The following is a 115,343-nucleotide window of genomic DNA, read 5'->3' on the forward strand; positions in this document are numbered from 1 at the left end:
AATTCTCTTGGAAGCGTAACCGTCCAGGGAGGATCATTGGCGTTTTGCAGCCAGCCGGAAGCAGGATTTTTCAACTTGGGCAGCTCGTCATAAGTCAGGTAACCGTTCCAGATGTTTTTCGAGGACGCGCCATCAACCACCGTGTTCCAGGTTTCAAACGTGCCATAACTGCGTTTCGGCACCATGCCATTGAACAAATAAAAGATATCACCTTTTTTATCGGCGTACATAACATTCCAAAAAGGAATTTGCTGCATTTTTAAGGCCGATTCAAATTGACCGAAGTTGTCGCTATTAGCCATTTTCCACCACTGCAGCAATGCATCGGGCCGGTCGGTTCCGGCAACTTTAATGGCAAGGGCGTTCTTCCGGCCCATCTTTAAAACCGGGCCATGAACCGAGCTGTAAAATAGTTGCGCCTTTGGTAAAAGTTTACCATCTCCCTGCTTAACCCAGATTGTGTCAGGGCGTGTTTCGAAAGAAAGCTGTTTACCATCCAGGATATAACCGCCGTTGGCGAGGGTAAGATTAAAACTGTCGGCATTATCGAGCGTGTTGTTAGTATGCGTCCATCCCAGGTTTTCATTAAAGCCGATACCGATACCCGGGAAACACAGCAGATTAGCACCATAAACCGAACGCCCGTTTAAAGTTAGCTGGCATTCGAACCAGGTGAACTCATCGCTCCAGGGCAAATGCGGATTTTGAACCAGCATGGCACTTCCCGACGCGGACTTTTTTGAAGAGATTGCGTATGCGTTTGAGCCGCGCTCCTGCCAGTTTGATGCCCGGTTAAACTCAGTGCCTCCGACAAATTGTAAAATGAACAAATGAAGCATTTGCAGATTTACGTCATCCGGAACAAGTGGTAAAACGACACGTTTGTCGTGCTCGATGCCGTTAGGATGAGCTTTAGCCCAGGCGTTCATGCCACCGGTAAACGACGTGATTATTCGCTGCAAACGCGAATCCTGTGTTTTCCGAAATGATGCGGCGATGTTCGGAAAATTTAAAGTATGCACCAGCATGTCCGATTCTTCGTATTCCGGGCCCCAGTATTCCGCGGCCTTGCCACGTGCTGTTCCTATGATTTTAAGCACCAGGTTAGCATGCGCCTGCATCTGCGCCCAACCCTGTGCAAAAAACAAATCACTTTCGCTGGCAGCGCTTATATGCGGAACACCCCAGCGATCCCACTCTATCTTTGCTGGATTTGAGTAAACCGGCGTAACGAAAAAGATAAATAAAGCAAACAGGACAAGGGTACAACGCTTCATATGAATGAGTTACAAATGCCGATGGTTAACGAGGGTTTGCGTAGTAGATGCGGAAAGCGAATTAAATCCATAAACAATTCTGAAAAGCCTTTCTTTTATCCGATAAAGGCTTTCTACACTCTTATACTTGCTGCTGATCTTTTTACCATACCGTCGACATCCCTAACCGCCACCGGTTATATAATGGTATGAATAACGTCAACCAGGGGGAATAGAATTTATATAGCATAAATAAATTTTGAAAGCAGGTCCTTCATCGATCGGTTCCGCTAGCCCCGCCAATGCTCCAAGCTTAAAGTCAATGGTTGTAATATTTGAGAGTAAATACAACTTTAAGCTTTCCGCGAATGTCAGGTTTATTACACTGAAGGCATTGCTGCTATTTTTCAATCGACCTGGCTTATGACCGATGAAATGCAGCCCGATGTACAATAAACCTGATGGCAGTGAAAAGCTTTTTTGATGCAGAAACTTAAGACTTGCATTATCATTCTCAAAAAACTTGAAATGTACAGCAGGGCTTCAATTGCAAAGGATTTCTGCCGTTCGTTTTCAGCTAAAAATTTAACCGCCACCGTGGTTGTGTCTTCACTGACTACTTTCATACTTTTTATTTTCCCCACGCTGATACGAGTTTGCAGCTCGTACCATACTTTCATCACGCTCACAACTTTCCTATCATCCACTCCGGTATTGCTAGATTTTTATAATTTCAAAACTTAAGCTGACTAAGCTTTAAATAAAATTTGAATGAAGTTAAAAACTATTGATGCATCATCGTTGACACCGGCAGAGATGCAAGTTTATTTGCACTATGCCATTGCACCCCGGCCAATATGCTTTGTATCCACTATCGACAAAAACGGTCAGGTTAATTTAAGTCCGTTTAGTTTTTTTAATGTTTTTAGTATCAATCCACCGATATGTGTTTTTTCACCGACAAGCAGGGCGCGGGATAATACCACTAAACACACGCTCGAAAACGTTTTGCAAGTGCCTGAATGTGTGATTAATGTTGTGAACTACGATATGGTGCAACAGACCTATTTAACCAGTATGGATTACAAAAAAGGCGTAAATGAATTTGCGAAAGCGGGGTTTACTGAACTGCCTTCGGAGACGATAAAGCCACCGAGGGTAGCGGAATCGACCGTTCAACTGGAATGCGTAGTGAATGATGTGACATCGTTAGGAAAAAACGGGGGAGCGGGTAATTTGATTATTGCCGAAGTGAAACGGATTCATATCAATGAAGCGATATTGGATGCTAACGGCAAAATAGACCCGCGTAAAATAGATCTGGTGGCTCGTTTAGGCGGTGATTGGTATTGTAGGGTAACAAGCGATAATTTATTTAAAATTTCTAAACCAGTAGGCAGTGCCGGAATAGGTATCGGCGTTGATGCTTTTCCCAAAGAGGTTACAAGCTCCGAAGTATTGACCGGGAATAACCTGGGATTATTGGGACTTGTTGAATCGCTGCCATCCGATGAGGATGTAAAAGCTTTTAGTCAAACCGATGAAATGAAACAACTGGTTGATGCTACCACCGGTGACAGCCACACCCGCACCCTACACCTGCATTTAAAAGCCAAACAATTGTTAGATAACGGCCGGGTAATGGATGCGTGGAAAGTGTTGTTGATGTAGTTTAATTATTAATCTTTTGATTACTAAGTATTTATCGAATGAAACATCACTACCCTAACGTGGTCTACGAAATATTCTGCCGAGCATTTCGAAAAAAAAACAATTTGGATTTGAATACACCTTTAACATTAGAAACTACTAGCGAACCTAATCAGACTAAAGAATTACCGGAGCCTTGGTATTGGACTGAGCAAGATTTAAATGAACAACTTGCATCCGAATTGAGTTTCAGGCATATTTTGTATGAAAAGAAAGTGCAAACTTTAGCTCGGCGAGGAGATAATGACGACGTGTTATTTCGAGTTTTTAATTCCGAGTTTAAATACGCAGTTGTTCATTTAAGTTGGTCAGGCTCTATCAACAAAGAAGGTCACTGGCCAACTGTACAGATATATAAAGACTGGGACGATTTGTATGAAAACAGAATCAAAACTGACAACGAATTTTATCAGTAAGGCCGTGCGAAAAATATCAACTATGCGGCCTGTTTTTACGCTGCTCCGGCACTTGCGGATTGAACCCCCAATCGTCGTCGTTTGCAACGAGGATGCCTGAGAACCGCGACTTTGTCGCAATAATCAACAAATCTTTGGCTGCACAGAAAGATAAATAAACAGAGAGCGATGTAATCGCAAACCTCGTACATCCGCGTTGCAAACGCGAATGATGACGAAACGTTATGTCACTACACCCCAAACCTCACCCACTTCTCTCCTTCATGCCCGAAAACAAACTGCTTCGGATTTATCATTTCCGCCAAAGATTCAAGCGCATTAACCGGGTCATCATTTGTTGAATCAAAAATGTAAACCTTGTTTTGTACCGCCGCCCTCGAAGCGCTCCACCAGCTTTCGGAAAGTAGGGAAGAAATATTTTGAAGTGAATTACCGAGCGATGACCCTTGAGGCGAAATAATGATTACATCAGCTTCAGAAGGATTTTCGAAAGCGCCAGCCGATTGACCGCCCGCAAGTGAGACCAGGTCGGTCTCAGAACTGAATTCAACAGGATTCAGATTAGAGATCAGAAGAACTTTTGGTTTCTGTTCAATAAATTTCAGCTTGTGCCTTACCAGGTTGACCAGGTCTTCCAGCTCTTCGTTTCCGGATAAAATCTCTTTGTAAACAGCTCGTGACAAATTCTCCATTCTTCAAATTTGACGCAAATATACCGGTGTTAATTGTCGGCTACAAGTACAAATCCTCCGTATGGCTTTAACGTTACGCTGGTTTTTGCCGAAGGTTTTACCTGCTGTTCTGTAAAAGAATTTTTCTCTTGCCCATCACTGATCAACTTTGCCTCGTTTTTTAAGAATGAAAGATCCAGCATTAATGCTTTTTCCTGGTTCTCGCCGTTGATTCCGCACACGAACCACTTGTTTCCGCTGCGCCGCGCCATAACGACCAGCTTACCGGGATATCCGTCAATGAACCTGGTTTCATCCCAGCTTACGGGCAATTCCCGAAGTAAAGCTTTAACATAGCCTGGAACATGACTCATTCCCTCCGGTGTTTCGGCCATGTGCTGAACGCCGGATGTGAAAATTACCGGCGTTGCCAATTCGAAAGCGGCAGTGGTACGTCGTTGGATATTCGGGATCTTATACAGCGCCATCGGCGTAAAATCCATGGGGTCGAAAACGTTCCTGGTAAATGGAATCGTTGTAGCATGTGCAGGTTCCTCATCGGCATTCTGTTGCTCAAACGTTATAAATTCCATTCCCTTGATGGATTCCATTGTAACCACATTGGGAAAAGTGCGCTGCCAACCGCGCGGCAAGGTGGTGCCATGACAGTTAACCATCAGACCGTACTTTGCAGCATCCCTGAAAAGATCTATGTAATATTTTATCATCGATTGGCCGTCGCCACCAAAAAAATCCGCTTTGATGCCTTTAATTCCTATCGACTTTAATTTGCTGAATTCAGCAGCACGTGATTCGGCAGAAATTAATTTGTTCTTTGGGGTATAAGGAACCGTGTTCCATTTTCCTGCGGAATTGTACCATAAGATCAATCCGACATTTTTAGTTTTAGCGTAATCAGCCAGTTCTTTTATTTTTTCGTAGCCAATTTTTCGGTCCCAGTCCGCGTCAATCAGGCAATACTGCCACTTCATTTCTGCCGCATAGTCGATAAATTGCTTTTGAGTGTTGTATACGGTAAAATCATCTTTCAGTAATACCCAGCTCCAGGAAGCGATTCCAGGCTTAACAAAAGCTGTATTGATCTTTTCGGCAGGCTTGGCAAGGTCGGTTCCTAAAGTTGATTCGGTCACCGTTTTTAAACTGCCGAGTGCAATTATCCTCCATGGAGAGTAAAATGAACCCTTGACTTGCGGCTTAGCGTTGCCATCCGTAAAAATTTCTTTATCACCCGGAAACGTCACATGATATTCCCCGTTTTTCGCTTCGGGACTCAACCTTGTCGCGCAATAATTCCCGTCCATCCAGGTTTCGCTGACGATCATCCACGTATCCTTAGAATGGAACAAAGCCGGATAAACCCAGCCTGCTTTGGTGGGACAATCAACTCCCACGGGAACATCTTTCAGGTAATATTCTTCATACGAGGGATTCGTATGCTCCCAGCCTGTTTTAGCTTCCGCGATGGGCTGGAGCCAGGCCTTTGTATCAGTATCAAACTTGAACGAACTTGATTCACTCCAAATATTAACTACGCCCTGTCCAGGAAAGAAATAACGAAAAGCGATACCATCGTTAGAAACCTGGAAAATAATATCCAGCTTTTTGCCTGTTGGATTTTTAAGATGAACAGTTCTTTTGTTGGCGAGGTATGAATAGTTTTTCTTTTTTCCTGTATAGAGCGAATAGTTGTCTTTAACGATGGTCTGTTTTTCGGCCGATATCAATGATAAAGCATCCGACAAATTAGCTTCCTTCTCAATTACGCCAAGACGGGAATCCTCCAACACTTGCGTGCCGTTTCGCGATACATTATAAAAAGCCTGATTATTTTTCAGTTTAAATGTTAGCGAAATGGAGCCATCCGGACTTTTTACAGATATGTTCTGAGCTTTCCCTACAACGGCCGGCAACAAGAACAGGATGAATAAAAGCTTCTTGATCATAACAAAGAAATATTAATTGTCATGTTGAGCGGAGCCGATGTTTTGACCCCGCTCAACATGACAGCAGACGCAACTAAACGACTAATTTATTTCAATTCGAGTACTACAACTGATTTAGCGGGAATTTCAGCGACCAATTGGCTGCCTTGCTTTTTCGCGCCGGCGTATTTTTCGATATGAATATTGTTCGGTTTGTCAAACGTGTTTATATCTGTCAGTTTCGCAGAAGTAAGGATTTGGCCTGAAACTGATTTCCAGCTTTGACCTTCCAGCGCAGTTTGAATTTTGATAGGTTTTGCCGGATCGAGATTAACAAGGGAAATGTGTATTGCACCTGATTTATCCTTAGATGCAGAAACATTTAGTGCTGGAATCGATTTTCCATCAACCGAATAATCCGGGCTCGTAAAGCTTAAAGGAATATATTCTGCATCCTGGTGAACTTTGTAAAGATCAAACACGTGGTAAGTTGGTGTGAGGATCATCTTTTCACGATCCGTCAGAATTAACGATTGCAATACATTAATACTTTGCGCAAGACTGGCAACCTTTACGCGGTCGCTGTGATTGTTAAAAATATTCAGGGTCGTGCCGGCAATCAGAGCATCGCGCATGCTGTTCTGCTGGTATAAAAATCCGGGATTGGTTCCAGGTTCAACATCTGTCCAAACGCCCCACTCATCCACAACCAACGCCACCTTCTTTTCTGGATCATATTTATCCATAATAGCAGAGTGTTTTGTTACAAGCTCTTCCATGTGCAGGCAATTTTTCATGGTTTTAAAATACTCAGCATCTGTAAAACTGGTCGCTGAACCTTTTTTACCCCAATCGCCTGTTGGTATGGTATAATAATGTAATGACAGGCCCCACATTCTGCGTCCAATATTTTTCATGGCCGTTTCTGTCCAGTGGTAGTCGTCGGAGTTTGCACCACTGGCAATCTTTTTCAACGGAGCATCTTTGTAGTTACGGGCATAAACTGCGTAACGTTTATATTGATCAGTATAAAACTCGGCTGTCATATCGCCTCCGCAGCCCCAGCTTTCGTTACCTACTCCCCAAAATTTTACTTTGTAAGCCTCGGGATGACCGTTTTGCTTACGCAGATTTGTCATCGGACTTTCGGCGCTCGAGTTCAAATATTCAACCCATTTAGCCATTTCTTCCACAGTGCCGCTACCGACGTTTCCGGCGATATAAGGCTCACAACCGATCAGTTCACACAACTCAAGAAATTCGTGGGTACCGAAGCTATTATCTTCCGTCACTCCGCCCCAGTTTGTGTTAACCATTTTCGGGCGTTGGTCGCGCGGACCAATACCGTCACGCCAATGATATTCATCAGCGAAACAACCTCCCGGCCAGCGGAGATTCGGAACTTTTATTTTCTTTAACGCATCCACGATGTCAAGCCGGATACGGTCCTTTTTAGGAACATTCAGATCAGGACTTACCCAAAAACCGTCATAAATACATCTTCCCAAATGCTCGGAAAAATGTCCGTAAATATTTCTGTCGATAATCCTGTTTGGATCGCCTGCTTTAGCGGTAATATTAACCGTTTGCGAAAATGAAAACGTGGCAGTTAATCCGGCGAGTGCCGTTAAAGTAATTTTTTTCAAGTTCATAATGTACTGATTAGCGCTTCGAATATAAATATAATTGTCAAATCAACAATTATATTTTAGCATAAATTTCCTTTCGGTTGAATCAGTTTTTAAGACTAACTCAGGAATTTATAAATGGTGGTACTTTTATAAATTTCACCCGGGTTTAAGGTAGTGGTTGGAAATTCAGGATGATTAGGTGAATCAGGAAAATGTTGCGTCTCCAGGCAAAGCGAAGTTCTGAAATCAACCGGTTTGCCAGATTTTCCAGGCATTTTGCCATCGAGAAAATTACCGGTATAGAATTGCATACCCGGCTCCGTTGTGTACACTTCCATTGTAATTCCGCTTTTGGGTCCTGTAACCGATGCTGCTTTACTTAATTCATTTCCTTTTTTATTGAGTACGTAATTATGATCATAGCCGCGGGCAATTTCCAGTTGCTTATTTTCGGCATCAATCCGTTCACCGATTTTTGTCTCGCGTCGAAAATCCAAAGGCGTCCCTTCAACTGTCTCGATACCAATTGGAATCTGCGTTTCATCTGAAGGCGTAAAACGATCAGCATTGATAGTTACCAGGTGATCCAGTATCGCGCCGCTTCCATCTCCGTTCAAATTAAAATAAGTATGATTGGTTAGATTGAGAACAGTTGTTTTGTCGGTGCTTGCTTTATAATCTATCTCCAGGGAATCGTCGTCGTTAACCGTATAAATAACAGTGACCGCTAAATTTCCGGGAAAGCCTTCCTCGCCATCTTTGGACAAATAGTGCAATTTAAGCGTATTTTCATTGATCTGCTCTGCATCCCAAACCTGGTTGTGAAATCCGGCAGAACCACCGTGCAGCGCGTTTTCCCCATTATTTATAGCCAGCGAATAGGTTTCGCCATTCAACGAAAACCTTCCTTTGGCAATTCGATTTCCGTATCTGCCGATCAAAGCTCCAAGATAATAGGTTTCGTTTTCGTAATGATGGATAGAATCTAAACCTGCTACCACATCAACGGTGGTATTATCATTTGCCGGAACGAGAATGCTAACAATTCTTCCCCCAAAGTTAGTGATGGCAACCTCCATTCCTGACTTATTTCTAAGTGTAAAAAGATCCGTTTTTTTGCCGTTAAGTTCTTTTTGAAAATTCGTTCTGCTAAGCATAAGGGTATATTGATGTAACGCGATAAAGTTACTTCTTTTCACTATTCGTTTCTGAAACGTTTGGCCAGCCATCCTTCCACCTGATCTGTTCAATGCGGAGTTTTGGTCTGCCGTTATCCGAAGCATCATAAGCATGAAATACCAGGTAGTCAACACCATCAAATGAAACAACAGCGTTATGTCCAACGCCATGCCACTGATCGTTTCCGGCTAAAACGATAGTTCCACCGCCAACATCCAGGTTGGTTCCATTTTTATCCTTAAATGTATCAGATAACTTTTTGGAACGCCCTACAATCATTTTATAAGTGCTGTTTGAACCCTTACAGCAATAATCGATCGATGCAAACAAATAAAAGTATGCGCCTTTTTGAAAGACAAACGGAGCTTCAATAGCGTTTCCTCCGGCGTCGGCAGGGTTACCGTCAACGGCAGGTGGATTTTCTTTAGATTTTTCAGTTTTACGGCTTGCAACGGTTGGTATGCTTGTTAGATCCCCATCCGGTTCCAACAGATTTTTATTCAACCTAACCATTTTAATTCCGTCCCAAAATGATCCAAAAACCAGAAATGGCGTTCCTTTTTTATCTAAAATCAAATTTGGATCAATCGCGTTCCAGTTTGTTTTTCCAGGGACGGATTGTATCAACTTTCCGTGATCTGTCCATTTAAAATCGGCAGATCGCGGGTCGAGTGTCTTGTTGGTTGCAACGCCAATGCAGGACGTATTTTTCCCGAAAGCCGAAACTGAATAATACAAATAATATAAGCCGTTGTGAAAGGAAATGTCCGGCGCCCAGATGTGATTTTTAAATCCCGGCACTGTCTGAACCGCCCATTCCGGCGCAACATCAAAAACCGGCTTTTCACGATTCCAGTTTTTCATATCAGGAGATGACCAAACGGAAATCCCCGGGCCCGTACAAAAAATGTAATAAGTACCATTTTGCCGGATCATCACCGGATCGTGAACCGAGATTTGTTTCGCTTCCTGGGCTATTAACCGGCAACAAATGAGCAGAAAACAGCCGACTAAATAAGCTATTCGTTTCACAACATTTTAATCTTAATCACATTGAATGAGTTGGGAGTCATCGCTAAACTCACCTTACCGCCGGAAATTTTGATTGCTTTATCCTGCGGACTTACAGCCTTCGGCGCCTGAAAAGAGTTTGTCTGGTTCAGGTTATCAGCACTTAAAACGGTTACAACGCCATTTTTTGAAAGTTTGACTTTTCCGCCTAACGATATTTCGGCATTCTGAGCAGAGGCATTCGAATTAACCATTTTAATGATAAGCTCTTTCGATTTACGGTCAACAACAGCCGAGCCAAAAATACCGTCCGTACCCGCGATTGCCTTTCCGTCTCCGGTCATTGCTACAACCTGAGTTCCTTTGTTTACAGAAAACAGCTTCTGTACATAATAATCAGGTGTTCCATACGAATTAAGATTATCCACCCAGATTAAATCCGGTGTCCATTGCCAACCATCAATATGCGCAAAAAGCGGCGCGTATGACGCCATATTTACAACGTCGGCATTTCTTTCAAGGCCGGTCATAAAGGCTGCTTCAGCGATGGCGCATTGAAGTGTGTTTTTATTATCAACGCTCACTGTTTTATCGCTTTGCGCTGCGTATTCACCGGCAAAAATCTTCGACCCGTTCCTTGGATAATTATCATAACGCGATGCGTTTTGAAGGAACCATTCGGGCCTGCGGTAATAATGTTCATCGATGATATCCGCTTTCATTCCCCGCAATGTCGTGTTAAGGTAGTCGAAGCGTTCGCCGTCAGGATCAGTGCCCGAGCTGTTTACCAATTTAAAATCAGGATATTTGTCCTTAATAGCTTTGGTAAAGATTTTTAACCGCTCTACGTATTGCGGTCCCCAGTTTTCGTTACCAACACCCATCATTTTTAAGTTAAAAGGTTTGGGATGTCCCATCTCCGCACGAACCTTTCCCCATTTGGTATCAGTGCTGTCATTTGCAAATTCTATCAGATCCAACGCATCCTGTACATATGGATCCAGCTCATCAATTGCGGCCACTTCGGCAGTATTGAATTGGCACGCCATTCCGCAATTCAAAATTGGCAGCGGCTGTGCGCCAATATCTTCAGCCAGCTGGAAATACTCGAAGAAACCCAATCCAAACGTCTGAAAGTAATCCGGAGCTGGCCGGTGTGCAAATTCAGTGTTCCAGCGATTGATGATCAGCTGCCGTTCCTCGATCGGCCCGATCGTTTTCTTCCATTGATACCGTGTGGAAAGTTCATGACCTTCAACAATGCAACCACCCGGGAAACGAATAAACCCAGGTTTCATATCAGCCAGCAACTGAACCATATCCGAACGAAAGCCGCCTTTCCGACCTTTCCAGGTGTCTTGTGGAAACAATGAAATCATATCGAGATCAATCTCGCCGGATCCTTCAAACCAGATGTTTAGTTTCGCTTTTTGTACAGTTGCGTTACTTTTAAAACTTATTGACTGCTTTTTCCAATCACCCGTTTCCGAAGGTGAAAGCTCACCAGCACCAATAACTTTTCCCGTCGAATCCACTAATTCGGTGTGTAGCTTTAAACCGGGTGACTTTTGGCGATACATCACCGAAAAATCATAACCAAGATCTTTTTTTACACCCATCCCGCGAAATCCTTCATTGGTTAAACTCAGTGATCCATTTACAGCGTTATTCGCCTTAACACGAATATATCTTGGATTCGCAGTATTTTCATCTTTACGATTTACAACCAAAATGTCGCCTTCATTGAATTTATCTCTTTTGATTGTCCATCCCATCAACGGCTTATAAAATTCGAACGAACGATTCTTCACGAGTTCAGCGTAGATTCCTCCGTCAGCGCCCATATTAATATCTTCAAAAAAGACACCCCACATGGTTGGTTGAACGTCCGCCTTTATTTCGTCGTACTGTACGTTATATTTTTTTTTTGTTTGCCCAATGGCACAGGTAGCTGCAAAAATCAGCAGCGCGGATAGCGATTTCTTCATTTACTTTTTATGGTATAATTGGTAATTGCGTTTGAAAGCACAAGTTAAGTAAGTTTTTATAAATGTCAATATTACATTTATAATTTCAGGCAATTGCAATGAAAACGTTGTTTAATCTGATTTTTTACATTTGCAAACTGTTCAAATAATATATATTGCAATAAATTACGAAAACCAATGTCGCGATACCTAAAACAAACCCGTTATTTAGTTGCGGTTGACTCAATTATATTCGGGTTTGATGGCGAAAATTTAAAGCTGTTACTTATCCACCGCGGTCTTAAACCAGAGAAGGGACGATGGAGCCTGATGGGAGGTTTTATCCAACCAGAAGAAGATCTTGAAAAAGCTGCCGACAGAATTCTTCATGAACTTACCGGATTAAAAGGCGTTTACCTCGAACAGCTTTACGCGTTTGGAAATGTACATCGTGATCCGACCGAACGAACGATTTCTGTAGCATATTTTTCCTTAATCGATATTCATCAATATGAAAAACAATTAAGCGATGAATATCATGCCGAATGGGTTCTGCTAAGCGAAATTCCCGACCTGATATTCGATCATACAGAAATGGTTGAATTAGCGAAAAAGAAACTTCGCTATAAAGCAGCCATACACCCTATTCTTTTCGAATTGCTTCCGGAAAAATTCACGATACCTCAGTTACAAAATCTTTATGAAGCAGTGTATGACGCTTCCTTTGACAAACGGAACTTTAGCCGTAAGGTGTTGTCTACCGGACTTTTAGTCAAACAAAAAGAAAAAGATAAAGGCGGATCAAAAAAAGGGGCGTTTTACTACCAGCTTGACAAAGGCAGTTATGCCGACAAAATGCAGGCTTTCCTGAACTTTATTCCAAATCCTGATAATTTGCTGATCTGATTTTTGAAAAAAAATTCTTTTTAATTATTGGTATATCTAAAAAAATAAGTGTTATTTAGACACGAATAACAATTATGAACCAAAACTTAGTTCTTGGAATTGATTACGGAACAGATTCTGTGCGTTCCATCCTTGTCGATGCCAGCAATGGCAGCGAGATTTCTTCAGCTGTATTCTTTTATCCACGCTGGAAAAAAGGCCTTTATTGCGAGCCTGGCCTTAATCAATTCAGGCAGCATCCGCTTGATTATGTAGAAGGCCTGGAGGCAACGATTAAAGAATGCATACAGAAAGCCGGCCCGGAAGCCGCGGCAAACGTTAGGGCGATTTCGATAGATACAACAGGATCAACGCCGGTAGCGGTCGACAGTTCGGGGACTCCTCTGGCCTTGTTGCCAGAGTTTGCAGAAAATCCGAACGCAATGTTTGTCCTTTGGAAAGATCACACATCTGTAAAAGAAGCTGGCGAAATAAACAATCATGCGACGAAATTTGATATAAATTATTTACAGTTTGTTGGTGGAATTTACTCTTCGGAATGGTTTTGGGCTAAGCTGTTACACATTTTAAGAATCGACGAAAAAGTAAGAGAAGCCTGCAGCTCGTGGGTAGAACATTGCGATTGGATTCCATTTCTGCTTACCGGCGGAAACGAATCCTCTCAAATTAAGCGAGGCATTTGCGCTGCCGGCCATAAGGCATTATGGGCCGAAGAATTTAAGGGTTTGCCGCCGGACGAGTTTTTTTCATCGCTTGATCCGCTATTGGCGTGCTTCACAGAAAAATTGTTCACTTCTGTTTATACATCAAGCGAACAAGCCGGACATTTAAGCGAGGAATGGGCGGAAAAACTCGGACTCTCCACTGATATAACAGTTGGAATCGGCGCTTTCGACGCTCATATGGGTGCTGTCGGCGGTCAAATTGAGCCGTATCATCTAAGCAAAGTTATGGGAACTTCTACCTGCGATATGCTCGTAGCCCCTTCCGCCGAAGTTGATGGTGTACTTGTTGGCGGAATATGCGGGCAGGTACCGGGGTCCGTTATTCCGGGAATGATGGGAATGGAAGCCGGGCAATCAGCATTTGGCGACACGTATGCCTGGTTCAGGAAAATCTTAGCTTGGCCGCTGGAAAATTTATTGTCGCAATCAAATGTAATTGATGGCGAAACCGCGAGTCGGCTTACAGAAGAAATCAATCATAAGATCATTTCCGAATTAAGTATCCAGGCGGCTAAAATTCCGCTTTCTGAGAACGACGAGCTGGCGATTGACTGGTTAAACGGAAGGCGTACGCCCGATGCCAATCAATTGCTTAAAGGAGCATTGTTTGGTCTTAATTTAGGCACTGATGCTCCGCGTATTTTCAGGGCACTCGCGGAAGCTACCTGCTTTGGTGCCAAAAGAATAGTTGATCGGTTCAATGAACAAGGAGTTCCTGTAAAAGGTCTGATCGGTCTTGGTGGCGTGGCAAAAAAATCATCGTTTATCATGCAGATGATGGCAGATGTAATGAATATGCCGATAAAAATCCACAGATCCGAACAAACCTGTGCGGCGGGTGCCGCTATGTTCGCGGCAACAGTAGCCGGTCTGTATCCAACTGTTGAAGATGCGATGGAAAATATGGGGCAGGGATTCGAGGCGGAATATCACCCGGATAAAGAAAGAGTCGGTGTTTATGCAAACAGATACCGGAAATTTATTATGTTATCCGATGATATAGAAAATCATATCATGGAAAAAAACGGAAAAACATATACCAATGAGTCAGTTTAACCGAATCAAGCAAGAAGCTTATGAAGCAAATATGCTTTTACCCAAGCTGAACCTGGTAATTTTCACTTTTGGCAATGTAAGCGCAGCCGATCGAAGTCTGGGTGTTTTCGCTATCAAACCAAGCGGCGTACCTTACGATCAGCTAAGTGCTGAAAAAATGGTGATTGTCGATTTTGACGGCAAGATAGTTGAAGGACATTTTAGGCCTTCCTCCGACACGAAGACCCACGCGGTACTTTATAAACATTGGGAGAACATCGGTGGAATTTCGCATACTCACTCTACGTACGCAACCGCATGGGCTCAATCACAGCGTGATATCCCAATTTTTGGAACAACACATGCTGATCACAATACGGTTGACATTCCATGCGCTCCGCCGATGACTGACGAAATGATCAGCGGGAACTATGAATATGAAACCGGTTTCCAGATCATGGATTGTCTTCGGGAAAAAAACCTAAGCCCGGCAGATCTGGAAATGATACTGGTGGGCAATCACGCGCCATTTACCTGGGGCAAAAATGCAGAGAAAGCGGTTTACAATAGCGCTGTGCTTGAAAATATTGCTCAAATGGCTTTATTGACCGAGCAAATTAATCCTAACGCCCCGAGACTAAAAGATTCACTTATCAAAAAACATTTTGAAAGAAAACACGGTCCGGACAGTTATTACGGGCAGTAGTTGATGCTTATTGAGTTAAGCAAGGTACATGATAAAAGAATGAACAATCGGATTGTTTTCGAAGGCGCTGTCCGAAGGCTACCTGACGCTGTCCGAGGGCTACCTGATGCTGTCCGAAGGCTACCCGACGCTGTCCGAAGGCTACCTGACGCTGTCCGAAGGCTACCTGACGCTGTCCAAAGGCTGACCGAAGTTGGCCAAACGCAGCTGATGATGTGCAACATATTAACGAAAGCCTTAAAAATGGCATAAGAAACATTAAACAAAGCATAGATATAGCATGATCGACTTAAAGAAATTTGAAGTTTGGTTCATTACAGGAAGCCAGCATTTATACGGAGAAGAAACTCTCAAACAGGTAGCGGAGCACGCTCAGCAAATTGCCAGCTCATTGAATGCCGAAAAGGAAATTCCCGTCCAGGTTGTTTTTAAACCTACGGTAAAAACTACCGAAGAGATTTATGAAGTTATTCAGCAGGCAAACGTTCATCCAAATTGCATCGGCTTGATCACCTGGATGCACACGTTTTCACCGGCAAAAATGTGGATTCGTGGGCTGAATATTTTAAAGAAGCCACTTCTTCACCTGCATACGCAGTTTAACCGGGATATTCCCTGGGGAAGTATCGATATGGATTTCATGAACCTTAACCAAAGTGCGCATGGCGATCGGGAATTCGGCTTTATGGTTTCCAGGCTTCGTTTAAACCGCAAGGTAGTAGTTGGACATTGGCAGGACCAGCAAACAGTAAAAGAAATAGGCTCATGGACCCGTGTAGCAGCAGGCTGGCATGATTGGCAGGGCGCCAAATTTGTTCGCTTTGGAGATAATATGCGCTACGTTGCCGTTACCGACGGTGACAAAGTTGAGGCTGAAATGAAATTCGGCTTCTCAGTCAACACACATGGAATCGGCGACCTTGTTCAGGTAATAAACGATTTGAGTGATCAATCGGTTAAACAGCTTCTGGATGAATACCAGGAAAGATACACAGTTTCAGATTCATTGCTTAAGGAAGGAGGCAATCATCAGTCGCTTATCGACGCTATAAAAATTGAGGCTGGATTGAGGTCATTCTTGCAAAACGGCGGATTTAAAGGATTCAGCGACACATTCGAGGACCTGCATGGCATGATCCAATTGCCGGGCATTGCTGCGCAACGCCTAATGAATGAAGGCTATGGCTTTGCCGGCGAAGGCGACTGGAAAACTGCTGCCCTTGTTCGTGCCTGCAAAGTGATGGGAAGCGGATTGCCGGGCGGAAATGCATTCATGGAAGATTATACTTATCATTTTGATCCCAGTAACTCGATGGTTTTAGGCTCGCATATGCTAGAAATCGATGAATCGATAGCAAGCGGAAAACCAAAAGTGGAAATTCATCCGTTGGGAATAGGCGGCAAAGCTGATCCGGTTCGTTTAGTATTTAATGTTGCCGGCGGAAGTGCACTTAACGCATCACTGATTGATATGGGCAATCGTTTCAGGTTATTGATTAATGAAGTTGAGGCTGTTGAACCGGAGCACGACTTACCAAATCTTCCTGTAGCCAGGGTGCTATGGAAACCTTACCCGGACATGAAAACCGGTTGCGCCGCATGGATCTACGCTGGCGGAGCACATCATACCTGCTACAGTCAGAATTTATCAGCCGAGCAAATGCAGGACTTTGCCGACATAGCAGGAATTGAATCCATAACAATAGGAAGAGATACAAAACTCGACCAGTTAAAGAAGGAGCTTCGCTGGAGTGAAGCAGCGTATAAATAATTTTTTTTGAAAAGCAAGCAGTGCTGGTGGTATCCGCCAGCCTGCTTTCCATTACAAATGGCTTTCCTGTCGGGACGCGAAACCCGGCGAAAGCCATTTCTATTTTACCAGGTTTAAACTGGTAAAAACCTGTGCTGTTATTTTCCAATAAAGGCTAACGAGACTGACGTACGGCTGAGTTACAGTATTAGCGATCATTATAAACCCGATTGCACGAAAAGCCCGGATTGACGTGTGCGGCAGCGTGTAAGGGAAAGACAAACGGACTTGAAGGTAAAGCGGGGATGAAGATGATAGTATTACAGTCCTTTCATTTTCAAAACAAAAACAGGTTACTCCCTAAATTTGAATTCATGTAAACATCTGGCGCGTTGATATGTAGCTATATTAACACCAGTTAAATATCCGCCATGAAGAAATTAGGTTTTTTAGTATTTATAGTCATGGTTTTCATGATCAATAATACATTTGCTCAAAGCGACACCACTAAAAAGAACAAACAAAATACAACCACCCAAAGTAAATCGGCCACAACTAAAAAATCGACTACCTCAAAAAAGAAATCTATGAAAAGCGCACCTTCAAAAACAGGCGTGGGAACGGTAGGAACAGAATCCGGTTCTTCAAATAACAGTACCAGTTTGGGGACCGGTACACCCACCAAAGGAAAAAGCGGTTCGGGAACTGGAACATCCGGAACAGATTCAATTACGAAAGCTACTTCGAAGCCACCAAAAAAATGATCTGGATACGCCGGATTTCCGGCGTATCGGTTACAATAATGTATCCAGGAAAGGATCGGTATAGTTGTCGACGAAAGCAAGAATATTAGGAAGATGCTTAAACTCCCACGGCTCGTGCATGGTAGTGATTACAACAGCTTTCATTCCGCCTCGCAATGCCGCTTCCACTCCTTTTGGATTATCTTCAAAAACGATACAATCTAATGGATTTATGCCAAGCAAATCCGCTGCTTTCACAAACGTCTCAGGATCAGGTTTGCTTAACACAACGTCATCCGCGCTAACTACAACAGGAAAATAGCGGCGAATTTTGAGATTATCAAGCACAAAATCAATGTTAAAAGGAATGGCGGCCGATCCGATTGCCATCTTGACGTTTTTAAGATGCGCCTTTTCTAAAAATAAATCCAGGCCGTCGATAAGCTTTAAATATGGCCGGTAGGCTTCCTGGTAGCGGCGTTCTTTCTCGAAAGAATAGCGTTCCATTTCTTCATCCGAAAAATGTCCTGCTCCAAAAACACGTTCCAATAGTTCACTATTTTTTCCATACATCTGCAGTTTAACTTCATCCTGGGTCAAATTTGCGCCAAGGTCCTCAGTCAGAATTTTATGCCATGCGATGGTATGAAATCCCATATCATCGATAATTGTTCCGTTTAAATCAAATAAAAAAGCTTTCGAACTCATGTTTCAAATATGCCAAATAATGGTTTCATAAAAATTACCTGAACGTAAAAAAACCGGTTTGACAAAGTCAAACCGGTTTACTATACAAATCAAAAACTAATTACTGATTTCCTGTGCCGCCGTTGTTATCGCCGCCGCTTTTAAGGTCGTCGTTATTTACGCCGCGTTTCTTTTTCTGTTGCGGATTAGCGTTGAAATTCATTTTTCCAAAGCTCCAGCTGAAGTTTACACCCACCGAGCGGAACGGCAGGGCAAAGTTCGTATTAACAAGGCTGGTTCCGTTGTTAACCTGCGAATCGAAATGCTTCACCTCGTTAAAAGGATCGATTACGTTTACACCAATTTTAGCACGTTTTTGCATAAACTGCTTACTCATCGAAATAACCCACATGTTAAATGAAGGATATCTTCCTTGCAGCGTTCTTCGCGGAGCATTAAAAATTGCAAATGTTTCTATCACGAGGTTCTTCGGTAGATTGTACGATCCCTGCCCAAAAATATTATACTGCAGATAAGTCTTGTTCTCCTGGGTGGTCGCATCCTGGAACTGGCTGCTTGCTGTAGGCTTATAGCTGAACAGGTTTATACTTGTGCGCAACGTCAGATTTTTAACAGGAATTACCTGACCGAAAAAGCTACCACCGAACGAGTTATTATTTCCGGTATTTTGGTAACTGGTAAGATTCGTCTGTATGGTTTGTGTTTGTCCGTTTGCATCAACGTACGAGTATTCAGGCTGTGTTAAAAAGCTTTCGATAATATCATCTGTATGCCTGTAGTAAATTGAAGCATTAATTACGCTCGACTTGATAAACGTTGAATAATTTAGCTCAACGCTTTGAGATATCTCCGGCGATAAATACGGGTTACCTTGTGTTTGATATTGCAGGTTGCTTGTGTTGCGGAATGGATTCAGGAACTGCAAACTCGGACGCTGAATACGCTTGCTGTAACTCAATTTAACTGTTTGCGATTTTTTAAAGGTCTTTGAAATAGCAAAACTTGGTATAAAGTTCGTGTAGCTGTTTGAAAACGGCGGAAGCGCAGTTACAAAATTGCTTGACGTACCGTCAATCTGAGTGTTTTCCACACGTGCGCCAGCCTGTAAACCAACGCTATTTTTAAACTGGAAACTAAGTACTGTATATCCTGAATAAACATCCTGAGAATAATCATACGTGTTGGAAGCTTCTTTATCAAATACATAGTTGCCGTCAACACCTTGTCCGAAAATTTCGTAATCGCTGTTTATTTTACGGCTGATTAACTTACCGCCAGCTTCCAGTTTGATGACTTTATTGATCGGCAAGGCATAATCAAGCTGACCAGTATATTCATTGTTTAACGCATTGTTCCCGCCTTGCTGATTTTTAAAGATCGGCAGGTTATAAAATGCATCAATATCGGTATTGGTTTTACCGTAGCTCCATTGTCCGGCAAAAGTAAGTTCTTCTCCTTCTTTTTTAAATTTACGGGTATAATCCGCGTTCCAGTCGAATCCGCCAAAATCAGTGGTTGTGTTATTATTCTGTACGTAATTTCTAAAGCCAGAATTATCTGTAAAGCCTTCCGTTGAAAATTGGGTATTGTTAAAACGAATGCCGGTTGAAACGCTGTTTTTATCGTTAAAATCATAAGCGACATTTCCAGACCCTACATAAGCATAACGCTTTGTACGTGTTGTACCAATCTGCTGGTTTACGACATCACCAGTTGCAAGGCTGGTCGAATAATTATTGATGTTACTTGTTTGCGGCCAGGTTAGATTACCTCCGAAGTTACCGCTAACGCTCAAACGATTTTTGTTAACGTTCAGGTTTGCATTACCGTTATTTTGACGGGTACCCAAGCCTCCGCTTATCGATCCGCTAACACCCGAAACATCTTTCTTCTTGGTAATAATATTGATAATTCCGGCAGTTCCTTCAGCATCATATTTGGCCGAGGGACTTGTAATTACTTCAACACTTTTAATCTGATCGGCCGGCATCATTTTCATGGCATCGCCAACGCTGCTGGCAACCGCCCCCGAAGGCCGGCCGTTGATCAAAATTTTAACATTCTGACTGCCACGAAGAGAGACGTTACCGTCCTGATCAACCGCAACCATTGGAACTTTACGTAAAACATCGCCGGCATTGCCACCACTAACAGTCGCATCTTTTTCGGCGTTGTAAACCATTTTGTCAATCTTATTCTCGATAACAGACTGTGTACCGGTAACCTGGACTTCTTTTAACGCATTTGCGCCAGGTGATACTATTACGGTACCCATGTTGTTGTCGGGCTTTTCAGGTGTCGTTTTTATCGGATCGAATGTCTTAGTTGGATAACCAATAAAAGTCACCGTAACTTTATAGTTTCCCGGCGCGACGTTATTTAACTTAAAGTTTCCTTTTTCGTCAGTTAACACACCGTTCAAAGGAACTTTTCCCTTACTACGGTAAAGGGTTACAGTAGCGTAATCAAGCGGCTTTTTAGTAAGAGAGTCAATAACGTTTCCGGAGATTCTGCCAACAACCGTTGAACCGCCGCCGCCCATCTGTGCTTGCGCAGTTATAGCTATTGCCAGTAAAAATATGAAGGTAAAAATTCTTTTCATTTCAGCATTTTTCATTTAGGCGCAAAAATACATGCTTTGTTACATCATTTCTTAAATTTTAAAGCTTATTTAATATGATTTTTTTAGCAAAAGTGCGTTAAACAAAAAAAGCGGATCAGGATCCGCTTTGAAGTTTATTTATACAACAATGTTGACTATTTTACCTTTCACAAAAATAAGCTTTTTGGGAGTTTTCCCGTCTAGATAGCGCTTTACATCCTCATTATCAAGCACAAAACGTTCAACTTCAGCACTTTCAAGCATTAACGAAATATTTAAGTTCATTTTCATTTTCCCGTTAATGGAAATCGGATAAGCAAATTCATCCTCAACCAGGTATTCGGGGTTGAACTTCGGGTATTGAGCGTAAGATAAAGTACCCGAATCATGGCCCATTAGCGACCAAAGTTCTTCCGTTATATGTGGCGCATAAGAGGAAAGCACAATAGTTAACTGTTCCAAGATCTGACGATTGCTTGATTTCAAGTCGGTTAACTCATTAACGCAGATCATAAAACTTGATACCGATGTGTTAAATGAAAAACGTTCGATATCTTCCTCAACTTTACGAATGATCTTATGAAGTGATTTTAATTCCGATTTACCTGGTTCACCATCAGTTACACGGAAGTTGAACTGATCATCGTGAAACAGCTTCCAGAATTTCCGCAGGAATTTAAAAACGCCTTCAATACCATTGGTATTCCAGGGTTTGCTTTGCTCCAGCGGACCGAGGAACATCTCATATAAGCGAAGTGTATCAGCGCCGTAACGTTCGATAATGTCATCCGGGTTAACTACGTTGAATTTGGATTTTGACATCTTCTCAACCTCGTGGCCGCAATGGTATTTGCCATTTTCAAGAATGAACTCAGCGTCTGCAAAATCTGGCCGGAAAGTTTTGAACTTTTCGAGGTTAAGAATATCATTTTCAACAATATTCACATCTACATGGATTTCTGAAGTTTTATATTGATCTCTTAAGCCATATGAAACGAAGGTGTTTGTTCCGCGGCCGTCCTCATCAATGACACGATAAACGAAATTTGATCTTCCCTGGATCATTCCCTGGTTAATCAGCTTTTTGAAAGGCTCCTCTTCAACCACATACCCAAGATCTTTCAAAAATTTATTCCAGAATCTGCTGTAAAGCAAATGGCCGGTTGCATGTTCGGAACCGCCGATATACAGATCAACATCTTTCCAGTATTCGATCGCTTCTTTCGATGCGAACTCCTGGCCATTCTGTGCATCCATATACCGGTACCAATACCAGCTTGAACCGGCCCAGCCAGGCATTGTGCTCAATTCGTATTCATATTGACTTTGATATTTCCAATCTTCAGCACGCCCTAATGGCGGTTCACCGCTTTCTGTAGGAAGATATTTATCAACTTCCGGAAGCACCAAAGGAAGCTCTTTTTCATCAATTAGTTCAGGCAATTCCCCTTTGAAGTACACAGGAACGGGCTCACCCCAATAGCGCTGGCGACCAAAAATTGCATCGCGCATCCGGTAATTCACCTTCGCTTTTCCTGCACTTTTTGCTTCCAGGAATTCGATTAAAGCCGGAATTGCTTCCTGGTAATTTTTTCCATTGATGAAGCGTGAATTAATGTATTTTCCGTCTTTGGTTGCATCGGCTTGTTTATCCAGATCGATCTGTGCATCCAAAATCGGAATGATTGGTAACTCGAACTTTTTCGCGAAGAGATAGTCACGTTGATCGCCGGAAGGAACAGCCATTACTGCACCGGTGCCATAGCCTGCTAAAACATAATCAGCAATCCAAACGGGGACCTTTTCGCCATTTACCGGGTTAATGACATAGCTTCCCGTAAAAGCTCCGGAAACGGTTTTGGTATCAGCCATACGGTCCAGCTCGGACTTTTTCTTAGTTTGAGCAATATAGGCGTCGATCTCTGGTTTTTGGCCTTCAGTGGTTAGTTGTTCCACCAATTCATGCTCCGGTGCGATTACCAAAAATGAAACACCGAAAATCGTATCTACACGGGTAGTAAAAACTTCAATAGCCTCGCCCTTTAACTTTTCATCCTCTACTTTGAACGCAACTAATGCTCCGACGCTCTTTCCTATCCAGTTACGTTGCATTTCTTTTAAGGGTTCCGGCCAGTCAATTGTATCCAGGCCCTGGAGTAACCGGTCGGCATAAGCCGTAATCCGCATGCTCCATTGCATCATTTTCTTTTGTTCAACAGGAAAACCTCCGCGTTCTGAAAAGCCATCTTTTACTTCGTCGTTAGCCAATACGGTTCCCAAAGCCGGGCACCAGTTAACAGTACTTTCCTTCAGATAAGTAAGGCGGTAACTTAACAGGATCTGCTCTTTCTTTTCAGCCGAGAAACCCAGCCACTGGTCAGCTGAAAATTGTTCAACTTCTTCATCACAAACCGCTTTTACGGTTTCGTTTCCAGCCGTTTCAAAAAGCTCAATTAATTCTGAGATGGGCGCGGCCTTATCAGTCTCGAGGTTATACCACGCATTAAAAAGCTGCATGAAAATCCATTGCGTCCATTTATAATAGGAAGGATCACTTGTCCGAACTTCGCGGCTCCAATCGTACGAAAAGCCCAGATTATCAAGCTGCTCACGATAGCGGTTGATATTGGCTTCCGTTGTGATCGCCGGATGCTGACCGGTTTGAATCGCGTATTGTTCGGCCGGCAATCCAAATGAATCGTAACCCATTGGATGCAGCACGTTAAAACCTTTCAACCTTTTATATCTCGAAAAAATATCGGAAGCTATATAACCGAGCGGATGGCCGACATGAAGCCCTGCTCCCGAAGGGTAAGGAAACATATCCAACACATAAAACTTAGGTTTTTCAGATTGATTGGAAGCTTTGAATGTTTGGTTCTCCGCCCAAAACTTCTGCCATCTTGATTCGATATCTTTAAATTGATAATCCATTTCCGCGTTACAATTGAGCTGCGAAAATAATAAAATTGAACTCCAATGCGGAACGTAGTAAATGAAAAGAAAAACGCAGCTGAATCTGAGATATTAAATACGCACTTTTTTACGTTTGTACACTTAAATATTTATTTTCGCAGTTCAATACAAATTACATGGAAGAATTTGAACCAAGTTCCGCGTCCAAGAAAACGAAAACCATTTACGTCTCAACCGTTATAAGCATTTCGCTGGTTTTGCTGATGGTTGGTTTATTGGGACTGATACTTGTTCACGCCAAAAATCTTTCCGACTATGTGAAAGAAAACATCGTTTTGAACATTATCGTTAATGATGGCGCAAAAGAAGTCGACGTACTCGCTCTTCAAAAACAGATAGATTCAAATCCCTACGTTTTAAAAACACAGTATGTGAGCAAAGAGCTCGCGGCACGAAACTTAACTAAGGATCTGGGCGAAGATTTCGTGGAATTCCTTGGATACAACCCGCTGCTTTCTTCTATAGACGTTTATATGAAGGCCGACTATGCCAATAATGCTAGTATCGAGAAGTTGAGCAAGCAGCTAGGGCAAAATGTTATGGTTAAGGAAGTTATCTATCAAAAATCATTGATCGACATGGTGAACCAAAACATCAGACTTATCGGCCTGATCATTTTGGGAAGCGCTGTCGTTTTAATGTTCATCGCCGTAGCTCTCATTAACAATACCATCCGCCTGGCTATTTATTCGCAGCGCTTTCTGATAAAAAGCATGCAATTAGTTGGCGCTACTAAAAACTTCATCCGTAAACCGTTTTTGGGTTATGGATTACTTCATGGATTATTAGCGGGATTGATTGCGATAATCCTGCTCCTTGGCGCGCTTTACTTCGCCCAACAGCAAGTGCCGGAACTTGTAATACTCAGGAACTGGTTTGAGTTCGGCGTCGTTTTCCTGGCAGTTATAGGCATCGGCATATTAATAAGCGGGTTGAGCACCTACTTTGCCGTCAGCAGGTATTTACGTTTAAAAATTTACGACCTTTACAGATAATGGCACAAAAGAAAACTGTATCAACTGAAACTAAAAAAGTTCAGTTTATTTTCGGAAAATCCAACTACCGTTTTATGCTGATCAGCATTGGTGTTGTTGTATTGGGTTTTATTTTAATGATCGGCGAAACAGATATCTATGATTTCAGAAAAACTGTTTTAGCACCTTTCGTCGTTCTTGTTGGTTTTGCCATCGGATTTTACGCGATCTTAAAAAAGCCTGATCACGCTTAATGAATCTTTTCGAAACCATTGTCCTGGCTATTGTTGAAGGCCTGACAGAATTTTTACCGGTATCATCTACAGGACACATGATCCTCGCTTCATCGCTGATGGGCATTCAATCCGATGAATTTGTTAAACTTTTTACAGTCGCTATTCAATTAGGCGCGATACTTTCTGTTATCGTCCTTTACTTCAGGCGTTTCTTTCAAACCTTCGAATTCTATTTAAAGCTTCTCGTTGCTTTTATTCCTGCGGCGGTATTTGGATTATTGTTCAGCAAAAAAATTGACGAGCTATTAGAAAGTCCGCTGGGAGTTGCTATAGCGCTAGTTGTTGGAGGTGTCATTTTATTATTTGTAGATAAATGGTTCAACAAGCCAACTATTGACACAACAGATAAAATCACTTACCGTCAAAGCCTTATAATCGGCTTCTTCCAATGTTTGTCTATGATTCCCGGAACATCCCGTTCAGCAGCGACTATTGTTGGAGGAATGGCTCAAAAACTTTCGCGGAAGGCTGCAGCTGAATTTTCCTTTTTCCTGGCGGTGCCTACCATGTTCGGTGCGACGGCGAAAAAACTATATGATTTTTATAAAGACGGCTATCACGTAGGGAGCGACCAGGTTAAATTGCTCATCATAGGCAATGTGATAGCTTTCATCGTAGCGTTGATTGCTATAAAAGGATTCATAACCTTTCTTCAGACCAAAGGATTCCGGATATTCGGCTGGTACCGTATCATTGTAGGCGGTATTATTCTTGCGTTTTTACTTTCCGGCCATAATTTACAGGTCATTTAATCCGGCTAATTTCTGTAATTAAATTTTGCAGGTTATTTTTGCCGCGTCAGTTTATAAGACATTGAAAACTGACATAGAAAACAGGACGTTCTGTGAACAAGCAATTTAAAGATTTCCATTTCGCCGAAGGCGAATTACTACTCATAAACAAGCCCTACCACTGGACCAGCTTCGACGTTGTAGGAAAAATCCGTAACAGCTTCAAACCATTAAAATTAAAGGTTGGCCATGCCGGTACGTTAGATCCCCTGGCAACAGGTTTGCTGATCGTTTGCACCGGTAAGTCGACAAAAAAAATTGATGAATACCAGGCCCAGGAAAAGGAATACACCGGCACGATGATCTTAGGTGCCACCACGTCATCTTACGATCTGGAAACAGAGGTTGACAACACTTTCTCATTCGACCACCTTAACCCGGACCAAATTAACGCAAACTGCTCCCAGTTTATTGGCGAGATCGATCAGTATCCTCCGGCACACTCGGCGATCAAAGTCGACGGCGAACGCCTGTACGAAAAAGCCAGGCGGGGCGAGACAATTGAACTCAAGACAAGGAAAGTAACTATTACCGAGTTTGAGATTACCAGGATTGAACTTCCCGAAGTCGATTTTCGTGTAGTTTGCAGTAAGGGAACTTATATCCGATCGCTTGTGCACGATTTCGGAAAAAGCTTAAACAATGGCGCTTACCTTTCGAAACTGAGGCGAACCAGAAGCGGTGATTTTCAAATCGACGACGCATACGAGGTTATGGAGCTGGTCAATCATATCAGGCAATTAAAAGAACAAGGCTCATTAGTTTAGCACATGAAGGTTTACAATCATATCAATGATTTTTCGAGATTAAAAAATGCTGTAGTTACCATCGGAACGTTTGATGGTGTACACATTGGTCACCAGAAAATAATTGACAGGTTAAAGGAAAAAGCTCAGAAAACTGGTGGAGAAACCGTAATTCTTACATTTTTTCCGCATCCTAGGATGATCCTTCATCCCGAAGATTCAAGCCTCAAAATGCTGACTACTATCCCGGAGAAAATTGAATTACTTGAAAAAGCCGGTATTGATCATGTAATCATTACTCCGTTTACGCGTGATTTCTCAAACCTTTCTCCGCTTGAGTACGTGGAGCAGGTGCTGGTGAATCAGATCGGGACCAAACATATCGTTGTCGGTTACGATCATCGTTTTGGGAAAGACCGCCAGGGAAGCTTCGAAGACCTGGAAGTTTTCGGAAAGCAATTTGGATTTGATGTTGAAGAAATTACCGAACAGGAAAAAAACGAAGTAATTGTCAGCTCCACGAGAATCAGAAATGCACTTCAAAAATCTGATGTAAAAACTGCTTCTGAATTTTTAGGTTATCACTTCCATCTTACCGGAAAGGTTATCAAGGGCGATCAGATCGGGCGAAAACTTGGATTCCCCACTGCTAATTTATTTGTTGAAGAAACCTATAAATTAATTCCGGCAGACGGAGTTTACGCGGTGAAAGTGGACATTTTTGATCCGAAAAGTATGACCCCTGCAAAAGGCTCGTCTAACTTAAAAGGGATGGGTTATATCGGTCACCGGCCCACAATAAACGGTATGACACATAACATAGAGGTCAATCTTTTTAACTTCAGCGAAGATATTTACGGCCGCATGATCCGTTTCCATTTCTACGATTTTATCCGGGGAGATTTAAAATTCAATAATCTCGACGAGCTGAAAGAGCAACTTAAAATCGATATGCAAACTACCTTAAATTTGCTAGGATAGAGCGAAAGCCCTAACTTCATCGCAACAGATGCGATTATTGTGGCCAAACTCAACCTTGATAAAAACGAAGCGAATTTTCTCGATCAAACAATTAAATACTGGCGGGAAGAAAACCTCCTCAACGGCGAACAAGTACAAAAGCTTCAGGATAGTTATCATGTAAAAGGCTTTGACTGGAAGCGGCTTGCACAGTATTCGTTTTGGATCGCCCTGGTTTGCGGAATTGTCGCGATTGCTTCTCTGATTATCGACGATACCGTCATCCGCTGGCTTAAAAAGCTGTATGATACCCCCGATATTATCATCGGAATCCTCTCCGGAGGAGTTGCCGCTTTTTTATTTTACCGGGGCAGATTACTTCAGAAACATCAGCCTCAGAAAGTTTTCAGCAATGAGGCAGTTGTTTTTCTTGCGGTGTTGTTTACAGCAAATTTTATCGCATTTACAGGGAAGGCTTTTGATAACGGCTCCGGACATTTTTCTATTCTGTTTCTGATCTCGGTTTTTATTTATGGGTATCTTGCTTATTCGTTCAACTCCAATCTCATCTGGATCTTCGCCTTAATATCATTAGGAAGCTGGTTCGGCACCGAGACAGGCTATCAAACGGACTGGAGTTATTATTTCCTTGGCATGAACTATCCGTTGAGATTTGTACTGTTCGGCGCCCTGATCGTTTTATTTAGCTTTCTGATGCGACAGTTTAAACCGCTGCAGGGTTTCCATACTCTTACCTACCTGGTTGGAATGCTTTACTTGTTTATTTCTTTATGGCTCCTGTCTGTTTTTGGAAATTTTGGAAGTATTGACGAATGGCTTAAAATCAAACAAATTCATCTGTTTTATTGGGCAATTTTTTCGGCATTCGTAGCCATCGGTTTTACTCTCTTTGGCCTGAAAACAAAAGACGAAATAGCACGCGAGTTTGGAATAACGTTTCTGCTGATTAATATCTATACCAGGTACTTTGAATACTTTTGGGATAACACTAACAAAACTATATTCTTCGCAATACTGGCGCTTTCATTCTGGCTGATTGGAAGAAAAGCCGAAAAGATATGGAACCTGGAATTCCTGAAAAAATAGCTAAAAATGGAAAATAATCTTTGCCAGGATCAATAGCGCAAGCAAAACTAAAACGATCGATATTCCATGATTGATCAGTTTACTACTGATCTCAAATTTTTCGTGCAGGTAACTGCTAAACCGGGCAAAAAGGTAGAGAATTAAGAATGCGCCAACTGCGGCCCCCAAGCTAAAAATTGCCAGTGAACCCGAACCTTCATTAGTAACAATCCATTCGTGCGATATCAGGTAAGTGCCCCAAACCGTCCAGTAGGGAATTTGCATTGGGTTTACAAATCCTAAAATAACTCCGTACTTGATGCTGTCCCCTTTCGAATAATCGGCTGTTTTTTCGCTGGCATTGCTTCGCCAGGTGATGATTGCCATAATAAGTAAAATGACAATCAATATCCAGTCAAGCCAGAAGATAAGTTTTTTTTGCCCTGAAAACCAATCGGCAAAATACATTACCGCGTAGGTAAAAAAGAACTCGATAATGCAGAAACTTACAATGAAATACATTACGTGACGAATGCCACGATTGATGGTAAGCTGAACGACGGTGAGATTAATATTTCCTAGCGGAATATAGCCAATGAAGTTTATGGCCAGGCCAACAAGGAAGTTTAAAAAAAGCATGTGCAAAAATAGAATTTAAATGCACATGCTTAATTTTTTGTCGGCTAAAAATAGCTTTATGGTTTAGGCTTGTTTAGCGAATTGTACGTTGATGATTAATTTAACATCATCGCCTACAACAATTGCTCCGGCCTCTGTAATGCCGTCCCATGTTAATCCAAATTCTTTGCGGCTGATTTTACCTTTTACTTCAAAGCCAGCCTTTGTATTACCGTAAAAATCGGTTGCGATACCGCCATGCTCCACTTCCAGGGTAACGGGCTTGGTTACACCTTTAACTGTCAGATTTCCGGCTAATTCATATTCATCATCACCATCCTTTGTAAATGAAGTTGATTCAAAAGAAATTTTAGGGTGAGAATCGGCATCAAAGAAATCTGCAGATTTAAGGTGATTATCACGATCTGCCTGGTTAGTGTCAATGCTGTTTACGTCTAATGAGAAGTTGATCTTAGCGTTTGAAAAATCATTACCTTCAGTTTCCAGGTTACCTTCGAAATTTTTAAAACTGCCGGTTACTGTCGAAATTACAAGGTGTTTAACCTTAAACTGTACTTCTGAATGGAGAGGGTCCAATACCCATTTTTCTGTTGCCATAACGTTTATTATTTTTAATAGGAGTTTATCAAAGATAAAGCCAATAGATGTTTAAACATGTAATTTTAATGTCAGCTTATATCGGCAGTTTAGTTATAAAGGTATAAATACTCTTTAAACTAACTAAAATCACAATAAACCCAACTGCAACCATAATAGTTTTAGCGGAAATTCTATTGGAAACCTTTGCGGCGATAGGTGACGCAATGGCACTGCCTATTACCAAACCGGCAACTGCATCCCAATGGATAGTTTTCAGCATAGTAACAAACGTCAATGAGCTTAATATTGCGATAAAAAAACGTGTCGCCTTGACAGTGCCCAGTGATGTTCTCGGGTTACGGGCACCTGCTATAAGAGATGATAAAACGATAGAACCCCAGCCGCCGCCACCAACGGCATCGATAAAACCACCACCGAAGCCTAATAAACGTATGTTTTTAATCTTTTTCTGTTTATGGGTTTTCTTTTTAAGGTTGATGGCTTTTGACAAGATTACCCAGCCTAGTATCAGGGTATATACCGACACCACAGGCTTGGTATAAGTACTGTAATGTTCAAGGGACGACAAAAGGTAAGCCCCTGTTACGGCGCCAATAATTCCGGGGACAATGAGCAGCCAAAACAACCGTTTATTGATATTTCCCATCCTTTTATGCATCCAGCCGGCTATTCCGCAGCTCAGAATTTCTGACAAATGCACGGCTGTACTTGCCGACGCTGGAGGAATTCCCATCGAAAGAGAAAAAGAAGTTGATGTCACACCATAAGACATACCAATCGCGCCGTCGATCATAGCGAACACAAACCCGGCTGCCAGGAAATAATAAAAAGTTGGTTCTATATTTTCGACGAAATCACGGAAAAGTTCATTGCTAAACCACACGGTGGCTAGGGCTGCAGCAACAACTGCAAAAGCCAGGAACCATATCCAGAACTTAATCTTACCCGGTTCTTTAATTTTAATAACCTCATCTTGCAAAAGCGGCTGGCTTTCTTCAGCAGAGGGTTTTTCTGCTACTATATTTGTGTTAAGAATGGATTGCTCACTCATACTTTATCTGCTCACAATTTCGTGAGCTAGCAAAGATATACAATCTATAGATTTAGTAGAATTTATTTTTACTTAGCTAACGTTGCTAGATTAATTGTTTAAAACGACTTCGTAGGTAATATCTACTCCGCCGGCAGCAAGCATATCGTGAACAGAGCAATATTTTTTAACTGCCAATTCGGCAGCTTTTTCGGCTTTTGCCTGATCAATTTTACCTGACAAGTTAAAGGTCATATGAATCGTCGTGAAGATATGCGGGATAGCTTCGCGACGTTCGCCCTCAGTCGATACAGAAAAATCGACGATTTCCTGCTTTTGCTTTTTAAGAATAGAAACCAGGTCAAGTGAACTACAGGATGCCAATGCCATCAAAACCAATTCCATAGGCCTTGAACCAAGCTCTTGTCCACCAATTTCCGGCGAACCATCTATATGTACTTTAACAGACGATGAAGCGGCTGAACCTTCGAAGTGTACCGCATTGTTTACTCTTTTTAACTCTACTTTCATAAGGCTTTGACTATTTTGAATTTTCAAGCGCCTGACTAACATCTTTAAGAATGTCGTCAATGCTTTCCAATCCTACTGAAATTCGAATGGTACCTGGAAAAATAATAATCTTCGCTCGCTCCTCATCTGTCAGCTTCGAATGAGTGGTTGAAGCAGGATGAGTTGCTATTGTCCTTGAGTCGCCAAGGTTTGAGGAAATAAGAATCATTTGCAAAGCATCCAAAAATCGTTTTGCACGCTCAAATCCTCCTTTTATCACGAAAGTAACAATACCTCCACCTTGTTTCATCTGCTTCTTCGCCAATTCGTATTGCGGATGCGAGGGAAGATAAGGATAGCGAACCTCTTCTACTTCCGTATTACTTTCAAGCATTTCGGCAACAGCGAGGGCATTACTGCAATGCCTGTCCATCCGGATTGGAAGAGTTTCCAAACTTTTTGAAAATATCCAGGCATTGAAGGCCGACATAGCCGGACCAGTATGCCTGATAAAAAACAGCATTTCTTTAATTAAATCAGCGCGTCCGACAACTATTCCGCCTAACACACGGCCTTGTCCATCCATGTACTTAGTTGCGGAGTGACTCACTATATCGACGCCGTATTGAATAGGTTTTTGTAAATATGGCGTTGCGAAACAGTTATCCACATTTAAAATAATGTGAGGATATTTTTCCTTGAACTTTCCGAGCCATTCCAGGTCGATTAACTCTAAACCAGGGTTAGATGGGGTTTCCAGGAAAATCATTTTAGTATTCGGAGTAATTGCCTCTTCCCAGTTATCGGGCGTTGCTGCATCAACATAACTGCTGGTTATCCCCCATCGCGGCAGCAATTGTGTAAGCAGCTGATGTGTAGAACCAAAAATTGACCGGCAGGCAATCACATGGTCGCCACTTTTTAGCAGCGCCGCGAAAGAAGCAAAAACAGCTGCCATACCTGAAGAAAATGATAAGCCATCTTCAGCGCCTTCAAGTTCGCAAATCTTTTGGATGAATTCTGACGTATTCGGGTTAGAGTATCTCGAGTAAATATTTCCTTCTTCCTCTTCTGCGAAAATGGCTCTCCCCTGCTCAGCGTCATCAAAAATAAAGCTGGAGGTTAGGTATAAGGGGACAGAATGCTCGCGGTTATGACTACGCTGTACCTGGCTACGGATCAGTTTCGATTCTTCTTTCATGACGCGCAAACTTACATAATGAACATTTAAAGTTCATCATGTAAAAGCAATTGCTTTCCTAAAAACTTAGTCGAAACGCTGTTTTAAATACTCTCCGGTGTATGATTTCTTTTCTTTAATCAAATCTTCAGGCACACCTTCAAATACAAGTTCGCCACCCCGGTCGCCACCTTCTGGTCCGATATCAATTACCCAATCGGCACATTTGATGACATCCATATTGTGCTCAATTACCAGGATTGTATTACCCTGATTTATCAATGCGTCAAATGATTTAAGCAGCTTTTTTATATCGTGAAAATGCAAGCCTGTTGTCGGCTCATCAAAAATGAAAAGTGTTTTTGAACTGTTGTTACCCTTAATCAGGAACGACGCAAGTTTAATACGTTGTGCTTCGCCGCCGGAAAGTGTGTTTGACGACTGCCCGAGGTGTACGTAGCCAAGCCCAACATCTGCTAAAGGCTGAAGTTTGGAAATGATCTTAGGCTCATCTTTAAAAAATTCCAATGCTTCGTCAATCGTCAGATCAAGCACTTCTGAGACATTCTTTTCCTTGTACGTAATATCAAGAACATGCTGTTTAAAGCGCTTACCATCACAGGCTTCACATGGCAAAAAGATATCCGCCATAAACTGCATCTCTATTTTCACCTCACCTTCGCCCTGGCAAACATCACAACGTCCGCCCTCTACATTAAAAGAGAATGCCGCTGGTTTAAGTCCCGCTGCTTTGGCCGACGCCTGCGAGGCATACAGATTTCTTATTTCATCCCATGCTTTAACATATGTCACCGGATTCGAACGTGAAGATCTGCCAATTGGATTTTGATCCACCAGCTCAACCTGCTGTATTAAATTATAATCACCTTCCAGCGAGTTATATGAGCCGGTTTGTTCACCGGAATAATTACCGATTGATTTTTGAAGGGCTGGCTGAAGAATCCGCTTAACCAAACTCGTTTTTCCGGACCCCGACACACCGGTAACACAAGTGAAAACATTCAGCGGAAACTTGACATCGATGTTTTTAAGATTATTTTCACGCGCACCTTTTATTTCTATAAAATTGCTCCACTTACGTCTTGTCGCCGGTATGGCAATTTCCTCTGTACGACTTAAATATTTCCCGGTTAAACTATGCTTATCAATAAGAATTTCATCATAGGTTCCTGTAAAAATGAGGTTTCCACCCTGGGTTCCTGCCTCCGGACCTATATCAATTAAATGATCGGCTGCCTGCATGATTTCTTCCTCATGCTCCACAACCAAAACAGTATTTCCTACGTCTCGCAACGATTTTAAAACGCTAATAAGCCGGTTAGTATCCCGCGGATGCAGGCCAATGCTCGGTTCGTCCAAAACATAAACGGAGCCAACCAGTGAGCTGCCAAGCGAAGTGGCAAGGTTGATTCGTTGTGACTCGCCTCCTGAGAGCGTGTTCGATAACCGGTTTAATGTAAGGTAACTTAACCCGACATCATTCAGGAACTTAATCCGGTTTGTTATTTCAAGTAGCAGGCGTTTAGATATTTTTGATTCCGTTTCGTTTAGTTCCAACCCTGAAAAGAAGTCGAGGGCTTTATCAAGCGGCATTAAAACAATGTCGGTTATGGATTTGCCATCAATTTTTACAAATGTGGCATCCTGCCTGAGCCTGCTACCCTTGCATTCAGGACAGTTTGTTTTACCACGATACCGAGAGAGCATGACGCGGTATTGAATTTTATAAGTTTGCTCTTCAAGATGCTTGAAAAAAGCATCAAGTCCCTGAAAGTACTGATTGCCGGCCCATAAAAGCCTTTGTTGTTCTTCCGTTAACTGATTATAAGCGCGGTGAATTGGAAAATCAAATTTCAATGCACTTTTAACAAGTTTGTCGAGCCACTCACGCATTTTTTCACCGCGCCAAGGCGCGATTGCACCGTCGTATACAGATTTACTTTTATCAGGAATTACCAAGTCTTCGTCAATGCCGATCACCTTTCCGTAACCTTCACAACGCTTGCAGGCACCATACGGGTTGTTAAAACTGAAAAAGTTCGGGCTTGGTTCTTCGAAACGAATTCCATCCAGCTCGAAACGATCGCAAAAGTAATGTGTTAACCCATTCTCTTCTACAAAACAATCTCCTTTTCCTTCAAAAAATGCTGTTTGAACTGAATCGGCGATCCGGCTCAGTGTTTCTTCTTCCAGGTTGACTGAAATGCGGTCTACAACAATTTTTACTTCCTCGCTTGATATCTTTTGATTTTTAATGGAAGGGTCTTCCAACAAGTCTTCAATTTTCCTGAGCTGCTCATCAAATACAACTCGCAAAAAGCCTTTTTGCAAAAGCACAGCAAGTTCTTCCTTTAAGGTACGGTTATTATGCGGGTGAAGCGGGCAAAGTATGGTAACCGAGGTATCCTCGGCTAAAGTTGTAATAAAATTGACCACGTCGGTAACCGAGTCCTTTTTTACCTGCTTTCCCGATACTGGAGAAAACGTTTTTCCAATACGTGAAAAAAGAAGTTTTAAGTAATCGTAGATTTCGGTAGAAGTGCCGACCGTAGAACGCGGGTTACTTGTGATTACCTTTTGTTCAATGGCTATGGCCGGAGCAATACCTTTGATATAGTCCACGTCGGGTTTGTTCATGCGACCCATAAATTGACGTGCATAGGCTGACAAGCTTTCGACATAGCGTCGTTGCCCTTCCGCGTAAAGCGTATCAAATGCCAGTGACGATTTGCCGGAACCCGACATGCCGGTTATAACGACAAGTTTATTTTTAGGAATAGCAACGTCGATATTCTTTAAATTATGAACACGGGCGCCTTTTATAATGATATTTTTCTGCGGATCTTTCTCTGATTCTGTACTCATACAATAACTGATGGCTGGCTATCTGAAGGGAAAATTTGCACCTGCAAAAATAAGCTATCAGCCGCTTTATCCTGAATTTTTATAATTATTTCTTTGATTATTACAAAATAATTATTTCATTTGGAACAGAATCTACAACACACACTTAACAAAAACAGGAGAACGGCTATAGATAAAACTCTACTTACATAAGAATAATTATACAAAAGGGGAAATAAAAGTAGGGGTCCTATGAAAATTCAAACAATGAGTGACCAGCAGCTGATACATCTATATGTTGCTGGTAAGGAAGTTGGTCTGCAAGAATTGATCAATAGACACAAGTCGAAAATCTATACATCTATCTATCTGTTGGTAAAAGACCAGTATTTAGCCGAGGATATTTTTCAGGATACGTTTATTAAAGTTATTCAGACTTTAAAAGCAGGAAAATATAATGAAGAAGGCAAGTTTTTACCATGGGTTTTGCGGATAGCGCACAATCTTGTAATAGATTTTTTCAGAAAAGAGAAACGTACGCCGGTTATAACGAACGGCGATGGCTTCGATATTTTCGACGTTATTAAAGTATACGATGAAAATGTTGAAGACAAAATTGTGCGTGAGCAAACGTACAAGGATCTGAAAACACTGATTCATCTGTTACCGTCGGAGCAGAAAGAGGTATTGATTATGCGCCATTACGGCGATCTTTCATTCAAAGAGATCGCGGATATTACCGAAGTAAGCATTAATACTGCTTTGGGACGCATGAGATATGCCCTAAACAACCTTCGTAAGATGTTGGAAAGCAAGGAGTTAAGCTTAAAGTGTTGAATTTTTCCACACTTTTTTCATTTGCTTAAAATATTTAGGCAGCAATTGACGTTTACTTTGATAAATTAATCAATTGCTTATGACTGATATTTTTACACCGGCAAAAACGTTAACCTGCAAATCGAACCAGACAGGTAATACAGAATATCCTATGGATACATTAAGCCAAGACGATCAACAGTTATTTATCAAGCTTCAGCCTTGTTTAGATCAGCTGAAAAAGGAACCAGGACAAGATGTAGTAGATAGAATTCTGGCGTTTTCAAAATCTTACTAATTTTATAAAAATTTTTGAAAGACCTGCGGATCGCGGGTCTTTTGTATTTTCTCCACGCCCTGAGTTTATTGATTGGCACTAACGCTAATTCGTTTACCTTTGTAAATGCTTAAGCAAGATCGTTTCAACGCATTTATCGCTTATTTTTCGGCAAACCAGCCGGATGCCCAAACCGAGTTACATTATAACAATCCCTACGAATTACTGGTAGCTGTTATACTATCAGCCCAATGCACGGACAAGCGGGTAAATCTCACAACACCTGCGTTGTTTGAACGCTTTCCAAATGCTCAAAGTCTTTCCGAGGCGACTTCGGAAGAGGTTTTTTCGTATATAAGAAGCATAAGCTATCCCAACAATAAGTCGAAACACCTGGTAGGAATGGCCAAAAAACTGGTTCATGAATTTAACGGCGTTGTACCCCCGCAAGTTGACGAATTGCAAAAACTTCCCGGCGTCGGCCGGAAAACTGCGAACGTAATCGCATCTGTAGTTTATGATGCTCCTGCACTTGCTGTAGACACACATGTTTTCCGTGTATCGAACCGGATCGGGTTAACAACCAATGCACGCACGCCGCTTGCTGTTGAAAAACAACTGGTAAAATATATTCCGGAAGATAAAATCGCGATAGCTCACCATTGGCTTATATTGCATGGACGATACATTTGCGTCGCTCGAACGCCAAAGTGCAGTATTTGTCCGCTAACATATTTCTGTAAATACTACGAGCAGCAAGGTACTGCAACCGCGCTAAAAAAAGCTGAAGCCCTAAATAAGAAGAAACTAAAAGACAAGGCTTTGAAAAATCAAAAAAGAAAAATTACAGAAAAGCTAAAGCAGTATCAGATTTCAGAATAATTTAATACATTTATTTTAATTAATTTTGATAATATTTTTAGCATTTGTTTTAAATAATTTATAAATTCGCAACAGTAAAACTAATATAATGAGCAACGCTGATAAATTAAAGGCCCTACAACTTACTCTCGATAAACTGGAAAAATCATACGGCAAAGGAACAATTATGAAGCTGGGAGACTCGGCTGTTGAACCTTTAGAATCTATATCAACCGGATCTATCGGACTGGATATAGCATTAGGGATCGGAGGGCTGCCTAAAGGCCGTGTCATCGAAATTTACGGACCGGAATCATCGGGAAAAACGACACTTGCTATCCACGCTATTGCTGAGTCGCAAAAAAAAGGAGGAATCGCTGCGTTTATTGATGCGGAACATGCCTTTGATAAATTTTATGCAAAAAAATTAGGTGTTGATATTGAAAACCTATTGATCTCTCAGCCAGATAACGGCGAGCAGGCTTTAGAAATTGCCGACAACCTGATTCGTTCGGGAGCAATTGATATTATCGTAATCGACTCAGTCGCGGCGCTTGTTCCAAAAGGTGAAATTGAAGGCGAAATGGGCGATTCGAAGATGGGATTACAGGCCCGCTTAATGTCGCAGGCTTTACGTAAGTTAACAGGAACAATCAGTAAAACCGGATGCTGCTGTATTTTCATTAACCAGTTACGTGATAAGATCGGTGTCATGTTTGGCAACCCTGAAACAACAACCGGTGGTAATGCTTTAAAATTCTACTCATCGGTACGTTTAGATGTTCGTCGTATATCGCAGATCAAAGACTCAGATGAAGTATCGGGAAATAGAGTTAAAGTAAAAATCGTTAAAAATAAAGTTGCGCCGCCATTCCGGATTGCCGAGTTCGACATAATGTTTGGCGAAGGAATTTCAAAGGCAGGCGAAATCATTGACCTTGGCGTCGATTTCGACATCGTTAAAAAATCTGGATCATGGTTCAGTTACGGCGATACCCGCTTAGGTCAGGGTCGCGATGCTGTAAAACAACTGATCAATGATAACCCCGAATTAATGGAAGAACTGGAAAACGCCATTAAAGAATCGGTTACGGCGGAGAAATTAGAAGAGAAATAGATATCCGTTAACTCTTCAGAGGGCTTGGTTACTTTAAAAGTGGCCAAGCTTTTTTTACGCTTATCTTTTCATTTAAATCATCTTTTCACGTGATCAGCAAGCTTGTGTTCTCTCCCGGGATCCTTGTCTTTCAGAAAAACTAATATCAGCACTGATATCACAGGAATTAGAAATGAAATCCAAAACCAGAACCAAAAATTCCTTCCCATACTACGAGCCATAAATCCGGCGATAAGCTGTGGTGAGAAAATCAGGATTAATGCGAGTATCGCTAAGGGAATTTCGGGCATTTCTAAAATGGCATTCTGGCAAGAGGGGCTGTATCCTGCCCTACAAAATCACCATTCAAAAATTTGTGATAACCAGCTATCGCTATCATACCAGCGTTATCGGTACAGTATTGAAATTGAGGAATAAAAACGTTCCAACCCTTTCTTTCAGCCAGGTCCGTTAACATCTGGCGTAAACCAGAATTTGCGGAAACTCCTCCGGCAATAGCGACATTTTTAATCCCAAATTGATCAGCGGCTTTTTGTAGTTTATTTAATAATATGGAAACAATGCGATATTGAACAGACGCGCAAATGTCATTTAAGTTATTCTCGACAAAATTGGAGTTTTCCTTTTCGTTATTGCGAATGAAATAAAGGATTGACGTCTTCAGGCCGCTAAAGCTGAAATCGAATCCTGGTATCTGTGGTTCAGGAAACGAATAAGCATGAGGATTTCCCAACTGCGCATATTTATCGATCAACGGCCCGCCCGGATATGGAAGATTTAAGATTTTGGCGGTTTTATCAAACGCCTCTCCCGCGGCGTCATCATTCGTTTGACCGACAATTTCCATGTCAAAATAATTTTTAACCAGCACAATTTGAGTATGACCACCTGAAACGGTTAAACATAAAAAAGGAAAATCAGGCTTTGGATCGTCGATAAAATGAGCAAGTATATGAGCTTGCATATGATTAACATCAATCAAAGGCACATTTAGAGCTAGCGCAAAAGCCTTGGCAAATGACGTCCCGACAAGCAATGAACCAAGCAAACCCGGACCACGGGTAAATGCCACTGCATCTATCTCATTTTTGTTTATTTTTGCTCTGTCCAGGGCTTCTTCCACAACCGGAATAATATGTTGTTGATGTGCCCGGGATGCAAGTTCAGGAACAACTCCTCCGAATTTTTGATGAATAGCTTGGGTAGCGATAATATTTGAACGGATTTCGCCGTCTATACATACCGCTGCTGATGTGTCATCGCAAGAAGATTCGATGCCGAGAATTGTAGCCAAGATTGAATGATTAAATTTTAACTCTGCAAAAATATTAAAAAAGCTCTTAAAATATTTCTCTGGATCATCCTTACCATATTGGTATTGATATCGGCTTTGGTTTTTTCGCTGCAATTTAAGCCTGTTCAAACTTATCTGGCAAAACGGGCGGCGAAATACTTGTCTGGCGAATTGCATACAAAAATTAACATTAAGAGCTTGTATTTAAAGCCTTTCAAGTCATTAGTACTTGAAGACCTGTATGTACAGGATCTCCAAAAAGATACTTTACTATATGCCCCTCGCTTAACTGTCGATCTCAACCTTTTATCCATTAAGCTTAGAAAAATATCTGTTAATACAGTTCAGTTAGATAACGGACAGTTTTATCTGAAAGATTTTAAAGATTCGTCAAACCTGGGTTTTATCATTAATTATTTCAGTTCAGGAAAGCCTGAAGTAAAAAAGAAAGGAAAGCCGTATGATATTACTTTTGATAAAATTGTACTAAACGACTTTGGGTTCAAATACAAAAACTTTAACAACCCGGATACAACAATCACAGGTGTCGTAAATTTTGACGATGTTGATCTAAAGAAGTTAAATGGCACTTTTTTAAACCTTGACACTAAAAACCATCTGGCTAAATTTCAGGTTCGCCATCTCACTTTCAGAGAAAAAAGTGGTTTCTATCTTAAAAACCTTACGACCCTCGCAAGTATAGATACCAATAGTATGGAATTTAAAAACCTGCTGCTGGAAACTCCGAAAACCAAGTTAACTGACTATGTGTCCTTTAAATTTAATAAATACAAAGATTTTAGCAGGTTTGTAAGTAAAGTATATGTGAAAGGAGTTTTTAAAAATTCTCTTCTTCATCCTGCCGACATATCTTTTTTTGCTCCGGAAGTGCAGCCCTATAAAGTAGACTTTCACATTGACGGCCGTATCAATGGTTATGTAAACAATTTCAAGGCGCGCAGTTTCGCAGTTAGAGCCGGAAATGCTACTTATCTAAAAGGCGATTTTGATATCACTGGCTTACCTAAGCTCAGCGAAACATTTCTTGATTTAAAATTCGATCAAATTGCAAGCAACCATCGGGATGCCGATGAAATAATACGGGCTTTGACTGGTAAAAAAACATCGCAGGTACCGCAATTCTTTCAAAAATTTGGCAACATAAATTTCAAAGGCAGATTTACAGGTTTCCCCAAGGACTTTATTGCTTTTGGTGAATTTAAAACCGGACTTGGCCGCATTGTCACTGACGTTAACATGAAACTGTTGGCTACGCCTGTTTATTCCGGAACTGTTAAAACTTATGACTTCGATTTCGGCAAACTCGCCGACGAACCATTGCTTGGCAGAGGAACTCTTTCAGCAAGAATTAAGGGGCGCGGATTTAGTCAAAAAACGCTGAACAGCCAAATTAATACAACGGCAAGCTATTTCACTTTTAAGGGCTATACTTATCACAATATTGATTTAAACGGAAAATTCAATAAAAACCGTTTTGATGGAAACGTAAAGATTAACGATAACAATCTGGTACTCGATTTCGACGGCGGTGTTGACTTGAACCCAGCTTTGCCGGAGTTTAATTTTACATCGTCGATAAAAAATGCGAATCTCAAAAATCTCAATCTTACAAAGGACACGTTAGCCGTTGACGCTGAACTGACAACCAATTTCACCGGTAATGACTTAAATAACTTGCAGGGCAATCTGTTAATCAACCGCGTTCGGATAACCACGCCGAAAAATTCATTTATTGTAGATTCCGTTTATCTGGATGCAAACGGCATTGGAGCAAATCGCGAGCTGCACGTAAATTCCGACATTCTTGAAGCAAGCATCAAAGGTGAATATGACCTCAATACGCTTCCATCCTATTTTAAATCGGTAGCGAAACGATATGTTCCATCCCTTCAAACAACAATTGTAAAAGGAGGTGTGCAAAACTTCAATTTTAACTTACAGATCAAGTATTTTGAGCCGCTGAGCGCATTATTTGCACCCGATTTAAAATTACCCGAAGGAGCTTTGTTAACCGGCGTGTTCAAGTCGCAGGAAAATTTAACGAACTTCAACGCGTCATCAAACCTGATTCAGTATAAGAAAATTAAGGTGAATAATTTCATACTTGATGAAAGCAACAACGAGCAAGCCCTAAACGTGTTCATTTCTTCTGACCGGGTTGATTTGACAGACAGCCTTTTTATAAAAAACGTCAACATAGCTAACGTATTAAAAAACGACAGTCTTAATCTCAACGTTAAACTATCCGATAAAAGTGCAACAAATCAGCTCGACTTAAACGGTCTCGCAGAATTTAAGGCAGACAGTTCCATGAAGCTAAGCATTCTGCCTTCGGATGTAGTGATCAACAATAATGAGTGGAAAATAACCGACAAAGTTAAAATTGGATTTGATCGGAATAAAATCAATATCGCGGGCTTCGAGTTGTCAAGAAATGACCAGTCCGTAACGATAAACGGAATAATATCCGAAGATCCAAAAGATCATATCGATTTACTATTTGAAAATTTCCAGCTGGCAAATCTCAACACGTTAACCAACGCCGCTGGGGTGTTAATAAAGGGAAAGCTTAATGGCAGCATTGGTGTCACGGCACTAAGCAAAACACCTCATATAGAAACCGATTTAAGAGGTGATTCCGTCGTCGTAAATAGCACCGCGATCGGCAACTTTACCATCAAAGCCGATTTCGACAACGAAACAAAGCTTGTTAACGCGAAAGCTAACATTCAAAATAAAGGTTTCGAAACATTAGACATCGAGGGCACCTATAACGCAAGGCCCGACGAAAACACTTTGAATCTCCAGGTACGGATGGATAAAAGTGAGATAGTTATTTTTGAACCGTTTATAAAAGATTTGGTTTCAAACCTGAGCGGAACAGTTTCTGCAGATTTAACGGTGACTGGAAAAGCGACTGACCCGCAGATTGACGGAACTTTGTCATTGAACAACGCCGGAATGACCGTCAATTTCCTAAAAACTGCTTATCACATAAACGACCGCGTAAAGGTTGAGAACAGTAAAATTTTCCTTGAAAACCTCATTTTACGGGATGTAAGAAATCACGAAGCGATTGCCAATGGTTCTGTTGACATGAAGGATCCAAATAATCCAACTATCGATGTTAACCTCACGGCACAGAACTTTATGGCCCTCAATACGACACGAAAGGACAATCAGTTATATTATGGTGTTGCTTATGCTACGGGTGTTTTCAGCTTTAAGGGACCAACTGACAATATCAATATTGACATTGATGCGAAAACCGAAGATGGAACTGTTTTTAACATTCCACTTAATTCGGCAGAAACAGTAAGTGATAAGGATTTCATCACATTCATAAAAAAAGATTCGAACTTTGTAGCTAAAAAAGAATCGTCATTTAAGGGCGTTAACATGAACTTTATCTTAAATGTTGACAATAAAACAGAGGTCAACATTTTTACAGAAGTTGGCAAATTAACCGGCCGTGGCGACGCACAAATAAATCTCAAAATCACCAGCATGGGCGATTTTGAGATGTACGGCGATTACCTGATTTCTACCGGAAAATTTGAATTTACCGCACAGGACTTCATAAATAAGATATTCGAAATAGACCGCGGCGGCTCTGTCCGTTGGACAGGAAATCCAACCGACGCTAAAATTAACGTAAACGCAACATATGCTGTTCGCGCGAGCCTGGGACCTTTATATACTGCTGCTAACATCCCCGCGCAATCCAACGCCAACCAACGCGTACTTTCTGAAGCGATAATGACTTTAACAGGAAGCCTGCTAAGGCCCGATATTACCTTTAACCTTGATTTTCCGTCCGACTCTTATGTTAAAGATGAATTGCAGGCCTATCTGAGCGATCAGGGGAATGTTACTCAGCAGGCGGTAAGCTTGATTTTACGCCGCAGCTTTGCGCCCGGATCCGGCACTGACATAACCCAGCAATTGAATTCCACTGTCCAGAGTGCAGCTACTGAATTATTTTTCAACCAGTTTAACAATGTTCTTGCGCAGTCGCTCAACTTAAAGTTTGTCGATCTTAACATTCGCTCTTTTAATGAAGCAAGCGCATCCATCAGGTTGTTGAACGATCGGCTGGTTTTAACCGGCGGCGTTACCGATACACGCGCAAACATCGGCGATTTTAATGTTATCGGTAGTGCAGTAGCACACGATGTTGAAGCATCATATCTGATCAAAAAAGACGGTAGCTTATCGATCCGCGCGTCAAACAGGCTTAATAATCGTAATTTTCTTAATCCTGTTGAAGAATACGTTAATGCAATCGGTATTGTATACCGGCAGGAGTTCGATAATTTCGGAGAATTTCTGAAAATAATAATCGGTCAGAAAAGGCGCGAAGAACGTAGAAAACATTTAGAAGAAGAACAAAAAAAGAAACCTGATCCTGCTACTACGGAAAAACCAGTCGCTATAAAACCAGCCGATGCCAAGGCGATCGATAAAAAGATTGTTCCAACCGCTAATTGATTGTTTAGATTTTTTCCAAACTAAAAAATGACATTGACAGCGTCAGGTCAGTGTATGTTTTTTTGTAAATTCGCACGAAACTAATTCTAGTAACTTAACAATCATAAATAAGATGGCATTTGACTTAGACATGATAAGGAAAGTGTACAGCAACATGGAAAGCCGTATTCAGGCTGCCCGGAGTGTTGTTGGAAAACCCTTAACATTAACAGAGAAAATTTTATACGCACACTTGTGGGATGGCGAAGCATCAAAAGCTTTTGACCGTGGTGTATCCTATGTTGATTTTGCTCCGGATCGCGTAGCAATGCAGGATGCGACGGCACAAATGGCACTTCTGCAGTTCATGCAAGCGGGGCGTCCAAAAGTTGCTGTTCCGTCTACAGTACATTGCGACCACCTGATCCAGGCTAAAGTAGGTGCTGATGAAGATTTGGCAACTGCGAACACAACTAATAAAGAAGTTTACGATTTCCTTTCATCCGTTTCCAATAAATATGGATTGGGATTCTGGAAGCCGGGCGCGGGTATTATCCACCAGGTTGTTATTGAAAATTATGCATTCCCCGGAGGAATGATGATCGGAACAGATTCACACACTCCTAATGCAGGCGGTTTGGGTATGGTGGCAATTGGTGTAGGTGGTGCGGATGCATGCGACGTAATGGCCGGATTTGCCTGGGAGCTTAAATTTCCTAAAATCATTGGCGTTAAATTAACAGGTAAACTTTCAGGATGGACGTCAGCGAAGGACGTAATTCTTAAAGTTGCTGGTATTCTGACTGTAAAAGGTGGAACAGGATGCATCGTTGAATACTTTGGAGAAGGAGCCCGTTCACTTTCAGCAACAGGAAAAGGCACTATTTGCAACATGGGTGCAGAAATTGGCGCTACAACTTCCATCTTCGGATATGATGAAAAATCGGAAGAGTATTTACGTGGCACTAAACGTGAAGAAATAGCTGACTTAGCAAATACCATCAAGCAACACTTAACAGGCGACGAAGAAGTTTATAATAACCCTGAACAATATTTTGACCAGGTTATTGAAATCAACCTTTCTGAACTTGAACCGCATATCAACGGTCCGTTCACTCCAGATTTGGCCTGGCCGCTTTCTAAGTTTGCGGACGCCGTACGCGAACACAACTGGCCAGCGAAACTGGATGTTGGTTTGATCGGTTCGTGTACCAACTCTTCATACGAAGATATAACCCGTGCAGCTTCTTTGGCAAAACAGGCTATCGACAAAAACCTGGTTACGAAATCGGAGTACACCGTAACGCCTGGTTCGGAATTGGTGCGCTATACTGTTGAACGCGACGGGTACCTTGATACTTTTGAAAAGATCGGCGGTGTTGTTCTTGCAAACGCCTGCGGACCGTGTATTGGCCAATGGGCACGTCATGGCGCGGAAATGCATGAGAAAAACTCAATCATAACATCTTTTAACAGAAACTTTGCAAAACGTGCAGACGGGAATCCGAACACCCATGCGTTTGTTGCTTCGCCGGAAATCGTTACTGCTTTGGCTATCGCCGGAACTTTAACATTTAACCCGATTACCGACACATTAACAAATGAGCAAGGCGAGCAAGTTAAACTTGACGAGCCTCAAGGCCTGCAAATGCCTATAAAAGGCTATGCGGTTGAGGATGCAGGGTTCCAGGCTCCGGCAGAAGACGGAAGCCATGTTCAGGTTTTGGTAAGCCCTGAGTCAAGCCGTTTACAGATCCTTGAAGTATTCCCGTCATGGGAAGGCACCGATCTTAACGGACTGAAGCTGCTTATCAAAGCGAAAGGAAAGTGCACAACTGACCATATTTCAATGGCCGGCCCATGGTTAAAATTCCGTGGACACCTTGACAACATTTCAAACAACATGCTGATCGGCGCCATTAATTATTTTAATGATACAGCTGATCATGTTAAAAATCAATTAACAGGCGAATATGGCCCGGTTCCGGCAACGCAACGTGCATACAAAGCTGCTGGAATTGGTTCAATCGTTGTCGGTGATGAGAATTATGGTGAAGGCTCTTCACGTGAGCATGCAGCTATGGAGCCACGTCATCTTGGCGTTAGAGTAATATTGGTAAAATCGTTTGCCCGTATTCACGAAACGAACTTGAAAAAGCAAGGAATGCTCGGTATTACATTTGCCGATCCAAAAGACTACGACAAAATCCAGGAAAATGATACAATCGACATCAAAGGTTTAACTGATTTTGCTCCTGGCCAGCAGTTAACTGTCGTACTTCATCATGAAGACGGAAGCTCAGAATCATTCCCTGTAAATCACACTTATAATCAGCAACAGATTGAGTGGTTTAAAGCAGGTGCAGCGCTAAACATCATCAGGATGAAGCAGCAGCAACAAGCTTAATAAATTAAAGTTGTAAAACCGCCTTACTTTGTTGTAAGGCGGTTTTTTTATGTCTCTTCAACTCGTCTTGTTGGCCAGGTAGCAACAGCCAAAACAAAGCAATGCGAAAGCCTGTTTACAGTGTTGGTCAAACCGGATAGTATGCAGTTAGATTTCCTGGTAAATTCTACCTTACCCCCTTTCGTTAAAAACCTGATCATCGCAGCTATTGCTATTGTCCTTGGAATTTTAATTAAAATCACCCTACACTATACGTTTAAATTCCTGTTCAAATGGTGGCCCAACTTTTTGATTCAAACGATAATTAAACACCTAGCAGGCCCTATTACTTTTTTTATTCCGCTTTTGTTTCTTAACGCGAGCCTAGAATACATGCAGCTGAGTAAAACGGTTTATCTCGGCTTAAACAAGGCAGTCGAAATCGCTCTTACCGTAAACTTCGCAATTGTTCTAATCCGCATCCTGAACATTGCTGAAGATTATTTTTACCACCATTACGATACCAATAAAGACGATAACCTGAGAGAACGGAAAATCCGGACACAGCTTCAGTTTATCCGAAAGATACTCGTTTCTCTTATCGCACTTGTTACCGTTGCAATCGTGCTTTTAAGCTTTGAAAGTATGCGAAAAATCGGCACCGGTTTATTAACTGGCGTCGGAATTGGTGGTATAATCATTGGTTTTGCAGCACAAAAATCGCTGGGCAACTTACTTGCCGGTTTTCAGATCGCTTTTACACAACCTATTCGTATTGATGATGTTTTAATTGTTGAAGGAGAATGGGGCCGCGTTGAAGAAATAACATTGACTTATGTCGTAGTAAATATCTGGGATCAGCGCAGATTGATTTTACCAATCACCTATTTTATAGAAAAGCCATTCCAAAACTGGACCCGTGTATCAGCAGAATTGTTAGGTACGGTTTTTTTATATCTTGACTACGATACGCCCATTCAGCCATTGCGTGAAAAACTGACGGAGCTACTAAGTAATCATCCATTATGGGATAAACGAGTAAATGTAGTTCAGGTGACAGACAGCAAACCCAATACCATAGAAGTCCGCTTTTTAATGAGCGCGCGCAACTCTTCGCAAGCGTTTGATCTTCGATGCGATGTACGGGAAAATCTCCTTGCATTTATACGTGAAAGTTTTCCCGACAGCTTACCTAAAAATCGCGTGTTACTGCAAAAAGAATGATCATCAAGCCGGCGCGGTGTACCTTTCTTCTACCAGCTTACTAATTGCTTCCCGGGATTTTGTTACGTCACTTTCGCTTTCTTCGATGTGTTCTGTAAGCCGTGACAGCTCATCATCGTTGACGAATTCTTTAAACCACTTTGAGTAATCTTTATTCCTTAAGTGGAAAAGCCATGTCTCATCATCTACGCCTTTAGAAAGCTGAACAAATGTATTCAGGTTGAACGCTTTCAAATTCAATTTACCTTCCGGCCCCTTAAAATAGAAACTGTCCGGCCCCATATCGCCTGTCGCGTATTTTTTACGGTGGCGTTGCATTACTTTTAATGGAACGGAACTCTTAATCAATACGGGAGCACTTGAGGTATCTGCATTCCAAACAAGTGCTTCTCCTTGCGGCAGATTATGCGACTGGTCGTAATGAAAGTTTATGTTACGTATTTCCGCGAATGATTGGATAGTTTTTTCGGCGTCCTTTCCCAAGGCAACGATTGTATCAACTTCTTTTACAAGAGTTTCATTTATCAGTTCAGGCTTGGTAGTGATAGCAAAAAAGCGGGTGAAGTGCGCAGGCATGTTAAAATAAGTTGCACTGGCTTCCTTTGGAATCAGGTGATGAGCTTCGTCGAAAATAAACCAATGCGGATGACCGTAATTTTTGCGCATGTCAAGCAAAGTATTAAGCAATTTTAAAAAGAAAGCAGGCCTGTCTTCCAGGGGAATTGCAAGCGTACAAATCACACAGCTCTGTGAGGTATTATCCAAAACTTTAACAATTTGTTCAAGTTCAGGAACCTGGCTGGAAGATCCGAGTTGAATAGGTCCCTGCATGTCCAGATAATCGCCCTCCGGATCAATCAGGCAGAACTGATAATTTTTAGCTGCCAGATTTTCAATAAAAGCACTGGTAAGAGTCGATTTTCCACCGCCGGAAGTCCCGGCAAGAAGCACACCTCTGCTATACGGACTAAGCATAAACGGCTCATTGTCGGCAGATGTGCCAATTTGAATATGGTGGCGTGAAAGTAATGATTCTTTGTCGGCCAAATCATTTTCAATAATATTTTCAATCAATTCACTAACACCACGTCCGTGATCTTCTTTGGTTGTAAAATCACATAAAGTTTTTACTGATTCTAACGCATTAGACACTGCAACAGAGCATTCTGTTGCCGCCATCATCGCCGTATCGTTTTCCGCGTCGCCCACGGCAACCACGTTATGCATAGAATATCCGAGCTCGCAAACGGCTTCTGACAACCCTTTTTCTTTATTGATGCCCGCCGGCAAAACCATCACAGCGCCTTTATTAAAAATTACCTGCTTCTCGATTCCAAGTTTCTGAATGGCTTCTAAAACAGTAAATTGGTTGGGCTCCCAGGTGGCGACAATCACACGCCCAACTGACAACGGGGAAATATTCCTTTCTCTTAAATAGGCAACGAATTCGGGTGGAGGAGCATCGCCTAACAGGCGCTCTTCGAGCGTTCCGGGGCGATAAATTAGTGCACCATTCTCCGCAACAATGCGATCAAATAAATTGTATTCAGGAAACAAAGCCTTTAACTCATCCAGCTCCCTTCCGGTCACCAGGATAAGTTTCCGGCCAGATGCTTTGAGCGATTTTAAAGATTCGATAGTTTCTTGCGAAACGCGTTCATGATGAGCAAGCGTGCCATCGTAATCTGTAGCTAAAACATGATAGCGCATAAAAATCTTTTATCATAAGATGCTTAAACGCAGGCATTTGTTTTAAAAACAGTCAATCAGTTTACTGGACTATCAGTTTTCTCGCAGATGCAGTATGGGCACTAAAATAACCTAAAGCGCCATTAGAGATATTTGAAGGCGGATTTGACGGTGTAACTCCGCCGCCGGGACCGCGTGCTTCCTGGCTTTGTAATGTGTACCAGTACGTGAAAACATTTGGATCGATACATTGCATTTCTACCACAATGCTGTCTCTGGGTTTAAATTCCTGTTCATCTTCATCGTTATCCGAAAACCCTGGATAAAGCTCGGTAAGCATTTTATTTCCGTTAGTTAGCCGGTCGTTTGCCACAAAAATCTGTTTATTTTGTTTGCCGTTGATCGATAACAGGAAACGGTATTGATCGGCCGTTTTTGCAGGATCATGGTATTGTGCGATAACACCGTCATATTTTCGACTTCCAAAGCTAATGTCGGTTAAACTTAACGTATCAAGTTTCACAGGGGACGGCATAACTGAAATTGCTGTATAAGTTTGCCCTTCTATATCGACGTTCAATGTGTAAGTGCGACCTGGAACACCTCTGTATGTTACCGAATAAATTCCCGGAGAGTTCTCCCGGAAAGTTATTATGTTTTTTTGATTGTCCGTAACCGTAACTTTTGCTCCTGAAACGGCAGGGAAATTATTGCTGTCGGTAAACATAACTGAACGGCTGATTTTAACCTTTTGTGTTGCCATGATATTGCTCAGGTTTCCTTCGATCACTAACTGTGAGCCTGATTGATCTACGTCTACATCAATCACCTTTTCACAGGAACTGAATACAAGTACTGCGAGGCAGAACGCCAATAATCTTATTACGTTTGTCATTATATCAAAATTTAAAGTTCCAGGTAACAGATGGAATAATGCCGAATAACGCCACCTGCACAGCTTCGGTTGTTCCTGGTTTTGTTTCGCTATCACGAAAACTGATTGAATAAGGGTTTTTCCGGTTTAGCGCATTATAAACTCCGAACGACCAGCTAGAGTGGAATTTTTTATTCTCTTTACCTTCTAGTGTCGCGCTTAAATCAAGGCGGCTGGTATAAGGCATGCGATTGGCGTTACGTGAGGTATAGTAGTACGTTGTCATGCCCCCGATTTCATATTTCCCAGCTGGATAGGTAACCGCATTTCCCGTTGAATAGATAAAACTTCCAGCAAAGTTCCAGCGTTTACTGAGGTTGTAAACGCCTGTTACGGATAGATCATGAAGCCTGTCGTACCGGGCAGGGAAGTAATTACCATTATTTATTTTATCGAATTTCCGTTCTGTTCGGGCAAGCGTATAACTGATCCAACCAACCAATTTGCCTGCATTTTTTTTTGCATATAGTTCTAAACCGTACGATCTTCCCTTGCCGTACAATAGCTGGGATTCCACATCAGCGTTGGCAATCAGCTGTGCGCCATCACGGTAGTCAATTTGATTTTGCAGCCACTTATAATAGGTTTCCACCGAAAACTCCCAGGCATTGCCAGCAAGATTTTTAAAATAGCCCGCTGACACTTGGTCTGCCAATTCTGGTTTGATATTATTACTTGACAAAACGTATTGGTCTGTAGGCGTACTGGACCCCGAATTACTAAGAATATGGATATTCTGAGTGTTACGATTGTATGATAGCTTAATTGAATTCTGATCATTCATACTAAAGCTAGCTGAGACTCGCGGTTCCAGGTAAAAATAAGACTTTCCAAATTCGTGATCATCATAAGTTTGAGTGCTTACAGGAAATCCGCTTCCATCATAAGTTTTAAATGTTCCCGGGCCTAACACAGTAAACGAACTAAACCGTGTTCCATAAAGCACGTTCAGCCAATTGGTGATCTGCCACTCGTCCGACACATAGGCAGCGCCTTCCAGTCCATAACGATATTCGATCGATTGAGAATTAACGCTCGACTGGCCCGTGGTTTCAATATCCGATGGCTGCAGCCGGTGATGAAGCGCGTTGACACCGAACCGGAGAATATGCTTATTACCGTAATACTGTAAATCTTCTTTTAAATTATAGTCCCTGATCAAAGACTTCGCCGTGAAATTATTGTTGGTGCTGAACACCCGGATATTGTAATTGTATTTGTTGTAGATTACCGAGGTATTAGAAAAAAGCCGGTCGTTGAATAAATGGTTGTATCGCAGCGTTGCTGTTGAATTACCCCAGTCGTTATCGAAAAGATTTTTTATCCCCAGGTTGTCCTGGCCGAAGTAACCGGAAAGATAAACCGTGTTTTTATCGTCAAACCGATAGTTAAACTTAGCGTTTAGGTCGTAAAAATTAAGCGTATTCCCTTTCAGGTCGGGATCCGGTGAGGCTTTTAAAAGAAGATCCAGGTAAGTTCGGCGTCCGCTGATCATAAATGAAGACTTATTTTTAACGATCGGGCCTTCAACTTTCAGGCGCGAAGCGATTAACCCGATGCCACCCTGCACCGAGAAATTCTTCGAATTACCATCATCCATTTTCACATCCAGAACGGAGGATAAGCGTCCACCATATTGCGCCGGCATACCGCCTTTATAAAGATTTACATCTTTAATAGCGTCTGAATTAAAAGTGGAAAAAAATCCAAGCAAATGCGAAGAGTTATAAACAGTTGCCTCATCAAGCAAAATGAGGTTTTGATCAGCTGCGCCGCCACGAACAAAAAAACCGGTATTACCTTCTCCACCGGATTTGACTCCGGGCAATAATTGTATCGTTTTTAGAATATCCTTCTCACCGAACAAAACGGGAACGCTGGATATTGTCTTCATGTCCAGCTTATCCAGGCCCATCTGCGGACTTCGGATATTTTCTCCCGGGCGATTCTTTGCAGAAATTACTACCTCCTTTAGTTCGGAAGATGAAGCCAGCTCAATCCTGAGCGCGGTCGATTTATTAAGTGAAATTTTTTGCTGGCTTGTCTGATATCCCACGTAGCTAATAAAAACGTCGTATTGTGACGGCTTTACAGTGAGAGAAAAGAAACCATATGAATTTGTCGAAGTATTTATTGACGTTGCAGAATCCTTTAAAGTAACTGTGGCTCCGATCAATGTTTCACCCGTTGACTTGTCACGGACTGTTCCACTAACTGTATAACGCTCCTGGGCCGTTAAAAAATTAGAAAAAGAAATAAAAAGTAATGGTAATAAGTATCGGAGAAATCTCAAATTAAACGGCATTAAACTATAGCTTAGTAACGCAGCAAAAATAAAAATTGTATTCAGGATATTATTTTTAAATCGGCAATGCGGGTAAATATCAAAACAAAATAAGACAGATTCTCAGACTGATACAATTCATACCGCTTAAACCGACAACTTTTAGCTGCGGCACCTGTTATCATTCACAAAACATAATAATATGATCATTCAAATAAACACCGACAATAATATTGAAGGCCGGCAGCAAATGGCTGCCCACTACGAGTCAGTTCTTGCGGATGCGCTTAGTCGTTTTTCAAGCCAGATAACACGGCTCGAAGTCCACATGAGCGATGAAAACAGTGATAAAAAAGGAACAGATGATAAACGATGCATGCTGGAGGCAAGAGTTGAAGGCTTACAACCAATTGCTGTAACTGCACAATCCGGCACATTGCATGAAGCAGTTAGTGCGGCTGTTTCTAAATTAAAGCATGCCCTGGACAGCGCAATCGGGAAACTAAAACAATACTAGTTCAGTAATTGATCATTCGTTAACAAATTCCAACGCAAAAAGAATGCTGGCCTGAATGACCAGCATTTTCTGTTTTGGTATCATTCAACAAGTGAATAACAGCTGATTTGTTAAATCTTTCTTCCGGTGTTTATTACACTTACGCCGCTGAATTTGGTGGTAGCGCAGCCATGGGACACCGCGCTGATCTGGCCCGGCTGCCCCTTCCCGTCAAAGAAGGATCCGCCCAAACGATAGTCCTTCTCATCACAAGAGCCAGCACATGAATTCCAAAACTCCTGGGTATTCGCCTGGTAAGCTGCATCCCGAACCATGCCGACAACTTTCCCGGCTTTAATCTCATAACATAGCTGACTGCTGAACTGAAAATTATAGCGCTGCTGATCGATGGAATATGAATTTCTGCCAAGCATATATAAACCTTTGTCTATGCCTTTTATCATTTCTGCAGACGTAAGCGGCGCTTTACCCGGCTGAAGCGAAACATTCGGCATTCGCTGAAACTGAACGCTGCTCCAGCTATCCGCATAGCAACAACCCTGCGACTCATTGAGGCCAAGAATATGTGCCTGATCACGGATGGTTTGATAGTTTACTAAAATGCCGTCTTTAATCAGATCCCACTTGCCGCACTTTACGCCTTCATCGTCATACCCTACGGCACCTAACGATCCTGATTGTGTTTTATCTGCAACGATATTCACCTGTTTGCTTCCAAAATTAAATTTCTTGGATTCCCACTTATCAAGTGTCAGAAAGCTGGTTCCTGCGTAATTTGCTTCGTAACCCAATACCCGATCTAGTTCGGTGGGATGACCGACAGATTCGTGAATCGTAAGGAACAGATGAGTCGGATCAAGCACAAGGTCATATTTACCTGGTTCAACTGGTTTTGCCTGCAATTTTTCTCCAACATGAACCGCAGCCTGTTTCGCATCTTCGATCATGTCGTAACGCTTTTTGTAGAGCGTTACCAGCCCTTTAATTTTTTCGTTTTCGTCCGGGATCATGTATTCATATCCCATACCCATTGGCGAACTAAGCGCATCGCGTGTTTGAAAACTGCCGTTTGATTTGTCAATTTTGGTGACTGTAAACGTTGGCCATATTCGATGTATGTCCTGATCAATGTACGACCCGTCTGTCGATGCAAAATATTTCTGTTCGTTAATAAGGAATAAGGTTGAGTTAATGAAACTCGCGCCACCTTCTTTCGCAGCGGCATTAACTCCAAGCAACAGATCGACCTTTTCCTTAACCGGGATCTCAAATCCGTTTTTTTCAATCGGAGTTTTCCAGCTTACTTCTCCATAGCCTTTTTGCGAAGCAAGCTGTACCGGTTCTGTCAAAAGCTTTGCGTTCACCTTCGCAATTTGTACTGCCAGCTCTGTTGCCTTTGCAATGCTGTCGTTATCCAGCTTGTCGGTCGACGCAAATCCCCAGCAGCCGTTTGCGATTACCCGAATCCCCATTCCATACGATTCCGTATTAGCGATATTCTGTACTCGGTTTTCCCTTGTCGAAATCGACTGGTTTAAATATCGGCCAATACGAACATCAGCGTATGAAGCGCCTTTAGATCGCGCCGCATTTAATACGATATCGGCCATTTTTTTCTTCAGTATGGCATCAACCGGCTCTGGCAAATAATCCAGCGGAACTGTTTTTCCCAACGCTGAGATATCAGGCATCATCGTAGCGCCAACTCCCATTCCAGCCAGGTATAAAAAGTTTCTTCTTTTCATTTCTTAATAAGTTAAACAGCGTCTGACAACGAGGTAAAAGTAAAATCACGGATTTTCATTGGCGGCACCACGATGTTACCGCTTCTGACCGGCTTACCCAGCTCCTCAACATTATTCAGCATGATGACCGGGCTTTCATTAAAACGAAAATTCTTGATAGGATATTTGATCTGGCCGTTCTCAATGTAAAATGTGCCATCGCGTGTTAAGCCTGTCTGCAGCACAGTCTGCGGATCGACCATCCTGATATACCAAAACCTGGTAACCAGGATGCCTTTTTCAGTTTCTTTTATCAGGTCTTCCAGGGATTTGGTGCCCCCTTCCATGATAACACGAAAAGCGCCAGGTAGGGGTTTTACATTTTTTTGCTGCGCCCAGTAACGCGAATAACTGAGATTTTTCACAACGCCTTTATCAACCCAAATTGTTTTTTTCAAGGGCATCCCTTCATTATTCCAGGTTGCTGAAGGCAGCTCAGCGTTAAGAGGATCTGAGTAAATGGTTACTTTTTCATTAAACAATTGTTCCCCCAAACGTGTCTGGCCACCTTTTTTACTCATAAAACTTCGGCCTTCTTCTGCGCTGCGGGCATCAAAACCTCTGAACAAACCGCCAAGCATGTCAGCAGCTGCTAACGGCTCTAAGATCACGGTATATTTGCCGGGCTCTATCGCTTTAGCATTGACAGAACTTAAAGCTTTACCTGCTGCTACAGTGCTCAGGGTTTTAGGGTCAAATTTTCTTACGTCATTGTAACTTACGTTGACATAGCCTGATCCCTTTCCGTCCTTGGTTCGTAGCGTTACAGAAAAATCGATATCTGTTGAGCTGTTATATGCAAACAGTCCTTTGCTGTTCATAATCGCCCGGAACGCCGTCGAATTTTCAAGAAAGCCTGCTGCTTCCAGGTTTTTGTCTTTCGCTATCTGCAAACTTTGAGCTACCGCCTCGGCTCTCTTTTCAGGATTGATTGCTGCTGTATCGCTATTGAAAGTTATTGATTCAGTAAAATTTTCCGGCCCCAGAGGTGGCATATATTCCGAGTCCTCAGGTGCGAGTTTAGCCAGTTCTTCAGAACGCCGGACTACTTTTTCCAATGATGCATCGTCGAATTCGTTTATTGTTGCCACACCGGTCCTTTTGCCGTAGGTCGAACTTACTTCCAGGCTCATGCTGCTGTTTTCGCCCGCCGTTGATACAGCATTTCTGGCGTAACGAATATTTCCACCTGTGCTGCCTTCAAGGCCCAACTCGCATGCGTCGGCTTTTGAGTAGTTTAAAACTTTTTTTAGTAGTGCCTGAGCTTCTTCTTTTTTAAGGATCGCCATAATTCTTTAATCTGGTAATTTGTTAAACCGCATCTGAAAGGGAAGTAAATGTAAAGTCCCGGATTTTCATCGGCGGTATCAAATAACTCCGGTACGATTCAACACTGATGCTCCGTTCCGCTTTACCAAGTGCTTCGATATTGTTAAGCATGATAACCGGACTTTCATTAAACCGCATATTTTTTATCGGGAACTGGATCTTGCCGTTTTCAATGTAAAATGTACCGTCGCGTGTAAGTCCGGTTAATAGTAATGTTTGCGGATCGACCATGCGGATATACCAAAGTCGCGAAACAAGAATGCCCTTCTCTGTGCTTTTGATAAGCTCTTCCAAAGAAGCACTTCCGCCCTGCATAATCACATTCGAGGGGCCGGGAACCGGCTTAACATTTTTTTGTTGCGCCCAGTAACGTGAATAAGCGAGATTTTTAACTACTCCTTTATCGATCCAGTTAATTTTTTCTAAAGGCTGACCTTCACTGTTCCAGGTAGGAGCCGGCATATCCGGGTTAAACGGATCGGAATAAATTGTAACCTGCTCATCCATTAATTTTTCGCCCAAACGTGTTCCGCCGCCTGGCTTGCTCATGAAACTTCGTCCCTCGTCAGCACTGCGTGCGTCAAATCCGCGAAACATATTTTCGAGCATATACGTTGCGGCAACAGGTTCCAGGATAACGGTATATTTTCCCGGCTCAATAGCTTTAGCATTTATCGATCCGTTTGCTTTTGAAGCGGCAATCTTAGTTGCTGTCAATGTATCAAGCTTGTTTACATCATTAAAACCGCGGGCTGCATATCCTGAACCTGTCCCTGCCTGGTTACGTGTCGTCACTGAGAAAATAACGTCGGTAGATTTGTTATAAGCAAACAATCCTTTACTGTTCATTACGGCTGTAAATCCGTTACTGTTTTCCAGGAAACCTGCGGCCTCAAGCTTGGCCTCCTTTGCCGCGATAATGCTTTTACTCACCAGTTCGGCCCGTGTGTCGGGGGTCATGGCCGCGGTTGCGGGAACATAGGTTATTGCTTCCTTAAAATCTGATGGGCCGAGCATCGGCATCACTTCAGGATTTTCCGGCGCCAGTTTAGCCAGCTCTTCCGAACGGCTTACCACTTTTTGCAGAGAAGCATCATCGAATTCATTAATCGTTGAAAAAGCACTTTTCTTGCCAAATCTTGAAGAGACCGACAAGTTTAAAGTACTGACATCGCCGGCAGTTGAAACTGCATTGCGGGCATATCGTATATTTCCACCTTCCGTTCCGGATAAAGTGGCTTCGCATTCATCAGCTTTGGAATAGGTTAAAACTTTTTTCAGAAGCGCTTGTGCAGCTTCTTTCGTTAAAATCGCCATGTGTTGTTAGCTAAAAAGGTAAAGAGCACTAAATTTTACGAGCCGTATTAATAACATTCACCCCGTTAAAACGAGTCGTTGGACAGCCATGCGATACTGCATTTGATTGTCCAGGCTGACCTTTTCCGTCATTAAAAGCCCCTCCAAGACGATAATCACTTGCATCAGCAAGGTCAGTACATGAATTCCAGAACTCCTGTGTATTTGCCTGGTAAGCGACATCGTTTAACATTCCAACGATCTTGCCTTGTTTGATCTCATAAAAAGTCTGCCCCCCAAACTGAAAATTATAGCGTTGCTGGTCGATCGAGAAAGATCCGTCGCCGACGATATATATTCCTTTTTCTACATTTTTAATCATATCGTCAACACTTCTTTTTTCCTTGCCTGGCTGAAGCGACACATTAGGCATTCGCTGAAACTGGACATCCTGCCAGCTTTGGGCATAACAACATCCCTGCGAATGATCCAGTCCAATGATATGCGCCTGATCCCGGATAGCCTGATAGTTTACCAAAACGCCATCTTTGATTAAGTCCCATTTACCACACTGCACGCCCTCGTCGTCATAGCCTACAGCGCCTAACGAACCTGGTTGAGTTTTATCAGCAACCACATTTACGAGCTTGTTTCCGAAATTAAATTTCTTCGATTGCCATTTATCAAGTGTTAAAAAGCTTGTGCCTGCGTAATTGGCTTCGTAGCCCAGCACGCGGTCAAGTTCCGTTGGGTGGCCGACAGATTCATGAATGGTCAACCATAAATGCGACGGGTCAAGAATGAGATCATACTTACCAGGCTCAACACTTTTGGCGGATATCTTTTCGGCCGCGTCTTTCGTTGCATTCTTAACATCCTCCATAATGTCGTAACGTTGCTTATACCGTGTTACGATTCCTTTTACTTTTTCTTCTTCTTTTGGCGTAAGGTATTCATAGCCCATTCCCATCGGAGAGCTTAGCGAGCGCCGGGTTTGAAATTTGCCTGAGGTTTTGTCAATTTTAGTAACCACAAAACTTGGGTAAATCCTGTGAATGTCCTGGTCGATATAGGAACCGTCAGTTGATGCGAAATACTTCTGTTCATTGATCGAGAAGAGCATCGAGTTAACAAAATTGGCACCGCCGTTTTTCGCTTCCGCATTTACAGCAAGCAATAAATCGGTCTTTTCCTGTACAGGGACCTCGAATGGATTTTTTTCAATCGGCGTTTTCCAGCTAACTTCACCAAAGCCCTTTTGCGGCGCCAGTTCAACCGGCGTACCCTGAATTTTGGCGTTAGCTTTGGCAACAGCTACCGCACGTTCTGCAGTTTTGGCAACCTCGTCTTTGGTTACATTGTTGCTTGCAGCAAAACCCCAGCAGCCATTTGCAATAACGCGAATTCCGACACCGAATGATTCGGTGTTAGCAACATTTTGAACCCGGTTTTCACGTGTTATCACAAACTGGTTAAGGTATCTGCCGATGCGTACATCAGCGTAGGTAGCCCCTTTTGATTTGGCAGCGTTCATGGCAATGTCGGCAATTTGCTTTTTCAGGCCTACATCCATGCCGTCGTTTAATGCGGCAAGCGGATCAATCGGATTTCCGAAAAGCTCCATGTTTGGGAGCATGAGGGCGCCAAAGCCAACTCCCGACAAATAAATAAAGTCTCTTCTTTTCATTCAAGTTTTCTCCCTAAGCTAATTTTAAATAAAGGCTTAAAGTATAAATTTTTGAAAAGAAGTGTTTTAGGGTTTTATAACAATTTTGTTTCAACCCACAGAAAAACGCAGCAAATCGAAAAAATAGCTAGCAACAGTAAAGGAGAAATATGAAATGTCGAATATTTTGATGTCGAATTAATCTCCCGATTAGTTTTTGACTCGATAAAACCAATACTTGGTTTATAATTGACATTGTTTTTTGAACCAATCAAGTCTTTCCAGTCATTTTCGCTAAAAACATAAACGTCCTGGCCGGCGATTTTTTGCCAGCCTGCCTCTTTTGGCCAGATCACCGATTCATAACTAATAGGAAGCTGCGCTTTTTGGCTGAAAAATATGGGCTGTGAATAAAAATTAAAAATCGGAACCTGTTGACCGCTCGTTTTTATAACTGTATACTGATTTGCTCTGGGATATTTGTCGATAAACCAGTTCTCTTTGGAGGTTATTTTTCGCCCGGCATTTTCAATCAAATAGCTCCAGAAAGACGTGTAAGTTTCTTTATCACCGCTCAGCATCCATGAATAGGTATTTGAAAGCGTAGTTACAAGAAATTTACCGCTGCCGTGGAGCTTGCTGTTTACCACAATTCGCTGTTTCGCATCAGTGACCAACGGTTGCGATCCGCTTTGAGGCTGAATAAACATTGACTGTTCAACCTGAAGTTTTGCTTTCTCATTTCGAAAAGACAAAGACAGTTCCTGATGCGGAGCGCCATTGGTAAATTTGAACTTATTAAACGGGCCGTTTTTCCAAGCCGTGTCGGTCAGCGCAATAAGGCCGGTGCCATTTTCTAATAAAGCATTTTGGATAACGCTGACATCACTCCCGTTTAACTGATCGAGTTGAAAAGCATCTGCTATCACTACATCGAAGCTGTCAAGCACAGCTCTGCTAAGTTTGTCTGGTTGGAAAGATCGGAGGTTTGAATAATTCCGATTGAATTTACCCTTACTGGTTAGCGTTTTTACGACCACGCCAAAACCATTTTGTTCCAACCAGTTTTTCAGAAATCTCGACTCGAATCCCGGAGAAGAAAAGAGCATCAGTACATTTATTTTTTGAGGCTGATGGATAATAAATGGTACCGGATTACGGCTAAGTGTGTCGTTTCCAGAAATAGCATAAACCAACCAATTAACAAGACCGGTTTGTTTGGGCCGGTATTGAAGTTTGAAAATTCCGGTTTTACCTGCCGCAATTTCTGTTGAATCAACAGTTGTATTTAATGCTTTTAACACCAATTTTACAGGTCTTGCTTCGGCATTTTCATATAAACCAGCTAACGTCAATATGTCTCCCTGTTTCAAATCCCTTCTCCAGTTGACTTGCTGAAACCCGCTGATATTTGAAGCCGGATGAAATCTGATTAGCATTGAATCCAGCTCAACTAATTCATGGTTGTTTAGGCCTGAACCAAATATCTCTACCTTATTGACTAATGGGTTGGCTGCCAAAAAGTAACTAATCCCCGGATAATACTTTCCAGGAACATTCTTGCTGTCAGCTAATGATTCGTCGGTAAAAAAAACCGGAGTTGAGTCGGGTTGCTGCATCAGAAATTTAAGAACGCTATCCCTATTGAAATTTGGCGTTAGTAAAATCGCAGCTTTTTCACGCTTTAAGGCATTTTTTTTTGATCGAACAGACGGAACAATGAGAAGAGCCAAACTTACGATCGCAAAAAAAGTTGCTATGATACGCCAAATCAGATGCGCTTTATTTTGTCGTCTGATCTCTTTTATCAACAACAGCACAAATGCTAACGCACAAAAAAACAGGATGATCATTGTTTGATTCATGGATTCATTCTGCTTAGCGATTTATAGTACTCTTTGGACAAACTCACATCTGCTTTATCCGCATCGCGTTGGGGAATGCTGGCCGCCGGAGATAAAGCTTTTTGTAAAGCCTGCTCTGCAATAATAAAATCAACGGAAGATATTTTATAAGGCTGCCCGGCAAAACCGATGATCCTTCGCAATGACGCAACGGCCGGAAGATAAACGGATGGCTGTGTTCCTGCCTTTTCCGTCAGCAAAACATTGAATTCCCTTAAAGATGCATAAGCTTGTTTCGGTAAGGCCTTTTTTTGCTGTAATCTTTGCAGCGCTTCGGATGCTTTTCTCACCATCGCAGTTAATGATCCGCTTTCGGTAATTTGATTTTTTATTATTGGATCCGTTATCTTGCTCAAATCTCCCGTCAATCGCTTTTCCGCCGGCTTTAATGGCGGAAGCTTGGTACTCGTTTTGGCAACGTAAACCCTGGATTTTTGCTGCAGGTCTTTTAATAACCGCAGCGCTTTGTATTCATATGGAAGCGCCTCGGCAGGCTTAAATGTTCTGAGCCGTAGTTCGGAATTCCACATTTGGGTAAGTGTTTCTTTGAGCTGCTTTTTTGTTTCGGGTTCGAAGAACGTTGCATCTTCCGCCTGATCATGCTTATGAGCGTACGCGTCCATAATAGCGCCAGCGTTTCCAATTTCATTCGCTCCATCTTCGTGGTGTTCATCGCCGTGATCATGCTCTCCGATCGAATTTTCGTTTTCTTCGCCAAGGAATTTTCCGTAACGAAGGCGCAGCAATTGCTGGTCGATGCCAAGATCATTGCTTTTCTTTTTAAAATCGGCCGCGCTGATAGTGTCTTTGCTCCGTAACAGCTGCTCGGTTTCAATAATGATCTGGCGCTGGCTTCTAAACAGCTCCGGCTTTACATCGAGGCTTGTTACCATACCGTCCATACTCATCAGGCGAGCGGTATCTGCAATTGAAATGATCATAACGTCCGACCGGCTTTCCTGTTGATGATTATCTACCGCTTTTACATAAAAATAAAGCTCATCACCAGGAACCATACCCAGTGATTTAAGATCAATTATTTTAAGAAGATCATAGGATTTCCCTGATGCAGAAAAACCTGTATTAAAGCTGAGCTGCTGCTCCTTAAACTTCACGGCCTCTCCGCTTCCGCTTGCTATAGTCGCCGAAATATAAGCGTTGCTGATCCCATAGTCATCCGAGATGGTTATCTGAGTTGCAACTTTTTCAGGCTGTCCAAAATCAATCATCGAATAAGGTTTCGGCTTGATTACTTTTATGAACGGCGCATTATCCTGAACAACTTCAATCTGGTAAAAATCGGAAAGCTTGCCGTTGATACTTAGCTGATAAAATCCGGTTCTAGTAAATTTCTCTGTGAATGTCCATTCGCCGGCTAAAGTTTTCCTTAGATTGCTGACTTTGCCTGTATTAAATAAAAAAGCCACTTTTTTTACTTCTTCATTTGTTTTAACAGTCCATCTGACAACCGATCCTGATAAGATTTGCAGCGAGAATTCAGATTGTTTGCTAAGTGATTTTCCAGTATAGGATGGGGGTGTAACAACAACGTAATTCGATTCAATTTCTGGCAGAATGGTTTCCTTTTTTTGATTGCTTTGATGTTGTATCATGGGCGATCCCGGAGTTGAACGAAGGGTCGCTGTTTTTAGCAAAATAAGTCCTAAAACAATAGCAATGCTGCTGATAATTAACACAGATCGTTCCGGCAGATAAAATTTGGCGGGCCTGTTTATCTGATCAATTTCACTATAAACCTTTTGAAACTGCAACCGTTCCAACAGGCTCATATCTTCCTTTTGTTTTTGTAATAACGCAGTGCTTTCTTCCAGTTTTGGGAAGTTGACATCCAGATAACTGGTGATAAACCTGTTATTTATTTTCCAGAAAGGATAAGTGAAGATATATGATGCGAAGCCGGAAATAAAAACAACAAAAAATGCCGCTGACGGAACCGAAATAAAGCGTCGTAAAATGATAAAAATTGCAAAAGATACCGCGCCGCACAACAAAACGCCGGTTAAGAGATTTTTAAATCTCCACGCGGTTTTCCAGTTTTGGATGATATCGTTAGTCGAATGTGTCATCTGGCACTTAATTTATTAGCGAGCATCCGTTCGGTTACAAAAAGCAATAATAAAGCTAACCAAAATGCGAATTGCAGATCTGTCTTTTTCTCATCAACCAATTTGTTTTCGTGGGTATCAACACCCGAAAAGGTTGGCTGTAGTTGTGCTGAACTAATTTTACGAATATCATTGGCGGGGGCTACCGACTTATAGGGCTGCAACAGACCGGCAATAAAATCAGGAAACTGACTAACCCAAACTAAATCGTTCCATTCCGGATCGAGGCGCGAATAAAAACGATAAACCGTCTGGCTGCCGATGGTTTTCGTTAGAACCGGCCTCCCAACCCCATTTGTCCAGTTTATATCTTCTCCGGCGACATCATCGTGATGACGAATTTTGAATAATTTGACAGGGAGAAAATCCGGCACTGCTTCTGAAAATACAAAATCATGGTCGTTAACTATTTTCTCGCCGGCATAACAAAAGATGTTTTTGATTTTTCTTTCTGAGAGTTTCGAATCGGATAACCAGAACAGCCAGTCTGAATTAGCAGGAATTTTTTGGACGGTATTGGCCATTGTCACTTTTATACGCCGCCCGCTGATTTTTTGGAAAGCCTGGATACCGGCGGCCACAAAATTGCCATCACTTTTATTTAAATCACTATAAATAGTAATTTTCAACGTAGATGTATCAACGGCAAAAAGCGTTGAATTATCTATACGCGAAACCTGAGGTAGGCCATTTTGATAAGATAGATTAATTTCTTTATCAGGCGTGTTACTACTTAAACTAGTTGTTTTATAGCTAACTCCTTCACTGTCGCTTTTGGCAGTTATAACTTTAATTCCGTTTGTTGAAGTCAGATAAGCATCGCTGATCCAGGTTTTAGAGCTATCAGATGCTGCAAATGTGTACCATTTTATTTTTGAGTGAATAACCGGCCGCTTCCACCCAAACTGATTTTGCCTGCTATTCGTAAAAATGACTTTTTCAATTCCTGGAAATTGTATATCAGCAGCTTTAGCCAGTTGCCAATAAGCAACAGGTTTTTCTAGCTTTTGTTCCGAAGGCTCCCGAACCAACAGGGAAGAATCAGCCTTTTTAAATCCAATGGCGAACTCGTGCAGTTCATACCCGGATTTTAAAAGTGAATCAATAGTTTGTTTGTGGCTTTCGTATGCTGCTCGGAACTGCCCTGGTTTAATAAAAATCAAGCCATGAGCTTTTTTAAAAGCCTCTTTTTGTTTCCAGATCGGATAGCTTAAAAAAAGGGCAAGCAATGCCACCAGTAGGCACCTTAGCAATAGCAGCAGCAGATCACTTAATTTAATTTTTCGTGATCTAGCGCTCGAGTTCTCTTTTAAAAAAGCGATACTACCAATTTTAAGCGTTTTTCCTTGCCTGACGTTCCATAAATGGATAATCACCGGAATCGAAATTCCGGCAAGGGTAAAAAGCCATATGGGGTTAATCAGCTGAAACAATTGATCGTTAGGATTTACTGCGCTGGTTTAAAAAATCACGCAGCGCCTGGTCTATTGGTTGATCCGTTATTAACAAACGATAATAAACGCGCCGATCGAGCAGATAAGTTTTAACGGAAGCAAGGTAAGCTTCCAGGTTCTCCCGGTATTTCTTTGCCGACTGGCTGCTGAACGGCAATATTTCACCGGTTTCCAGATCTTGTACTGCTGAATAATTTTTATAATCCAGCTCCAGCTCATTTCGTCCGAGAAGATGGAAGACAATAACTTCATGCTTCAATGAATTCAGCGCATCAATAAGTTGATACAGCTCGTTGTCTTCCTGGTACAAATCGGTTATGAAGATCAGTAATTCTCTTTTTTGAGACCCTGCATAAATATCCCTGTAACCAAGTGGCTTTGTAAATTTACCTTCAGGGCTTACTGTTTCAAGCTGATGTAATAAGCGTGAAAGATGTTGAAAGTCCTGACGGCTTGGTAATGAAAACAACTTGTCTTCCTGAAAGATATAAAGCCCCAGCGCATCTCCCTGCAGATTTGCAAGATATGCGAGAGATGCTGCGAGGTATTTGGCGTAATCTATTTTTTTATACCCGGAATCTTCATGATTCATTGAAGCGCTTGCATCAACAAGTAATCTGACTGAAATATTAGTTTCTACCTCCGATTCGCGAATGTAATAACGGTCGGAACGGGCAAACATTTTCCAGTCAAGCTGCCGGAGATCGTCACCTGGCTGATAACTTCTATACTGACTGAATTCCATTCCCGGACCTTTGACAGTGCTTTTATTAATGCCGTTTAAAAACCCGTTTACAGTCGTTTTTGCCTTCAGTTGAAGGTCTTTTATCGACATCAATATTTTAGGATCCAGCAATGCAGACATAATAAAAACTTAGGCGTTTCTGCTAATGGCTTTTAACAATTCAGCAGTAACCATATCCGAAGACACGTTTTCTGCATCGGCTTTAAAATTCATCAATATCCGGTGACGAAGTACTGGAAAAGCCATGTTTTGAATATCTTCAGGAATTACCGCGTACCTTCCTTTGAAAAGTGCACGAGCTTTCGCAGTCAATATCAGGGCTTGTCCGGCACGAGGCCCCGCTCCCCACCTAACCCATTCTTTTACATAACTCACCGGGCTTGTATCCGGCCGGGTCGCACGAATAATTCTGGACACATATTGAATTAAGTCTTCATTTATAGTAACGTCGCGCACTAAGGACTGTAACTGCCTAATTTCCTCACCGCCGATTATCGGATTAACCTGCACTTTTTTATTGCCGGTGGTCGAGCTAAGCACATTGATTTCTTCCTCGGCTGTCGGATAGCCGATTTTAACATATAACAGAAACCGGTCAAGCTGCGCTTCCGGTAAGGGATAAGTTCCAGCCTGTTCAATTGGGTTTTGAGTTGCAAGAATAAAAAACGGTCTTTCAAGCGGATACGTCTGTCCGGCGTACGTCACTTCAAATTCCTGCATTGCCTCCAGTAATGCCGATTGTGTTTTAGGAGGCGTACGATTTATTTCATCAGCCAAAATAATGTTCGCAAACAGGGGGCCTTTATTAAACTTAAAGAACCGTTTCCCACTTGCGTGGTCTTCTTCAAGGATTTCAGTGCCTACAATATCGGTTGGCATCAGATCCGGGGTAAATTGAATTCGCCGGAAAGATAAATGCAGCGCTTGTGACATAGTCCGGACCATTAGAGTTTTTGCTAAACCGGGCACACCCTCAAGCAAGCAATGTCCTCCGGCCAAAAGGGCAACCAGAATTTCGTCCAAAACCTGGTCTTGCCCGACAATTACCTTTTGAATTTCACTTTTTAAGGCGCTTAATTTTCCTAATAATGGTTGAATGTTATTTTCGGTGATTTCCAAGCCGCTTCGTTTTAATTCTGATTGAGAAAAATAGAAATAAAAAACATTAATTTTTATTATGATGAACAAGTAGCATAAAAATTACAGGAATAATAAAAAATCAAGTGTTTTAATTAGCAATTTCTAATATTTTAGTGCAGTGCGAAGTTCAAAATTTACGTTTACCCGCTTAAGATACCAATCAGGCGACTGGGATACAGATCAGCGTATGCCGTCCAATATATTAAATTCACTGATTGAATACACCACAATCCCTGTAAACACGCAAGAACGCGTAATTGATCTAAGCAGTAATGATATCTTCTCAGCTCCATTCTGTTATTTAAGTGGCCATAAACTCGTACAGTTTAACTCCCAGGAGGCGGCTAATTTCAAACACTATGTTCAAAACGGTGGTTTTGTTTTCGTAGATGACTGCAACCACGATATCGACGGACTTTTCGCAAAATCATTCGAAAGCCAGATGAACCTGCTGTTTGGGCCACAAGCATTAAAAAAGATTCCTAACAATCATCCTATCTATAGCTCTTTTTTCAAATTCGAGAAAGGGCCGCCAAATACATCGTTTGAATTAAATGGCTGGGGTGACGACCTAGTTCATGAATACTTAAAAGCGGTAACGGTTAATGGCAGGATCGGTGTTTTATACAGCAACAAAGATTATGGATGCGAATGGGATTACGACTTTAGAAACAAACGTTTCCTGGCAGAGGACAATACAAAATTCGGCGTTAATATAATTGTGTACGCAATGAACAGTTAATTTAATTACCTTAGTAAAAACTAACAATAATTATGAAAAATATTTTTACAACTATTTTACTTGTTTGCGGCTTTTTATTAACGAATTGCAAAGAAGATGCCGTTGACCCTAATAATCCCTTAAAAGGAGAATGGAAACTGGTAGCCTCTTATGCAGATCCTGGCAACGGAAGTGGAAAGTACGAGCCTGTTTCGGAAAAGATATATGTTAAATTCAACGTTGATTTTAGTATTTCTAATAACGACGCCTATACTAGTTATAAAATCATCGACGATAAAAACGTTGAAATAACTGGAAAGGATGGCAGAACGTTTCGTTACCTGTATACAATACAAAAATCGACACTGACTTTGAACAATTTAGCATGTTATGAGGGCTGCTGGCAACAATACGTCAAGCAGTAATTAAACAAACACGTTTTACACCATTGCTAATTGATTTTTATCTTTAGCGCATGGAAACATCACAATCGCTGCCGGTTTTAAGCGCGGAAGAACAGCGGGTACTTGGCTCGCTGATGGAAAAAAGTAAAACGACGCCTGAATACTATCCCTTAACTTTAAACAGCCTTGTCACAGCTTGTAACCAGAAGTCCTCGCGGAAACCGGTTGTCGGTTACGATGAAGGTACGGTAGTTACCGCGCTAGATTCGCTCAAAAAGAAGGGACTTATTTCTACCGTTACTGGAGGCGCTAGTCGTGCCGTTAAATACAAGCACAACTTTGCAATTGTCTATCCGGTTATTCCGGCCGAGATTGCAGTTATTTGCCTGCTTTTATTGCGGGGGCCGCTTACCCCCGGAGAAATTAACTCAAACTCCGGCCGGCTGTTCGAATTCGAATCGCTTGAGGAAGTTCAGGAAATTCTGGAAAAACTATCTTTCTCCGATCCAAAATACATTATCCAGGTTCCTAAGCGTGCGGGTCAAAAAGAAATCAGGTATACTCACTTGTTGGGCGGTACCCCGGACTTTGATTCCACCGAATTTGCCGAAGAAACTAATATTTCAAATAAATCGGATATTGAAAACCGGTTATCAAAAGTTGAAACTGAACTGGCCGAATTGAAGGAAGCTTTCGAGAAACTCATGAAAGAGTTAATGGGATAATTCAAAATACTACGTCGGTTAATTATAATTTCTATATTTAAACAAACGTTTGCACTCAGCAAATTCACTAACCAATTTGTTTAAACCAGTATGATCGACAACGTTAACCTGAATACCAAAAGTAAAACACAAAATACTTACGACGCCATTGTAATTGGCTCGGGAATAAGTGGCGGGTGGGCCGCGAAGGAGCTGGCCGAAAAGGGTCTGAAAACGATTATGCTCGAACGCGGAAGAAACTTTGAACATATCAAAGACTATAAATCGGCCACAAAAAACCCCTGGGAGTTCGCTCACCGGGGAAATATCACGCAACAGCAAAAAGAACAACATGGCATCATTGCCCGAAACTGGGGTGCTAGGGAACCAATTATCGATTATTGGGCGAATGATGCTGACTGCCCCTACACAGAAGTAAAGCCATTTAATTGGTGGCGATCTTATCAACTGGGCGGTAGGTCCATTCTTTGGGGACGACAAAGCTACCGCTGGAGCGATTTCGACTTTGAGGCAAACGCCAAAGATGGATGGGCCATCGACTGGCCGATACGATACAAGGATTTGGCGCCATGGTACAACTATGTAGAAAAGTTTGCTGGTATCAGCGGATCACTGGAAGGACTTCCGCAATTACCCGATGGTCATTTCCTGCCGCCTATGGAAATGAATTGCGTTGAGAAGGACGTTGCCGCAAGAATAAAGAAACATTTCAACGGCAACCGTCATATGATTATTGGACGGACAGCCAACCTTACGGCGCCTGTTCCCGGCCGTACCCAATGCCAGTACCGAAATCGTTGCTGGGAAGGATGCCCATTCGGCGGCTATTTCAGTACACAGTCGTCTACCCTACCGGCCGCCAAAGCTACCGGAAATCTGACGGTTCGTCCCTACTCGATCGTTACTAAGATACTTTACGACAAGGATTCGCGCAAAGCGACAGGTGTTGAGGTTTTGGATGCCGAAAACAATCAAACTTATACTTACTACGCTAAAATAGTATTTGTAAATGCGTCAGCATTAAATAGTGCGTGGGTTCTGATGAATTCTGCAACTGACGTTTGGTCTGAAGGTTTAGGCAGCAGCAGTGGCGAACTCGGTCACAATATTATGGACCATCATTACAACCTTGGCGCTGCCGGCAGTGTTGAAGGTTATGAAGATAAATATGTGTATGGCAGGCGTGCCAATGGCCTTTACATTGTGCGTTTCGCCAATCTTTTTAATGATAAACGCGATTATCTACGCGGTTTCGGTTACCAAGGCGGCGCTTCGCGTGACGGATGGAGCCGTGATGTTGCTGAGCTAAGCATCGGAGCGGCATACAAGGACGCTCTTACCGAGCCCGGAGGCTGGCAAATAGGTATAACCGGCTTCGGTGAACTGTTGCCCTATCATGAAAATCGAATTTATCTCGATAAGAACAAAAAAGATAAATGGGGTTTGCCTGTATTGGCCATGGACGCTGAATTGAAAGAAAACGAAAAGAAAATGCGCGTAGATATTGTTTCGGAAGCGAAAGCCATGCTCGAGAGCGCCGGTGTAAAGAATATCCGTACCTGGGATTCAGGGCACCATATTGGCGATGGAATTCACGAAATGGGTTCTGCACGTATGGGTAACGATCCAAAGACGTCAGTACTCAACAAGCACAACCAGGTTTGGGACGCAAAAAACGTATTTGTTACTGATGGCGCATGTATGACATCGTCTGCATGCCAAAACCCATCGTTAACCTACATGGCATTAACCGCCAGGGCAGCAGATTTTGCGGTTTCGGAATTGAAAAGCAGAAATATTTAATGTCAATTTAAAATAGCACTGCGTAATCTTGGAATAAGAATCAATATTCTTTTCGTTGTAACTTTTTTTAACGTCTAATCTCTATATTTAGTAGAAACTTAAAACTAAAACAACTTGAAAAGAAGAGACTTCCTTTACCTATCGGGAATGGGAATCGGCGCCAGCATGATGCCATCCATCCCGATCTTCGGTAATCCTGTACCATTAGGCGCCGCACTCGAGCCCGTCGATGTTGCGCTTAAAAAACAAATGGCTGATGTTGCGCTTAATGCCGCCAGAGGAAAGGGTGCAACCTACACTGACGTACGCATAGGCCGTTACCTTAATCAATATGTCGTTACCCGTGAAGACAAAGTTGAAAACATTGTCAATACCGAATCGTATGGCATGGGTATTCGTGTGATTGCGAACGGTAGCTGGGGATTTGCCGCTACTGACAAACTCGACAATGACAGCATTGCCAAGGCGGCGGCACTGGCGGTGACTATAGCCAAAGAGAATTCGAGACTTCTAACCGAGCCTGTTCAGCTTGCACCACAAAAAGGTTACGGCGAGGTTAGCTGGAAAGCGCCGATAGAAAAAAATGCTTTTGAAGTTCCGATTAAAGAGAAAGTTGATTTGCTGCTTTCTGTAAATGATGCGGCTTTAAAAAACGGGGCAAACTATATTAACTCTATTTTATTCCTGGTAAACGAGCAAAAGTATTTTGCTTCCACAGATGGATCATATATCGATCAGGATGTACATCGTATATGGCCTACGTTCTTTCTCACGAAAATTGATTCGGCAACCGGAAAATTTGAAACCAGGAACGCCCTTAGTTCACCGGTTGGAATGGGTTATGAATACCTCAATGCCCGTCCGGAAGATAAAATAAAAGGCTTGACAACATTGTATCGGAATCGCTATGATATGCTGGAAGATGCTAAGCAGGGCGCGATACAACTGGGCGAAAAAATGAAAGCCAAATCGGTCGAGCCGGGAAAATACGACCTGATCCTTGATCCGTCACACTTATGGCTTACCATTCATGAATCGGTTGGGCATCCAACAGAACTGGATCGCGTGCTTGGCTACGAAGCAAATTATGCGGGCACAAGTTTTCTCACACTCGATAAATGGGAAACTAAAAAATTCAATTTCGGCAGCAAGCTGGTAAACATTGTCGCTGATAAAACGCAGGTTGGTTCTCTTGGAGCGGTTGGCTACGACGACGAGGGTGTCGGCACTCAAAAATGGGATCTTATTAAGGATGGCATTTTGGTGAATTATCAGGCAATTCGCGATCAGGCACACATTATTGGCCTGAAGCAATCGCAGGGCTGTTGTTATGCGGACAACTGGAGCGATGTTCAATTCCAACGTATGGCCAATGTTTCACTCCAGCCCGGAAAAGAAAAAAAGAGCGTTCAGGACATTATTAAAAATGTCGAAAAAGGGATTTATATCATTGGTGACAATTCATTTTCAATTGACCAGCAACGTTACAATTTTCAGTTCAGCGGTCAGTTGTATTACGAGATCAAACAAGGTAAAATTGTCGGCATGTTGAAGGACGTTGCCTACCAGTCAAACACTCAGGAATTTTGGAATTCATGCACTGCGATCGCCGACGAAAGTGACTATCGCTTAGGCGGCTCTTTCTTTGATGGTAAGGGCCAGCCGGGACAAATCAGCTCCGTATCTCACGGCTCGTCAACGGCAAGGTTCAATGGCGTTAACGTAATTAATACCGGACGTAAAATTTAATCTAATTGTTTATCAGCATATATAAACGCAAACAGCGTTGATGCTCCACACAACAAGAAATTGACATGGCAATTTTAACTAAAGATGAGGCTCATGCCCTATTAAAAAAAGTATTGAGCTATTCAAAAGCCGATGAATGCGAAGTAAATTTAAGCAGCACCGACGGCGGCAATGTACGTTACGCACGTAACTCCGTTACCACAAGCGGTGGTGTAAGTCAAAGCAGCCTGGTTGTACAATCATCATTCGGAAAGAAAATGGGCGTTGCAACGATCAATGAATTTGACGATGCGTCATTAGAAAAAGTTGTACGCCGCTCGGAAGAACTGGCAAAACTAGCGCCGGAAAATCCAGAATTTGTGCCAAATCTTGGCCCGCAGAAATATGGCGAGTCAAAAACCTTTATACAGAGCACAGCCGATATCGACCCAAAACTTCGCGCTGATGCAGTAGAAAAAAGCTTAAAAATATCCAAAGACAGCAACCTGATCGCAGCTGGATTTTGGGAAAACAGCGCAGGTTATAGCGCAATGATGAATTCAAGCGGGCTTTTTGCTTATAACACATCGACCAATGTTAACTTCAATGTAACTGTCAGAACAAAAGATGGAAAAGGCTCCGGCTATGCATCAAAGGGGTACAACGATGTAAACCAGTTAGACGTGGCTTCCGCTACCAGGATAGCTGCTCAAAAAGCATCCGGATCTTCAGCGGCAAAAGCAATCGAGCCAGGTAAATATACCGTGATTTTGGAACCTTCCGCCGGCATTGTACTATTAGAAAACCTCTACTATGCACTTGACGCGCGTTCCGCCGACGAAGGCCGCAGCTTCCTCAGTCTGCCGGGAGGTAAAACCAAACTTGGGCAAAAACTTGTAGACGAGCGAGTAACGATTTATTCTGATCCTCAAAATCCAAATCTTCCAACCAGCCCATGGAATGGCGACGGCCGCCCACAGGAAAAGGTTGTGTGGGTTGATAAGGGCGTAGTAAAAAATCTTTCCTATTCCCGTTATTGGGCGCAAAAGAAAGGTGTAAAAGCAACACCAGCGCCAGACGGAATCATTATGGAAGGCGGCACATCTTCCCTGGAAGACCTCATCAAGAGCACTGAAAAAGGGATTTTAGTTACCCGTTTGTGGTATATTCGTCCGGTAGATCCGCAAACATTATTATATACCGGGCTTACCCGCGATGGTACCTTCTATATTGAAAATGGACAAATTAAATTCCCTGTAAAGAATTTCCGGTTCAACGAAAGCCCCGTTATTATGCTTAATAACCTGGAGGCTCTGGGTAAACCGGAAAGGACAGTGAGCGGTGAGTCAAATACTCACGCGATGATTCCTCCAATGAAAATCCGGGATTTCACTTTCACGTCGCTTTCCGACGCTGTATAACTTTAAAAAGCGGGCGAAAGCCTGCTTTTTTTACACTTTGGTTATTAATTGTATTTTTTACATTTATAATCCCAATTGAAGTCTTAAAATGATTAAAAATCTGTTTTACTTTTTCACATTTATTGCAGTTAGCTCGGCACAAGCATCGCAAACTGACACAATTATTCACTCAACCGGCAATCCGATAATTCGCCATAAGTATACTGCTGATCCGGCTGCGATGGTATTTAAAAACAAGGTTTACTTATATACCGGACATGACGAAGCCCCAAAAAACAAGAATGGATATGTGATGCACGAATGGCTTTGTTTCTCTTCGGAAAACATGCTTGACTGGACTGAGCATCCCGTTCCAATGAATGTATCCGCTTTTAAATGGGCGAAGGACGACGCCTGGGCCTCGCAGGTCATTGAACGAAACGGTAAATTTTATTGGTATGTAGCCGTCGAACATGGCAGCATCCCCGGTAAAGCGATTGGCGTTGCTATATCCGACAGTCCGATAGGGCCATTTAAAGATGCAAGAGGGTCAGCCTTGATTACAAATGACATGACTACGCAGACGAAGATCAGCTGGGATGATATCGATCCTTCAGTCATAATAGACGATGATGGTCAGGCTTATCTTTTTTGGGGAAATACAGTTTGTAATTACGCCAAGTTAAAAAGTAATATGACCGAGCTAGACGGGCCGATAAAGACGATTGATCTTCCGCATTTTACCGAAGCTCCCTGGATTCATAAACACAATGGCTGGTATTACCTTTCCTATGCTTACGAGTTCCCGGAAAAGATCGCTTATGCAATGAGTAAAAACATCAATGGCCCGTGGGAATACAAAGGCATCTTAAATGAAATTGCGGGAAATTCTAATACAAATCACCAGGCTATCATCGATTTTAAGGGAAAATCATATTTCGTTTATCACAACGGGGCATTAACTCCCGATGCCGGAAGTTTCCACCGTTCAGTGTGTATTGATTATCTCTATTACAACAAAGATGGCAGTATAAAAAAGGTACAGATGACTTCTGAGGGTGTTAAATCAGCTAAATAGATCATATCAGCCGGTCTTTTATAACCATGGTTCCGGCGATAATATCGTGAAGACATTTTTGTTTGCGGTTAAAAAAGCCTGACAAATAACCAATGCCAAACGTGGCGAATGATAGTATCTTGGCGAGATTGCGGAAAAAAGCTTTTCCCGTGTTAAGTCGTCCACCTTCATCATCGCATACTTTTATACGAATCCAGCTTTTTCCAAATGTTCCTTGCTTCGGAGAAGATTCCATAACTGTGGCGTAAATCAATTTGATTAGTGGAATCACTGCTATTCCCGCTGCGGCAATAGCTATTTGTTTTTCTCTCTCGTCAACCATTGAAACAAGCACCAGTGCAATCAAAGCGTAAACGAAGGTTACAAGAAATATATCTATTACAACTGCGAGCAAACGCACATCCAATGTGGCAAAGTACTGTGGGGCCGAAATGATTTTTTTGAAGCCGAACAAACTGCGAAGTTCTTCAAGTTCATGAGCTTCTTTATAATCATCCATCCCGGTATGCTTAATAAAAGTACCGGGATGGATTGATAGTTCACGAAGTTGTTCGAATGTATAGGGCCCTTTTGGCCTCCCTGCTTCAACAATAAAATATTCTTTATCCATTAATATCTGCTAACCTCAAAATCGGACAAACCGCCTTTCAAGTTAACAAATATCTTTTTTGCCGAAGTATTGAAATTTGAAGTAACGTATGTTCCATCCTGCTGTTTGGAAAAACCGTCAAAGGTCCTGGAACTCAACCCTGTTTGAACTGTAATTTTGCAGCCAGCTTCTTTCGGGATAGATATATTAATGTCGGCCATACCGGTTTCTGCACTTAATGTGGTGGCTTCTTGAGGCATACCTACCTTAACATTGAACTCAGCAGCACCGCCCTTCAAAGTAAGATTCCGAATTTTATATGGTACGAGGTCAAAGTTTGCTTCGCCGGCTCCCATTTTTAAATTGATATCCCAAATTGGTTTGGTACTTAATCTGATATGTGCATCATTGTCGCCGTCGTCACCGAAATGAAAATTCTTTTTATCATTCATTTTGAAGTTAAGCACGTCTAGTGAGTCACCCGATATTTTTTGTAATGAATATCTCGCCTGCCCTTTTTGCTTAACGTCTGCATCAAATAAATTATTTGTCGTGTCCTTTATAAAATATTCTACTGCGCCACCGGTTATATTTAACTCCGCACGTGGAGTATTGGCAAACGGTTCAGAAAAATTAGTATTCGAAGTTTTGGTGGAATCCCAGTTGTCGTGTTCATCGTCATCATCGTCGTTCATATCGTAACGAAACTTGTACCATTTAGCAGATTCGTAACGTTTCGTTAAACCCTGATATGTTAAAAACCCCAATACTAAAACTGTTATGGATATAGCAGCTATCGGACCTACGGACGAATTCATTCTTGAAAAGAGCATATTCGCGCCAATGATAATTAATATCAGTGGCCAAAATTGCCAGATTGAGCGCCAGTAAAAGTTAATAACTCCAAAGTTTGAAAGCAGCAAAATGCCTCCTATAAAAACGAGGACTAAGCCCCATACTATTTTCTCGGTTTTCATAATAATTAAAGTTGATCTGACTGTGATTGTGACGTATCGTTTGTTTTGAGTGGCTCCTGGGCGTTCTTATCCCATGAATCTTTCCTTGATGAGTTGGTAATTATCATGATACCGGGAATAATCAGCGCGAGTGGCCATAATTTATTAAAGGTAAACCAGTAAGGCAGCAGATCAAACTGATCTGTCATAAAATATAGCCCGACCAGAATTAAAACCGTTCCTGCAATAATACGTCCCGTATCAGATTGCTTTTTTGGGTAAAAAGATTGTTGCCCTGCTTGAAACGATGACGCCTGCGCCTTTTCTTCGTAAACCCTATAGTCAGTTTGATAAGGCCTGAATACCGACGGTTTTGCCGGAATAGCAATCCACATAATGATGTAAATTAAGAATCCTGACAAACCGGCGAATACCGCAACCATAAAGGCAATACGTATCCAGGTTACGTCAACTTCAAAATAATCGGCCAAACCGGCGCAAACACCACCGATCATCTTATTTAGTTCATTTCTTTCTAGTTTCTTTTCCATTGTGTTTAGTGTTAAGTTAAGTGACTTCACCTTTAACAGGACGGATAAGTATTTCATCAACATTACATCCGTAGCTCATTTGCAAACAACCCAATACAGCCGAGGCTACATCTTCAGGTTGAACAAAACGGTAGGCAGGAAGTTCAATTCCCCCCCACGATTCTGTTAAGGTTGATCCCGGCAGGATTGATGTTACTTTCACATTGTGGTTCATCAATTCCTGACGTAATACATTAGTTAGACCTAGCAGCGCATACTTTGTTACAGAGTAAGAACCTGCACCCGGAAAAGGCTTAATTGCCGCTACAGAACCGATATTGATAATATGCCCACTTTGATTTTTTTTCATTTCCTTTCCAAAAAACCGGCAAAGAAAATGCGGTGCAAGTAAATTCAGATTTAGCTGCAGGGAAAGTGTTTCGTCGTCTTCATCCAGCACACTTGCGGGAATAAACATTCCTGCATTATTTATTAAAACATCCACCTTACCAAAGTGTTGTTGTACAAAGTTTGCGAAACGTTGCAATTCAACTTTATTTGAACAATCGGTTTCTAAGCCCGCGAGCCTTATAGTATGATTAATTTGTTGAAGTTCGCCAACGAGCTGATCAAGTTCATTTTGGTTCCGCGAACAAACTGCAAGATTATATCCGGCTGCTGCTAATTTTAAAGCAATGGCTTTACCAATTCCCTTGGTAGCGCCTGTGATAATTGCATTCATAGCTTTATGTCTTGCTGCTGAAATTAGTTATTTTATTGCTATACGGAAAAAAGCTTATTTTTACACAAATCAAAAAGGGATGTTTTATAGCATTGGAAGGTACATTTTATTGTTAAAGGCAGTATTCAAAAAGCCTGAAAAATTCAATATCTATTTTAAAGAAGTCATGTTCCAGATGAACTATATTGGTATGGGTTCATTAGGATTGATCAGCATTATATCCACTTTCGTGGGAGCGGTAATGACATTACAAATCGCCTTTCAGCTTAATAGCGATTTGATACCTAAAACGATTATTGGCTCAGTAAACCGCGACTCAAGTATCCTGGAATTAAGCCCTACTATCAGCGCGCTTGTTTTGGCAGGTAAGATCGGCTCGTCCATATCTTCCGAGATTGGAACGATGCGTGTTTCGGAACAAATCGATGCCCTTGAGATCATGGGAATCAATGCTCCCGGATATTTAATCTTGCCAAAACTTATCGGTGGTATAACGATGGTTCCGGTTTTAGTAATTATCGCTATGTTTTTAAGCATTACAGGTGGTTACATCGGCGGAACTTTGTCAGGAGCGGTAACTGGTTCAGACTATATTTTAGGAATTACCAGTGATTTTAACCCATATACAATTACTGTAGCGCTTGTTAAAGCCTTCGTTTTTGGATTTATTATAACTACAGTGGCTGCTTATCAGGGCTTTTATGTTCGCGGAGGCGCTTTGGAAGTTGCTCAGGCAAGCACCAAAGCAGTTGTGGTAAGTTGTATCACTATTCTTGCGGCCGATTACTTCGTTACCCAATTACTATTATGATCGAAATTATTGATATACGTAAATCTTTCGACGATCACGAAGTACTTTCGGGTATATCCGCCAAATTTGAACCCGGTGATAATAATTTGATTATCGGCGGGTCCGGATCGGGTAAAACAACCCTGCTAAAGTGTATGGTAGGTCTGCACGAACCAACTTCGGGATCGGTTATTTATGATGGCCGCGATTTCACTAAAATGAATTTTGAACAACGAATTGAAATTCGAAAAGAAATCGGCATGCTTTTTCAAGGCTCGGCTTTATTCGATTCGATGACAGTGCAGGAGAACATCATGTTTCCCTTAAATATGTTTACTGAACAAAGTTTTGAGGAAAAAATGGATCGGGTCAATTTCTGTCTCGACCGTGTCAATCTAAAGGATAAGAACAAATTATTCCCCGCCGAACTTTCGGGTGGTATGAAGAAGCGTGTTGGCATTGCGCGGGCCATCGCAATGAATCCCAAATATTTGTTTTGCGATGAGCCGAATTCCGGACTAGATCCAAAAACATCTATCGTGATCGATGATTTAATTAACGAAATAACTGAAGAATATAAAATCACTACAATCGTGGTAACGCACGATATGAATTCGGTAATGGGCATCGGCGAGTACATTCTCTTTTTACATAACGGCAAAAAATATTGGGACGGCACTAACAAAGAAATCGCGCATACCGACAATAAGGAGCTCAATGAGTTTGTGTTTGCAAGCAAATTCATGGAAGCCGCGAAGGAAAAATTGTAACTTTGCCGTAATACATGCAAAAATCAACATCCGGAAAAGCAGCCGGCTCCATACAATTGCTTACCCCTCAACATTGGATCGATTATGAGCTAATCGATTGCGGCGATTTTGAAAAGCTTGAACGTTTTGGAAATTTAATGCTTATTCGCCCGGAACCTCAGGCTGTTTGGAAAAAAGCTTTAGATGAATCCGAATGGACAAAACTGCATCATATTCGGTTTAAAGGCCGCTCGGCTACGTCCGGCGAATGGATTAGGAAAAATAGTCAAATTCCTGACAGATGGTATATATCATACAAAAATTCTGATGTGGAAATTAAGTTCCGTCTGGCGCTGACATCCTTTAAACATGTTGGAATTTTCCCGGAGCAGGCGGTAAACTGGGATTATATATCTTCTTCGCTGAAAAAGTTCAAAACAGAAAGTCCTAAAGTGCTAAACCTGTTTGCTTATACAGGAGGAGCTTCGTTGATTGCAAGAGCTGCCGGCGCGGATACAACTCACGTAGATTCAATAAAACAAGTGGTTACCTGGGCAAATGAAAACCAGGAACATTCCGGCCTTAAAGACATACGCTGGGTGGTTGAGGACGCCCTTAAATTTGTGAAAAGAGAAATTAAACGCGGGAAAACTTATAATGGAATCATTCTTGATCCTCCTGCGTACGGGCATGGGCCAAATGGTGAAAAATGGAAGCTCGAAGACAACATTCTCGAAATGATGGCCGACGTTGTTAAGCTGCTTGATCCGCAAGAACACTTTTTAATACTCAATACATATTCGCTTGGATTTTCATCAGTGATAGTGGAAAATCTCATTTTATCATCTTATCCCGAGGTTACAAACCTCGAAACAGGAGAATTATATTTACAGGCTACTGCGGGAAGCAAGCTGCCATTGGGTGTTTTCGGCAAATTTTGTAACCACCTGTAAAAAAGCGAAATAAGTGAAAATCTTTTTTGTCAATCATTAATTCTAAACTATACTTGCGAAATTTTAAAAATACCCCAAAAGGGAAACGTACGGAAAACTATTTTATGGCGAACAAAAAGAACCTGACCAAAATCATTGCGCTTGCTGGCACTGCATTGGTACTATTTACAAATTGCAGTGGCAATGCGGAAAAACAAGGAGTAAAGTCTGGCCACAAAGACACATCGGCAACTCAGACTGAAGCAATAGCAGGAGATTCATCTTCTGCTCAGAATTATTCCCCTATTGATACAGCGGATTATAATAAACGAATTAAAGCGTTGGCAAACGGCGACACTACAGGAAAGTGGCCAGTAAAAAACCAGCCTTATCCGATAAACGGCGCCATTTTACCATTTAAACGGATTGTTGCTTATTATGGAAATCTTTATTCTAAGAAGATGGGTATTTTAGGAGAATTGCCTCCGAAAGAAATGCTTGCTAAATTAGATCAGGAAGTAAAACGCTGGGAAAAAGATGATCCGAATACACCTGTTCAACCGGCTCTTCATTATATCGCAGTAGTTGCAAGCGGCGATCCCGGAAAGAGTGGTATGCACCGAAACCGAATGCCTGATAAGCAGATCGATTCCGTTTTGACAATTTCCAAAATGCGAAAAAACATGATCGTTTTTCTTGACATCCAGGTAGCGTTAAGCAATATCCAAACAGAATTGCCTCAATTGGAAAAATACCTGAAACTGCCAAACGTTCACCTGGGCATTGATCCTGAATTTTCTATGAAGGACGGAACATTGCCAGGGAAAAAGATCGGAACTTATGATGCGGCAGATATAAATTACTGTTCGGATTACCTGGCTAAGCTGGTGAAAAAATACAACCTGCCGGCCAAGGTCTTCGTTGTTCACCGCTTCACAAAAAAAATGTTGACAAATGCTGAAAATATCAAATTACGTCCGGAAGTTCAGATGGTAATTAATATGGACGGTTGGGGTGAGCCAGATCTAAAAGTAGGCAGTTACCGGTATTTTGTCAGAGATCACCCGGTGCAGTTCACCGGCTTTAAGTTGTTCTATAAAAACGATCTTAAAAAAGACCCTCATCGTATGATGACACCGGAAGACGTGCTTAAGCTGACACCTAAGCCGATATATATTCAGTATCAATAACATAAAAAAGCTCGGTAAAACCGGGCTTTTTTATTAAACTGTTATATCGAAAGTGGAAATTGAATCAGCTACTTATGGGCAGGAGTGCTTTGGTGAACAGAAGTATTTTTCAAAAGTAATCCAGATTGATTATGATGAAGATGAAATTTCGTACGATGAATTACTTCTTATATTCTTTTAAACTCTTAATCCACGCTTAACAGGCATGAGAATGATATAGGCACACGATACCGATTCGTCGTCTTTTATCATACTCATGAATAAAAAAGAAAAGTTGAGGCGATGATTTATAAACTCACCGAGCTATTGTACATTAGTAACTAAGCCTAAGCTTAGTAAGTTTATACAGAAATTTAATAAAAAAAGCCGGAAGCTTTGTAATAAGTTCCGGCTTTCACTTAATATCTATCTTCTAATTATTCCTACTTATTGCAACTGGATTGACAGCAGCTTCGGTTGGTTTTACTCTAATGATCTTGAATTCTGTTCGCCTGTTAAGCTGATGCTCGGCACTTGAACATTTAGCGCCGTCTCTGCAGCCGTTTACCAGCTCCATTTCACCCAATCCTATTGCGGCGATACGTTCATGATCCGAACCACTTCGCTTCAAATAATCGACGGCCGATTCAGCTCGTTTCTGCGACAGCCATTGATTGTAAATCGCCGGGCCCCTGGAATCGGTATGTGACCGTAGTTGAATCTTAACATTTTCTGGCATACTACTCATAAAAGCTACAACTTTATCCAGTTCAGGACGCGCGTCTTTACGAATATTATATTTATCGAAATCGTAATAAATATTATCTAATCTCACCAGGAACTCGTCTTTTGCTCGTTCCAGTTCAAATTTAATTTCGAAAACGGTAGATTCTTTTAAATTCTTCGTGCTAACTTTTCCTTCCTGCCGTGAGTAATATTTGTCCCTGTCGCCTCTGACAACGTAATCCATACCCGGTTCGAGATTAAAATGAAACTTTCCTGCTGCGTCTGATATTAACTTTTCCTCTTTACCATTCGTTTTGTTTATTAATGAAATGTTAACCTGAGCCATTGGTTGACCGCTTTCCTTTTCCACAACTAAACCTTCTATCGCAAAAACAGGTGTTTTAGGCGCGATTGAGAATCTGTAAATATCATCGAGTCCCTTACCTCCGTTTCTATTTGATGAGATATATCCCGAATTATCGTCATTGAACCATATTCCAAAGTCATCCTTAGGAGAGTTAAACGGAGCCTTCATATTTTCAGCAACGTCGAATTTGTCATAAGAACCTTTCGCTGTGAATAAATCCAGGCCGCCCATGCCAACATTCCCTTTAGTGGAAAAGTAAAATGTGCCATCCTTTTTTACGACCGGAAATGCCTCGTCCTGTGCAGTATTAATATTGGAACCGCAATTTTTGGGTTTATCCCAACCGCCATTCTTATTTTTCCTTGATGCATAAATATCCGTTCCACCGAGTCCGCCAGGCATGTCAGACGAGAAATAAAGTATTGACCCATCTGGAGATATAGCAGGATGCTGAACGGAATAGTCCCGTCCATTTCCAATAATTATCTTAGGCTCCGAAAAATCACTTCCCTGTTTAAAAGCCATGTAAATAGCATTCTTGCCAACTGAAAGGCGGCCGCTCCTGTCCTTCTTGGGTATCATTTCAGTCCTGGTAAAATAAACCGTGTCGCCTTTGGCAGTAAATATTGCCGGCCCGTTATGATATTTATCGTTAACAGGCGGAGGCATAGGAGTTATCGCTCCTATTTCGCCGGACGCAGTAGTTTGATATAACTTTAAATAAGGATTTCCCGTCCAGCCATATACATCCTTTTTATCCTTGTTATCCGAACTCTGTGCAAACCATCTATCAGATACAAAAAATAAACTTTGTCCTGAAACTACCGGTGAAAAATCGGAATTATCCGAATTCAGGTTTTGCGCATTTTCAATTTTTACGTCCTCTCTTGGATTCTCACTGATTGTCTTAGCCGCATCGCAAGCATTAGCCATCTTCAGAATTTCCTTCGACTGGCTGGGCACGAAACCGAGAAATTTGAGATAGCTTTGTTTCGCTTCGGTGTATTTCCCGTTTTGCTTTAATGCATCCGCGTAATGTTTATAATTAATTGGATCAAAGCCAGGGAACGTTAAAACTTTCGCATATGCCTGTTCTGCCTTTTCTGAGTCGTTGATAAACCGGTAACAGTCAGCGATTTTTTCGGCTACCGACAAATTTGGCTTTTTGGCATATATCTTTTCATAGATCTGCAGTGCAAATTTATAATCGTACTTCTCAAAATACTTATTTGCCTTTTCAATACTGTCGGAAAAAATGTTTTGGGGAAAGAAATAAATAACAAAGCATGCTGTAAAAACAAGCGCCAGTTTTCGTTTAGTCATACAAATTGTGAGTCAGATTCAAAAGTAGCGGGGTGTAAGAAGAGCTGAGCTGCGCCTGGCCGTATTAATTGAAAAGCCAAGAGATATTTCATGAGTACCATTTGCAACGCTACTGAGATCAGATAAAGAATAATCAAAAGCATAACCAAATCTCAAATTTCTTGCAACAAACACTTCAATTGCCCCCACCATCGAATTTTGCTGAAAATTATCAGTATTCATATTGCTTTTTTTCCACAAACTAACACCCGACCGGTAAGATGCCCCTACCCAGACCATTTCCTTGATTAACAAGAAGGTGTTTAAATCAATTGTCGTCTGACTTTTTGCATCGTCTTTAATGAGTATCGAAGGCTTCAATTTAAAATTCTCACCGAGATCAGCGAGATAACCACCGCTTATAAAATAATGTCGTCCCTGACGAGATAAGGCGGATCCTGCGATCTTTTGATAATCTATCGAGAGGCCAAGCAGATTAGTAACCGAGGCGCCTGCAAAAAATCGCTCATTGCTATAATAAACGCCAAATTTCGCATCAGGGGTAAAACGCGATTGATTACCGTTCGCGAAATTAGGGTCATCAGGATTATCAACGAATGACCTGTCGCCATTTAAAACGTACTGTGAGACGCCAAAGGCCAATCCAAAAGCCAGCCTTGATTCATCGTCGCCCATAGGCAGCCGGTACGCGTAATTTAAATACGCGGAACTTTGCCGTTGGAGGCCGATCTTGTCATTCACAATTGAAAGACCAATTCCTATTCTGTTTTCGTTGAAAAAAGCTCCGTCTACAATCAGCGATTCCGTTTTCGGCGAGCCGGGTAAGCCGGTCCATTGATCCCGGTGAAGCATGCTTACATTTAATACCTCTTTATATCCGGCATAAGCTGGATTTATAACAAGAGAATTAAACATATATTGACTGTATTGCGGGTCCTGTTGAGACCGTGCAACCGGTATAAAATAAAACAATATAAATAATACAAGTAGCGATCTTTTCATAGTTAATCCTTCTTGATCATTGTTATAAAGCCCTTGAAGGTTCGCCGCTCCCCATTCATTGTAACATTAAGTACGTAAAAATAAGTTCCCGACATCATTGCGCCGCCATCCCACGGTTTAGCAGAAGAATATCCTTTTGTTTTGTAAATTTCGTTTCCCCAGCGATTGAAAATTGTTATTTCATTATCGGGATAAGAATCGATATTTTTAATTAACCAGGTATCGTTTTTACCATCTCCATCCGGAGAAAACGCATTATAGAAGATAAGGCTGCCTGCTTCCGTAAATGTGAAAGCCTCATCAAGCGGTTGCAATGATTCGTATTCCAGGTATTTGGCAAACGGCTCAGCTGCACTGTTTTGAAGTACATGTGGATCAGATGTAGCCAGAGACCATAATCCGCCTTTTGGGGTTTTTGCTAGTCTTGGAAAAAGGTTTTCTTCGATCCCCTGGTAAAAACGAACATTTACGAGCGGGTAGCCAGATTTCTGTTTGAGCACATAAAAATATTTATCATAAATATTCATGTTTCTCAGTTCTTCAGATTTGCTGTTTCGAGAGTAGCCCAAATTGGATGGATCATCATAATAAAATGTAGCGGATACAACACCCTCATTAGATCCGGACGCGTTTTTCAGTATCATTTCCAATGGCCTGTAAATTCCACTGTGAAGTGAAGAACCGAACGGATATAAATATTGCCCCGTGTTAGTAAGCGAGCGATTTAACATCCCACCCTTGTCGGTACTGATAAAGCCTTTGGTTCTGCTTACCGCTGACGGCCGATTGTTCAAGACCGTCAGTATTCGATCTTCCAGCTTGAATTCCACATCATTCAAAGACAGATTTCCATTGACATCGGCGTCAGTCAACAGCTTTTTAAAGTAATAGCCCGACAAATCCAAACTTGGAAAAACCGTCTTATCTGTCCCATCTATTTGCTGAAGGCCGCCGTTTAGGAAAACGGCACCCTTAGATACATTGTTAAATACGAACGAACTGTGGTCATTATTTGTCCAGTTACCCTTAACAACCATTGACCCGTTGTTTGTAACCGATCCTGAATTATGAAGATAACTATCGTCAATATATACTAATCCCTTATCTGAAATCGTAAGCTGTTGTCCGCTATTCACGAACTGAGCCCATAACCGGATCGGAGCAAAATAAATCAGCAATATGACTACAGAAACCTTTTTCATTACTGAATTACTGTAATGTAATATTCCATATTTGCCACGTCAATTCCGGCTAAGCTTACGTTTGTAAATTTAACTTCAATCGTGTCTGTGCTAATTACTCGTGCGTATGAGATTATTATTCCGTCGGGTAGTTCCGCTTCAGGAGAAACTATAACAGACGACTTTGATTTTGCACCGGTTATGGTAAACGATTGTTTATATGACGAGCCCGGCGCAATTGATGGCAAGTTAGCCGTAATTGTCGCCTTGTTAATTGCAGCAATTGAGCTACCGGTTGTACCAATTTGTACCCCTGATGAAGTCAACCTCAATTTTTCGCTACTGAAACGCTTCAAAATAAAGTCTTGATTATTATTTGTCCCAATATAGTCGCCATTGGAACTGCTATTACCAACTAAAAGCCATCCGTTTGTAGCACCAGCCGGACCAGTCGCTCCAGTTGGGCCTTGCGGGCCCTCATCGCCTTTTGGCCCCCTAATTCCATCTGCACCAGCCGGACCTTGCAAGCCTTGAGCGCCTTGGTCGCCTTTGTCACCCTTTACAAGACCGGCATCATCAGTGCTACCGTCAGTCAATTTTATAATTAAATGTCCGTCACTATCAATATTTGTGGATTCAACTCCTATCCCGTCAGTTCCGTTTATTCCGTCCGAACCTTTTACATATCCAGCATTTTGAATTGAACCATTACTATATGTGATTTGCAAATTACCAGCTGCATCCACTAAAGAAGATGTTATACCGATGCCATTTGTCCCATTAACACCGTCTGCACCTTTAACAAAACCTGCATCATCAGTATTACCATTACTATAAGCTATAATTAGATGCCCACTTGAATTTATAGTTGTCGAGTTTATTCCTACGCCATTTGTTCCATTATTGCCATTTCTACCATCTATTCCGTCCTTTCCATTATCTCCTTTCACTAGTCCAACGTCTTTTGTGAAGCCATTACTGTAGGTTATTTGTAAATGTCCAGACCCGTCAATTGAAGTTGCCGTAATACCAATTCCGTCTGTTCCATTTGTACCGTTAGTTCCGTTGGTTCCATTTGTACCATTGTTTCCGTCCTTGCCATTATCTCCTTTCACTAGGCCAGCGTCTTTTGTGAAGCCGTTACTATAGGTTATTTGTAAATGTCCAGACCCGTCAATTGAAGTCGCCGTAATACCAATTCCGTCTGTTCCATTCGTTCCGTTTGTACCATTGGTTCCGTTTGTACCGTTTGTACCATTGGTTCCATTCGTTCCCTTTACCAGACCCGCATTAGTAGTCGACCAATCGCTATACTTTATTATCAAATTTCCCGATCCGTCAATCGTTGTCGATTCAATGCCTACTCCATTCGTTCCGTTTGTACCATTTGTTCCCTTTACCAGACCCGCATTAGCAGTCGATCCATCACTATATTTAATTATCAGATTTCCTGAACCGTCGATCGTAGTCGATTCAATGCCTACTCCATTCGTTCCGTTTGTACCATTTGTTCCCTTTACCAAACCCGCATTAGCAGTCGATCCGTCACTATATTTAATTAATAAATTTCCTGAACCGTCGATTGTTGTAGATTCAATACCTACTCCATTTGTTCCATTTATTCCGTCAACTCCTTTTACCATGCCGGCATCCTTAGTCACACCGTCGCTATAGGTTATTTGGAGATGGCCTGTTCCGTCGACTACCAAAGCGGAGATCCCAATTCCAATCGGACCTGTATCACCTTTTGGCCCTTTGATTGCTTCCAACTGTTCCGGCGTAAATTCTTCAAATTTCGCGCCCTCACCTTTGTCGCCCTTATCCCCTTTCGGCCCTTTAATCGCCTCCAATTGTTCGGGGGTAAACTCTTCAAATTTTGCGCCTTCACCTTTGTCTCCCTTGTCGCCTTTTTCTCCTTTTAAAGCTTGTTGCTGCTCTGGCGTTAGATCTTCAAATTTTAAAGGATCACCCTTATCGCCCTTTAAGCCTTTTAGCGACACACCAGCCGGCCACGCGCCAGCGGCTTTGGGACCATAAACCAGGCCGCCGATTATATCGAAATAAACATCACCATCTTTGCCTGTAGCTGCGTCGGGAATTACTGAACCGGTTATAATTGTTTTCCCATCTGCACCCGGATCACCTTTGTCGCCTTTTGCTCCATTTGAACCATTACTAACATAGGTACTAAAATCAATCCACTTATCTGTTAACCAAAAGTTAAAGGAATTAGATGTACTGTTATAGATCAACATTCCATTGATAGCCGGATTAGCCGTCCCATTGACTTGCAGTATATCGCGTTGTTGTATGGACAAACGAGGAATTAGCAATCCTTTAGATGTTGATACTATATCTAGTATTGCTTTTGCTTCAGGAGTTTGTGTGCCAATTCCGATAGATCCGTCTTGCGCTTTAGCGTCAGAGCTTAATAAATTAATTATAAGCAAACAAGCGCCTATAATCAGTAAATATCTATGTGAAATTTCGGGTAAAATTTTTCTCATATTGTGTGCATTTTACTCTATCGTTAGCTTAAATAATTCACTCTTTACGTAAATTTTCCACATTTGTTCTCATAAACATGGCTTCAATGTTAATAAGTTAAAAAATCATACCAATACTGAAATATCTGATTATTTTAGCGCTCCCTAATACAAATCAAAATGGAAATAAACTATACTAAACTGGAAGACATTGCCAGGCAGGTGCGACGCGACGTGGTACGTATGGTACATGGTTGTCAGTCAGGCCACCCGGGCGGATCTCTTGGATGCACCGATTTCTTTGTAGCGCTGTACTTTCAAACTTTAAAGCATAACAAGGACTTTAATATGGACGGCGAAAATGAGGATTTATTCTTTTTATCGAACGGGCACATCTCTCCGGTATGGTACAGCGTTTTAGCCAGATCAGGTTATTATCCAATAGAAGAATTAGCAACGTTTCGTAAGCTGAATTCGAGGTTACAAGGCCACCCTACGACACATGAACATCTGCCAGGCATACGCATCGCTTCCGGATCACTCGGCCAGGGCTTATCGGTAGCTATTGGTGCGGCATTAACAAAAAAACTAAACGGCGATCCTTCACTTGTTTTCACGCTGCATGGCGATGGCGAGTTACAGGAAGGCCAAATCTGGGAAGCAGCTATGTTTGCCCCTCATAATAAAGTTGATAACTTAATTTCTACCATCGATGTAAATGGCCAGCAAATTGATGGTCCGACTGACAAAGTACTTTCACTTGGAAATCTAAAAGCCAAGTTTGAAGCCTTTGGATGGGATGTTCTGGAAATGAACGGAAATGATCTCACTGATGTTGTTCGTGTACTGGAGCTGGCGAAGTCGAAAACTTTTAAAGGAAAACCAATCATGATCCTCATGCAAACCAATATGGGCCATGGTGTCGATTTCATGATGGGATCACATAAATGGCATGGCGTTGCACCGAATGATGAGCAGCTGTCCCTGGCGCTGGCTCAGCTGGAAAGCACCATTGGAGATTATTAATAACCTTATTGCAGATTAACGAATCAAGCTGCCGTATGGCAGTAGTCAAAAATGAAAAAATACACGTTTACAGAAAAAAAAGATACGCGTTCGGGTTTTGGTGCTGGTTTACATGAAGCGGGAAAAAAGAACGAAAATGTTGTCGCGCTTTGCGCAGATTTAGTTGGCTCGCTAAAAATGGATGCCTTTATTAAAGATTTTCCTGAGCGTTTTGTTCAGGTGGGAATAGCCGAAGCGAACATGATTGGTATCGCCGCAGGGATGACCATCGGAGGAAAAATTCCGTTTACAGGCACGTTCGCTAATTTTTCAACAGGAAGAGTTTACGATCAAATTCGCCAGTCGGTGGCTTATTCAAACAAAAACGTAAAAATTTGCGCATCTCACGCAGGCCTCACGTTAGGTGAAGATGGCGCAACGCATCAGATACTTGAAGATATCGGCATGATGAAAATGCTTCCGGGTATGACGGTAATAAATCCCTGCGATTATAACCAAACGAAAGCCGCTACTTTAGCAATCGCTGAATACGAAGGACCAGTTTACCTGCGATTTGGGCGCCCGGTTGTTCCTGTTTTCACGGATCCGGATCAAAAATTTGAAATTGGCAAGGCCTGGATGGTTAATGAAGGCAAGGATGTAACCATTATTGCAACAGGCCATCTTGTTTGGGAAGCAATATTGGCAGGCGAAAAGCTAGCTGAACTTGGTATAGATGCTGAAATTATAAACATTCATACGATTAAACCGTTGGATGAGGAAGCAGTCCTGAAATCGGTTCAAAAAACCGGATGTGTTGTTACCGCAGAGGAACATAATCGTCTGGGCGGATTGGGCGATAGCATCGCGCAGGTGCTGGCAAAACATTTCCCGGCTCCTCAGGAATACGTCGCGGTAAACGACAGCTTTGGAGAAAGCGGAACGCCGGCTCAGCTGATGACTAAATATGGACTTGACAGCGAACATATTATAGAGGCTGTACAAAAGGTTTTAAAAAGAAAACGCTAAAAAATATATATCTTAAAGCATGCATTTGCTTTAAGATATTTTTAAACAATGCAGGTAAGCGATTCAGAAATACTTGAGAAATTCGCTAATGAGCGAACACGAAATGAAGCATTTAACCTGCTTTTAAAAAAATACCAGCAAAAGATATACTGGCATGTTCGAAGGCTTGTTATTGATCATGATGATGCCGACGATTTGGTTCAGGATGTATTTATTAAAGTATGGAAAAGCTTGGGAAACTTTCGAAGCGACTCTCAGCTCTATACGTGGCTGTATCGCATCGCGACAAATGAATGCATCACGTTCCTCAACAAGAAAAAGCAGAAAAACAACATTTCGCTTGACGAGGTTTCTTATGAACTGGCTGATTCATTAATCGAAGGCCAATATTTTAATGGCGATAAAGCACAGCTTAAATTGCAACAGGCTATTTTAAAGTTGCCGGAGAAACAACGTCTTGTTTTCAATATGAAATACTTTGATGATTTGAAGTATGACGAGATTTCAGAAATTCTTGGCACCTCTGTCGGTGGTTTAAAAGCTTCGTTTCATTTGGCAGTAAAAAAAATAGAACAATATCTTTTAAGTACGGATTAAACCTTTCCAGTGAAAAAATATCTGTTAAGTATATGGATTTAAATGATCTTGACAATGATTGGGCGAACGATGCTCCCAGGCTAATTGCTATTGGGAACAAAAATCCATTTAATGTACCCGATAAATACTTTAAAGAGTCTTTTGCTCAGATTCAGCGCCATAAAAAGATTCTGGAGCTTTCCCAGGCAGGCGAGGCATTTGAAATTCCGGCTGATTATTTTGAGGGATTGACCGAAAATATCAATAGCAGAATACTACTGGAGCAGAACCTGGCACAACCGGGATTAGCGGTGCCGGAAAACTATTTCGAGGATTTATCAAGCCGTATCATAGCAAAAACGAAACCTGCAAAGATCAGACGTATCAATCCGCTTCGCAGCTGGATTAGTTATGCTGCCGCCGCCGCCGTTTTAGTAGCCGTTACTACCGGGATTTTGATTAACAAAGAACACAATACATTACACTACAAATTATCGGATGTTCCGGACCAGGAAATTATTAATTACCTCGAATTACATGCGGATGCAGGTGATACACAGGAAATTATTGATAATTTAGGAAGAGTTCCCGCAATCGGCAAGGATGTACCGGACAACACCTTGCAGCAGGACATCGACTCAACACTATAAGGTTTATGAAGATTAGGTTTACCATCTATATGTTGTTGATCATGGCAACGTTTAATGCCCTCACTGCTTTTTCGCAGCCTGGGCAGAGAAAACAAATTGATCAGCTTAAATACGACTACATAAGCCGCAGGCTTGAATTGACACCGCAGCAAACACGTGACTTTTTGCCGGTATATCAAAGCTATCAAAACGAACTAAACGGCCTGTTGCAGGACAGAAGGCAAAATCAAAAGAATTTCCAGAGCGCACCTGATCGAAATATGGATGATGAGCTGGCCTTTGAAGGAAAAGTACTGGATGTCAGGAAACGTTACAAGAACGAATTTCAAAGAGTTCTGCCGCCGGATAAAATTGCGCTTTTTTTCAAGGCAGAACGTGAGTTCAGAGAACAGCTTATCCAGGAACTGAGGCAAAGGCGGCAATAACAATTAGTAGTTGACCACCTATCAATAAACTGATACTTTTGCAGGATGCTCAGTAACCGGCAACTTTTCCTGCATAATTTAGCACAAACATCATCGACACCCAGACTTCTCGAAATCGAACGTGCCGAAGGCTTGTACTTGTATGATCCCAATGGTAAACCATACCTCGACCTGGTTTCTGGATTTGCAGTTAGCAATATCGGGCATCGGCATCCGTCGGTTATTCAAGCCATTCAAAACCAACTTGATAAATATCTCCACTTAACCGTTTACGGCGAATTTGTTCAGACGCCGCAGGTAAAGTTTGCTGAAAAATTAACGGCGCATCTCCCCTCTTCGTTAAAATCAGTTTATTTTACAAACTCAGGAGCTGAGGCCACCGAGGGCGCCTTAAAGCTTGCAAAAAAATACACCGGAAGAAGTAAAATCATATCATGCAATAAAGCTTATCACGGCAGCACACATGGCGCTCTCAGCGTAATGGGTAATGATTATTATAAACAAGGATATGGCCCTCTCCTGCCTGACGTCGAATTTATAACATTCAACGATCAAACGGACCTTAATAAAATTGACAATCTTACAGCTTGCGTAATTATTGAAAGTATCCAGGGCGAAGCTGGAATTCGCGTACCAGATACTGATTACATACGAAAGCTAAAAGTAAAATGTGAGGAAGTTGGGTGCTTATTGATTTTCGATGAAATTCAGACCGGATTCGGGCGAACAGGAAAATTATTTTGTTTTGAGCACTATGGCATAACGCCTGATGTACTTTTGCTAGCCAAAGGAATGGGTGGTGGAATGCCAATCGGAGCGTTTGTTGCGTCAAAGCAAGTAATGGATGTCTTAAAAGACAATCCGATTTTGGGGCATATAACGACCTTTGGGGGCCACCCGGTAAGTTGTGCGGCTGGTCTGGCGTCTCTTATCGTTATTACAGATGAAGAACTTTTTAATACTGTTCCTAAAAAAGAAGCTTTGTTCAGAGATTTGCTTATTCACCCAAAAATCCGGGAAGTACGCGGTAAAGGCCTGATGTTAGGCATCCAGCTCGATACCTTTCAACAGGTTGAGTCGGCAAGTAAACTTTGCGTTGAAAAGGGTGTAATTATCGATTGGTTTCTTCATTGCGACAATACCTTAAGAATTGCTCCGCCGTTAACTATCACGGAGAAAGAAATCAGGTTTGCCTGTAAAGTGATTCTTGATGTTTTGGATGAGATCTAAAACCGCGACACAAACGATAACTTATCAGTTTAAATCAATAACAGTACCGACGTTATTTCCGGTACTCTATTTTTACATTACCGACTCCTTCATCTGTAAGCCCAATTTTACGTGCAGATTTTCTGGATAAATCGATGATCCTTCCGGGCACAAACGGCCCACGATCTTCTATCCGAACTTTGGTACTTTTCCCGTTTTTAAGATTGGTCACTTTAACCTTAGTTCCAAAAGGAAGAGTTTTATGCGCCGCAATTTTCTTTGAATTGCGAAAAGTTTTACCACTCGCAGTTTTCCGTCCGTTAAACTTATTGCTGTAAAAGGAGGCTTTCCCGGTTTGTGAGATCTTTGGAGAACAGGACACAAAAACCGATAGAGATATAAGTAAAGATAAAAATTTGCTCATAGTAAAAATCCCGGCTAACCGGGATTATCTTAATTTTTAGGGATAAATTTCATTGAGATGGAATTTACGCAGTGCCTGGTATTTTTCGGAGTAAATCTTTCACCTTCAAAAACGTGACCTAAATGTGCCCCGCAATTTGAACACACAATTTCGATCCTGCGACCGTCGCGATCAGGAACACGCGTAACCGCTCCGGGAATTTCATCATCGAAACTTGGCCAACCGCAGTGCGATTCGAATTTATCGTCTGATTTGTATAACGGCGTATCACATTGTCTGCAAACATACGTCCCTGGTTCTTTCAGATCAGTGTATTCGCCGGTGAATGGCCTTTCTGTGCCTTTATGTAAAATAACGTATTCTTCTTCCGGTGTGAGCTTGTTATATTCCATAGTAAATCGATTTACTTAGTTGAAGCAATAACTGAACCATCTCATTTTTTGAGCTTTTCCTGGTATTCCTTCTGCAGTTCTGTCAAACATCTGGCACATAGACAGTCATCATAATTTTCGCTGACGTACTGGACCTCGTTTAACTTAAGTTGTACAGTACTGCATTGGCATTTAGTAAAAGAATTGGCTTTACATTCGATGCGGCTTCGGCATCGCTCACAAGAAATGATTTCATGTTTAGTCATAGCCTGAAAAAACGAAAGCCAGACTAGATGTCCGGCTTTTGGTAGTATTGTTATGCGCTGCAGGATAAACAGCCTTCTTCCATGCTGCAAACTGCGCCTTCAATGATTTCTTCAACTTCAGTTTCCTGCTGTATAACCGGCTCAACCTGTTTGCCAGCCTGGCTTTGTACCGTAAATTTAACTGCTTGTGCTGCAGCCTGAGTACGTAAATAATACATTCCGGTTTTCAGACCTTTCTTCCATGCGTAGAAATGCATCGACGTAAGTTTCGAAGACGTCGGCGAATTAACAAACAAATTTAATGACTGCGACTGGCAGATATATGCACCGCGATCAGCAGCCATATCAATCACGCTACGCATTTTTATTTCCCAAACGGTTTTATAAAGCTCTTTTATGCTTTGTGGAATTTCATCGATATGTTGAATAGATCCGTTAGCAAGAATGATCTTTTCCTTTATATCATGATTCCAAATACCCAAATCGACAAGATCTCTGAGCAAATGCTTGTTGACCACGATAAATTCTCCGCTTAGTACACGACGGGTATAGATGTTTGAAGTGTAAGGTTCAAAACACTCATTATTCCCTAATATCTGTGATGTCGACGCTGTTGGCATTGGAGCAACAAGTAATGAATTGCGAACTCCGTCTTTTATTACACGTGCACGCAATGTCTCCCAATCCCAGCGCGAGGTTGGCTGCACATTCCAAAGATCAAACTGGAATTTGCCTTTTGATAGTGGTGATCCATTAAACGTTTCATAAGCGCCTTCTTTTAATGCAAGGTCTGCAGATGCAGTCATTGCGGCGAAATAGATCGTCTCAAAAATTTCGATGTTAAGCTGAGCTGCTTCCGGGCTTTCGAACGGCATTTTAAGTAATAAAAATACATCCGCTAAGCCCTGAACCCCTAATCCGATCGGGCGGTGACGCATATTTGATTTACGTGCCTCTTCAACCGGGTAATAATTGTTATCGATGATCTTGTTCAGGTTGACTGCGGCCTGGTAAGTTACATCGTATAATTTCCGATGATCAAATTCACCGTTAATGATATAACGTGGCAATGAAAGTGATGCCAGATTACAAACGGCAACTTCATCAGGTGCAGTATACTCGATAATTTCGGTACACAGGTTCGAACTTTTTATCGTTCCAAGATTTTGCTGGTTTGATTTAGAGTTTGCCGCGTCTTTATAAAGCAAATACGGCGTTCCTGTTTCAATTTGAGCATCCAGTATAGCAAACCAAAGTTCCTGCGCTTTTATAGTTTTGCGGGCTTTTCCTTCACGTTCGTATCTTTCATAAAGCTCTACGAATTCTTCACCGTGACAATCTGCCAGGCCTGGCGCTTCATGCGGGCAAAACAGGCTCCACTGACCATCCTCTTCAACCCGCTTCATAAACAGATCTGAAACCCAAAGCGCGTAAAATAAATCGCGGGCACGGTTTTCTTCTTTACCATGATTTTTCTTCAGGTCAAGAAATTCGAATATATCGGCATGCCATGGCTCCAGGTAAATAGCAAAAGCACCTTTGCGCTTGCCGCCGCCCTGGTCAACATAACGGGCAGTATCGTTAAAAACACGCAGCATCGGTACAATACCGTTACTTGTTCCATTGGTTCCACTAATGTAAGATCCTGTTGCACGAACGTTGTGTATGCTTAAACCAATACCTCCGGCACTTTGAGAAATCTTGGCTGTTTGGCCTAATGTTTCGTAAATACCTTCAATGCTGTCATCTTTCATGGCAACCAGGAAACAGCTTGACATTTGCGGTTTTGGGGTAGATGCGTTAAAGAGTGTTGGCGTGGCATGGATAAACCAACGCTCACTCATCAGATTGTACGTTTTGATAACGCTGTCGATATCGTTTTTATGAATACCTACCGACACACGCATAAACAAATGCTGCGGACGCTCAACAATTTTACCGTTCAACTTAAGCAAATATGATTTTTCAAGCGTCTTAAATCCGAAGTAATCGAAGCTAAAATCGCGGTCGTAAATAATTGTACTATCTAAAAGCTCAGCATTTTCTTCGATTATCTGCCATACCTCATCCGACAACAGTGCAGCAGGCTTGCCCGACTCCGGATCGATGTATTGATACAAGCGAAGCATTGTGTCCGAAAAACATTTCTCAGTATTCTTATGAAGATTGGAAATAGCTATACGGGATGCAAGCAAAGCGTAATCGGGATGAATAGTCGTAAGCGAAGCGGCAGTTTCTGCAGCCAGATTATCCAGCTCGGAAGTTTGCACTCCATCATATAACCCATCAATTACTTTCTTGGCAACTTCAACAGGATCAACAAACGTTTTGTTCAATCCGTAACTTAACTTTTCTATTCGTGCGGTTATTTTATCAAATTTAACCGACTCTTTTTTTCCGCTTCTCTTTAATACAAACATCTTTTTATTGATTTGGAGTTGTTACCCTCTCTTTTATTGCTCGCTTATTTGCTATCGTTTAGAAATCATCATCCAATGAAAACGCCTGTTCTTCTTTAGTTGAAAGAACACCACTCTTTTGGTAATCACCAACCCTTTTTTCAAAGAAGTTCGTTTTTCCCTGCAACGATATCATTTCCATAAAATCGAATGGATTTGTGGCATTAAATAATTTGGTATAACCAAGTTCAGACAGCCACCTGTCAGCAACAAATTCTATGTATTGCTGCATTAGTTTTGCGTTCATCCCGATCAGGTTTACCGGAAGTGCACCCGTTACAAATTCTTTTTCAATTTCAACGGCGTCGCCGATGATCTGATGCACCTGCTCCTCGCTCAATTTATTTTTAAGCATACCGTATAACAGACAGGCAAACTCACAATGTAAACCTTCGTCACGGGATATCAATTCATTGCTAAATGTCAGGCCAGGCATCAAACCACGTTTCTTTAACCAGAAAATCGAGCAGAAGCTCCCGGAGAAGAATATTCCTTCGACCGCTGCGAACGCTACGAGGCGTTCGGCGAAAGATCCATTATCAATCCAGCGCAGTGCCCATTCTGCTTTCTTCTTAACACAATCTATCGTGTCGATCGCATGGAACAAACGATCCTTTTCTTTCGGATCTTTGATATAGGTGTCGATCAGCAATGCATACGTTTCAGAGTGGATATTCTCCATCATGATCTGGAAACCATAGAAACAACGGGCTTCCGGCAATTGCACTTCACTCATAAAGTTCACCGCCAGGTTCTCATTCACAATTCCATCACTTGCTGCGAAAAACGCTAAAACATGACTTACAAAGTGCTTTTCACCATCATTGAGATTCTCCCAATCTTTCATGTCCGAGCCCAGGTCAATTTCCTCGGCTGTCCAGAAACTGGCTTCATGGCGTTTATAAATCTCCCAGATTGCCGGGTAATTAATTGGCAGGATTACAAACCTGTCTTTGTTTTCGCGGAGCAATACTTCTTCCTCTTCCATAATTTCAATTTTTATGAATGATGTTTACTGACAAAAGACAACAAGGCTAATACCGGTAGCCCGGAAATTAAACAGTGAAGGACTTTCATCAAAACTTTATTCGTGAAAGCTTTGACAAACATTATGCGGCAGATATCTGGCTAACCACCATCCGGCGGTTCACAGTTGCACGTCAGCTCCTGATTTTCACAGGCTTCTCTTGAGTTGCTAACTTTAAAGTTGACAACACCGGCATAAGATTTTGTTAAAGAACTGCTATAAAATTACGCGGTTGAAAGCATGTTTAAATGCGGAAGTTTTAAACAACCACCGTACTTTTTAACATTCGGTAAACCAGTGAAGCCGAACCGGTTAAATAAAAAAAGCCCCGCTTTATGCGAGGCTCAAAAATAGTTTTCTACATTTTGTTGAAGCCCGTTACCACAAATTCTGCGGATAAACGCCTTCTTCTACTAATTTGCTGATGCTTTTTTGCACAATTGGCTTATCTTCTTTGTATGTTACACCGAACCATTTTGAGCTTGTTGGAATAACTTTAAACGAAGCTTGTCCGGTTTTAATGAGCTCATCTGCAATTAAAGGAATAAAAAATTCAGCTTTCGGGTTGTTCTCATTCTGCTCGACAAACCGCTTGAAAATTGGCTCACTTTGCGCGAAAACCGCTGGCGTAAAACCCCAGAAATTCATCGAAACACGCGTATCGGTAGTTAACTCATGTTCCTCGCCGTTTTCCTTGTACACAACGCCGTCACCCTTGAAATATACTTCTGTACGTTCGTTGATTTCGGTCATGAAACCATCTTTTACGTTACAAACGCCACGTGAAACTGATCCATAATCAGACAGGGTGTTCGATATCTGGTAACCGATTAATGAGTATTTATCATCAGCAGCTTCAGAGGTTAGGAATTTTGCCATTTTTTCAAAGGCGTCATAACCATAATAATCATCGGCATTGATTACACAGAATGGCTCGTGTACCTGGTTGCGCGCGCATAATACCGCGTGGCCGGTTCCCCATGGTTTCGAGCGTTCTATTTCTTTATTGATTCCAAAAGGCGTCAAATCATAGCTTTGGAAAATATAATCAGTTTCTACGACTCCGTTCAGCTTTGGCTCAAATATAGCCTTAAAACTTTCCGCGAATTCTTCGCGTATGATAAAGCCTACTTTTCCGAAACCCGCTTTTATCGCATCGTAAATTGAATAGTCAATAATCGTTTCGCCGCTAGGTCCAAAGCCGTCGACTTGTTTCATGCTTCCATAGCGGCTGGCCATGCCTGCAGCCAAAATTAATAAGGTTGGTTTCATCAGTCTTCTTGTTTTTTAAAGGTTCGACAGCTAAAATGCACCGGTTGCCTGTCGCGATGATATTACGGCGCATTAATTTATTACCGCGAAAATATAAATTCAAATGATAACGATGAAGGTTGAATTTTGTTTAGTGATAAAAATTGTGAAAGTTTACAACGATTTGGAATATATCTTAATAAAGTAATAAAAAATATTACTAAAATTTATTGTTTTGATAACAGAATTTAAACGTTGCAATTATACATCTGAAAATCATCCGCTAGATAACTTCCTACCGTTATTTTTTTAAAACCTACTTTTTTTACCGGTAAGCATTCCGAACAAGCCGCGAACAATTTCCCGCCCGATTTGCCGGGTTATCGGCGCATTGATCACTTGTTCAAATACTCCTTTAACCTGTTTAGTTTGTTTTTGCTCGGCCTTTTGCTGTTCCACAACCGCTTTTGCCTGCTCATCTTCTGCCATCTTTTTATTAACACGGTCAGTCAGCAGTTCATAAGCACTTACAGGGTTTACCGTGTCTTTATACTTAGCAAACAAATTACTTGATTGCACAAGCTGATCGTATTCCGCAACAGGAAGCGGCCCCATCACCGAGCGAGGCGGAGTTAAATGCGTTGCAACCACTTCTGTAGGGCTTCCCTTTTCACTTAGCACCGTTATTAACGCCTGGCCGGTTCCCAGCGATGTGAGAACTTTATCGATTTCGTAAAATTCGGATTTCGGATAGGTGCTTACCGTTTTTTTTAACGCTTCTGCATCATTTGGAGTAAACGCACGTAAAGCATGCTGGACACGGTTTCCGAGCTGGGCGAGTACACTTGCCGGAACATCGGTGGGAGCTTGTGTACAGAAAAATATTCCAATGCCTTTTGACCGGATAAGTTTAATGATTGTCTCTATTTGCTCCAGGAAAGCTTTCGGTGAATCTTTAAACAACAAATGCGCTTCATCGAAAAAGAACACAAGCTTGGGCTTATCGAGATCGCCCGCCTCTGGCATTGAATTGAAAATTTCGACAATTAAGCTTAAAAGAAAGGTGGAATACATCGCCGTCTGGCTTTGCACGTCCGAAATATTGAGTAAGCTGATCACGCCTTTCCCGTCTACCTTATCAAAAAGATCATGAATGTCAAAAGAAGTTTCTCCGAATATTTTCGCTAATCCCTGCTGCTCTATTGCTACAATTTTGCGAAGTATTGTACCTGAAGTTGCTGAAGAGATTGAGCCATAGCTCTCCTTGATCTCCGCTGCTCCCGGTCCTTCCGCGAGATAAGATACAGTCTTTTTCAGATCTTCAAGATCTACCAATGGCATTTTATTATCGTCGGCATATTTAAAAACCACTGACATAACGCCGCTTTGTGTTTCATTAAGCTCCAATATTTTTGACAGGAGCACCGGACCGAATTCAAACACCGTTGCTCTCATCTGCGAACCTAACTTTCCGGACAGCGAGTAAAGTTCGACCGGAAAACCTGTCGGAGAAAAAGGTTTGTTCAGATCACGTGCCCGTTCATCTATTTTAGCATTAGTTTCCCCTGCCTTATTTAAGCCCGATAAATCACCTTTTACATCGAGCATAAAAACGGGAACTCCCGCGTCCGAAAGCTGTTCGGCAATTAACTGAAGTGTTCTTGTTTTACCCGTTCCGGTTGCGCCTGCTATCAGGCCATGACGGTTCATCATTCGAAGCGGAAGATTTACTTCTGCATCGGCGATGATTTGACCGTCCAACATTCCGGCGCCCAGGTAAATATATGCGCCTTGTGTGTTGTACGACTGTTTAACTTTTTCGGTAAAATCGGCAGATCTGCTCATAAGAATTTATTGATACAATGAAATTACATAATATCCCTTAAAGCACAATGGGGCGACCGTATTGTACGACCGCCCCATTATTGGGTTCAATGAGTTTCTATAACGCTAATATCAGCTCAATATTTTATCACTTAAATATTTCTAAACTCATATCCTGGCGTAATGCGTAACAGCGATTCGTAAATCAACCTGATTACATTATCTACGTCATCCTTGTGAATCATTTCGACGGTAGTATGCATATATCGCAACGGAAGCGATATCAGCGCGGAAACCACACCATCATTTGAATAAGCGAAAGCATCGGTATCGGTACCTGTTGACCGGGATGATGCCTGGCGCTGGAATGGAATATTTGCCTCTTCAGCAGCCTTAATTAATAATTTATTCAAATTGGTTTGAACAGCCGGCGCATACGACACAACCGGTCCTTTGCCGCATGACAAATCACCCTGCACCATTTTATTAATCATTGGCGTTTGTGTATCGTGCGTAACATCGGTAACAATTGCAACATTCGGCTTAATCCTGTGGGCAATCATTTCGGCACCCCGCAAACCAATTTCTTCCTGCACAGCATTAACAATGTATAAACCGAAGGGCAAAGTTTTATTATTCTCTTTAAGCAGCCGGGCTACCTCAGCAATCATAAAACCACCAATGCGATTGTCAAGCGCCCGGCCAACATAATAACGGTCGTTAAGTATGATGAACTCATCTTCGTAGGTTATCACGCTACCAACATGAACTCCCAGCGCCTCAACTTCCTCCTTGGTGACGCAGCCGCAATCCAGGAAAATATTCTTGAGTGTAGGACCTTCTTCTTTTTCACCATGGCGTGTATGGATTGCCGGCCACCCGAAAACAGCTTTTACAATTCCTTTATCGGTATGAATATTTACGCGCTTGGAAGGTGCAATCTGATGATCGGAACCACCATTACGGATCACATAAATCAACCCATCCTTTGAGATATAATTTACGTACCAGGATATTTCATCAGCATGTGCCTCGATAACCACCTTATATTCAGCCTGCGGATTAAGCACTGCAACCGCGGTACCATAATTATCGACATAATGCTCGTCTACGTATGGCTTTATGTATTCCAGCCAAAGCTTTTGACCCTCCCACTCAAAACCGGTAGGAGATGGATTATTGATATATTTTTCTAAAAATTTTACCGAATTTTCTGTTACAACCGGTTTTATTTCGTTAATAATTTCTTGTTTTTCTTCTTTCTTTTTCGCCATGTGTTAGAAACATTAATGTTACAGCAGGCTCCAAATATGCCGTATTTGTTTAACTTTTTTGTCAGATTAATTTTAAAACCTTAATTACTCAATATAGCTTTCGAGTATCTTGAACCCGGTTTGAGTTTGCAGCTCGACATAATTTTCAGTGGCGGGGATTAAGATACAATCGCCCATTTTCACTTCTATACTTTGGTCATTGCTCGTCAGCGTATAAGCTCCTTCTACGCAAACATGGATAACAAACGAATCGAAGGCGGAATAATCCCGGTTAGTGGGTTGGGTAAATTGCAGAACGTTCGTTGTAAAATACTGGCAGCGGGCAACATTTACAGCTTCATTAACAGCGGGGGTATATACCGTTTTATAATCCGGATATACGTTGTAGTCAAGTGCCGCCAAGGCTTCTTCGGTATGAAGTTCCCGCTTGTTTCCATGATCATCTACACGGTCGAAGTCATAAATCCGGTAGGTAATATCTGATGTTTGCTGAATTTCAGCGATCAACAAGCCTTTACCGATTGTATGAACACGTCCTGCCGGTAAAAAGAACACATCGCCGGCATTGACATCTTCGCGGTTTAAGATATCCATAAGCTGGCCGTTGTTCAACTTTTCAAGATAGATCTTTTCGTCTACCTTTTGATTAAATCCTGCAATTAACGTCGAACCGGGATCCGCCTGAATGACGTACCACATTTCGGTTTTCCCAAATGAATTATGGCGTTTTTTTGCGAGCTCGTCATTCGGATGAACCTGAATTGAAAGGTCATCATTGGCATCGATAAACTTCACCAGTAAGGGAAATGTATTTCCAAAATGTGCGTAAACTTTATCTCCAACCAGTTCCCCCCGGTATTCTTCAACGATATCGGCTAAACTTTTGCCTTTTAAGTCACCATTTTCAACAACCGAAACATCTGATTTTACTCCGGATATTTCCCAGGTTTCGCCGCAATTCGGTAAAGGCGAAAAATTTTTATGGAGGTATGTATTGACCTTATCGCCGCCCCAGATTTTGTCTTTATAAATGGTTTTAAATTTGAAGGGATACAGTGTTGACATGTTTTGTTAGTATTTGATTGGATACGAAATTAAATAAACTGGACAATTAACGGCGATCAACGGGCATTGTTCTGGCATTTTTTTTGAATTAAATTACTTATTCGAGAAATGACAGGAAATTCCGGCATAATAATTCCTCAACGGCGATGGATTAAAATAACGGTTTCCTACAGCGTTCAGATCATTACCTAAACTATAAGTTTCATTTAACAAATTATCTGCCCCTACATAAAATTCCAGCATGTTATTTTTAAGCGCATGAGCCCAATTTAACTTTGCCTGTACTAGGTTATATGAATTCGCGAATGCCGAGTTAGCATCATTCAGCGGCAATTTCGATGTATAATTATGCTGTATAAAAAGCTGCAGTCTTGCAGGAAACTGGACAGACACACTGCTTACGACAATGTTTTTCGGAACTCCGGTTAACGCGTTTCCGGAATAATTCTGTTCAGCGTTCTGATAGTTCTTAAATTTAAAATAGCTCAGCGTATAACTGTTATTTAATTGAACTCCTCTTACGATATGACGTTTATTCGGCCGCACCAACCAGAAATTTAACTGAGTTTCCAATCCCCATTGATTGGTTCCGCCGGCATTGACAAAATACTCCTGATCCTGATCATTTAATCTGCGGACAATAGCATCATGAAGCTGATAATTAAAAACTACAGCATCCAGCCAAAGCCTGTTTGAAAAGCTTTGCAGTCTGAAACCCGTTTCATAGTTCCAGCCATTTTCAGGTTGAAGCGACGTATTAATAACATTGTTCGACGACCGTATTTCGGCCAGTGTTGGCGGACTATAACCACGGCTGGCCGAAGCCCGCCATGCAAAGCCCTGTAAAACTTGGTAAGATAATGCTAGTCTCGGCATCAGCTGTTCGTCAAACTTAATTGACTGCTGAGAAATAACAGTTGGAAAGTAGCTTTTGTAGTAATATTTATAAAAATTAAGACTTAATGCAGCTTCGGCAAATAAGCGACCGCTCTGATAGCTCAGATGTGAAAAAGCAAAGCTTTGGAAGGCTTTAAGGTAATCTGATGACTGCTCAGCAGCTGGCTGGCCATGATCATTGTTAAAGTTGGAAATATCCGAACCTGTTTGTGATGATTCATATCCCAGGTTAAATTTCCAGGACGAGTTTGCTGCAACATGGTTCCACTCGGCATATGTACGAAGCCCCAAAGTCCATTCCCGCCTTTTTTCATAATTAGTGATAAATGGATTTTTGAAATCAGTTGTCGAACCGAAAACAGATAAAACGAATCGCGCATCTTTGAATAAACTGGTTTCATTAGTCAGGCCGCCAAAAAATGTCTTGTTATAGATTGCTGCATGCTGATCAGCGGCGCCGGGTAGCGTGGCTGTCGCGGGACGGGCTGATCGTGGATCCATATCCATTTGCGCTTTTGTTAATCCCCCGGGGGTCTCATATTGAAGATCAGAATAAAACGCAATGAGCTTCAGATTGCCGGATGAAGAATATTGATATTTTTGGTTTGTCTGAATATAATTCCGGTTTAAGGCACTGTTCTCCCGGTAACCATCCGACCGCTGAAATGCCTGGTTTATGTTCAGCGAATAATTTTTCCATAATTTCTGTATTCCGGCTGTTTCGTGAAATAAGCCGTAAGATCCTCCGCTGATATCCGCTAAAACCCTAGCGCTATCTTTAGATGATACGGGGTCAATAAGTACAACACCACCTGAATTTGCCCCGAAGACACTGGCTTCCGGACCCTTTAGTATTTCCAGCCGCCCAAGGTTTCCTGCATCCAGCAGGTTTATGTATGTATTGCCGCCGGCGTCCGTAATTGGCAAGCCGTCCATGTACACTTTCAGGTTTCTAACCCCAAAGGGCGAACGCAGTAAACTGCCACGTATCGAAAGCCGGTAACTTCCCGGCGATCGTTCTTCCATCCGAACACCTGGCGCTGTATTAATAGCAGATACCAGCGAAGTACTTTGCTGCAATGAAAGCTGCTTCGAATCGATAACTGAAGCAGAGGCCGGCGATTTTAAAACAGGCTGATCAGCAAAATAGGCCTTAATAACCACCTCATCCAACCTTTGTACCGAATCGCTTTTTGTTTGAGCCGCAAGAATGCATGGAAGCAATAAGGCAAAAGTCGCAAGATAAATTTTCATCAAATTGAAGAAACAAAAAATCCCGCTAACATCGCGGGAAAAGTTTATTTGGTTGCGCTGACACGCCATATTGTACTGCTGACATCGTCCGCCACCAGCAAATCGCCCTGCGGCGTTATTGCAACGCCCACCGGCCGGCCATAAACTTCGCCACTGCCTTTAGCTGCAATAAAACCAGTTAAAAAATCTTCCAGTGCACCAGAAGGCTTTCCGTCTTTAAAAGGAACGAAAGCAACTTTATAACCGGATAGTTCGGAACGGTTCCATGATCCGTGCTGACCGATGAATGCACCGCCCTTGTATTTTTCGGGAAACTTGTCGCCGGTATAAAACACAAGTCCTAGTGAGGCCGTATGCGCACCAACTGCTAAATCCGGAACGATCGCCTTTTTAACCAGGTCCGGATTTTCACCTTTGCGGCGCGGATCTTCATGCTGTCCGTAATAAGAATAAGGCCAGCCATAAAAAGCGCCTTCCTTAACGCTTGTTATATAATCAGGGACCAAATCATCACCCAGATTATCACGTTCATTTACAGCCGTCCAAAGCTTTTTTGTAACAGGTTCCCAAGCCATTCCTACCGGATTTCGCAGCCCGCTGGCATAAATTTTTTCGCCCGACCCATCGGGATTGACCTGGAGGATATTTGCCCGCCGTTTTTCGTTTTCTATACCGTTCTCTGCAACGTTACTTGCGGAACCTACCGTAACATAAACTTTCGAGTAATCTTCATTAGCAATCAGGTTACGTGTCCAGTGATTATTGTAACCACCTGCAGGAAGCGCTAAAATTGTTTTGCCGGTACCTATAATTTTGGTTTGGCCGGGTTTATAATCGTAAACCAATAAGCCGTTGGTATTAGCTACATAAAATTTATTTTCAATGATCAGCATACCGTAAGGCTGATCCAGGCCTGTTAAAAACGTCTCGCGAATTTCCGGTTTGCCGTCATTATTTGTGTCGCGAAACAAAACGATGGTATTAGCACTCGCCCCTGCTACTTCAGCTTTGACCTTTCCTGAAATTTCGCCCGCAATTTTTTCAACACCCTTCCTTTCAGAATTCGAAAGTGCAACCAGTATATCGCCGTTTGGAGCTACATAGATATTTCGCGGACTTTTCATACCGTCGGCAAATTTTGTAACCGTAAAACCCTCCGGAGCAACCGGTGTTTTACCCGATGGCCAGCCAATGACTTTGCTGAATTTTGTATGAGATTTCGTGGTATCGGGATCCGGCAGATTAACATCCTGGTTCGAGCTCGTTTTTACCGTTCCCCCGGTCCCTTTACCTTTCTTTTTTTCCTGCTGATTACAGGCGAGCAAGCCGGCCGTTAATATCCCAAAGAGTGCAAGTTGCGATATTTTTTTCATAAGCTTAGTTTAACGAACAACACCGCGAAACAGACTGTGTTTGTAAAAAATCAATCACAAAAAAAGAGCCCGAAGGCTCTTTTAAGTTTAAGGTTTGATTTAGAAATTTTATTACAACTCTTCGTCGTGCTGGGTTAAATCCAAACCGGCAGCTTCTTCTTCAGGAGAAACCCGAAGCGGACTGATAAGATCTGTTACTTTAAGAAGTATAAATGATCCGACAAATGCAAATAACGATACGCCAACCAGCGCAGCAAGATGCACAAGGAATAAATGGGTTTCGCCATAATACAATCCTTCCGAAGCCGCACTATTTACGTTTTTAGTTGCAAAAATACCGGTTAGAAGCATCCCTACCATACCTCCAACGCCATGACAAGGAAATACATCCAGGGTATCGTCTACGTTAGTACGTGAACGCCAGATCACTACCAGGTTACTAACTACTGCAGCGATAATACCCACTGCCAAAGAGTGAGGTACTGTTATGAAACCTGCAGCAGGCGTAACTGCAACCAAGCCAACTACAGCTCCGACACAGGCGCCAATCGCTGATGGTTTTTTACCACGTAACATATCAAAGAATATCCATGAAATCGCTGCAGCAGCCGACGCTGTTGTTGTTGTAGCTAAAGCCGTAGCAGCCAACGCGTTTGCTCCGCCTGCCGAACCAGCATTAAATCCGAACCAGCCAAACCAAAGCAAGCCTGTTCCAAGAATAACGTAGCTTACACGCGCTGGTGTGTGCTGAGGATCGGTACGTTTCTTCAGATACAATGCTGAAGCAAGCGCCGCCCATCCAGCCGACATGTGAACGACTGTTCCTCCTGCAAAATCCAAAACACCTGCTTTAAACATTAAACCATCGGGATGCCAGGTAGCGTGTGCTAACGGGGCATAAATGCAGATCATGAATAATGTTATAAAAATCAGGTATGAATTAAAACGGATACGCTCAGCAAAAGCCCCAGTAATCAAAGCCGGCGTAATTACAGCGAATTTCAGCTGGAACATCGCAAACAAAACCAATGGTACGGTTGGCATTAACGACCAGGTTGCATTACCGAGCATGCCCTTCATCATGAAAAAGGTTGAAGGATCACCTATTATTCCGCCTTTATCTTCACCAAAAGCAAGGCTGAAGCCAAACACTATCCATAGAATAGTGATAAGTCCCATACAGACAAAACTTTGAAGCATCGTAGAGATTACATTCTTCTTTCGTACCATACCACCGTAAAAGAAGGCAAGACCAGGCGTCATTAAGAGAACCAAAGCTGTTGACACCAAAAGCCAGGCCGTGTCGCCGGTGTCTATAGTAACATCTTTAACTGTAACTACCTCTACCGAAGGGTACATGAAGGCGAGAATCAGCACTACAATTAGCAGCGCAAAGGGTAACACTTTTTTCATTGTTTGTTTAGTTTAGATTTGATTATTAAGCATTAATTTTCCAGTTTCTATTACTTTTCCGAAATTCAGCATGATTTAACGCAAAACGTTTGTGAACTCAAGCGAAATACACCTAAATATCACCCAAAATCAATTTTCAATCCTTATAAACTAGTGAATTTGGAAGCATGGACTAAATATGCATGTTATTTTGAGTAATTCATAATTTTTTTGCAATAAATTTTAATTTTATCATAAATCAAAAAGGTAAAATGTGAATTTTTCATACAATTTGACAAATTAAGATAAAATACTATCACAATACAAGCATTTACTGCAGAATCCTAATAAATAAGATCGGTTCATCATTACATTTTAAAGCAAGGTCACTCGTAAGTGCATTGATACCTTAATCGTTTACGTGATGTTTACTTACTAAATTATTTGTTGGTTTTTCAGAACAGCTAAATCAGCTTGGTTAGAGACATCGGGAGATACTTGTTTTCTTGATAAAATCATCCAATGCGGGGCGATCGTTACACCACAGCCATTATGATTCGTCGCTTTTCTAAATCTGGAAAAAGACAAAGCATAGCCGTCACCAGGATCAAGGGATTGTCATGTGGATGGACTAAATCCTGGATCCTTCCGAACCCGTGCCTCTGCCGGGAATTATACATTGTAGATACAGCAACCCGCTTAAGACCGTCGCTAATTCTCATACAATTAATTTAAATATTTCCGTTCTTCAATTCCCTTACCGCATAATCGGCTGCCCTGGCAGTTAAAGCCATATAAGTTAATGATGGGTTTTGGCAGGCGCTTGAAGTCATGCAAGCCCCATCCGTTACAAAAACGTTGGGTGCGTTCCAAACCTGGTTATGAGCATTCAACACTGATGTCCTGGGATCTTTACCCATCCGGGCGGTTCCCATTTCGTGAATTGCCAAACCAGGGGCTTGCTCGGTGTTAAATTGGGTGACATTTTTGAATCCGGCTTTTTCGAGCATCTCGGCGCCGGTTTCCAAAATATCCTTAGTCATCCTGATTTCGTTATCCCCGTATTTACAATCGATGTTTAACAGTGGAATGCCCCATTTGTCTTTATTATTTGCATCCAGGCTCACTTTGTTATTCACGTCAGGGAGACATTCTCCCATCCCGTTCATATTCATTTGCCAGAGGCCCGGTTCGGTTAAACTTTCTTTGAAATCTTTTCCAATACCAACACCATCAGGCACGTCACCCTGTGATCTCGATCCACTTCCGGCGAAAGCATAGCCACGCAAAAAATTTTCTTTACCTGAATCGTTTAAATTCCTGAAACGTGGCAGGTAAACACCTGTTGGCCGGCGTCCGTAATAATACGAATCTTTAAAACCCGGATGTTCGCCATACAGCCGTCCGCGGTAATTGTGATCCATCAGGTAATGCCCCAATGCACCGCTGTCGTTTCCTAACCCGTTAGGAAAACGAGAAGACGTAGAATTCAAAAGTATCAACGTGGAATTGATGGTGCTGGCGTTAACAAAAATGATTTTTGCAAAGTATTCCGTTGCGTGAAATGTATTGGTATCGATCACACGCACGCCCGTTGCCCTTTGACTTTTCTCATCATAAATAATAGAATGGACCACTGAAAAAGGCCGCAAAGTAAAATTACCTGTCGCTGCAGCGGCGGGAAGTGTTGCAGAATTACTGCTGAAGTATCCACCAAATGGACAACCGCGGTAACACAAATTCCGGTACTGACACGGCCCGCGGCCATTGATGCCTTTCGAAAGATTGGCCGTACGCGATATGATCAGGTTCCTGCCGGGATAATTTTTCTCAATGCTGCTTTTGAAATGTTTTTCTAAAATATTCATTTCCATTGGCGGCAAAAATTCGCCATCAGGCACCTGGGGCAGGCCATCACGGTTACCACTTATGCCGGCAAATTTTTCCGCATAGCTATACCAAGGCGCTATATCTTTATAACGGATTGGCCAGTCGACACCAACACCATCCTTGGCGTTCGCTTCAAAATCCAGGTCGCTCCAGCGCTGGGTCCATCGCGCCCAAAGCAACGACTTACCGCCAACCTGGTAACCACGTATCCAGTCGAACGGCTTGGTTTGCAAGTATGGATGCTCATCGTCTTTTACGAAAAAGTGCTGTGTTTCTTCATTGAAAGCATAACAGCGGGAAGCGATCGGATTCTTTTGGTGAATATTTAAGGCCAGTTCGCCCCGATGTTTAAATTCCCAGGGCGGCATGGTCGCGGTAGGATAATCTTTTATATGCTCCACATCGCGCCCACGTTCCAGGACCAGGGTTTTCAAGCCCTTTTCACACAGTTCCTTAGCCGCCCATCCGCCTGAAATACCAGAACCGATTACAATAGCATCGTAACTATGTTCATCTTTACCTTTGCTGTTTATGTTCACGGATGCCGGTGCTTTATTGTCTGCCATGTTATAGGGTTAGTTGTTAAATATTGGCGGCGATGGTTTTGCGACTTATTTCTCCTGAAACTTTGTCCTTCAGGATAAGAACTTTGGCTCCTGAAGGCAAAATTTCGTCCTTGATCAAATAGTGATGGTCATCAAAGCTGGTCAGCAACGTAGCCTGAGTTATTTCCTCTTCTCCACGCCAAACATCCAGCTGAATTTTTTCCCAGCGCCCGGATTTAGCCGATGCGTAAGCCGCATCAATTACGGCGTTTACGATGTATCCGTCGTAAAAATTTTCCTGGGGTTGGCGGCCCTGTTCAATCGCATCAAACATATCCGTAAACATATTGGTATATCCCAGTTCGTGTACTTCATCGCCTACCGGGAAAAGCCAGCCGTTGCTGGTTTCTGCTTTTTCGGCCACGTAGCCGCCTTTCCCTGAACTGAACATTTCGAAACCTGTCCGCAAAAAGTTGTTTATCCAAATGGAGCCTTCTGTTCCCTGCACTTCATCGCGCAGATCCATTCCACCCCTGAAACACCAGCTAACCTCAAACTGTCCTATCGCCCCGTTTTCGTACTTCACCAGGCCGATGGCGTTATCTTCCGCTTCAATCGGATGTACCTGCGTTGCCGCCCAGCACATTACCTCAACCGGTTTTACATTTTTACCTATATAGTTCCTTGCAATCTCAATACAATGACAACCTAAATCGACAATAGCGCCGCCTCCAGAGAGTTCCTTATTCCAGAACCAGTTGCTGTGGGGACCCGGGTGTGCTTCCCGTGATTTCGCCCATAAAATTCTTCCCAGGCTGCCGTTCTTAATACTTTGCAGCGATTTTAAAAATTTGGGTGAGTAACAAAGATCTTCGAGGTAGCCACCCATGATTCCCGCTTCATCAACCAGTTGCAGCATTTGTTTTGCTTCTGCGGCGGTACGGCCCAGCGGCTTGGTACACAGAATATGTTTTTGAGCTTTCGCACAAGCCTGTACGGCCTGCAAATGGAGATCGTTAGACAGAGCGATGATTACCACGTCAACGTCAGGATGACTTAAGGCTTCTTCCAGGTTTGTGCTGTAGTGAGGTATGTTATAATCCGATGCGAATGTTTTGGCACGCTCTTCGGTTCTGGAATATACTAACATTACTGTGTCTTTCCGGCGCTGGCCGAGCAAAGAATCTGCATAAAACCGGGCAATAAAACCCGATCCAAGTATGGCTATTTTCATTGGTTATAATTGGTTTAAAAGTCGATTGCGCTCATTACGCCCAACCGAAAGTATTTTTAACATATTGAAGACTGTTTTTCCAATCTTCTTTAATCGGATTAACAGGCGGTGAGTCAAATGCAAGCTCAACGGCCGCTCTGCCTTTGTAGTTTTGTTCGTTTAATGCTTTGGCAATCGCCTTAAAATCGATGGTTCCAGTCCCCACTGTTTCTGTCCACTTGCCATCAGCAGTTTGATCACGGATGTGCATATAAACTATCTGCTTGCCGTATGTGTTTATAAATTCGACCGGATCAACTCCACCCCTAACCAGCCAGTTTAAATCAGGGCCTAGTTTAATATCCGGGATACGGGCCAAAGTTCCCTTCAGATCGTGCATGCCGTTCACCACTTCGTAAGTGTGATTATGGAGATTCAGAATAACTCCATGATCCTCGCAAATTTTTATCAACTTTAGAAGCAGGTCGGCCTGAGCATCTAACTCTTTTTCGGTTTTTAAGCGTTGAGCATCGCCTACCGATACACCAAAAGTGCTTCCCTTTAATTGGTGTAAACGATCAACAACAAGCGCTACATCATCCAAAATTTCCGAATGTTTCGAGCTGTTCCACATCGCTCCGTTATAAGAGGTACCGGTAACAGGAACTTTATATTTCTCAGCCAGTTCACTTAAACGACTTACGGCGTCATCGTGGCGCAAATTTACCTCCATCAACTCCAACCCGTCCAAACCTGCATATTGAAAGTCAGAGAAGGCCTGCTCAATTACAGGTGTTGAATCCCATTCAGGTGGAAACTTACTTGCATACACCCAGATGTGCCCGCTGATCTTTACTTTCCTAGATTTGGACAGAAAATTTGCAGCTTTGACAATTTCATTACTTAATAAAACATTACCCGCAATAAAACCCGTGGTAGTTATAAAACGTCTGCGATTCATAACTGGTTAACTATTTTCGTTATTAACTTCCTGCTCCCAGCCAGTTTCTTTCAAAGCCGGATCATTTTCCTTTTTAAGAAAATCGGCATTTGATAACGATTCAGATTCCCATTCCAGAATGGCTTCATCAGGAACAACATTAACAGGTGTGTGCCATGAAGTTGAAGTTTCGTTGTACGCAAGGTTTGATTGCAGGCTATAGCAGGAAATAATGGACCATCTCGGATGATCTGAAAGATTAGCCTCAGAACGATGCAGCAGGTTGCTATGAAAAAATAGCGCGTCGCCCGGCTCCAGTTCAGAATAAACCAGCTCCATAGTTTTCAATGCATTATCGACCATTTGCATATCCGCACCAACCTGTTCGCCGCTGAAACCATGGTTTACCCGGCCGATTTTATGTGAATTTTTAATAACCTGCAAACATCCGTTTTCCTTATAAGCAGGGGTTAAGGCAATCATGACACTTAAAAGCTCATCGGGAAACATGAACTGATTTTTATACCAGTAACCATAATCCTGGTGCCATTCCCAAGCGCCGCCAACTTTGGGTTCTTTCTGCATCAACTTGGAATGAAAGTGACACACCTTTGCTTTATCGCCAAGTAATTGCTGCACCGAATTAACCATTTTTTCACTTCGAGTCAGATAACCGAAAACATCGTTTCCCGGAGTAAACCATAACGATAGCTTTGTTTTTTTACCGCTCTGATCGTTAAGATCCAGCGCATTATTTTTCATGGCACTATCATCTAAAGCTGTAGCGTACAACTTATCAATTTCTTGCGCACTGCAAAAGTTTTTTACGACTACATAACCTTGCTGATGATACAGTTCGACCTGATCTGCAGATAATTTAAAGCCTGACATATAATTGGTTTTTGTTAGAACTAAGGTAATATGTCAGGCAGGTTTTAAACTACTTGTTAACTGGCAGGAACTGATACTTTTCTAACATTATTTTAAACAAACAGCCGTAAACCGTATCATTGTGCAATGAAGCCGGTGTTAGAATATCTGCCACGAAGTTCGGACGAATCTTTTGTAACCCGGTTTTTCGATTATCACTATTATCCAACGCCCTGGCATTTCCATCCCGAATATGAATTGGTGCTTGTTACCGAGAGTTCAGGAAAACGTTTTATCGGCGATCAGATCAGTGATTTCAGAGAAGGTGATTTGGCATTAATCGGACCTTTTCTTCCCCATCTGTATAGGAACGATCCGGAATATTATGAGCCGGGATCAAAATTACGGGCGAAATCCATCGTTGTTCATTTTAAGGAATCTTCTTTCGGAAATGACTTTATTAACCTTCCGGAAGCAAAAAAAATAAATCAACTTTTATTAAGCTCGGGACAAGGCTTTGATATTTACGGCGAAACAAATCGGATTATCAGCGAAAAAATGTTTGAACTAACAAGTATAGCTGGTTTTTCACGCTGGCTGAAACTGCTTGAAATTTTAAATATTCTGGCAGACAGTAAAGAATTACGATCTGTTTCAAATAACCCCGTCGTTGGAAAAAATCAATTAGAGTCCGTCCGTATGAACAAAGTAATTGATCACGTAATTAATAATTTTCATAAGGAGATCACTATTTCTGAGGTAGCGGATATAGCCAGTATGGCAGATAATTCATTTTCCAGGTATTTCAGTCAGCGCACCCGTAAAACATTTACCAGTTTTGTAAACGAGGTCAGATTAAACCACGCTTCAAAGCTATTGATCGAAACACAAAAAAGCATAATTGATATAAGCCTCGAATGCGGCTTCACTAATTTGTCAAATTTCAACCGGCAGTTTAAAGCGCATTATCATTCAAGCCCGTTAAATTTCAGGAAGCATTACCACGGATAATCAGATATAGCAAGTTGAATAACAGCATTGCTTATGCTAGCATGCAGATACGATTGCCGTTGTAGCACTGTTCGGAGTCGAAGTGATTTAAAGTGACCTGAAACAGGCAGTACCGAAAGGCTTAATAAACAAAAAGCACCTGCCGGTGGGGCAGGTGCTTTACGATAACTGTATGGTGATTTATTAGATTACTTTAACATTGATCGCATTAAGACCCTTACGGCCTTCTTCTACATTATAGCTTACCTGATCGTTGTCACGGATCTCATCGATAAGTCCTGTAGCATGAACGAATATTTCGCTCGCATTGTCATTTTGTGAAATGAATCCAAAACCTTTTTGGCTGTTGAAAAATTTCACTGTTCCTTCTTTTTGCATTATATATTTTTTAATGAGCGGGCAAGGTCGGTATAATAATCGGCTAATGAGCACGATTGCGAAATAGTTTAAGCAATAGGTAAATTAAATGACATTCGTTAGGATACCAAATTCAACAGAGGCTCTGAAAATTCAACAAATAATAGCGAATCCAATCTCGAACGAAATGTGTAATCAATTCCTGATTTATTTAGATTTAGCGATTGCAGATTAAACCTGAATTTAGTCGTGACCTGGAACAGAATCTGGGTGTCCATTCAACAACACTGGCTGTTTTCTCTTCTTCAAAATCGGCAAAGAAAGCGATCAGCCCGATCCTGTAGCCATCCACGAATTTACGCTTGAATCTGGGCGTACTTAGTTCCAGCATTACCTTAA

Annotated in this window: 95 protein-coding genes and 1 riboswitch (1 of these 96 cut by a window edge); of the genes, 41 read left to right on the top strand and 54 right to left on the bottom strand. The window is 42.0% G+C overall.

Features of this window, described 5'->3' with window-relative positions:
• Positions 1–1,277: the 5' portion of an acylase gene (locus tag GS399_RS07260; RefSeq protein ID WP_160843959.1), read on the bottom strand. The gene continues 796 nt to the left of window position 1, outside the view; 1,277 of the gene's 2,073 nt are visible here — the first part of the coding sequence; the start codon lies at positions 1,275–1,277; its stop codon lies off the left edge, out of view.
• 750 nt (positions 1,278–2,027) lie between these two features.
• Here GS399_RS07260 and GS399_RS07270 point away from each other — a divergent pair.
• Positions 2,028–2,927, top strand: a complete 900-nt coding sequence (locus GS399_RS07270; RefSeq protein WP_160843961.1) for a flavin reductase family protein — start codon at positions 2,028–2,030, stop codon at positions 2,925–2,927.
• Positions 2,928–2,965: 38 nt separating this feature from the next.
• Positions 2,966–3,382, top strand: coding sequence for a hypothetical protein (locus GS399_RS07275; RefSeq protein ID WP_160843962.1), 417 nt, complete (start codon positions 2,966–2,968; stop codon positions 3,380–3,382).
• Between the two features lie 230 nt (positions 3,383–3,612).
• Here GS399_RS07275 and GS399_RS07280 read toward each other — a convergent pair whose 3' ends face one another.
• From GS399_RS07280 to GS399_RS07305, 6 genes are all read right to left on the bottom strand, one after another.
• Positions 3,613–4,074, bottom strand: coding sequence for a substrate-binding domain-containing protein (locus GS399_RS07280; RefSeq protein WP_160843963.1), 462 nt, complete (start codon positions 4,072–4,074; stop codon positions 3,613–3,615).
• 29 nt (positions 4,075–4,103) lie between these two features.
• On the bottom strand, positions 4,104–6,017 hold the full coding sequence (locus GS399_RS07285) for a glycoside hydrolase family 97 protein (protein ID WP_160843964.1): 1,914 nt from the start codon (positions 6,015–6,017) through the stop codon (positions 4,104–4,106).
• An 86-nt stretch (positions 6,018–6,103) separates the two neighbouring features.
• Positions 6,104–7,648, bottom strand: a complete 1,545-nt coding sequence (locus GS399_RS07290; protein ID WP_160843965.1) for an alpha-N-arabinofuranosidase — start codon at positions 7,646–7,648, stop codon at positions 6,104–6,106.
• Positions 7,649–7,743: 95 nt separating this feature from the next.
• Positions 7,744–8,784, bottom strand: a complete 1,041-nt coding sequence (locus GS399_RS07295; RefSeq protein ID WP_160843966.1) for an aldose epimerase family protein — start codon at positions 8,782–8,784, stop codon at positions 7,744–7,746.
• A gap of 28 nt (positions 8,785–8,812) precedes the next feature.
• Positions 8,813–9,838: an arabinan endo-1,5-alpha-L-arabinosidase gene (locus GS399_RS07300; RefSeq protein ID WP_160843967.1), complete on the bottom strand. Its 1,026-nt coding sequence runs from the start codon at positions 9,836–9,838 to the stop codon at positions 8,813–8,815.
• Entirely contained in the window at positions 9,835–11,805 is a 1,971-nt protein-coding gene (locus GS399_RS07305) for an alpha-L-arabinofuranosidase family protein (RefSeq protein ID WP_160843968.1), read from the bottom strand. The genes GS399_RS07300 and GS399_RS07305 overlap by 4 nt, the downstream gene beginning before the upstream one ends.
• 177 nt (positions 11,806–11,982) lie before the next feature.
• Here GS399_RS07305 and GS399_RS07310 point away from each other — a divergent pair, with 177 nt between their 5' ends.
• The 6 genes from GS399_RS07310 (at position 11,983) to GS399_RS07330 (ending at position 17,670) form a co-directional block, all read left to right on the top strand.
• On the top strand, positions 11,983–12,690 hold the full coding sequence (locus GS399_RS07310; RefSeq protein ID WP_160843969.1) for an NUDIX hydrolase: 708 nt from the start codon (positions 11,983–11,985) through the stop codon (positions 12,688–12,690).
• Between the two features lie 74 nt (positions 12,691–12,764).
• On the top strand, positions 12,765–14,471 hold the full coding sequence (locus tag GS399_RS07315; protein WP_160843970.1) for a ribulokinase: 1,707 nt from the start codon (positions 12,765–12,767) through the stop codon (positions 14,469–14,471).
• On the top strand, positions 14,458–15,156 hold the full coding sequence (locus tag GS399_RS07320; protein WP_160843971.1) for an L-ribulose-5-phosphate 4-epimerase: 699 nt from the start codon (positions 14,458–14,460) through the stop codon (positions 15,154–15,156). The genes GS399_RS07315 and GS399_RS07320 overlap by 14 nt, the downstream gene beginning before the upstream one ends.
• 52 nt (positions 15,157–15,208) lie before the next feature.
• Complete coding sequence (locus tag GS399_RS20955) at positions 15,209–15,343, top strand: hypothetical protein (protein ID WP_255491578.1); 135 nt, start codon at positions 15,209–15,211, stop codon at positions 15,341–15,343.
• 93 nt (positions 15,344–15,436) lie between these two features.
• Positions 15,437–16,927: an L-arabinose isomerase gene (gene araA, locus GS399_RS07325; protein WP_160843972.1), complete on the top strand. Its 1,491-nt coding sequence runs from the start codon at positions 15,437–15,439 to the stop codon at positions 16,925–16,927.
• A 410-nt stretch (positions 16,928–17,337) separates the two neighbouring features.
• Entirely contained in the window at positions 17,338–17,670 is a 333-nt protein-coding gene (locus tag GS399_RS07330) for a hypothetical protein (RefSeq protein ID WP_160843973.1), read from the top strand.
• A gap of 30 nt (positions 17,671–17,700) precedes the next feature.
• On the opposite strand, the gene GS399_RS07335 is transcribed toward GS399_RS07330, so the two are convergent.
• The 3 genes from GS399_RS07335 to leuS all read right to left on the bottom strand — a co-directional run bounded on the left by GS399_RS07335 (position 17,701) and on the right by leuS (position 23,893).
• Positions 17,701–18,357: an HAD family hydrolase gene (locus GS399_RS07335; protein WP_160843974.1), complete on the bottom strand. Its 657-nt coding sequence runs from the start codon at positions 18,355–18,357 to the stop codon at positions 17,701–17,703.
• A 100-nt stretch (positions 18,358–18,457) separates the two neighbouring features.
• On the bottom strand, positions 18,458–20,959 hold the full coding sequence (locus tag GS399_RS07340; protein WP_160843975.1) for a TonB-dependent receptor: 2,502 nt from the start codon (positions 20,957–20,959) through the stop codon (positions 18,458–18,460).
• A 138-nt stretch (positions 20,960–21,097) separates the two neighbouring features.
• Positions 21,098–23,893 (bottom strand): leucine--tRNA ligase, encoded by a 2,796-nt coding sequence (gene leuS / locus GS399_RS07345; protein ID WP_160843976.1) that lies wholly within the window; start codon positions 23,891–23,893, stop codon positions 21,098–21,100.
• A 158-nt stretch (positions 23,894–24,051) separates the two neighbouring features.
• Here leuS and GS399_RS07350 point away from each other — a divergent pair, with 158 nt between their 5' ends.
• From GS399_RS07350 to GS399_RS07375, 6 genes are all read left to right on the top strand, one after another.
• Complete coding sequence (locus tag GS399_RS07350) at positions 24,052–24,930, top strand: cell division protein FtsX (RefSeq protein ID WP_160843977.1); 879 nt, start codon at positions 24,052–24,054, stop codon at positions 24,928–24,930.
• A complete protein-coding gene (locus GS399_RS07355; protein WP_160843978.1) occupies positions 24,930–25,163 on the top strand; it encodes a DUF3098 domain-containing protein in 234 nt (77 codons plus the stop codon). Before GS399_RS07350 ends, GS399_RS07355 begins: the two co-directional genes overlap by 1 nt.
• Entirely contained in the window at positions 25,163–25,957 is a 795-nt protein-coding gene (locus GS399_RS07360) for an undecaprenyl-diphosphate phosphatase (protein ID WP_160843979.1), read from the top strand. Before GS399_RS07355 ends, GS399_RS07360 begins: the two co-directional genes overlap by 1 nt.
• A 92-nt stretch (positions 25,958–26,049) precedes the next feature.
• Positions 26,050–26,763, top strand: a complete 714-nt coding sequence (gene truB, locus GS399_RS07365; RefSeq protein WP_160843980.1) for a tRNA pseudouridine(55) synthase TruB — start codon at positions 26,050–26,052, stop codon at positions 26,761–26,763.
• A gap of 3 nt (positions 26,764–26,766) precedes the next feature.
• The gene (locus GS399_RS07370) at positions 26,767–27,723 is read left to right on the top strand and encodes a bifunctional riboflavin kinase/FAD synthetase (protein WP_160843981.1); all 957 of its coding nucleotides are present in this window, start codon (positions 26,767–26,769) and stop codon (positions 27,721–27,723) included.
• Between the two features lie 39 nt (positions 27,724–27,762).
• Complete coding sequence (locus GS399_RS07375; RefSeq protein WP_160843982.1) at positions 27,763–28,809, top strand: DUF2157 domain-containing protein; 1,047 nt, start codon at positions 27,763–27,765, stop codon at positions 28,807–28,809.
• Here GS399_RS07375 and GS399_RS07380 read toward each other — a convergent pair whose 3' ends face one another.
• The 6 genes from GS399_RS07380 to uvrA form a co-directional block, all read right to left on the bottom strand.
• Positions 28,810–29,427, bottom strand: a complete 618-nt coding sequence (locus GS399_RS07380) for a LysE family transporter (RefSeq protein WP_160843983.1) — start codon at positions 29,425–29,427, stop codon at positions 28,810–28,812.
• A 63-nt stretch (positions 29,428–29,490) separates the two neighbouring features.
• A complete protein-coding gene (locus GS399_RS07385) occupies positions 29,491–30,024 on the bottom strand; it encodes a YceI family protein (protein ID WP_160843984.1) in 534 nt (177 codons plus the stop codon).
• 76 nt (positions 30,025–30,100) lie between these two features.
• A complete protein-coding gene (locus tag GS399_RS07390; protein WP_160843985.1) occupies positions 30,101–31,078 on the bottom strand; it encodes a sulfite exporter TauE/SafE family protein in 978 nt (325 codons plus the stop codon).
• 90 nt (positions 31,079–31,168) lie between these two features.
• On the bottom strand, positions 31,169–31,588 hold the full coding sequence (locus GS399_RS07395; RefSeq protein WP_160844341.1) for an OsmC family protein: 420 nt from the start codon (positions 31,586–31,588) through the stop codon (positions 31,169–31,171).
• A gap of 10 nt (positions 31,589–31,598) precedes the next feature.
• The gene (locus tag GS399_RS07400; protein WP_160843986.1) at positions 31,599–32,768 is read right to left on the bottom strand and encodes a trans-sulfuration enzyme family protein; all 1,170 of its coding nucleotides are present in this window, start codon (positions 32,766–32,768) and stop codon (positions 31,599–31,601) included.
• A gap of 66 nt (positions 32,769–32,834) precedes the next feature.
• On the bottom strand, positions 32,835–35,633 hold the full coding sequence (gene uvrA, locus GS399_RS07405; protein ID WP_160843987.1) for an excinuclease ABC subunit UvrA: 2,799 nt from the start codon (positions 35,631–35,633) through the stop codon (positions 32,835–32,837).
• A gap of 231 nt (positions 35,634–35,864) precedes the next feature.
• On the opposite strand from uvrA, the gene GS399_RS07410 reads away from it, so the two are divergent.
• The 4 genes from GS399_RS07410 to recA all read left to right on the top strand — a co-directional run bounded on the left by GS399_RS07410 (position 35,865) and on the right by recA (position 38,683).
• Positions 35,865–36,449: an RNA polymerase sigma factor gene (locus GS399_RS07410; protein WP_160843988.1), complete on the top strand. Its 585-nt coding sequence runs from the start codon at positions 35,865–35,867 to the stop codon at positions 36,447–36,449.
• 79 nt (positions 36,450–36,528) lie between these two features.
• Positions 36,529–36,726 carry a hypothetical protein gene (locus GS399_RS07415; RefSeq protein ID WP_160843989.1) on the top strand — a complete coding sequence of 66 codons (198 nt, stop codon included), beginning with the start codon at positions 36,529–36,531 and terminating at the stop codon, positions 36,724–36,726.
• 105 nt (positions 36,727–36,831) lie between these two features.
• Positions 36,832–37,587, top strand: a complete 756-nt coding sequence (nth, locus tag GS399_RS07420) for an endonuclease III (protein ID WP_160843990.1) — start codon at positions 36,832–36,834, stop codon at positions 37,585–37,587.
• Positions 37,588–37,675: 88 nt separating this feature from the next.
• Complete coding sequence (gene recA, locus GS399_RS07425) at positions 37,676–38,683, top strand: recombinase RecA (RefSeq protein WP_160843991.1); 1,008 nt, start codon at positions 37,676–37,678, stop codon at positions 38,681–38,683.
• A gap of 292 nt (positions 38,684–38,975) precedes the next feature.
• Here recA and tsaD read toward each other — a convergent pair whose 3' ends face one another.
• On the bottom strand, positions 38,976–39,977 hold the full coding sequence (gene tsaD, locus GS399_RS07430) for a tRNA (adenosine(37)-N6)-threonylcarbamoyltransferase complex transferase subunit TsaD (RefSeq protein WP_160843992.1): 1,002 nt from the start codon (positions 39,975–39,977) through the stop codon (positions 38,976–38,978).
• 78 nt (positions 39,978–40,055) lie between these two features.
• Here tsaD and GS399_RS07435 point away from each other — a divergent pair, with 78 nt between their 5' ends.
• From GS399_RS07435 to GS399_RS07445, 3 genes are all read left to right on the top strand, one after another.
• Positions 40,056–44,489: a translocation/assembly module TamB domain-containing protein gene (locus tag GS399_RS07435; protein WP_237487899.1), complete on the top strand. Its 4,434-nt coding sequence runs from the start codon at positions 40,056–40,058 to the stop codon at positions 44,487–44,489.
• 112 nt (positions 44,490–44,601) lie between these two features.
• Positions 44,602–46,875 (top strand): aconitate hydratase, encoded by a 2,274-nt coding sequence (locus tag GS399_RS07440; protein ID WP_160843993.1) that lies wholly within the window; start codon positions 44,602–44,604, stop codon positions 46,873–46,875.
• Positions 46,876–47,016: 141 nt separating this feature from the next.
• Complete coding sequence (locus tag GS399_RS07445; protein ID WP_160843994.1) at positions 47,017–48,078, top strand: mechanosensitive ion channel family protein; 1,062 nt, start codon at positions 47,017–47,019, stop codon at positions 48,076–48,078.
• Positions 48,079–48,081: 3 nt separating this feature from the next.
• On the opposite strand, the gene GS399_RS07450 is transcribed toward GS399_RS07445, so the two are convergent.
• The 3 genes from GS399_RS07450 to GS399_RS07460 all read right to left on the bottom strand — a co-directional run bounded on the left by GS399_RS07450 (position 48,082) and on the right by GS399_RS07460 (position 53,006).
• Positions 48,082–49,788 (bottom strand): HAD family hydrolase, encoded by a 1,707-nt coding sequence (locus GS399_RS07450; RefSeq protein ID WP_160843995.1) that lies wholly within the window; start codon positions 49,786–49,788, stop codon positions 48,082–48,084.
• Positions 49,789–49,849: 61 nt separating this feature from the next.
• Entirely contained in the window at positions 49,850–50,662 is an 813-nt protein-coding gene (locus GS399_RS07455; RefSeq protein ID WP_160843996.1) for a DUF4249 domain-containing protein, read from the bottom strand.
• A 4-nt stretch (positions 50,663–50,666) separates the two neighbouring features.
• Positions 50,667–53,006: a TonB-dependent receptor gene (locus GS399_RS07460; protein ID WP_160843997.1), complete on the bottom strand. Its 2,340-nt coding sequence runs from the start codon at positions 53,004–53,006 to the stop codon at positions 50,667–50,669.
• A 181-nt stretch (positions 53,007–53,187) separates the two neighbouring features.
• Between GS399_RS07460 and GS399_RS07465 the strand changes: the two genes are divergently transcribed.
• Positions 53,188–53,502, top strand: coding sequence for an HPF/RaiA family ribosome-associated protein (locus GS399_RS07465; RefSeq protein WP_160843998.1), 315 nt, complete (start codon positions 53,188–53,190; stop codon positions 53,500–53,502).
• A 110-nt stretch (positions 53,503–53,612) separates the two neighbouring features.
• On the opposite strand, the gene GS399_RS07470 is transcribed toward GS399_RS07465, so the two are convergent.
• The 9 genes from GS399_RS07470 to GS399_RS07510 form a co-directional block, all read right to left on the bottom strand.
• Positions 53,613–55,247, bottom strand: coding sequence for a TldD/PmbA family protein (locus GS399_RS07470; protein ID WP_160843999.1), 1,635 nt, complete (start codon positions 55,245–55,247; stop codon positions 53,613–53,615).
• Positions 55,248–55,258: 11 nt separating this feature from the next.
• Positions 55,259–56,575 (bottom strand): TldD/PmbA family protein, encoded by a 1,317-nt coding sequence (locus tag GS399_RS07475; protein WP_160844000.1) that lies wholly within the window; start codon positions 56,573–56,575, stop codon positions 55,259–55,261.
• A 22-nt stretch (positions 56,576–56,597) separates the two neighbouring features.
• Complete coding sequence (locus tag GS399_RS07480) at positions 56,598–57,932, bottom strand: TldD/PmbA family protein (RefSeq protein ID WP_160844001.1); 1,335 nt, start codon at positions 57,930–57,932, stop codon at positions 56,598–56,600.
• Between the two features lie 28 nt (positions 57,933–57,960).
• On the bottom strand, positions 57,961–59,598 hold the full coding sequence (locus tag GS399_RS07485; protein WP_160844002.1) for a TldD/PmbA family protein: 1,638 nt from the start codon (positions 59,596–59,598) through the stop codon (positions 57,961–57,963).
• Between the two features lie 74 nt (positions 59,599–59,672).
• Complete coding sequence (locus GS399_RS07490; RefSeq protein WP_160844003.1) at positions 59,673–61,442, bottom strand: hypothetical protein; 1,770 nt, start codon at positions 61,440–61,442, stop codon at positions 59,673–59,675.
• Positions 61,439–63,568 carry a DUF4175 domain-containing protein gene (locus tag GS399_RS07495; RefSeq protein ID WP_160844004.1) on the bottom strand — a complete coding sequence of 710 codons (2,130 nt, stop codon included), beginning with the start codon at positions 63,566–63,568 and terminating at the stop codon, positions 61,439–61,441. The genes GS399_RS07490 and GS399_RS07495 overlap by 4 nt, the downstream gene beginning before the upstream one ends.
• On the bottom strand, positions 63,565–65,040 hold the full coding sequence (locus GS399_RS07500) for a BatA domain-containing protein (protein WP_160844005.1): 1,476 nt from the start codon (positions 65,038–65,040) through the stop codon (positions 63,565–63,567). The genes GS399_RS07495 and GS399_RS07500 overlap by 4 nt, the downstream gene beginning before the upstream one ends.
• Before the next feature lie 7 nt (positions 65,041–65,047).
• Positions 65,048–65,926 (bottom strand): DUF58 domain-containing protein, encoded by an 879-nt coding sequence (locus GS399_RS07505; RefSeq protein ID WP_237487900.1) that lies wholly within the window; start codon positions 65,924–65,926, stop codon positions 65,048–65,050.
• A gap of 9 nt (positions 65,927–65,935) precedes the next feature.
• Positions 65,936–66,925: an AAA family ATPase gene (locus GS399_RS07510; protein ID WP_160844006.1), complete on the bottom strand. Its 990-nt coding sequence runs from the start codon at positions 66,923–66,925 to the stop codon at positions 65,936–65,938.
• Between the two features lie 139 nt (positions 66,926–67,064).
• Between GS399_RS07510 and GS399_RS07515 the strand changes: the two genes are divergently transcribed.
• The 7 genes from GS399_RS07515 to GS399_RS07545 all read left to right on the top strand — a co-directional run bounded on the left by GS399_RS07515 (position 67,065) and on the right by GS399_RS07545 (position 74,805).
• Positions 67,065–67,688: a DUF4159 domain-containing protein gene (locus GS399_RS07515; RefSeq protein WP_160844007.1), complete on the top strand. Its 624-nt coding sequence runs from the start codon at positions 67,065–67,067 to the stop codon at positions 67,686–67,688.
• Positions 67,689–67,720: 32 nt separating this feature from the next.
• On the top strand, positions 67,721–68,092 hold the full coding sequence (locus tag GS399_RS07520) for a lipocalin family protein (RefSeq protein WP_160844008.1): 372 nt from the start codon (positions 67,721–67,723) through the stop codon (positions 68,090–68,092).
• A gap of 50 nt (positions 68,093–68,142) precedes the next feature.
• The gene (locus GS399_RS07525; protein ID WP_160844009.1) at positions 68,143–68,796 is read left to right on the top strand and encodes a YceH family protein; all 654 of its coding nucleotides are present in this window, start codon (positions 68,143–68,145) and stop codon (positions 68,794–68,796) included.
• A gap of 90 nt (positions 68,797–68,886) precedes the next feature.
• A complete protein-coding gene (locus tag GS399_RS07530) occupies positions 68,887–70,599 on the top strand; it encodes a GMC oxidoreductase (protein ID WP_160844010.1) in 1,713 nt (570 codons plus the stop codon).
• Positions 70,600–70,713: 114 nt separating this feature from the next.
• A complete protein-coding gene (locus GS399_RS07535; protein ID WP_160844011.1) occupies positions 70,714–72,348 on the top strand; it encodes a TldD/PmbA family protein in 1,635 nt (544 codons plus the stop codon).
• Positions 72,349–72,413: 65 nt separating this feature from the next.
• Positions 72,414–73,748, top strand: a complete 1,335-nt coding sequence (locus tag GS399_RS07540; protein WP_160844012.1) for a TldD/PmbA family protein — start codon at positions 72,414–72,416, stop codon at positions 73,746–73,748.
• 88 nt (positions 73,749–73,836) lie between these two features.
• Positions 73,837–74,805 carry a glycoside hydrolase family 43 protein gene (locus GS399_RS07545; protein ID WP_160844013.1) on the top strand — a complete coding sequence of 323 codons (969 nt, stop codon included), beginning with the start codon at positions 73,837–73,839 and terminating at the stop codon, positions 74,803–74,805.
• A 1-nt stretch (position 74,806) separates the two neighbouring features.
• On the opposite strand, the gene GS399_RS07550 is transcribed toward GS399_RS07545, so the two are convergent.
• Genes GS399_RS07550 through GS399_RS07565 form a run of 4 tightly spaced genes read right to left on the bottom strand, consistent with a single transcriptional unit; the run spans position 74,807 to position 77,622 of the window.
• The gene (locus GS399_RS07550; protein ID WP_160844014.1) at positions 74,807–75,415 is read right to left on the bottom strand and encodes an RDD family protein; all 609 of its coding nucleotides are present in this window, start codon (positions 75,413–75,415) and stop codon (positions 74,807–74,809) included.
• The gene (locus GS399_RS07555) at positions 75,415–76,371 is read right to left on the bottom strand and encodes a toast rack family protein (protein WP_160844015.1); all 957 of its coding nucleotides are present in this window, start codon (positions 76,369–76,371) and stop codon (positions 75,415–75,417) included. The genes GS399_RS07550 and GS399_RS07555 overlap by 1 nt, the downstream gene beginning before the upstream one ends.
• Positions 76,372–76,376: 5 nt before the next feature.
• Entirely contained in the window at positions 76,377–76,901 is a 525-nt protein-coding gene (locus GS399_RS07560; RefSeq protein WP_160844016.1) for a PspC domain-containing protein, read from the bottom strand.
• Between the two features lie 16 nt (positions 76,902–76,917).
• Entirely contained in the window at positions 76,918–77,622 is a 705-nt protein-coding gene (locus tag GS399_RS07565; protein ID WP_160844017.1) for an SDR family oxidoreductase, read from the bottom strand.
• A 79-nt stretch (positions 77,623–77,701) separates the two neighbouring features.
• On the opposite strand from GS399_RS07565, the gene GS399_RS07570 reads away from it, so the two are divergent.
• From GS399_RS07570 to GS399_RS20960, 5 genes are all read left to right on the top strand, one after another.
• Entirely contained in the window at positions 77,702–78,433 is a 732-nt protein-coding gene (locus GS399_RS07570) for an MlaE family ABC transporter permease (RefSeq protein WP_160844018.1), read from the top strand.
• Positions 78,430–79,182 (top strand): ABC transporter ATP-binding protein, encoded by a 753-nt coding sequence (locus GS399_RS07575; RefSeq protein WP_160844019.1) that lies wholly within the window; start codon positions 78,430–78,432, stop codon positions 79,180–79,182. Before GS399_RS07570 ends, GS399_RS07575 begins: the two co-directional genes overlap by 4 nt.
• Before the next feature lie 14 nt (positions 79,183–79,196).
• Positions 79,197–80,114 (top strand): RsmD family RNA methyltransferase, encoded by a 918-nt coding sequence (locus GS399_RS07580; protein ID WP_160844020.1) that lies wholly within the window; start codon positions 79,197–79,199, stop codon positions 80,112–80,114.
• Between the two features lie 104 nt (positions 80,115–80,218).
• Positions 80,219–81,283: a hypothetical protein gene (locus GS399_RS07585; protein WP_160844021.1), complete on the top strand. Its 1,065-nt coding sequence runs from the start codon at positions 80,219–80,221 to the stop codon at positions 81,281–81,283.
• Between the two features lie 52 nt (positions 81,284–81,335).
• Positions 81,336–81,464: a peptide-methionine (S)-S-oxide reductase gene (locus GS399_RS20960; protein WP_255491585.1), complete on the top strand. Its 129-nt coding sequence runs from the start codon at positions 81,336–81,338 to the stop codon at positions 81,462–81,464.
• A gap of 231 nt (positions 81,465–81,695) precedes the next feature.
• On the opposite strand, the gene GS399_RS07590 is transcribed toward GS399_RS20960, so the two are convergent.
• Genes GS399_RS07590 through GS399_RS07605 form a run of 4 tightly spaced genes read right to left on the bottom strand, consistent with a single transcriptional unit; the run spans position 81,696 to position 88,368 of the window.
• Positions 81,696–83,678 carry an OmpA family protein gene (locus tag GS399_RS07590; RefSeq protein ID WP_160844022.1) on the bottom strand — a complete coding sequence of 661 codons (1,983 nt, stop codon included), beginning with the start codon at positions 83,676–83,678 and terminating at the stop codon, positions 81,696–81,698.
• A gap of 18 nt (positions 83,679–83,696) precedes the next feature.
• Positions 83,697–84,680, bottom strand: coding sequence for a PorP/SprF family type IX secretion system membrane protein (locus tag GS399_RS07595; protein WP_160844023.1), 984 nt, complete (start codon positions 84,678–84,680; stop codon positions 83,697–83,699).
• A gap of 2 nt (positions 84,681–84,682) precedes the next feature.
• Complete coding sequence (locus GS399_RS07600; RefSeq protein ID WP_160844024.1) at positions 84,683–85,882, bottom strand: T9SS type B sorting domain-containing protein; 1,200 nt, start codon at positions 85,880–85,882, stop codon at positions 84,683–84,685.
• On the bottom strand, positions 85,882–88,368 hold the full coding sequence (locus GS399_RS07605) for a phage tail-like protein (RefSeq protein ID WP_160844025.1): 2,487 nt from the start codon (positions 88,366–88,368) through the stop codon (positions 85,882–85,884). Before GS399_RS07605 ends, GS399_RS07600 begins: the two co-directional genes overlap by 1 nt.
• 159 nt (positions 88,369–88,527) lie before the next feature.
• Between GS399_RS07605 and GS399_RS07610 the strand changes: the two genes are divergently transcribed.
• From GS399_RS07610 to GS399_RS07635, 6 genes are read left to right on the top strand one after another with little or no spacing between them, the layout of a single operon-like run.
• Positions 88,528–89,373: a transketolase gene (locus tag GS399_RS07610; protein ID WP_160844026.1), complete on the top strand. Its 846-nt coding sequence runs from the start codon at positions 88,528–88,530 to the stop codon at positions 89,371–89,373.
• A gap of 51 nt (positions 89,374–89,424) precedes the next feature.
• Positions 89,425–90,381: a transketolase family protein gene (locus GS399_RS07615; RefSeq protein WP_160844027.1), complete on the top strand. Its 957-nt coding sequence runs from the start codon at positions 89,425–89,427 to the stop codon at positions 90,379–90,381.
• Positions 90,382–90,429: 48 nt separating this feature from the next.
• A complete protein-coding gene (locus GS399_RS07620; RefSeq protein WP_160844028.1) occupies positions 90,430–90,978 on the top strand; it encodes an RNA polymerase sigma factor in 549 nt (182 codons plus the stop codon).
• Between the two features lie 32 nt (positions 90,979–91,010).
• The gene (locus GS399_RS07625; protein WP_160844029.1) at positions 91,011–91,607 is read left to right on the top strand and encodes a hypothetical protein; all 597 of its coding nucleotides are present in this window, start codon (positions 91,011–91,013) and stop codon (positions 91,605–91,607) included.
• Positions 91,608–91,612: 5 nt separating this feature from the next.
• Positions 91,613–92,032 carry a hypothetical protein gene (locus GS399_RS07630; RefSeq protein WP_160844030.1) on the top strand — a complete coding sequence of 140 codons (420 nt, stop codon included), beginning with the start codon at positions 91,613–91,615 and terminating at the stop codon, positions 92,030–92,032.
• Positions 92,033–92,077: 45 nt separating this feature from the next.
• A complete protein-coding gene (locus tag GS399_RS07635; protein WP_160844031.1) occupies positions 92,078–93,262 on the top strand; it encodes an aspartate aminotransferase family protein in 1,185 nt (394 codons plus the stop codon).
• Between the two features lie 52 nt (positions 93,263–93,314).
• Here the strand turns inward: GS399_RS07635 and GS399_RS07640 are convergent, their stop codons facing one another.
• The 16 genes from GS399_RS07640 to GS399_RS07715 form a co-directional block, all read right to left on the bottom strand.
• The gene (locus tag GS399_RS07640; protein WP_160844032.1) at positions 93,315–93,665 is read right to left on the bottom strand and encodes a septal ring lytic transglycosylase RlpA family protein; all 351 of its coding nucleotides are present in this window, start codon (positions 93,663–93,665) and stop codon (positions 93,315–93,317) included.
• A gap of 29 nt (positions 93,666–93,694) precedes the next feature.
• A complete protein-coding gene (locus GS399_RS07645; protein ID WP_160844033.1) occupies positions 93,695–94,057 on the bottom strand; it encodes a methionine-R-sulfoxide reductase in 363 nt (120 codons plus the stop codon).
• A 41-nt stretch (positions 94,058–94,098) separates the two neighbouring features.
• Positions 94,099–94,302, bottom strand: coding sequence for a cysteine-rich CWC family protein (locus tag GS399_RS07650; RefSeq protein WP_160844034.1), 204 nt, complete (start codon positions 94,300–94,302; stop codon positions 94,099–94,101).
• 50 nt (positions 94,303–94,352) lie between these two features.
• Entirely contained in the window at positions 94,353–96,722 is a 2,370-nt protein-coding gene (locus tag GS399_RS07655; RefSeq protein WP_160844035.1) for a ribonucleoside-diphosphate reductase subunit alpha, read from the bottom strand.
• 58 nt (positions 96,723–96,780) lie between these two features.
• On the bottom strand, positions 96,781–97,749 hold the full coding sequence (locus tag GS399_RS07660; protein ID WP_160844036.1) for a ribonucleoside-diphosphate reductase small subunit: 969 nt from the start codon (positions 97,747–97,749) through the stop codon (positions 96,781–96,783).
• A 110-nt stretch (positions 97,750–97,859) separates the two neighbouring features.
• Positions 97,860–97,998: riboswitch (cobalamin riboswitch) on the bottom strand.
• 168 nt (positions 97,999–98,166) lie between these two features.
• The gene (locus GS399_RS07665; RefSeq protein ID WP_202409399.1) at positions 98,167–99,060 is read right to left on the bottom strand and encodes a nucleotidyltransferase family protein; all 894 of its coding nucleotides are present in this window, start codon (positions 99,058–99,060) and stop codon (positions 98,167–98,169) included.
• A gap of 288 nt (positions 99,061–99,348) precedes the next feature.
• Complete coding sequence (locus GS399_RS07670) at positions 99,349–100,884, bottom strand: helicase HerA-like domain-containing protein (protein WP_160844037.1); 1,536 nt, start codon at positions 100,882–100,884, stop codon at positions 99,349–99,351.
• Between the two features lie 131 nt (positions 100,885–101,015).
• Positions 101,016–102,137: a M42 family metallopeptidase gene (locus GS399_RS07675; RefSeq protein ID WP_160844038.1), complete on the bottom strand. Its 1,122-nt coding sequence runs from the start codon at positions 102,135–102,137 to the stop codon at positions 101,016–101,018.
• An 84-nt stretch (positions 102,138–102,221) separates the two neighbouring features.
• The gene (locus GS399_RS07680) at positions 102,222–103,202 is read right to left on the bottom strand and encodes a type I phosphomannose isomerase catalytic subunit (RefSeq protein ID WP_160844039.1); all 981 of its coding nucleotides are present in this window, start codon (positions 103,200–103,202) and stop codon (positions 102,222–102,224) included.
• 93 nt (positions 103,203–103,295) lie between these two features.
• Entirely contained in the window at positions 103,296–105,353 is a 2,058-nt protein-coding gene (locus tag GS399_RS07685) for a TonB-dependent receptor (RefSeq protein ID WP_160844040.1), read from the bottom strand.
• A 44-nt stretch (positions 105,354–105,397) separates the two neighbouring features.
• Positions 105,398–106,726, bottom strand: a complete 1,329-nt coding sequence (locus GS399_RS07690) for a PQQ-dependent sugar dehydrogenase (protein WP_160844041.1) — start codon at positions 106,724–106,726, stop codon at positions 105,398–105,400.
• A 111-nt stretch (positions 106,727–106,837) separates the two neighbouring features.
• Positions 106,838–108,139 (bottom strand): ammonium transporter, encoded by a 1,302-nt coding sequence (locus tag GS399_RS07695; protein ID WP_160844042.1) that lies wholly within the window; start codon positions 108,137–108,139, stop codon positions 106,838–106,840.
• A 710-nt stretch (positions 108,140–108,849) separates the two neighbouring features.
• The gene (locus GS399_RS07700; protein WP_160844043.1) at positions 108,850–110,574 is read right to left on the bottom strand and encodes a GMC oxidoreductase; all 1,725 of its coding nucleotides are present in this window, start codon (positions 110,572–110,574) and stop codon (positions 108,850–108,852) included.
• Positions 110,575–110,590: 16 nt separating this feature from the next.
• A complete protein-coding gene (locus GS399_RS07705) occupies positions 110,591–111,787 on the bottom strand; it encodes a Gfo/Idh/MocA family protein (RefSeq protein ID WP_160844044.1) in 1,197 nt (398 codons plus the stop codon).
• A gap of 34 nt (positions 111,788–111,821) precedes the next feature.
• Positions 111,822–112,727: a sugar phosphate isomerase/epimerase family protein gene (locus tag GS399_RS07710; RefSeq protein ID WP_160844045.1), complete on the bottom strand. Its 906-nt coding sequence runs from the start codon at positions 112,725–112,727 to the stop codon at positions 111,822–111,824.
• 6 nt (positions 112,728–112,733) lie between these two features.
• Entirely contained in the window at positions 112,734–113,597 is an 864-nt protein-coding gene (locus GS399_RS07715) for a phytanoyl-CoA dioxygenase family protein (RefSeq protein ID WP_160844046.1), read from the bottom strand.
• Positions 113,598–113,723: 126 nt separating this feature from the next.
• Here GS399_RS07715 and GS399_RS07720 point away from each other — a divergent pair, with 126 nt between their 5' ends.
• Positions 113,724–114,587 carry an AraC family transcriptional regulator gene (locus tag GS399_RS07720; protein ID WP_160844047.1) on the top strand — a complete coding sequence of 288 codons (864 nt, stop codon included), beginning with the start codon at positions 113,724–113,726 and terminating at the stop codon, positions 114,585–114,587.
• Positions 114,588–114,770: 183 nt separating this feature from the next.
• Here the strand turns inward: GS399_RS07720 and GS399_RS07725 are convergent, their stop codons facing one another.
• Complete coding sequence (locus tag GS399_RS07725) at positions 114,771–114,965, bottom strand: cold-shock protein (protein ID WP_160844048.1); 195 nt, start codon at positions 114,963–114,965, stop codon at positions 114,771–114,773.
• Positions 114,966–115,343 lie beyond the last annotated feature (378 nt).

The sequence above is a fragment of the Hufsiella arboris genome, from assembly GCF_009834875.1.
Classification (GTDB): domain Bacteria; phylum Bacteroidota; class Bacteroidia; order Sphingobacteriales; family Sphingobacteriaceae; genus Hufsiella_A; species Hufsiella_A arboris.

Coding starts and splice junctions, on each gene's coding strand:
- GS399_RS07270 (WP_160843961.1), top strand. CDS start 2,028: ATGAAGTTAAAAACTATTGATGCATCATCGTTGACACCGGCAGAGATG.
- GS399_RS07275 (WP_160843962.1), top strand. CDS start 2,966: ATGAAACATCACTACCCTAACGTGGTCTACGAAATATTCTGCCGAGCA.
- GS399_RS07280 (WP_160843963.1), bottom strand. CDS start 4,074: ATGGAGAATTTGTCACGAGCTGTTTACAAAGAGATTTTATCCGGAAAC.
- GS399_RS07285 (WP_160843964.1), bottom strand. CDS start 6,017: ATGATCAAGAAGCTTTTATTCATCCTGTTCTTGTTGCCGGCCGTTGTA.
- GS399_RS07290 (WP_160843965.1), bottom strand. CDS start 7,648: ATGAACTTGAAAAAAATTACTTTAACGGCACTCGCCGGATTAACTGCC.
- GS399_RS07295 (WP_160843966.1), bottom strand. CDS start 8,784: ATGCTTAGCAGAACGAATTTTCAAAAAGAACTTAACGGCAAAAAAACG.
- GS399_RS07305 (WP_160843968.1), bottom strand. CDS start 11,805: ATGAAGAAATCGCTATCCGCGCTGCTGATTTTTGCAGCTACCTGTGCC.
- GS399_RS07310 (WP_160843969.1), top strand. CDS start 11,983: ATGTCGCGATACCTAAAACAAACCCGTTATTTAGTTGCGGTTGACTCA.
- GS399_RS07315 (WP_160843970.1), top strand. CDS start 12,765: ATGAACCAAAACTTAGTTCTTGGAATTGATTACGGAACAGATTCTGTG.
- GS399_RS07320 (WP_160843971.1), top strand. CDS start 14,458: ATGAGTCAGTTTAACCGAATCAAGCAAGAAGCTTATGAAGCAAATATG.
- araA (WP_160843972.1), top strand. CDS start 15,437: ATGATCGACTTAAAGAAATTTGAAGTTTGGTTCATTACAGGAAGCCAG.
- GS399_RS07330 (WP_160843973.1), top strand. CDS start 17,338: ATGAAGAAATTAGGTTTTTTAGTATTTATAGTCATGGTTTTCATGATC.
- GS399_RS07335 (WP_160843974.1), bottom strand. CDS start 18,357: ATGAGTTCGAAAGCTTTTTTATTTGATTTAAACGGAACAATTATCGAT.
- GS399_RS07340 (WP_160843975.1), bottom strand. CDS start 20,959: ATGAAAAGAATTTTTACCTTCATATTTTTACTGGCAATAGCTATAACT.
- leuS (WP_160843976.1), bottom strand. CDS start 23,893: ATGGATTATCAATTTAAAGATATCGAATCAAGATGGCAGAAGTTTTGG.
- GS399_RS07350 (WP_160843977.1), top strand. CDS start 24,052: ATGGAAGAATTTGAACCAAGTTCCGCGTCCAAGAAAACGAAAACCATT.
- GS399_RS07355 (WP_160843978.1), top strand. CDS start 24,930: ATGGCACAAAAGAAAACTGTATCAACTGAAACTAAAAAAGTTCAGTTT.
- GS399_RS07360 (WP_160843979.1), top strand. CDS start 25,163: ATGAATCTTTTCGAAACCATTGTCCTGGCTATTGTTGAAGGCCTGACA.
- GS399_RS07370 (WP_160843981.1), top strand. CDS start 26,767: ATGAAGGTTTACAATCATATCAATGATTTTTCGAGATTAAAAAATGCT.
- GS399_RS07380 (WP_160843983.1), bottom strand. CDS start 29,427: ATGCTTTTTTTAAACTTCCTTGTTGGCCTGGCCATAAACTTCATTGGC.
- GS399_RS07385 (WP_160843984.1), bottom strand. CDS start 30,024: ATGGCAACAGAAAAATGGGTATTGGACCCTCTCCATTCAGAAGTACAG.
- GS399_RS07390 (WP_160843985.1), bottom strand. CDS start 31,078: ATGAGTGAGCAATCCATTCTTAACACAAATATAGTAGCAGAAAAACCC.
- GS399_RS07395 (WP_160844341.1), bottom strand. CDS start 31,588: ATGAAAGTAGAGTTAAAAAGAGTAAACAATGCGGTACACTTCGAAGGT.
- GS399_RS07400 (WP_160843986.1), bottom strand. CDS start 32,768: ATGAAAGAAGAATCGAAACTGATCCGTAGCCAGGTACAGCGTAGTCAT.
- uvrA (WP_160843987.1), bottom strand. CDS start 35,633: ATGAGTACAGAATCAGAGAAAGATCCGCAGAAAAATATCATTATAAAA.
- GS399_RS07410 (WP_160843988.1), top strand. CDS start 35,865: ATGAAAATTCAAACAATGAGTGACCAGCAGCTGATACATCTATATGTT.
- GS399_RS07415 (WP_160843989.1), top strand. CDS start 36,529: ATGACTGATATTTTTACACCGGCAAAAACGTTAACCTGCAAATCGAAC.
- nth (WP_160843990.1), top strand. CDS start 36,832: ATGCTTAAGCAAGATCGTTTCAACGCATTTATCGCTTATTTTTCGGCA.
- recA (WP_160843991.1), top strand. CDS start 37,676: ATGAGCAACGCTGATAAATTAAAGGCCCTACAACTTACTCTCGATAAA.
- GS399_RS07440 (WP_160843993.1), top strand. CDS start 44,602: ATGGCATTTGACTTAGACATGATAAGGAAAGTGTACAGCAACATGGAA.
- GS399_RS07445 (WP_160843994.1), top strand. CDS start 47,017: ATGCAGTTAGATTTCCTGGTAAATTCTACCTTACCCCCTTTCGTTAAA.
- GS399_RS07450 (WP_160843995.1), bottom strand. CDS start 49,788: ATGCGCTATCATGTTTTAGCTACAGATTACGATGGCACGCTTGCTCAT.
- GS399_RS07455 (WP_160843996.1), bottom strand. CDS start 50,662: ATGACAAACGTAATAAGATTATTGGCGTTCTGCCTCGCAGTACTTGTA.
- GS399_RS07460 (WP_160843997.1), bottom strand. CDS start 53,006: ATGCCGTTTAATTTGAGATTTCTCCGATACTTATTACCATTACTTTTT.
- GS399_RS07465 (WP_160843998.1), top strand. CDS start 53,188: ATGATCATTCAAATAAACACCGACAATAATATTGAAGGCCGGCAGCAA.
- GS399_RS07470 (WP_160843999.1), bottom strand. CDS start 55,247: ATGAAAAGAAGAAACTTTTTATACCTGGCTGGAATGGGAGTTGGCGCT.
- GS399_RS07475 (WP_160844000.1), bottom strand. CDS start 56,575: ATGGCGATCCTTAAAAAAGAAGAAGCTCAGGCACTACTAAAAAAAGTT.
- GS399_RS07480 (WP_160844001.1), bottom strand. CDS start 57,932: ATGGCGATTTTAACGAAAGAAGCTGCACAAGCGCTTCTGAAAAAAGTT.
- GS399_RS07485 (WP_160844002.1), bottom strand. CDS start 59,598: ATGAAAAGAAGAGACTTTATTTATTTGTCGGGAGTTGGCTTTGGCGCC.
- GS399_RS07490 (WP_160844003.1), bottom strand. CDS start 61,442: ATGAATCAAACAATGATCATCCTGTTTTTTTGTGCGTTAGCATTTGTG.
- GS399_RS07495 (WP_160844004.1), bottom strand. CDS start 63,568: ATGACACATTCGACTAACGATATCATCCAAAACTGGAAAACCGCGTGG.
- GS399_RS07505 (WP_237487900.1), bottom strand. CDS start 65,926: ATGTCTGCATTGCTGGATCCTAAAATATTGATGTCGATAAAAGACCTT.
- GS399_RS07520 (WP_160844008.1), top strand. CDS start 67,721: ATGAAAAATATTTTTACAACTATTTTACTTGTTTGCGGCTTTTTATTA.
- GS399_RS07525 (WP_160844009.1), top strand. CDS start 68,143: ATGGAAACATCACAATCGCTGCCGGTTTTAAGCGCGGAAGAACAGCGG.
- GS399_RS07530 (WP_160844010.1), top strand. CDS start 68,887: ATGATCGACAACGTTAACCTGAATACCAAAAGTAAAACACAAAATACT.
- GS399_RS07540 (WP_160844012.1), top strand. CDS start 72,414: ATGGCAATTTTAACTAAAGATGAGGCTCATGCCCTATTAAAAAAAGTA.
- GS399_RS07545 (WP_160844013.1), top strand. CDS start 73,837: ATGATTAAAAATCTGTTTTACTTTTTCACATTTATTGCAGTTAGCTCG.
- GS399_RS07550 (WP_160844014.1), bottom strand. CDS start 75,415: ATGGATAAAGAATATTTTATTGTTGAAGCAGGGAGGCCAAAAGGGCCC.
- GS399_RS07555 (WP_160844015.1), bottom strand. CDS start 76,371: ATGAAAACCGAGAAAATAGTATGGGGCTTAGTCCTCGTTTTTATAGGA.
- GS399_RS07560 (WP_160844016.1), bottom strand. CDS start 76,901: ATGGAAAAGAAACTAGAAAGAAATGAACTAAATAAGATGATCGGTGGT.
- GS399_RS07565 (WP_160844017.1), bottom strand. CDS start 77,622: ATGAATGCAATTATCACAGGCGCTACCAAGGGAATTGGTAAAGCCATT.
- GS399_RS07570 (WP_160844018.1), top strand. CDS start 77,702: ATGTTTTATAGCATTGGAAGGTACATTTTATTGTTAAAGGCAGTATTC.
- GS399_RS07575 (WP_160844019.1), top strand. CDS start 78,430: ATGATCGAAATTATTGATATACGTAAATCTTTCGACGATCACGAAGTA.
- GS399_RS07580 (WP_160844020.1), top strand. CDS start 79,197: ATGCAAAAATCAACATCCGGAAAAGCAGCCGGCTCCATACAATTGCTT.
- GS399_RS07585 (WP_160844021.1), top strand. CDS start 80,219: ATGGCGAACAAAAAGAACCTGACCAAAATCATTGCGCTTGCTGGCACT.
- GS399_RS07590 (WP_160844022.1), bottom strand. CDS start 83,678: ATGACTAAACGAAAACTGGCGCTTGTTTTTACAGCATGCTTTGTTATT.
- GS399_RS07595 (WP_160844023.1), bottom strand. CDS start 84,680: ATGAAAAGATCGCTACTTGTATTATTTATATTGTTTTATTTTATACCG.
- GS399_RS07600 (WP_160844024.1), bottom strand. CDS start 85,882: ATGAAAAAGGTTTCTGTAGTCATATTGCTGATTTATTTTGCTCCGATC.
- GS399_RS07605 (WP_160844025.1), bottom strand. CDS start 88,368: ATGAGAAAAATTTTACCCGAAATTTCACATAGATATTTACTGATTATA.
- GS399_RS07610 (WP_160844026.1), top strand. CDS start 88,528: ATGGAAATAAACTATACTAAACTGGAAGACATTGCCAGGCAGGTGCGA.
- GS399_RS07615 (WP_160844027.1), top strand. CDS start 89,425: ATGAAAAAATACACGTTTACAGAAAAAAAAGATACGCGTTCGGGTTTT.
- GS399_RS07620 (WP_160844028.1), top strand. CDS start 90,430: ATGCAGGTAAGCGATTCAGAAATACTTGAGAAATTCGCTAATGAGCGA.
- GS399_RS07625 (WP_160844029.1), top strand. CDS start 91,011: ATGGATTTAAATGATCTTGACAATGATTGGGCGAACGATGCTCCCAGG.
- GS399_RS07630 (WP_160844030.1), top strand. CDS start 91,613: ATGAAGATTAGGTTTACCATCTATATGTTGTTGATCATGGCAACGTTT.
- GS399_RS07635 (WP_160844031.1), top strand. CDS start 92,078: ATGCTCAGTAACCGGCAACTTTTCCTGCATAATTTAGCACAAACATCA.
- GS399_RS07640 (WP_160844032.1), bottom strand. CDS start 93,665: ATGAGCAAATTTTTATCTTTACTTATATCTCTATCGGTTTTTGTGTCC.
- GS399_RS07645 (WP_160844033.1), bottom strand. CDS start 94,057: ATGGAATATAACAAGCTCACACCGGAAGAAGAATACGTTATTTTACAT.
- GS399_RS07650 (WP_160844034.1), bottom strand. CDS start 94,302: ATGACTAAACATGAAATCATTTCTTGTGAGCGATGCCGAAGCCGCATC.
- GS399_RS07655 (WP_160844035.1), bottom strand. CDS start 96,722: ATGTTTGTATTAAAGAGAAGCGGAAAAAAAGAGTCGGTTAAATTTGAT.
- GS399_RS07660 (WP_160844036.1), bottom strand. CDS start 97,749: ATGGAAGAGGAAGAAGTATTGCTCCGCGAAAACAAAGACAGGTTTGTA.
- GS399_RS07665 (WP_202409399.1), bottom strand. CDS start 99,060: ATGAAACCAACCTTATTAATTTTGGCTGCAGGCATGGCCAGCCGCTAT.
- GS399_RS07670 (WP_160844037.1), bottom strand. CDS start 100,884: ATGAGCAGATCTGCCGATTTTACCGAAAAAGTTAAACAGTCGTACAAC.
- GS399_RS07675 (WP_160844038.1), bottom strand. CDS start 102,137: ATGGCGAAAAAGAAAGAAGAAAAACAAGAAATTATTAACGAAATAAAA.
- GS399_RS07680 (WP_160844039.1), bottom strand. CDS start 103,202: ATGTCAACACTGTATCCCTTCAAATTTAAAACCATTTATAAAGACAAA.
- GS399_RS07685 (WP_160844040.1), bottom strand. CDS start 105,353: ATGAAAATTTATCTTGCGACTTTTGCCTTATTGCTTCCATGCATTCTT.
- GS399_RS07690 (WP_160844041.1), bottom strand. CDS start 106,726: ATGAAAAAAATATCGCAACTTGCACTCTTTGGGATATTAACGGCCGGC.
- GS399_RS07695 (WP_160844042.1), bottom strand. CDS start 108,139: ATGAAAAAAGTGTTACCCTTTGCGCTGCTAATTGTAGTGCTGATTCTC.
- GS399_RS07700 (WP_160844043.1), bottom strand. CDS start 110,574: ATGGCAGACAATAAAGCACCGGCATCCGTGAACATAAACAGCAAAGGT.
- GS399_RS07705 (WP_160844044.1), bottom strand. CDS start 111,787: ATGAAAATAGCCATACTTGGATCGGGTTTTATTGCCCGGTTTTATGCA.
- GS399_RS07710 (WP_160844045.1), bottom strand. CDS start 112,727: ATGAATCGCAGACGTTTTATAACTACCACGGGTTTTATTGCGGGTAAT.
- GS399_RS07715 (WP_160844046.1), bottom strand. CDS start 113,597: ATGTCAGGCTTTAAATTATCTGCAGATCAGGTCGAACTGTATCATCAG.
- GS399_RS07720 (WP_160844047.1), top strand. CDS start 113,724: ATGAAGCCGGTGTTAGAATATCTGCCACGAAGTTCGGACGAATCTTTT.
- GS399_RS07725 (WP_160844048.1), bottom strand. CDS start 114,965: ATGCAAAAAGAAGGAACAGTGAAATTTTTCAACAGCCAAAAAGGTTTT.